Raw genomic sequence first — 112,687 nt, 5'->3', positions numbered from 1 at the left:
GCTCGAATGGATACAGAAGCTGCGCGGGGGCTCGAAGCCTGGCCGCGCGTGGCGATGATTCGCCCCGTGGTCAAACTCAGCACAGCAGAAGCCGAGGTTCACGAAGAATCGCCGGCAAAGCGTTCGTCCATTGCCTAGGTAGAACCCGAGTGTTTGAGGCTGGACGTCACGCGCAATGACTGCAACACTCGAGACATGTTCCTTCGATAAGCGCGCAAATCCATGTCGACAAATCGACCTAGCCACTTGTCTGAATTGAGGAACACTGTCATGACCTTGCATATCCGCGATGCTTCAACTGAGGACATCGATTTTCTCGCTGCGATGCTGTTAGAAGCAGTTAACTGGCGCCAGGACCGGCAGACTGCGACTCTGCAATCGATCATGAATACCCCCGACCTGTGGCACTACCTCTCCGATTGGAAACGGAGCTCAGACTTCGGTTTCCTTGCACACGAGGCGGACGAGCCGGTCGGTGCCGCGTGGGCGAGGTTTATGACCTCCGAAGATCCCGGATATGGATTCGTTGACCAGGACATCCCCGAGCTGGGCATGGGCGTAGTGAGCACTCATCGGGGCCAGGGCGTGGGCCGCGTTCTTCTTGAGCGGACCATACGTGCCTCAGCGGATCGTGGCCTCCGGGGACTGAGTTTGAGTGTCGAGGATGAAAACGAGCGGGCCCGCGCTCTGTATGTGAGCAACGGATTCGTGGTCGCGGGACGGGCCGGCAATTCGGACACGATGGTCTTAAGGTTTTGACCCGCTGAAGGTTGGTCAACAGGAGCAGTCGTCGTGTTCGACGGCTGCTCGCCGGAGAGGGCTGACCAGAACGAGCCCGACCGGGCGGTGTTCCACCTGAAGTCAGGACGAGGGCAACCCGGCCAGACGCAGAACAGCAGCCAGACCAGCCGGGGTCCCCGGCCAGTGCTTCGTGATGGAATCGCTGCACGCGCGCCTGGTCGCGAATCGAAGAGCGATCGCTACGACCAACGCGTCGTCGGCATATCCCAACACCGGGATGAAATCCGGGATGAGGTCGATAGGCGAGATCAGATACACCAACAGCACGCCCAACCAGATCCGGACCCCGACCGGCACGGACCTGTCTGAAGCGAGACGCTTCAGCAGGCGCACGACGTCCGGGGCGAGACGAAGAAGATCCAACAGCGACGCACGACCCGAGTGTTTGCGTTGCTCGAACCACAGCACAAGGACAAGCACCAGCCAGAACAGGACCAGCCCGACGACGACGCCTACAACAACCTGCCACCACTCCGACACGACTACGAATCCTCAGGGACTGCGCCGGCGTTCGGATTGGTGGAAATCCTCATGACACTATTCTCCCAGAGGATGACCGCAACAGCTGGAGGTGGGTCCCGGTTAGGTTACCCGCGACACCCCGCTTCGCCCGAAGTGGGTCCGGCTTAGATTGCCCTGGTGGGTTCGACTTGGGTTGACATAGCCAGCATCAATTCGTCAGGATTCGCGGCGCTCAATTCGAATAACTTCTCCGACACGCCATTCGTCAACACCACCAACCCCGCCATGGGTGGTCCAAATCAGCGGTTGGCCTACCTTGCACAAGAGGCTCCTCAGTGCGCTTGGCCCGATCTGTGGCAGTCCATGCCTTGAGCGGGTGAGGGGTGTCCACTCACCGTGGATCATGCATCTCTCCGGTGTCAGAACGATCGTTGCGATGTCACCCATTGACGTGGTCACACGCCAAGTACCGAACTGGCCTGGGCCAACGATCTCGTCGACAGTCATTTGGTGTGCTCCCCGGCTTGGCGGTCACACGGACGGGTTTCGTTCATTGAAAACTCCTTGCGGTCAGACACCGAGTCGTTGTTCTCGTCGGAACCGTAGATGAGCCGGTCTAGGTGAAGTCTGACCATGAACTCGCTATGGTGCCCTACCGTGCACGAAAGAATGTTCAGTAGCTGAAGCGGTGTGTCTTCACTGCGGAGCCTGACCTGTTCGTCGATTAGTTTCGCAGGGATCTGGGTGAGTGCCCCAGAGCCGAAGTCGATCGTGTGCTGGGTGCAGGATGCGGACGTGTCTACGAAGCTATCGGTGGCGGTGTCCATGAGCGTGAGTGACTCTTTTTTGCTCCATGCCACCGCTGTTCGCTGTGTGCATCGAGGTCCTCCAGCCAGGTCACATCCCCACGCTTGGCGGTGGAAGTCAAACGTCTGAGCGCGAGGCCCGCGTCGCTTGGATGCTAAGCAATACGTTCACTATTTCTGCAACCGAGTCCTGGCGGTGAAGCCACTTCGGGTCTGGCGTATTGATTGCGTCGAGAATTCGGAAGATTTCCTGAGCGAGGTCCAGCGCAGCGTCGCGGTCGTCAGTCTCCATAGCTAGGCTCCCTCCGGAGTTTCTTTCATCGATGGTTCTGGTCGCGATCGCTGTTCCCGAAGCGCGCTGAGCTCCAGCCCAGCTACTACGGCGGCTGGGATGTATCGCCTGAGATCTTTTGGATGCGTTGAATTGTGGAGGTGAGGTTAAAGCGGAAGTCGATTAGATAGTCGCCTGGCATTGTCCAATAGCCTCTTTCGCCCACCCGGCACGTGAAGATTTCTTTCAGCCGTCGTGGGCCGTCGTTGATATTTGCCGGTGCGTTGGCGCCGGGAACACGTGTGACGGTTCCGCGGTCTAGGTCGAATATGTGGCTGCTGTCCCTCGTGTAAACGCGCCACAGGCCCTCTTCTGTCCCAGTCAGCTCAAGCTTTTCAGGGACTTCAGTATCCTTCGCCTGTTCGTTCATCACCTCTCTGTCGGCATCTTCCGAAGAAGGGACACTGTCAGTTTGTCTTGGCATCGTCAGGCAGTCCTTCCAGCCATTCACTCATCTGCTCAACGTGTTCGGGTGTCAGACCGGCTATGGGGCTGGTGGGGATCAGGAGTGACGGTGTCCCTGTTGTCTTTGTCAGGATCTTTTGACCGTGCAAGGACACTTCCTGGTCGTCTATCCAGATGAAGGGAGTTGGTGAGGCTGCTTGGTCTTTGATTAGGCCTCGGCCTTTCCACCAGCCCGAGGCTTCGATGACCGGGCTGAATGGCGGGTCGTAGGGGAGCACTCGGCCGCCCGCCAGGCCTTGGAGTGTCGGCACCAGATGTGACAGCACGAAGTTGTTTTCGTTCCAGGTGGTCAGCCAGACCAGCTCAACATCAAATTTGGTGCGGAGGACATCTAAGGCGAGGATCAGGTCTGGTGCCCAGTGGATGGTGAAGTCGTCGGTGTACCCCCCGGGGTGATGGATCGTCATGGAGGTACTTGTCGCCTCTCCCCAGATGAACTTCGCGTTGCGTGCGTTGAGTACGCCGTCAACGTCTAGATACAGCCGGGCACGCATCAATGCTTCTCCGCTTCAGTCTGGAGGGCCGGAGTTTGATATTTCACGTAACGCTCGATGCGCAGGACTGTTGTCGTTGTGCGAACCGTGTCGATGACCCGGTCAGGGCTGAGCCTGACCCGGAACGTGGCGGGGCGCCCGACTGTGCACGAGAGAACAGCTTGAAGCACAACAGGAGTCCCGTCACAGCGGAGCCTGTTCGGTTCATCGCCGAGCTCTCCTGCTGTCCGGGTCAGCGTTCCGGAGTCGAAGTCGATCGTGTGTTGGGCGGAGGACGCGGATGTGACGACGTAGCAACCGGTGGCGGTGTCCATGAGGGTGAGCAAATCTCTCTGGTCGGTGCCACGGCTGTACGTTCCGTTGCCTTTAGGCACCGAGATCCTCCAGCCACTTCGTGCTCAGATCCCTAAGGTTGAGAACCATCACGTTGCCGACGGCCTGCTCGGCCGCGAGGGAGAAAATGCGTTGCCCGGTGGGCAAAGTCGTCGTGTCCCGAACATGGAAATGGCCGTGGACGAGCGTGTGCGGCTGAACGGCGTTCCAGGCGTCCGTGATCATTCGCGCGCTGCCGGCGGCGTAGGCCAAAGCCGCCTCACTCCACCCTTGGGGGTTACTCGAACGGATTTGCTCGACCATTGGCGTTCCCGGTATCGGGGAGTCATGAGTGATCATGATGTCGGCCCGCCCTCCGGCCTTGATGTGCTCGAGATCGGCGCCGGTGGGTAGTTCCTCAGGCCACCAGTTGCGTCGAGGAGTTCGATATTCGTAATCGATAGACGCGCTTCCGCCGAAGCTTACAAACGAGCGCCCGGCATGTGACCAGCGATGCGCGCGGGGAAGCACAGCGATGCGGGGGCGGACAAAAAAGGGTTCGGGATCCACGATCGTCAGGGCTGAATCCAGGTAGGCCCAGTCTTCGTGGTTGCCTGGCGTGACCGCGATGCCAAGCCCCAGGTCCTCTGCGTAGCCGTTGACGGTATTGAGGAACTTGGTGCCGCTCTTGTCCGGCCAAATCGCGAAGTCGCCGACGTGATAGACCCTGGTGATCCCTGCATCGGAGAGTCGTTTCAGGGCCTGAAATACGCCGTCTGACACGCCGTGCCAGTCGCCGGCGAATGCGACCGTCGTTGAGCCATCGCCTAGTTCCCAGGTGTTCACTGCTCGGCCGTCCACAGTTCGCGGGTCTTCTTGATGGTGATGTGCGCTGGCTCGCTGTCAACCCGATGTCGGCGCCAAATGAGGGAAACGTCCCGGCCCAACACTCGGGAGAAATACCGCCGCAGGATTTCGGCAGACCGGATCGACGCTGCATCCTTGGTTTCTAAGATGAACTCAACGGCTGCGGTGCTTGCGATGTCGGTTCGGTCAGCGACGGCTCCGGTCGCCCACAGTTTGTCTACGCCGCCCCATCGGCAGGCTTCACCGAGGACCTCCAGGTATTTGTCTATTAGGCAGCTGGCCTGGTTCCTCTGACCCGCCGCCGCCTCAAAGACGTTCTCGCTAGATTGCAGGGTCAGGTGGGCTTCGGCGATTTGGCAGTAGGACGTGACCAAGTTCATGTGGACTCGTCGGCACCAGGCGAGGAAGTGTTCGGGCACGGCTGGGTGAGCCTTCTGCCGGACCTGGGTGCTCGGCCCGTCCCAGAACGTCAACGCGCTGACCCCATCGAGGACCGCGTGCAGCTCGATGTACCCCCACTGATCGCAAGAGCACCAGAGGTTCGCGCGATCAGCCTCGACCGGACGGGGCAGCGTGTCTTGGCGTACATCCACGTGGAAGCCACGGCTACCACGTCCATTCGCTTCGATGCGAACCCGCGGGTCGGGGTGCTCTGTCGGGGCCAACACGTTGCTCATGCAGGGACGCTACAGCTTTCAGGTCCCTGAATTTTCCTCTTTGCGCGCGCCGGTAAATTCTTCTCACCCTCCGCGCATGACTCCTCCGACGGCACACACCGTGTGCCACGGAGGAGTTGTAACAGGTGGATATCAACGCGTATCAGACGCTGCTCGACCGCTGCGAAAGACTGGACCAGTCCCCGGACTCGGATCTCTCCGAGGACGATCGGCGCTCGCTCGACTTCTATCGGGCAGAGACTCAGTACACGGAGACCGGACACGTCGACGATGTGTCTGCACCCCTGAAGGTCCGCAAGTGGATCGTCAACGTCGCCAAGCTCGACGAATTCGATGTCCGATACAAGCGCGCGCCGCACAAACGGGCGTACCCGCCTCGAGACAAGGCCGCGCGGGAAGAAACCAGGCTGGCGGAGTGGGTTGACTACCACCGAGGCGCATGGGACACGCTATGCACTTACCAGCGAGAACGCCTGTTATGTATTCCCAGTTTCGAGTTGGACCCGCATGGAAACCAATGGGATGCCCAGATCGAGCGGTACAACGAAGTTGTCGAGCATGTCGGTCGCGCTCCGATCGTGACGAGCGACGAGGAGGAAGAGCGACTCGCCGCTGGGTGGGCTACTCGCGTGCGGAGCAGGATGCGGCATGGAACCCTCCCAAAACACCGAGCCGACGAGGCTGGCACCCTGAAGTACTGGTGGTGGGAGAAGTGAACAAGAGTGCAGTGCACATGGGAATGCACAGGTGACTTGCTGAAGAAGTAGCGAATCTGCGCCACATGAGTCTTAGTTCGTCCTTCGTAACTATTCGGGGCCACGACGAGAATTGGTCGGGTTTCGCCTGCGCCCATAGGGCCAGGTCTGCACCTCGACGTCCTGGAGAGGCGGCGAGCTCCATGACACCGCAGCGGGTGGGTGGGCTCCCTCCATCAGAGAGATAGATTTGGGCGGTACGCACCAAACTGGGGAGACTGCATGACCGCGCTGAGTTTTGATGACCTGCTCACGTCCTATCGAACCCTCTCGGACTCGGAAAGGGTGAAGGGCAGCTACTTCGAGCAGATGACGCGGCAGTATCTCGAGAACGACGGAGTGCAGGCGCCGCAGTACGACCAGGTCTGGCTGTGGAAGGACTGGCCGGACCGCAACGGCAAGCCGGACACTGGCATCGACCTTGTTGCGAATCGTGAAGACGGCGGTGTGACGGCTATTCAGTGCAAGTTCTATGACGAGTCGCACTCGATGCAGAAGAAGGACATCGACTCGTTCATGGCGGCGTCGGGTAAGTCCCCGTTCTCGCACCGCCTGATTGTGAGCACGACAGGCACCTGGTCGGCCAACGCCGAGGAGATGCTTGAGGGGCAACAGATTCCAGTGCAGCGTATTGGCCTGTCGGACTTCCGTTACTCCAATATCGACTGGGCCAGCTACGAGATCACCGACCCCACCACAGCGCCAAAACTGGCCGAACAGAAGCAGTTGCGGGAGCACCAGCACGAAGCACTCAAGCGCACCATGGCAGGCTTCGCCTCGTCCGATCGCGGCAAGCTGATCATGGCCTGCGGCACCGGAAAAACGTTCACGGCGCTGAAGATTGCCGAGCAGTTCGCCCAGAATGAGGGCCACGCCCGAATCCTCTTCATGGTGCCCTCGTTGGCCCTCATGTCGCAGAGCCTCAAGGAATGGTCCGACGAGACCAGCCTGCCCATGCACGCCTATGCGGTCTGCTCAGACAACAAGGTGGGACGGCAGAAGAATGCCGATCTCACCGATGTGTCGATCCATGACCTCCAGATTCCGGCAACGACCAACGGCCAAGCCCTGGTTGCAGCCATGGGCAAGAAGGTGCTCGAAGAAGGCATGACGGTGGTCTTCTCCACCTACCAATCAATCGAGGCCGTCTCGGCGGCACAAAAGGCCGGCCTGCAGGACTTCGATCTCATCATCTGCGACGAGGCACACCGCACCACGGGTGCGACGCTCAACAACACAGACGAGTCCAACTTCGTTAAAGTGCACAGCAACAGCGTAATTGCGGCCAGTAAGCGCCTTTACATGACGGCAACGCCGCGCATCTTCAACGATGCGATCAAGGATGCCGCTAAAGAGAAAGACGCCGTGCTCTGCTCGATGGACAACGTCGAGCTCTACGGCCCCGTGTTCTACCGCATCGGCTTCGGTGAGGCGGTCACGAGGAAGCTGCTCACCGACTACAAGGTGCTCGTGCTCGGTGTTGACGAGGCACAAGCAACGAGTGCGTTCCAGTCGCAGCTTGCTGATTCAAGCAACGAGTTGCTCATCGAAGACGTCGCCAAACTAATCGGATGCTGGAATGGCCTGGCCAAACGCAAGGCCGGCGCACTCGAGGCAGGCTTCGGCGACGACCCGGCGCCCATGCGCCGCGCGGTGGCCTTCAACGGCAGCATCAAACAGTCACAGACCATCGCGGGCGAGTTCGAAGATCTCGTGCGCATTCACCTGGCGAACCTCGACAACGACGACCCCACCGACGATCTAACGGTGCAGGTCAAGCACATCGATGGCGGCTTCAACGCCGTCCGGCGCGCTGAAAGGCTCGACTGGTTGAAGGCCGAGACGGATACGACCAACCCGGTGTGCCGCATCCTCACCAACGCGCGCTGCCTCACGGAGGGAGTCGACGTACCGAGCCTCGACGCCGTGCTGTTCCTGAACCCACGCAACTCTATGGTCGACGTGATCCAGGCCGTCGGCCGAGTCATGCGCCGCTACACCGACCCCGCGACGGGCATCGAAAAAAAGTTCGGATACATCGTGCTGCCGATCGCCATTCCCAGTGGCATGTCCACCTCGGAAGCCCTCAAAGACAATCAGCGCTACCGGGTGGTGTGGCAGGTCTTGCAAGCGCTTCGGGCGCACGACGAGCGCATGGATGCCACGATCAACCAGATCGAGCTCAACCACAACGCACCCGAGTCGATCATCATCGACACCATTGACCTGACCGGTGCGAAGAAGAACGCCGACCAAATCGGCAAGAAGACCAACGACGACGACGACCCCGGCGAAAACGAATCGAGCGTGCAGGGGCAGTTCGTGTTCCCGGTTGACGACTGGAAAGACTCCGTCTACGCCAAGATCGTCGACAAGTGCGGGACCCGCATGTACTGGGGCGATTGGGCCAAAGACATCGCCGACATCGCGGGCAAGCACATCACACTCATCCGCACCCTTCTCGCCGATGCAGGCGAGCACCGGGAGGCGTTTGACGATTTCGTAACGGGGCTGCAGGAGAACCTTAACCCCGAAATTGACGACGAGCAGGCCATCGAAATGCTCGCCCAGCACCTCGTGACCAAGCCGGTATTCGACGCTATGTTCGTTGACGCCAAGTTCACCGAACGCAACCCAGTGAGCGTGGCCATGCAAGGCATTCTGGCCAAGCTCGATACCAACGCCGCATTCGAGCGCGAGCGGCAGGGGCTGGAAAAGTTCTACGAGTCGGTGCGCAACAGGGTTGCCGCCATCGACAACGCGGAGGCAAAACAGAAGATCATTCTCGAGCTCTACGACAAGTTTTTCCGCGCGGCGTTTCCCCGCGTGGCCGACCGCCTCGGCATCGTGTTCACCCCAGTGCCGGTGGTTGACTATATTCTCCGCTCCGCGGATGCCGCGCTGCGCCTGGAGTTCGGCAAAACGCTCAGCGATGAAGGCGTCTCCATTCTGGAACCATTCGTCGGTACCGGCACCTTCCTGACCCGCCTGCTGCAATCGGGGCTCATCAAGGCAGAGGACCTGCACCGCAAGTACACGAGTGAACTCTTCGCTAACGAGATCGTGCTGCTGAGCTATTACATCGCCGCAATCAACATCGAAACGGTCTACGCCGAAGTAGCCGCCTCAGCGGGCGTCGCAACGCCCGGCACTTACAGCCCGTTCGACGGCCTCACCCTCACCGACACCTTCCAGCTCAACGAGGGCGACAACAGGTACGACTCGCAGTTCTTCCCCGAGAACACGGAGCGGGTCAAACGTCAGAAAGCGCAAGACATTCGCGTGATCGTGATGAATCCGCCTTACTCGGCTGGTCAGGCCAACGCCAACGAAAACAACCAGAACCAGAAATATCCGGCGCTGGATCTCTCGATCGAGAACACCTACGCCAAGCTGTCGACCGGCACCAATAAGAACAGCCTCTACGATTCGTACATTCGGGGCATCCGCTGGGCCTCGAACCGCATCAAAGATGACGGCGTGATCGCGTTCGTCTCGAACGGCAGCTTCATCGACGGCAACACCGCCGACGGCATTCGCAAGACCTTCGCCAGCGAGTTCAGCCGCATCTTCGTGTATAACCTTCGCGGCAATCAACGCACCTCCGGCGAGGTCTCTCGCAAGGAGGGCGGCAAAGTCTTCGGAAGTGGTTCGCGCACTCAGGTAGCAATCTGTGTGCTCATCAAGAACTCGGCCCACACCGGTCCGGCCGAGATCGCATACCGCGACATCGGCGACTACCTCACCCGCGAACAGAAGCTCGACATCCTCGCGGTCGAGGGCTCACTTGAGGGGACGGACTGGGAGGCGATCACGCCCAATGAGCACGGTGATTGGGTCAATCACCGTGACGAGATCTATGACACGTACCAGCCAATTGGCGACAAGGCCAGCAAGGGTAAGCCCATGACCCCCGGAATCTTCGGGACCTACTCGCGTGGGCTCGCCACGAGCCGAGATGCCTGGTGCTACAACTTCAGCCGCTCTGCCGTGGAGACCAACATGCGGCGCATGATCGAGTTCTATAACGAGCAACTCCTTGCATCTGAACCGAGCAATGACCCCACTCAAATCGCGTGGGGTGGCGGCCTGAAGGACGATCTGAAGCGCAAAACGAATCATAGATTCCTGAACCAGGCAGTGCAGTCCGGCACATACCGGCCATTCTGTAAACAATCTGTCTATTTTTCGGGAACGATGAACGAGCGGCAGTATCAGCTGCCGAAACTGTTCCCAACGCCCGCGCATCCCAATATTGCGCTTTACATGAGCAGCCCAGGAGCTTCGAAGCAATTCAGCCCATTCATCACAGATAGTGTGCCGAATCTCCATCTGATCCATACAGGGAGTGCGTATAGCCTCTACACCTACGAGCCCCTCCCCGAGGGCACATTTCCGATGCTCAACGACGGAGATGAGATCGTCGATGGCTACATCCGACGCGAGAACGTCACCGACGCCACACTCGATGCTTATCGCACGCGCTTTCCCGAGGTATCTCTCAACAAGGAAGACATTTTCTATTACGTTTACGGCCTGCTGCACAGCCCCACGTATAGAGACGCATATAAGGCCGACCTCATGAAGATGCTGCCGCGCATTCCTAAAGTGGCCGATTTCTGGGGCTTCAGCCGCGCCGGCCGTGACCTGGCTGGACTGCACCTCGGCTACGAGGGTGTGGCCCCGCATACCCTCACCGAAACGAGCAAGGCCGCAGCTCCTACCGAGAGGGAGGAACAGTTCGATTACTACAGCGTGGGAAAGATGAGCTTCCTGGGCCGTAAGGACCGCTCGGGAATCATCTACAACTCTCAGATCATTATCACGGGCATACCCGAGGCCGCCTACGACTACCAGGTGAACGGCAAGTCGGCGATTGAGTGGATTCTGGACCGCTACCAGGTGACCACCCACAAAGAGTCGCAAATCATCAACGACCCCAACGACTACAGCCGCGAAGTCGACGATCCCCGCTACATCATCGACCTGCTCGCACGCATCGTCACCGTGAGCCTTGAGACGGTCGGCATCGTCGCAGCTCTACCGCCGATTGACGTCCTCGATGAGAATGCATGATGAATCAGCGATGCGGAAGCAGTTTTTGATTGAAACGAGGAGGCCGCCCCTGCTTATTCGGGGCGGTGGGGAGTCACATGATTAGCAGCACCATTTACGAAGCGCTCTGGCGTCAGGCTGACGATCTAGCCGACCGAATCGTGAGCAAAATCAGAGCCGAGAACCCGTTCCGCGATGGCGCAGGAATCGGTGTGCAAGGCGCGTTGATCTTCGATGACGAGGAGGAGAATACGCTCCGTGTGCAAATTGGGTGGAATCAATCCGACGCCGCCCTTCTTGCCGGTTCCGACGAGGACGAGGATGCAACGGGGGAGCGCTATTTCTTCGAGTGGAGCAACTACTCCGCAGAGTGGGCGAAAGTTGCGGAGCTCGTGAAGGACGTTCTCCAGGAACGCGTTAGGGAACTAGCCGGTGGCGAGTTAAGCGAGGGATCAAGCCTCAGTAAGACGGAAGCTGCGGGGTTGCTGTCCTATGCGCGCAGCGGAGACGAATTCATGGAATCCGTTGACGAAGACTCCTTTTATGTTGTTTTCAAGGGCGTGGCTAACCTCTTCCAATCTTGATGAAAAAACGGTAGCCGCGTCGCCAGCCTTCGGACTTGGCTGGCCGTTACTGGCGTTCGGGACTGCCCGAGCTTGGTCGGAGTTCCTGACCTTCGGATGAGCCCTAGCCGGCACGATGTCAAGTCGTTTCCCGTTGCGGAATAATATGTCGGTCTGGGTACACCCCAGCTGGACGTCAGGTCGGAGTGTCGAACAGTCGTCAGATAACGTCGTTTTTGTCATTCCTAGACACTTGCTGGTTTGGCTCTTGGAGTTGCCCTCACGCTAATAGCGGTCGACGACGGCGGGACAGGTCCGATGGCTATTGGCCTGAACTTGATGCTGCCGCAGCGGTGACTATCCACAGGAAAGTCGTGATCACGGAGATACCGAGGGTGACGTATCCCAGGATGAGTCCTGTGAGTGAGGCACCACGTCCGATGCCGCCGAGGCGGGTTGCGTTTCGCAATCCAACATGGCCGAAGATCACAGCGAGCACTGCGGGCAGGAAGGCCAAGAACATCATGACCAACCCGAGGATCGGGATGGGGATCCAGATCCCCGTCACGATGGCGACTATGCCGAGAATAAGTGAGGTGATGGCCATGCCGTTGGTGGGCGGCCTGATGACCTGCTGATAGATGATCTGCTGCTGCGGGTAGGGGGACATCTGCCGGTCACTCATTTCGTTTGTGGGGAAGTGCGCTCGGACGCGTCGGTCGTCGTTGGTAAGGACGGCCTCGTGTGATTGGCGCCTTCTGACCAGGCGTCGATGTGCACCGGGCTGGAGCTCGTCGCGGAGTTGAAGGGATGGCGCTTCCCGCGGTTGCTTTGTTCATCGTGGGGTCAGTTGTTGGTCACGAGACCTGTTGCGGAATCGAAGGTTACGCCGGCACCGGAGGAGTCGTCGGTGATCGTGAGGCGGTAGTTCTCACCACTAGTGCTCCGTGCATATCCGCCTGTTGTGCCCACCGGGATTTGAAAGAGCGCTTGGCCCTCTGGTGTCGAGACCATGTTGTCCGCGTTGATGAGGAGCTCAGTCGGCCATGGTTGCCCAGGGGTTCTTAGGTTCTTGAGTACAAACGAGATCGTGCCGGCTGCCATCTGCATGGCTGCACGAGTCTCTTCCGGAGAACGTGGCGCGGTGGCCAGCGGCGTCGTCGCGAGCGGGTCGGGAACTACTTGCGGTGCCGCTGCTTCCGGGATGGCCTGTGGGAGGACATCAGGCGCGCTGGCCATGGGCTGGGTCAGAGCGGTTAGCGAAGCCAGGCTCGGCATGGGGGGTACGGCGTTTGGTGCGTAGAAGAACGCCAGGCTCCAAATGGACAGCAGTGTCCCGGCGACACCGAGAGTGCCGCCGATTGCGGGCAGTAGCCGGCTCGTCGCTCGGCCTTCCCGTCGGAGCTGCGTTGCTCGAATCGCGAGCGAGATCGCTGTGATGCCGGCAGTGGTGAATGCGAATCCACGAAACCCCGTGCTGACGTCCGGATGCGCGAGAGGCAAGAGAGTAGCGAAGAGGCCGAAGGCGACCGCCAGTAAGCCAGTCAAATTGCTCGACCGGGCGCGCGGCGGGGTCGCAACGTACCTACTGCGGGGGCGTGTGATTGTGTTGGCCGCCGGTGCGTCCCAATATCCCGGCGGGTTCCAGTCTCTAGGACCATGCCCCATGTCGCCCCACGTCAATTCCCCCAAGCGCCCATCCATACAGGCGCCCCTCTGTTTAGCAGCCGGGAGAGCAGTCCGACAGACCCCCGAACAAGTGTGACCAACGGGGGTGGCGATGGGATTCGTCGATATCTGACGCCAAGGAGTGCGGCGTACGGTAACGATCGTTTGCATGACACTCAAGGACATGCTCTGCAGGTCGCCGAAACATGGGGCGGTATCAGTAATGCTTGTCGTGTACGCGTCTATGTAACGCGCTACCGGGTTAGTGATACGTTGCTGGCATGCGAATTGGATATGGTCGGGTCTCTACCAGGGATCAGCACCCTGAGGCCCAGCACGATGCGCTGGCCGCGGCCAGCTGCGATCAGATATTCCTCGACACGGCTTCGGGAACACTCGCCCGCCGGCCCGAACTCGACAAGGCTCTACTCTCTGCGAACCGGCCTGGTGACCAGCTCGTCGTGACCAAACTCGACAGGCTCAGCCGGTCGCTGGAGAACCTCATCGATTTATCGAACAGTCTCCAGGAGCGCGGTGTTGACTTGGTGGTCTTGGATCAGGGCATCGACACATCCAGCATCACCGGGCGAATGTTCTTCCAGATCCTTGGCTCAATCGCCGAGTTTGAACATGCGCTGATGTCGGAACGCACCCGCGATGGGCTGGCCGCGGCCCGCGCCCGGGGACGGACAGGCGGGCAAAAACCCAAGCTCGGGCCTCGCCAGATCAGGCTGGCCCGCGAAATGTATGAGGAGACGGACGCCGACGGCAAGCGGGCTCACACCGTCCAGCACATCGCCGAGGAGTTCGGAGTCACTCGCCCCACGATCTACCGGCACTTGGCCAAACCATGAGCCTCGGGCGTCCGCTCGAGAATGCAGTTGCGAAAACTGACTGTACTTCGCCTGCCGGGAGGGTCAGTGGTGCCTTTCAGTAGAGTCGGGTGCAAATAGCGCAGGGTCGGCCGCGAGTATCGTCAAGGTCCGTTGACGCGCGCTTCGGTTACCGGTGACGGCGCGACGCACGCCTGTGAACTCGTCCTGCGCGAGCGCATCGAGTGTGTCGGGAGGCGTATTGGGATTCGCCGCAGTGGCCCACCGCACCTCGGGTTCCGGGTCGAGTGCCAGTGCCAGGAGCCTGACTGCAGCCGTCTGTACGTGCATTGCAGTTGCAAGCCGTCCGCGCAGGAGCGCGCCTGAAGGAGTTTTCGCATTCTCCTCCGCTGCAATACGCACTCGAAGGACCGTGTCGGATGCGAGGCGGGTCAGCGACTCGGCCGGCGTCCTGGGGCATTCGGCGACAGCTTCGCGCACGCCGAAGTCCTCATCGGAGGCCAGGCGATGCAGGACTGCGGTTGGCAGGTTCGGATTCCGAGCGGCGGACTTCCGCACGGGTGGGGCGGGGTCCTCGGAGAGAAGCAGAAGCACTGACAGCGGTGTGGCGGAATTGCCGGCCACGCCTTCGCGTACGCTTGGGTCGCTGCGCTCTGCAAGGAGGCGGAGACCATCGCTGGGGGTTCTCGGATTTCGAGCCAGGGGCGCCGCAAGGTGCGAGTTTCCTGGCCGCCCGAACCGCATGGGGTCGTGAATTGCGTTCACCATGGCGCTAAAGAAGGTCGCCGGCGCGACGAAGTCTTCTAGCTCAACCGTCCCTAGTTTTGCCACATCTAAGTCAGTGAGCTTTTGGGCCACCTCTCCTACCGTTTCAGTGGGCGATGACGGATTGGAGGCGATCCCCGCAAGCAAAGTTAACAGGCTCTGTGCCTCGTAATAGTTTGATGAAAGGGTCTCGGCGAGGGCCCAGTTCGTCAGTATTCGCAGGGTGTCAACCGGAGTTCGGGGGTTCTTAGCGAGGTCTTCGCGTGACCTCCCTTTCAAGCCGAGAGCGGCGAGTGTGTCGGGGGAAGTATTCGGGTTGCTCGCTAGGCCTCCGATGACCGTGCGTGCGAGTTCGTCGAGGATATCCTCGGGCATCGCTGTGTTGTATGCAGCGTTTCCCAGGATCGAAAGGATCAAACGCTCGCGATCCGTCGGCCCGAAGCTCCCCGGTGGACGCTGAGATCTGGCCCTTTCTAGCATGGCCGTATGCAAGTGAACTACATCGCGAAGTGTGTCGACAGGGGTGCTCGGGTTCCCTACGACCCGCGCTCTAACTTCGAGGGACTCGTCTGAAGCGAGGCGAGTGAGATTGTCGGGAGAGAGCTCTGGGTTCATGGCGGCGCTCATTCGCACATGCTCCTCAAAGTCGTGGGCCAAATGTCCAACGGCGGGCTCTCGCGCACGTTTTGCTATGTGGAGGCGAACCATTAAGTTGTTGTGTCGTGCAAGGATCCGCAGGCTCTGGGGGAGGGTGCTGGGGTTAGCAGCCAATGAACACGCGAGCTCTTTGACAGTCCAATCGGAGTAGAGCGCGTGATTGGGGTGGTTCCCGTCCGTAGACGCGAGGGCCTGCGGCTGAATCCACTCACGGAGGATTGAATCGAGGAGGACCCCGGAAGTGGTTGGATTTTCCGCTAGACACTGCACGACACCGAGCATGGTCCCGTGCGTCGCGGCCCTGAGAATTCCGGCGGCGGCGCTGGGGTCGTAATCGAGTTGACTAGCGCGACGTCGGAGTTCCTTTTCGACCGCAACGTCTGCGTAGTTGCGGGCACCTTGAGCCTGCAGGTCGCCATTAGGTCTGCTGTTCCGCGCGGACGCGATGAATCGTTCAAAATCCATATCGTCTGAACCCCTGGTCGCCAGCTTCGCAAGTGAGTCGATGTGAATCGAACCCAAGTAGCTGTCGACGGCGCTTTGCCGAACCTCGGGGTCTTCGTCACCGGTGAGCGCTAGGAGGACCTCACAGAATTCACTGCCAACCAGCCGAGTCGCACCAAGTCGCTCGTACTGGTTGGGGCGGAATGCCGCTCGAAACGCGTCAGCGATTCGCTGGGTATCGTTCGTAATCTGCCACCGCTGGAAGACGGCATCGCGGACGTCCTCTTCGGTGTCGGAGGCCAATAGCACAAGCGTTTGGCGAGGCGTATTCCGGTTCCATGCGACGCCGATCTGGGTGAACTTGTCCCCGTTGAGAGCGAGCGGCAAAAGGTCGCTGGCGCGCAGATTCTCATTGCTGGCCGCCCACACCCGGACACATCGGTCCATGTCACTTACGAGTTGCAGCAAGACCTCGCGCGGAGCACTCGGATTGATGGCAACATGCCACCGCACCACGACGTCGCGGGTTCTGGCGAGCCGACGCAGAACTCCGCTCGCAGTTTGTGGATGAGCAGCGATGCTGGACCGCACCTCTACGTCCCGGTCGCGGGCCAGAGCTCGCAACGTCTCGGGGTCACAATCCGCGTTTCGCGCGCGCGCGCGCCGCTCGTAGAGAGTGAGCTGTCGTCGTCCGAACTTCATGTCGTCCATCCTGCCGACTCAGCAGATACCATACGTTGGCCTCTGTAGCCGTGCGGCAGGCCTCTGGAGGAGAAAGCGGGCTGCGACTTGCGTCACTTGGTCACGCGGTGCACGCCCTCACTGACCGTGGCGCCGGCCTCAACGTTCTCACCGGAGAGAGCGCAGCGATCGACACCCCGACCGCACCTGGGAAGCTCGTCTTCGGAATCTTTGCTGCTTTCTCCGAGTTCGAGCGGGCGCTCATCTCTGCGCGCACTGTCGCAGGGCTCGCCGCAGCTCGAGCACGGGCGAGGACGGGCGGGCAGCCTTTCAAAATGACGCCGACCAAGGTCCGCCTGGCCATGGCCGCGATGGGTCAGAAAGAAACGAAGGTTGGCGACCTCTGCAAGGAGCTCGGGATCACACGGCAGGCGTTGTGCCGCCCTGTCCCACCGGCGGGGGAGCTGCGGTCGGACGGTGCGAAACTCCTCTCGAAGAATTAGATCGCCGGAGTAATGCCTGGATACGAGATGGCAGCCTCTTCTCGGGGCCTCTTTGCCCCTCACGCAGCCGGTTAGGACCCAAAAGGAACGCGTTCACGCATCAAGAGGAATATCGTGTTTCGAACACGTCGGCACCCCTCGGTCAAGGACAAGGTCATCCGCGCTCGCACCGGCGCTGTAGGAGCAGGCCATGGACGAGGAGACCTCCCACGGCCCAACTAGCTACCCCTTATCCCCTTCGAGCCCATCCATCTTCGCTTGCGCAATCGGGCGAAATGTATCGCGTGCAGCATGGCTCTCCTTCCAGCGCGTCAGCAATCCCGACCGAAGGCTGCGGCCAACGCCTCACACCTGGCTTCGCTCGTGGCCAATGCTCTTATCTCTACTCGAACCCGGCTCCAACTCGGCACTCTGAACGGAGCCTCCTACGATGAGTGTGTGACTAAGCCGATCAACGCCGATTTTTCCAAGTACGTGCTGGCCGCAGTTCATGGGGTCAAGCGGCTGATCCTTGACCCCGATCTGAAGCTCGGCTACGTGTCACGGCGGCACATTCCACCGTTTAAAGTGAATGCGTATGGCTGGCCCTCCGTGTCGACGAGCCAGCTTGGGTCTTCCCCCGAAGGCCCGATGAACTGGGACTCGCTCTTCGGTACCAATAAAGGCGTGGGGACCGCCAAGTTCGAGCCGGCGGACGTCCCCGAACTCGAGGCGGCAATTGAATACGTTATGCAAGATGCGGACTTACGAGCCAAGATCACCGGATTCGGGGTATCCCCGGACGACAAAGCGGGCGCCTGGACGTTGGTGGCGCTCGATGTCATTCGAGTCGTCACAGCTATCGCGGAGCGTTCCGAAGCAACGGGCGAGGAAGTCCTCGACGTTTACATCGAACATGAGCGTGCCCTGCTATCGCCTCGGCTAACTGCCGACGTGCTGGTCCCGATAACTCTGGTTCGACTCGAACTCAACGAACCGCTGCAACTCGGGGATGACGTCTGGATTGAACCGCTAGACGAATCGACTCAACAGGCAAGAGCTGTCGAGATCAATAGCGAGGTCAATGCGTTTCTCGTCTCGGCCGCAACGCATGCGGTCGTCCTCCGAAACCGTGAATTCGACAATTCACGGGGGCCGCTCTACCGACGTATTCTGCTCGAATTGCAGCCCCAGTTTGGGGACGAAATCGAGGAGGCTTTTCAAGCGCTTGAGATTGCGTCCGATCAACGCGTGGGATATGTGCAGGTCGTCCTTCGTCCACAGGACTGGGCTGATAGTTGGCTGGCCGACTTGCCACCTATTGAAAGCGTCAGCATGATGTCACGACTTCCCACAGAGTTGGCTGACCATGGATGGAACAAGGAGCAGAAACAAATCGATGCTGCCAAACTGGCCGAATTGCCCCGAATTTTTGCCAGCCTGCGCGCGACTCATTCGAGGGGGAAGCTAGCGGCACGGCGGCTATTCCAATCATCGCTCCGATCGATCAATGAAGATGCGCTACTCGATGCCTGTATAGGTATCGAGGCGCTGCTAGGCGAGGAGCACGACGAACTGGTGCACCGGATGGGGCTGCGAGCATCCGTGGCGCTGGTGCCGCAGGGTATGAAGGCTGGATTGGCATACGAACTTCTGAAGAAGGTCTATGGCCACAGGTCAAAGATCGTCCACGGCACTGAGCCCAAGAACCCGACCATCAACGTGGGAGGAAATGACTATTCGGCGAAGTGGGTGGCCGTATGGCTGCTGCGGCGTCTGCTTCAATCACATCTTTCGGAGACGCCCTCTTGGACCCCAGCAGACCTAGACAAGACCCTATTCGGCACCATCGACGGGCAGCTCAGCCGGCCAGAATAGCCTTCGGCGGATCAACGCTCGACGCGAAGCGGATCTGATTTCCACGTCCTATGGAGAGGTGGGGATCGTCGGGAAAGCAACCGAATGTCTCACAGTCCAGCTAGCAATGCCGACATGGCCGTGCTGCGCAGGCGGCCGGTGCGCCATCGTCCGAGGTGCCGGTCATCGAGTCGACGGCTGCGCTTGTCCTCAACAACCGCAACGAACTCAGCCATCAGCTTCGCCTCAGCGTCCGAAATGCGGGGAAACAGCAGCGGCAGAAGCGCGACGCTTAATTCCTCAGAGCCGGGGCTGATCGCGCATTGAAATCGAACCGGGCCGGACTGGGAATGGTCATCCCTGGGAGTGGACCCACCTGAGATGATTGCTCATGCTGTTCACTGCGCTGCACCGCCTCCTCGGCTTGGCCCCCGGCCCCCTCAATGACGAGATGATTGACGCCGCCGTGGCAGCCCAGCTCTCAGAAACCGATGATCTGGACTGGAAGGGCAAGCTGATCCCCGTCAAAGACCTCCCATTGAGTGACTTCCCCAAGGATGTTGCGGCAATGGCCAACCGGGGCGGTGGCCTGCTCGTTTACGGAGTCAAGGAGACCGAGAAGCGCGCCACACAACGGGTCCATGTTGGCGCTTTCGATGAGCGGTACGAGGCTGCGCTGCTGAGCGCTGCAGTCACCGCGATTAGTCCGCCGGTGTTCAATGTCCGCGCGCATTGGGTGGGCGAAACCGGTAACCAAGTGGTGGCGGTGGTGATCCCTGCGACCTCCGATGTGCCCCACCTGATCTACCGAGGTGAGTACTTCGGTGCACCCATCCGAAATGACGCCATGACGGTCTGGATGAAGGAGCGCCAAGTGGAGGCGCTCTACCGAGCGCGGTTCGATGACCGCCGCCACTCGACCATGGCCCTAGACAACCTGTACGACGAGGCAGCCACCAACTGGACTACGCCGCAGCGTGCGTGGCTCATCGCTGTGGCCCATCCTCAGCTGCCATTTACCGCTTTTCAGCGGCCCGACCGGCACCAGGCGCGCGAGATGTTTCAAGAGGCGATTGAGAACACCTTGGTGTACTCGGGCAGCGGCGGCGTTCATCCGCTGGAGTCGGTCGAGTGGGAGAACCCGCGCCCCGGCCTGCGGCGATGGGTGGCCCCAAACAACGCGTTGTCAGATTCGCGCAAGTGGCGCCAATCCTGGGCTGCCGTCCACCATGACGGCTCGGTGACCCTTGGTACTGGGATCGGCGGACAGCGCACGAGCAGCGGGCGCGTACTAGAGGAACACCAGATCGACTCGATGTCCATTGAGGTTGCACTCTCGGATTTTATGGGGTTGGTGAGGGCGGCGAGCAAAAGGCTGGGGCTCGCCGAGTATGACGTGCGTGTCGGTATCCGCTGGATCGGCTCTACGCCGCTCAGCATCCAGACTGTGGACGGCATGGGGTTCGTGTTCAATGACAACTCCACCCCGTTGGCGCAGTACACGCCCGTGGAGCGCACAGTGGTGGCTGACGCGGCCCCGGAGGAATTCTTCTGGCAGGTGCATGACCTTGCGGAGGATTGCATCAACCAGGGCGGGGTCACCGAGGTGCGGAAGATCCGCCCACCTGCGCCCAAGGACTCCGAGGGCTAGGTCATCCGTCACTCGATGGTCACCGAATTCGGGTTGAACTCCCTCTTGCGGGTCTTCCCCCGCGGGCGCGCGGCGCAACCACTGTCATGCGGCGCAACAGTATTTGAGCGGTTGGCTGAACAAGCCGCCCTTGCGAAAACGAAGAGCGCGCGCACCCGCCCTCAGCGCCGTGCGTTGGGAGAGTCGCGTTTCTCCGCGCGCACTCAGTTTTTGCTCAGCACCGAGACGTTCGTTCTCAAAGCACTCGATCAGGGAGCTCTTCGTCTGCGATGCGCCGGCACAGGTCGCATGGGTCTGGGTACTCCGCGTGCAAAGGGCACATGCCGGTGATCTCATGTTGTCGGGGTGGCATCGCGCCCCGCCGTTGATTCAGGCTCCCGTCCATCTCGGCCGCCATCATTGTGCGCTGGGCCTTCGATTGCCTGTCTCCAGAGTCGGAACGTGTGTAGGCGATCTGGTCTTCGTCTTCCCACCGACGATCGCGAAGCCAGCCGCCGGGGAGCTTCGTGAGCGCCTTGTCCTGCTCGATGTTGAGCAGCTTGTATGCCCGTGCACCAGCGAGCAGCGTGGCTAGGTCAGTATCCTTCCTTGCAACTCTGAACGCCTTGAACGCTTCGGCTTTGGACTGCTTTCGCCAGCAGATTTCCCACCAGTCAGCAAATTCCGATTCGAGAGCATTCAAGTGTTCGGCAGGAGGCAGCAGATGAACTGCTTCGTTAGAAGCACTGGTCGGGTTGGGCCGGGACGGGGGCAAGGTTACGGGGGCATGACTAACCGGGTTGGCAACCGGGGGTGTAACCGGGTTACTCGGTCGGTTACGTGATCGCCATGTCGAGGACTTTTCCGCGTCTTTCTGGCGACGTCTGAGAACAACCTCACGCAGCGGCTGCTCTGGAGCCCACTCGACAAACTGCCAACCGTCCTCCACCACCATCCAGTAATCAGCCTTGACCAGCCAGGCGGCATCATCTGGCGTTCCTGTCAGCTCATCGAGCATGTGTTCGGGAATGTGGCCATCCGTGAGCTCTTTGGCGCTCCACGAACCAGCCAACGCCCACAGGCCCAGCGCCGCCCGCCTGTGTGCACGTGGGATTCGCGTTGTCTGGACTTTCGACGAAAGACCGTCGTCGACCTTGAACCAGGGGGCCATTAGCGAACATCGCCCCCAGACGTCTGTTCAGGGCGCTCAGCGGCCGACCGCCCTACTGTCACGGGCATTCCATTCACCCTGCACGTTCCGCTTCCTTCGCCGCCGCGATGAGCCGCAGGGCGAGCGCGCGTGCCTCGTTGGGGAACAGAGGGAATTCGGAGCTGGGAGCTCGAAAACTAATCATCTTCGTTCCAGTCACGTCGAAGAGCTCGACCGTGATTACGATAAGCCCACCGGCGAATCGAGCTTCTACAGCGGGCATCAGCGCACAGCCTCGTGCGTTGTCGTCGGCCTGAAGCATCTTGCGGGGGATCGGCCCGATGAACTCGATCTCGAGAGCCTCGGCCATCCTTCGAGAGCATTCAAGGGAGTGCTCGAAGCGATATACCCCTCCTGAATCAGCGCCGCCGTTCTGACGCCCTTGCCGCAGATAAGCATGTCTGCCGGGAGCCGGCCGCACCTGTCGATCTGGATGGGGGCCGTAACCTTCCGGTCATCGAACGTGGCGTTGAGTAGGGGTTCGGGGTGCCCGGCGCTCGCTGCCTTCGCCGTGGCTACCGGCCCGGCTTCATCCTGGCAGTCCAGGCCCAGCGCTTCGAGGGCCTTCCCCGGATCGATGCACTCAACGTCGGAGTTGGTGGAAAATTCGAAGGTCCGCTGCGCGCTCTCGATCGCGGTGGTAGCGGCTACGCTGATGTTGGATTTCATTGGTTCCCGGTCCTTGGTCCTGAGCTAGCGGGTTGGCCCGAACTGGTAGGCCTCGGCGCTGTTTCAGCAGCGTCAGGGCCGTTTCCTTCGCAGCTCTGGGGTGCGTCGCGAATCGCGACCATATCCGTCATCGATGCTCCATGAATTTCGCACCGCGGTGAAGGCGCGATGAACTTCTTAACGATGGGCAGGGGTCGCGCCCTCGCTGCCTCGGAGTCAGAGACAGAGACGCGCTGCTCGGCGATCTTTTCGTGCAACAGCGGGCGTCCTGTTGCCATTCAGACAATCAGCTCCGGCCGATTCGTGCTTGTACGGGCTGATGCCTCGATCCAGGCGATCACCTCAGACCGCTTGTAGCGCACGGTTCGCGCCGTGGGCTTGTAGAAGCGGGGTCCGTCTCCTCGGTAGCGTAGCTGCGCAAGGGCAGCGACCGAGAGGCCGGCGATATCGCTCGCGGTGTCGGGATCGATGAAATCAGTGTCCACGGAGTCTCCTTGGTCCAAATTCAACGCAAAATAAAGGGTATTTGCGCTCTGCGCGCACCATAGCATGATGTTCTCTCAAGTTGTGTTCTATATTTTTCTTAGGATCGCGATAAGGTGTTGAAATGACACAAGGATTTGTTCAGGACTCGCTGGGGGGCCGGATAGCCGCCTTCCGCAAAGCGCGGGGCTTCAGCTCGACGAACCAGCTAGCGGCCGCGATTGGTGAGGGCAAGATGTCGGGAGCCGTTTTGAGGAACATCGAGTCAGGCAGGAAGGGCGATTTGAGTGTGAGCCAGCTGCTGAACATCGCTTGGGCGCTCGAGGTCTCGCCGCTTCTGCTGCTGGCCCCCCTCGGCCGTCCGGCGGATCGCTTGGACCTGCCCAACCTGGTTTCTTCGCTCGAGCAAACCAGAGTTGCCCAGTTCGATGAGTGGGTGTCGATGCACTCACAAAATCGGACCGGGTACGCCACGCCTCAGCAGTACATCAGCCATTTAATAGTTGAAGCCATTCGGCGACTTGCGACACAGGTTCAACAACGCGAGGCGACAGCGAGCGAACTTCGAACCCTCCATCGGATCGAAGTTCTCGTCCCAAAGAATGCAGAACCGGAACGCGTCGAGGAGCTCACTGACTTGTGGTCTCGGCAGGCGGCCGCCGTGGACAAGCTTAGAGCGCACCTACTCGAAGCATTCGGAGTCGAAACAGAGTGGGCGTCCGTCGAGATGGCGCAAGCCAGGTTCGACCCTGAGACATAGGAGTCAGCATGGGTTCGATCGCATCGTATGAAACGTCAGCAGGGAAGCGCTACAGGGTGCGTTACCGGAAGCCTGACCATGGCCAGACGGATAAGCGGGGCTTCAAAACCAAGAAGGAGGCGCAGCTCTTCCTTGCCTCGATCGAGGTTTCGAAGGCCCGAGGAGACTTCATTGAAGCGAGTCGAGCGCGGGTCACTGTGGGCGAATGGGGCGAGCAATGGCTCGCAGCACAAGTGCAACTCAAACCTTCGACCAAACTCGGCTATCAAAGCATCATGCGCGGAAAGATCATCCCGCGATGGGGACGTGTGCCGCTGGGCGAGGTCACGCATTCGGGGTTGCAAGCCTGGATCTCGGAACAGGTGAAGCTTGTCGCTCCCCGAACGGTTCAGTACTACCACCGGGTGTTCTCCATGATGCTGAAGTACGCGGTGAGGGATAGGCGCATCTCGAGAAACGTCGCGGAAGGTATCCGTCTCCCGCGGATTGTCCCGCGCAAGCACGGTTACCTGACGCATGCTCAGCTGCACGAGCTTGCTGCGTACAGCGGAACTGATCGTGATCTCGTGTTGTTCTTCGGCTACACCGGCCTCAGGTGGGGTGAAGTCGCCGCGGTGAGGGTCCGTGATCTCGATATGCTCCGACGGCGCGTGAGCGTCGAGCAGGCGGTCGTAGAGATCGGATCGGCACTGATCTACGGGACTCCCAAGAATCACACTCTACGGAGCGTCCCCTTTCCCGCGTTTCTAGCTGAAGATCTCGCAGTCAGATGCCAGGGGAAGGCTCCCGACGATCTAGTGTTCACTGCGCCAGCAGGCGGACCTCTGAGAAACAGGAATTGGAGTCGCCGAACATTCAGCCCCGCCATAAAAAAGCTTATGGCTGCACACGCGTCTCTTCCCCGACTGACGCCTCATGACCTGCGTCACACGGCCGCAAGCCTAGCGATTTCCGCAGGAGCGAACGTGAAAGCCGTCCAGCGGATGCTCGGGCATAAGTCGGCTGCAATGACGCTCGACGTCTATAGCGACTTGTTCGACGATGATCTGGACGCGGTTGGAGACGCTTTGAGTGCCGCCGGCGATCCCTCAGTTGTGGGCACGCCGTGGGCAGCGCAAGTTGAGACCACCGCTAAAGTGACCGCATTCCCCGCGTAAACACTGGGATACAAGGGTGGGCCCCGTCGGGCTCGAACCGACGACCCAAGGATTAAAAGTCCTTTGCTCTACCAACTGAGCTAGAGGCCCGCGGTTAATAATGTACAGGGGATTCCGGATCCGTTTTTCTCGGTACCGTGGGAGAGGGTTTTCTGCAGACGAGACGGATGTGCCCACAGCGAACACGAAACCGAGCCCAGGAGGATGCCATGGCCGAGAATTTCCACAAGCCGACCCAGTTCTCCGGCAGCAAATTCGAGTCCTTCCAGGGGGGCGAAGACCCGGCAATGATCAGCCGGGTGGCGCATGAAACCGCGCACGCGCTTCTGGCCCGCGTGCGCAGCGACCCTGACCCCGACATCGTCGAGCGGCTCGTGACCTACACCGACGAGAACGGCGTCGACGCGGTGGCCGAACTCTGGTCGCGGGCAACGCCGCGCAGCCTGCCCGGGGCACTCTGGCGGATCTACCTGGTGCGGTTGCTCATCCGCCAGGATCCCGAGGGCACGGCGTTCCTCTACCAGCGCGGAACCGAGGTCACCGTGGCGATCGACCCGGTCGTCGCCGGGGCGGCAGTGCCCACGGGCACGGCGGAGATCATCGTCCTGGCCGACCAGATCTTGCGGGGGATCTTCACCGGGGATTTCGCCGTGGCACTCGACCGCGCAGCGGCGTTCTGCCGCGTCGTCTCCGTCGGCTGCACCAGCGTCGCGGACGACCTGGAGACGACCGAACCGCTCCGGTCCACCGAACTGACCACCCGCGCCCTCCGGTTCTCCACCACCGCCCAGGAGTTCGGCTCCTGCGCCCGGCTCTGGCGCAGTGACTCGCTGGACTGACCCGTCCGACTGATCGGTCCACCTGACCCGTGTGGACTGATCGGCCGCGAGCCGTCCCGCCGGGTGCGCGAACCGCATCCGAGTCGTTTACACTGGTCTCTGGTCGGGCCGCAGTAACCCCGGGCTCCAATATTCGCCGCTGTGAGCGGCCTCGCGCCGAGAGGCGTTCTGCGGTCCGGCCTTCACTCTCCCTCCGCCTGTTGTGACACACCAATCCGATTCGGGCTCCGCGTCGAACCATGGACGTGGACAAGACCTGAGATGCTTGTTCTCATGAGTGCTGAATTCAACGTCAACCGGGAGGGGACTGTTCCTGTCTCCCATGAGGAATTGATGGGCCGGGTGGCGCAGGGAGACGAAGGAGCATTTGGAGAGCTGTATGACCGGATGGCCGCGCGTGTTCTTGGTCTCGTTCGACGTCTGCTGGTTGATCCCTCGCAGTCGGAGGAAGTGACGCAGGAGATCTTCCTGGAGATCTGGCAGACGGCGACGAGGTACGAGGCCCAGCGCGGCGGGGCGTCGACCTGGATCCTGACCATGGCGCACCGCCGGGCGATCGACCGGATTCGGTCGTCGCAGGCCAGCCGCGACCGGGATATCAAAATCGGCATCCGGGATCTTGCGGTTGCCTACGACGAGGTGTCCGAAACGGTCGGAGTACGAATCGAGCACGAAAGGGTGGAAAAAGCGATGTCCAGATTGACGGAACTGCAACGCCAGGCGATCAGCCTCGCCTACTACGGCGGCCTCAGCCAGAGTGAAGTCGCCGAGCGGTTGCAGATCCCACTCGGAACTGTGAAAACGAGGCTGCGCGACGGCATGATCCGCCTGCGCGACGAGTTGGGAGTGGCGTCATGAGTGACAACAACCGGAATGACGACCCCCGCAACGCCGCCGCGCAGAACCCGGGCGAGCTCGCCGGCGCCTACGCCCTCCACGCCCTGGGCGCGGAAGAGGCCGCCGTCTACGAGGAGCACCTCAAGGCATCCGAGCCGGCCCGCATCGAGGCGGCCGAGCTGAGTGACACCGCGGTGGCGCTGGGCCTTGCCGCCGCCCCCGTGCAACCCTCGGCCGGACTCAGGGCCTCCCTGATGGCTAAACTCGCCGCCACGCCGCAGCTCGCGCCCCGGCCGGCCGGTCAGACGGCACCGGCCACCCCCGCACCGCGCGTACCCGCGCCGATCCAGGGCGCCACTGCAGCGGGCAGCGCCACCGAGCGCGCCCGCCTGCGCTGGTTCCAGCGACCCGTCGGCGTTCTCGCGGCGGCCGCCGCGGCCGTCGCCCTCTTCGCGGGCGGCACCTTCGTCGGCCAATCCCTGGAGTCCGACCAATTCGAACAGGACCAGGCGGCCGGTCTCGTGCAAATCACGGCGGCCGCTGACATCCAGCGCGCGTCGGCGACCACCGCCGACGGTCAGGAAGCCACCCTGGTCTGGTCCGAAGAGAGCGGACTCTCAGCGCTCCTGGTCGACGACCTGCCTGACTTGCCGTCCGACCGGGACTACCAGCTCTGGTACATCGGCGGCTCAGGCGCGGTTCCCGCCGGAATCTTCGACTCGTCCGGCACCGGCACCGTCTGGCGCGTGCTCGACGGCAGCCTCACCGCCGGCGACACGATCGGCGTCACGGTCGAGCCGAAGGGCGGCTCCGAGCAGCCCACCAGCGACCCGATCCTCGCCATCCAGAGCTCCTGAGTTGCTCGAGCTGAGTCGATCCCGACCCCGATCCTGACCTGTTCCTGACCTGTTCCTGACCCGATCCTCTATGCTCGTCAAATGACTGTTCGGCGAATGACGCTGCCCTTCACCCTGCTCCTCGACCCGGTTCCCGCCGACGCGCCGCAGACGGAATTCGACGACACGTTCCACGAGGTGGACTCGGACTCCCCGGCGTTGCGGGTGGGGGAGTTGAGCGCCCAGCGGGGCGACGGCGTCTTCGAGACCCTTGGCGTGGTCGGCGGCCACCCGCAGGCGGTCGGCCCACACCTTGCCCGGCTGGGCACCTCGGCCGCGACCTGTGAGCTGCCCGAGCCGAACACGGCCCAGTGGCGGGCCGCGATCGCGCACGTGGTCGACCGCGTCCCGCACGAGGGTGAAGTCGTGCTCAAACTCGTCTACAGCCGCGGTGTCGACTCCGGCCCGGCACCCACGGCCTGGCTTCACGCGACACCTGCGCCCGACTTCGCCGTCATCCGCGAGGACGGCATCCGGGCGGTCACCCTGGACCGCGGCTACCCGCACGGCGTCGCAGAGCAGGCGCCCTGGCTCCTGATGGGCGCGAAGACGCTCAGCTATGCGGTCAATATGGCCGCCCTCAGGGAGGCCCGCCGCCGCGGCGCCGACGACGCGATCTTCCTCACCCACGACGGCTTCGTGCTCGAGGGGCCCACCTCGACCGTGATGCTCTGCAGGGGCGACGTCTACGTCTCTCCCCTGCCGAGCGGAGCAATCCTGCACGGCACCACCCAACAGAGCGCGTTCGAGCATCTTCGGGCCGCAGGGGAGCGCACGGAATACCGCGACGTGAGCGTCGACGAGCTACGGTCGGCGGATTCCGTGTGGCTGCTCTCCAGCCTGCGCCTGGCCGTGCACGTGACCGAACTCGATGGCAGACCGATGCCCGTTGACTCCGAGCGCACCCGCACCCTCAACGCCGCCCTGCTGGCCCGCACCGTCTGACGCACCAGCCGCAGCCCGTCGCCCGGCAGCCCGCGTGCTAACCAATCTCCGTCGAATTCGTTCGGGGCACGGAGCCAGGGCGCAGTGCTGTTCGCGCGCAAGGCACGGAACCGGGCCTAGCCGAAGCGGCCGGAGACGTAGTCCTCGGTGGCCTGCTCGCTCGGGTTGGAGAAGATCGTGGTCGTGTCGTCGTACTCGATCAGCTTGCCGGGCTTGCCGGTGCCGGCGATGTTGAAGAATCCGGTGCGGTCGGAGACCCGGGATGCCTGCTGCATATTGTGAGTGACGATCACAATCGTGTAGTCGGCCTTCATCTCCTCGATCAGGTCCTCGATCGCCAGCGTCGAGATCGGGTCGAGGGCCGAGCACGGCTCGTCCATCAGGATGACGTCGGGCTGCACCGCGATCGCGCGTGCGATGCAGAGGCGCTGTTGCTGCCCTCCGGAGAGGCTCGAGCCGGGCTTGTCGAGGCGGTCCTTGACCTCTTTCCAGAGGTTCGCGCCCTGCAGCGACTTCTCGATCAGATCGTCGGCGTCGGACTTGGCCATCCGGCGGTTGTTGAGTTTCACGCCGGCCAGCACGTTGTCGCCGATCGACATGGTCGGGAATGGGTTCGGGCGCTGGAACACCATGCCCACCTGGCGGCGCACGAGCACCGGGTCGACGCCCGGGCCATAGAGGTTGTTGCCGTCGATGAGTACATCGCCCGTGACGTAGGCCCCGGGGATGACCTCGTGCATGCGGTTCAGCGTGCGCAGGAACGTGGACTTGCCGCATCCGCTGGGGCCGATCAGGGCCGTCACGGTACGAGGCTCGATCACCAACGACACGTCTTCGACAGCGAGAAACTTGCTGTAGTAGACGTTGAGGTCGTTGACTTCAATGCGCTTGGACATGCATTCCTTTGGATCAGACGGCCGAGGCCGGGAGGTGGAGCCTAGCGGCCGAGCTTGGGGGAGAAGATTTTGGCGATGACGCGCGCGCCCAGGTTCAATAGCATCACGATCAAGATGAGCGTCAGAGCGCCGGCCCAGGCACGGTCGAGGTAGGACTGAGTGTCTGCGCCCTGGTTGGCGTACTGGGTGTAGACGAACACGGGCAGGGTCATCATGCGCTCGTTGAACAGGTCGTAGTTCATGCTGGCCGTGAACCCGGAGATGATCAGCAGCGGCGCCGTCTCACCGATCACGCGGGAGATCGAGATCATGATCCCGGTCACGATCCCGGCGAGGGATGTCGGCAGCACGACCTTGACGATGGTCAGCCATTTCGGCACACCGAGCGCGTATGCCGCCTCGCGCAGCTCGTTGGGAACAAGCTTCAGCATTTCCTCGCTCGAACGAACGACGACGGGGATCATCAACACTGTGAGGGCGATGGCGCCGCCGAATCCGAAACGGATGCCGGGGTCGTTGAACAGGAGAGAGAACAGGGCGAACGCGAAGAGTCCCGCGACGATCGACGGGATGCCGGTCATGACGTCGACGAAGAACGTGATCGCCCGCGCGAGCCGGCCTCGGCCGTACTCGGTGAGGTAGATCGCTGCGAGGAGGCCGATCGGCACCGAAATGAGCGTGGCCACACCGGTGATCAGCAGCGTGCCGATGACGGCGTGCAAGGCTCCGCCGCCCTCGCCCACGACGTTGCGCTGGGATTGCGTGAAAAAGCTCGGGGTGAGGAACGCCGGCAGTCCGTTGACCAGGGTGGTTATGACGAGCGAGAAGAGCGGCAGCAGGGCGACCACGAAGGCCACGGTCACGAGGGCGGTGACCAGGCGGTCCTTGGCCTTGCGCACGCCCTCGACAAAGTACGAGAGCAGGTAGATGGCGACGCAGTAGACGGCGGTGCCGAAGAAGAGCGTTCCGACGACGTTGAATCCCTCGGCGGCGCCGGAGAGCATCACCACGAAGAAAAACGCGCCTGTGACCAGCCAGCTGGCCAGGAGCACTGCCAGAGAGGTGTGCCGAGGAAGCTTGCCCGCGGTGAGGGAGTTCGTCAGGGGCGCGGCCGTGTTCGTGGTCGTCAGGCTCATCAGTTCGCTCCGGAGAATGCCTTGCGGCGGTTGATGATGACGCGGGCGATCATGTTCACCACGAGCGTGATGACGAAGAGAATGAGGCCCGTCGCGAGCAGAATGTTGACGCCGACCCCGTGGGCCTCCGGAAAGTTGAGGGCGATGTTCGCGGCGATTGTGGTGGGGTTCTGCGAGGTCAGAAGCTGGAAGATGACGTCCCGGCTCGGTGAGAGCACCATGGCGACGGCCATGGTTTCACCCAGGGCCCGGCCGAGGCCGAGCATCGAGGCGGAGATGATCCCGGCGCGGCCGAAGGGCAGCACGGCCATGGTGATCATTTCCCAGCGAGTTGCGCCGAGGGCCAGTGAGGCCTCCTCGTACAGCACGGGGGTCTGCAGGAAGATCTCCCGGGACAGCGCCGTGATGATCGGCAAGACCATGACGGCCAGCACGATGGCGACCGTGAGCGTCGTGCGCCCGGTGCCGGAAACCGGGCCGGCAAAGAGGGGGATCCAGCCGAACCACTCGACCAGGTTCGTGTAGAACGGCTGCACGAGCGGAGCGAGCACGCCGATGCCCCACAGCCCGAAGACGACGGAGGGCACGGCGGCGAGAAGGTCGATCAGGTAGCCCAGGCCCTGCGCGAGCTTGCGGGGGGCATAGTGCGAGATGAAGAGCGCGATGCCGATGGCGACGGGCACGGCCATGATCAGCGCGAGGAACGCCGACCAGAGTGTGCCGAACGCGAGCGGCCAGACATACGACCAGAAGTTGCTGGTGTCACCCTTGAACTCCTCCGGGTCGGCGAGAAAGGCCGGCAGGCTCTGCACGACCAGGAAGGCCGCGACGGCAGCGAGAATCGCCAGGATGAGGCTGCCGGCCACAATCGTGCTCGTGGAGAAGATGCGGTCGCCGGGGCGTTCCTTGGCCTTGAGCGAGGGTCGCTCTACTGCGGTCGTCATGCCGGGTATCTCCCTGGGAGGGTTGGGGCGAAAGCTGAGAAAGAGAGGTTCGGGTCACAGGCCACGAACCCCAGTCTGCCCGACCCGGAGCTCGCAAGCCATGCGAGTCCCGGATCGGGCAGCTGAGGAACGGTAAAGCAGGTGCTACTTGATGGTCTCGAGAACCGCTGCGACCTTGTCCTGAAGTTCGGTCGTCATCGGTGCCGCGCCGGCGGATGCTTCCGCTTCGGCCTGGCCCTCGGCGCTGGCCATGTAGCCGACGTAGGCCTTGACGAGCTCAGCCTGGGCGGGGTCGGCGTACTCGGTGCAAACGATCGCGTAGCTGACCAGGACCAGCGGGTACTCGGCCGGGTTGTCGGTCATGCGGTTGAGGTCGAACGCGAGGTCGTTGGCTTCGCGGCCCTCGACGAGAGGCGAACCGTCGACGACGGCGGCGGCGGCTTCGGCGCTGTACGCGACGAACTCGTCACCGACCTTAAGCTTGGCGACCCCGAGGTCTCCGGCGCGCGACGCGTCGGCGTAGCCGATCGTGCCCACGCCGTTGGTGACGGCGTCGACGACACCCGAGGTGCCCTGCGCACCCTCACCGGTCTGGAACGGGAAGGTATCGGAAGCCTTCTCGGTCCATACGTCCGGGGCATTCTGGCCGAGGTAGTCCGCGAAGTTCTTCGTGGTGCCCGAGTCGTCCGAGCGGTGCACGGCGGTGATCGCGGTCGACGGGAGCGAGACGCCCTCGTTCAGTGCGACCAGGGCCGGGTCGTTCCAAGTGGTGATGGCGCCGGAGAAGATCTTGGCCAGCGTGTCGGCGTCGACGTTGAGGTCGTCGACCCCATCGACGTTGAAGATCACGGCGATGGGCGAGATGTAGACGGGAAGGTCGACCGCGGTGGTGTCCGCTGCGCAGGAACCGAAGGTTCCGGCGAGCTCGTCGTCGCTCAGGTAGGAGTCGGAGCCTGCGAAGTCGGAACCACCGGCGATGAACGCCTCGCGACCTGCGCCGGAACCGGACGGGTCGTAGTTGATGGTGACGTCCGGGTTCGAGGTCTGGAACGCTGAGATCCAGGCTTCCTGGGCTGAGCCCTGGGAGGACGCGCCGCCGGCGTTGATCGTGCCGGTGAGGGCGCTGGCGGAGTCGGACTCCGGTGCGGCGCCTTCGTTCGCGGCGCAGGAAGACAGTGCCAGTGCGGCGACGACGGCGATGACCGCGGGTCGGCCAAAACGCATGAAATTCACAGATATCCCTTTCGAGGGTTGACTTCATAACAAGTGACTGCTGGTTCGAGGCCGGTGCTGGCCTCACCGTGACCATATTCCGCCTGGTTAACGACACCCCTGCGAAAAGGTTAACGGAAGGTGAACGCGGCGGGGCAGGCCGAAAGAAGCAGCGGGGCATGCACCGAATACCGTGGTCAGAGGGCCGGCGAGTGTGTTTCGATCGCGACGATTCCCGCGCTCGGATTGTCGGCGGAGAGGTGCACCACCGAGAACGACCCGGTGTCGAGGGCCGCCGCGTCGGAGATGTACGCACCGTGGGTGGTGCCGGTGGCCAGCGCGATCTCGTGCAGGATCTCGGGGAGAACCGGCCCGTGGCTGCAGATCACGGCAGTCTTCCGCGACCGCACCCGCTTGCCGATGCCGGAACGGACATCCGCCAGGCCCTGCTCGAACGCGTCCTGGCTGTAGCGTTCGGTGCGCTTGATCTGGATGCCGGTGGCCGCCGCGAGCGGGGCCACGGTGGTCACGCAGCGGGTCGCCGTGCTCGACACGATCCGCAGGGGCTGCCAGGCGGTGATCGTGGGCACGATGGCGGCGGCCTGCTTGACGCCGCGCTCGGTCAGCGGCCGGCTGCAGTCGGGGCCGTCCCAGCTGCCGGGCTGCACGGCCTTGCCGTGGCGGAGCGCGATCAGGGCGAAGGTGCGGGTGACACCGGTGTCGACGAGCTTGGCGAACGCGTCGATGATCTCCACGTCGGGCGTGTAACTGAGGTAGGTGCGGGCCTTCTTGATGGTGACCCACTCGATCGCCGCGACCTCGCCGTTGGGCACGAAGGTCGAGTGCTGGATGGCCTCGGGCGTGATTTCCGCGGCCCAGTAGTGCACGATCTTCAAGCGGCCGTTGAGCAGCGAGTAGGCGGATATGCCCAGTGGCACGCCGAGGGCCACGGCGAGGCCGGTCTCCTCTCCGATCTCGCGCACGGCCGTCTGCGGCAGGGTCTCGCCTGGGTCGACCTTCCCTTTGGGAATGGTCACGTCGCCGTACACGGTGCGATGGATCAGGAGAACGTGGATCTTGCTGTCGATCAGGCGCCAGCAGACGGCGCCCGCAGCGTAGATGGCAGGGTCGCTCATCGGCGCCCCGTCGGGCGCTTGCGGAGGGAGATTTGTTGCATGAGCCTGTTCTGCATGTCGTCGAGCGGATGGCCGGAGCCGTCCAGGTGGTGGCGCGTCCATTCGCCCGAGCTGTCCAGCCACCACGATGAGGTGCGGTCGTCCATGGCCCGGGTGAAGAGGGCGTCGATTTCGGTCAGGTGGTCAGGGTCGACGAGGCGCACCAGCGCCTCGACCCGGCGGTCGAGGTTGCGGTGCATCATGTCGGCGCTGCCGATGTAGACCTGCGGGTCACCGTTGGTGTGGAACGAGAAGATCCGGGAGTGCTCCAGGTATCGCCCGAGAATCGAGCGCACCTTGATGGTCTCGCTCATCCCGGGGACCCCGGGCTTCAGGCTGCAGATGCCGCGCACCCAGATCTCGATCGGCACGCGCGCCTGGCTGGCCCGGTACAGGGCGTCGATGATGGCCTCGTCGACCATGGAGTTCACCTTGATCCGGATGCCCGACGGCTTGCCGGCCTGGGCGGCCGCGGTTTCCGTCGCGATACTCTTGAGCAGGGCGCGGCGCAGGTGCAGCGGCGCCACCAGCAGGCGCTTGAACTTCTTCTCGATCGCGTAGCCGGAGAGTTCGTTGAACAGGCGGGTGAGGTCCTTGCCCACCTGCGGGTCCGCGGTCAGGAGCCCGAGGTCTTCGTAGAGGCGGCTGGTTTTGGGGTTGTAGTTGCCGGTGCCGATGTGGCTGTAGTGGCGCAAAACGCCGTCTTCGTTCCGCACCACGAGCGCGAGTTTGCAGTGCGTCTTCAGGCCCACGAGGCCGTAGACCACGTGCACGCCGGCCTTCTCGAGCTTGCGGGCCCAGGTGATGTTGGCCTGTTCGTCGAAGCGGGCCTTGATCTCCACCAGGGCGAGTACCTGCTTACCCGACTCGGCGGCTGCGATCAGCGCCTCGACGATGGGGCTGTCACCCGAGGTACGGTACAGGGTCTGCTTGATGGCGAGCACGTCCGGGTCGGCCGCGGCCTGCTCGAGGAACGCCTGCACGCTGGTCGCGAACGATTCGTACGGGTGATGCAGCAGGATGTCCCGGCGCGAGATGGCGCTGAAGATGTCCGGTTCCGCGTTCGGTTCCGGGGCGAGCAGCTGAACGGCCGTCGTCGGCACGTGCTTCACGTAGCGAAGGTCCGGGCGGTCGATCCGCAGGTCGAACAGGCCGCCCAGGTCGAGCGGGGCCGGCAGGCGATACACCTCCTGGTCGGTGACGTCCAGCTCGCGCACGAGCAGGCCGAGGGTGACCTCGTCCATGTCTTCGGTGATCTCGAGACGGATGGGCGGGCCGAACCGGCGGCGCAGCAGCTCCTTCTCGAGGGCCTTGATCAGATTCTCGGTCTCGTCCTCTTCGATCTCGACGTCTTCGTTGCGGGTGACCCGGAAGACGTGATGCTCGAGGATGTCCATGCCCGGGAACAGGTCCCCGAGATGGTTCGCGATCAGGTCCTCGAGCGTGATGAAGCGCACGCTGTCTGCCTTCTCGCGGCGGTCCACGCGCACGAAGCGGGGGAGCATGGTGGGCACCTTGAGCCGGGCGAACTCCTGCTTGCCGGTTTTGGAGTTGCGCACCCGGACCGCGAGGTTCAGCGAGAGACCGGAGATGTAGGGGAATGGATGCACCGGGTCGACCGCGAGGGGCATCAGCACCGGGAAGATCTGGTTCGAGAAGTAGTCGCGCAGGGAACGGCGGTCGGCGTCGTCCAGGGTGTCCCAGTTGACGATGTCGATCCCGGCTTCGGCGAGGGCCGGGCTGACGAGGTCCTGGAAGGCGTGCGCGTGCCGCGCCTGCAGAACGTGGGCCGTGGTGGAAATGTCGGAGAGGGCGTCCTGCGGGGCGCGCCCGATGTTGGTCGGCACGGCCAGCCCGGTGAGGATGCGGCGCTTCAGGCCGGCGACCCGCACCATGAAGAATTCGTCGAGGTTGCTGGCGAAAATGGCCAGGAAGTTCGCCCGTTCCAGAGCCGGGAGATCGGGGTCCTCCGCGAGCTCGAGCACCCGCTGGTTGAAGGCCAGCCAGCTCAGTTCCCGGTCGAGGTAGCGCTCGGTGGGGAGCGCCGGATCGTTCACGCCGATCAGGGGATCGAAATCATCGTCAAAGTCGCTGCCCAGGCCCGAGTCGGTCTGGATGTTGTCGCCGTCCATTCAACCATCTTGACACTGCAGACCGCGCGAATGCGACGATCTTGGATGAACACTGGTCAACGCGGGCTCCGACGGTACTGCACATCGATCGTTCGCTCGGTAAACCCGAGCGAACGATACAGGGCCACCGCGGCGGCGCTGTCGGCCTCCACATACAGGTCCGCGGTACGGCACCCGCGCTCGCGGAGGCGATCGAGCCCGGCCAGCATGAGACGGCGGCCGACGCCGCGGCCGGCGGCATCCGGGTGCACGCCGACGACGTAGATCTCACCCACCGGGGAGCCTGACTCGACCTTCAACCAGTTGTAGCCGATCATCCGACCGGTACCGGTGCCGGTGCCGGTGCCGGTGCCGAAGCCGGTGTCGCGGGCCACCAGGAAATCACCGGCCGAGAACCACGGTTCGGCACAGCGGGCGGCCAGATCGCTCGCGGTCAGAGACCCCTGCTCCGGGTGCGCGGCGAACACCAGCGCGTTCAGCGCCACCCACTCCGCGTCGTCCGGTCCGGGCCGGAACGCGTCGATCCGGATGGCGGCACGGATGCCGGTGCGGTCAGGGACCCCGGGCTCGGCCGGCGCGCTGCCGGCTGACTCCGCCGTCAGGTCCAGCCGCAGCTGCAGCAGGGTGCGCTCGGCCGTGAAAGCGAACCGGTCGGCGAGCGCCCGGGCAGCGGGGTGGTCTCCGTGCGACCAGATCGTCAGCTCCCCGGGCGCGGCGGCCAGGATTTCGGCCAGGGCGGCCGCGCCGTGCCCGTGCCGGCGTCGGGCCGGGTCGACGACGAGGTCGAGTTCGCCGGCGCCGAGGATGCCCGCACCCACGACGACGTTCCCGTCCTTCTCCACGACCAGGAACGGGGCGCGGTGCCCCGCGGCCACGTCGAAAAGGGACTGTTCGTTGAACGGCGCGTAGCCGTCGCCCTGGGTGGCGGCGGCGCTGACGCGGTGGAACTCGGCCGCAAAGGCGGCATCCGTCAGATCAGGCGAAAACCGGATGAATGCCACGGGTACCGTCCTGCTCCTGCACATTCAAGCGGTAGCCCACGTTGCGCACGGTGCCGATCAGGGATTCCTGGTCGCCGAGCTTGGCCCGCAGCCGTCGCACGTGCACGTCCACCGTGCGGGTGCCGCCGAAGTAGTCGTAGCCCCAGACCTCGCTGAGGAGCTGTTCCCGGGTGAAGACCCGCGACGGATGCGCGGTCAGAAAGCGCAGGAGCTCGAATTCCTTGTAGGTGAGGTCCAGCGGCCGGCCGTGCACCTTGGCGGAATAGCTGGCCTCGTCGATGATGACCCCGGCGGCGCGGATGGTGGCGGATTCCTCCGCGCGGGGCACGCGCCCGACGGCGAGACGGATGCGCGCATCCACCTCGGCCGGCCCGGCCGTCTCGAGGATGACGTCGTCGACGCCCCAGTCCGGGCTCACCGCGGCCAGGCCGCCCTCCGTGATCACGAGCAGCAGCGGAACGGAGTTTCCCGTGGTACGCAGAATCTGGCAGAGCGACTTGGCCGCCATCAGATTGGAACGGGCATCGACGAGCATGAGGTCGGCGTCGGGCGCCGTCACGAGCTGGTCCGGCTGGGCGGGGATGGTGCGCGCGCCGTGTGACAGCAGGGCGAGGGCGGGAAGAACGTCACTGTTGACCGCCGAGGTCAGGATCAACAACTGGGCCACACTCACCCTCCAAGGATTGTGCGCTCAATCCTAGCGTGCCGCGGAAAGGGTCCCGGGCAGGGCAGAATGAGAGGGTGAGCTGGCAGTGGAAGAGCGTCGTCGTGGTGTATTTGTTCGCGCTCGCGTGCGCTGTGCTGACCGGATGGCTGTCTCTGCCCGGCCAACATCTGATCTGGATCAGCCTCTCCTTCGCCGGCTGCACGATCGGAACCCTGAGCGTACAGCTCGCGACCGGACGCAAAGAAGGCTACGTGGACCGGGTGACGACCAGCCTCGTCGGGGCCGTGGCCGTGCTCGCCGCCGCCACCGGAATCTTCGCTCTCGCCGGGGTCCTCTGACTCTGATCTGCGTCAGCCCGTGCTCATGTGGTTCTGCTGAGGCGTGCCGAGGGGTTATCGCGCGCGAGCGGGCTAGAATAAGGGACATGTCTATCCTCGCTATCGAAATCTTCTTCCTGGGGCTGCTCGCGCTGGCGAGCCTGTCGATCGCCTGGGTGTCCGGCTTGGTTCTGTTCAAGCTGTACCGGGGGCAGCGGTAGCCCTCGATGTTTGAGCTGCCCCCTCAGCTCCCCTCCGAACTCGTGCCGCTGTCGTGGCTCCTCGGAGTGTGGGAAGGTTCGGGAGTCATCGACTACCAGATCGGCGAGGAGTCCGTCAGCCGGGAGTTCGGTCACCGGCTGAGCTTCAGCCACGACGGCCTGCCGCACCTGAATTACAGCTCCTACACCTGGCTCGAGCCCACGCCCGACTCCGACGGCGGTGAGTCGACGCCGCTGATGACGGAAACCGGGTACTGGCGGCTGAGCCGTGCCCAAGGGCTCGGCGATCCCGGTCCGGGTCTGCTGCCGGCCGTGGGTGAGCATCCGTTCGTCACCGCAGCGGCGGTCGAAACCCTCCGCAACGCCGACAACGGCTTCGATATCGACGTGACCATCGTGCACCCCGGCGGAGTCGCGGAAATCTACCTCGGCCAGGTCAAGGGTCCGCGCATCGATTTAGCGACGGATGCCGTGATGCGCACCCAGGGTGCCAAACCCTACTCGGCGGCGACGAGGCTCTATGGTCTGGTCGACGGTCATCTGCTCTGGGCCTGGGACATGGCCGCCTTAGGTCAGAGCCTGCGCACCCACGCGTCCGGCCGCCTCAAGCGCGTCGAGTAAACGGGCATCCCTGCGCCTCACATCCGGGCGCCCCGGCGCCGAACCGTCCGTTGGAAAGAGTTCCCATGACCGATGCACCTGTGTCCCCTCTCCCGTCCTCGCCGCTCAGATCCCCGCTGCTCGAACTCGACGGCGCGGTGCAGGCCGAGGGCATCGACGCCGGCGTGGCCGCGCACTACGGCGGACCCCTCACGGAGCAGCGCCGGCTCCTCGCCGGCGGAGCCGTCGTCGACCTGTCCCACCACGGCGTGCTGAGCGTCGCCGGCCCGGACCGGTTGACCTGGCTGAACTCCATCTCCAGCCAGGAGCTGCGCCGCCTGGCGCCGGGGGAGTCCACCGAGACGCTCCTGCTCGACCCGAACGGCCACGTCGAATACGCCATGGCCGTCATCGACGACGGGGTGGAGACCTGGCTGCTGGTCGAGGCAGCCCAACTGCCCGGGCTGCACGCCTGGCTCGACACGATGCGCTTCACACTGCGGGTGCAGGTCGTCGACCACACTCTCGCCTACGCCGTGATCGGGTCGATGGGTGACCCGTCGGTGTTGCCGCTCACACCGGCCGCGCCGAACGGAGTGCCTCTGGTGTGGCACGACCCCTGGACCCAGGTCTCCGCGGGCGGATACCAGTACGCGCCTGGACCGGTGCACCCGGCCGCCGCGTGGCACTGGGCCGAGACCCTCGTCCCCCGCGCGTCCCTGCCGGCTCTGCGCGACGCCGTGCGGGACGGAGGGGTCGCCGCGGCCGGCCTCCTCGCCGTCGAGGCCCTCCGGATCGCGGCGTGGCGCCCGCGGCGGGCCACGGAGGTCGACGAGAAGAGCCTGCCGCACGAACTCGACTGGTTGCGCAGCGCCGTGCATCTGAACAAGGGCTGCTACCGCGGCCAGGAGACCGTGGCCAAGGTGCACAACCTCGGGCATCCGCCCCGCCGCCTGGTGCTGCTGCACCTGGACGGCTCCGACGCGGTGCTCCCCGTGCACGGGGACGAGGTGCAGGCCGTGAAGCAGCTGGCCGATGGAACCACCGAGCACCGCGGGATCGGCCGGATCACCTCCAGCGCCATCCATTACGAGCTGGGCCCGATCGCGCTCGCCACGGTGAAGCGCACCGTTCCCGCCACGGTCACCCTGTACGTGGCCTCCCAGGACATCCTCGTCGCGGCCGCACAGGAGGTGATCGTGCCTCAGTCGGCGGGCTCGGTGGCCGATATCCCGCGCCTGCCCCGGCTCGGCATCCGCACGCCCGGCCACTGACGCCCGGCCACTGACGCCGGCCACTGACCCGGGCCGGCGACCCAGCCCCGGCGCGCTCGCCACGTCGGTAGAGTTGGACGCATGTCAGATGCATACAATCTCATCCTTCTCCGTCACGGCCAAAGCCTATGGAATCAGGAAAACCTTTTCACCGGCTGGGTGGATGTCAGGCTGAGCGAGCAGGGCGCGGGCGAAGCAAAGCGCGCCGGCGAGCTTCTCGCCGAGTCGGGCCTGCTGCCCGACATCCTGCACACCTCATTACTTACCCGCGCCATCCAGACCGCGAACATCGCTCTGGAAGAGGCAGACCGGCTGTGGATCGACGTCAAGCGCTCCTGGCGGCTCAACGAGCGCCACTACGGCGCCCTGCAGGGCCTCGACAAGGCGGAGACCCTCGCCAAGTTCGGGCCCGAGCAGTTCCAGCTGTGGCGCCGCTCCTTCGACGTTCCGCCGCCCGTGCTGGCCGACGATTCCCGCTGGTCTCAGGCGCACGACCCGCGTTACGCGGCGCTCGGCGACGACCTGCCCCGCACCGAGTGCCTCAGCGACGTCGTCGACCGGATGCTGCCCTACTGGGAATCCGACATCACCCCCGACCTGCGTGCGGGCAAGACGGTTCTCGTCACCGCCCACGGCAACTCGCTGCGTGCGCTGGTCAAGCACCTTGATGGCATCAGCGACGCGGACATCGCCGAGCTGAACATCCCCACCGGCATCCCGCTGGTCTACCGCCTCGGCGCGGACATGATGCCGCTGGGCCCCGGCCGTTACCTGGACCCCGAGGCTGCCGCCGCCGGTGCCGCCGCCGTTGCGGCCCAGGGAAACAAGAAGTAGCGTCCAACCCACCAGGAACGAGAAAGCCCCGGAAGCGACTGCTTCCGGGGCTTTCTCGTTCCTCATGAGGCCGGAACGCCTGGACTCTAGGCGCTCGTGTTCTGCTGCCAGGCGCCGGTGCCGAGGTACTGCACCTTCTTCGCGATCGAGACCGCGTGGTCGGCGAAGCGCTCATGGTAGCGGCTGGCGAGGGTGGAGTCGACCGTATCGGCCGCCTGGCCCTTCCAGGTCGCCCCGAGCACGGCGTCGAACACGCTGAGGTGCAGCGCGTCGACCTTGTCGTCTTCGTTGCGGATGGTTTCGGCCAGCTTCATGTCCTCATTGGTCAGAAGCGCGGTGAGCATGTGCGCGATCGCCGTGACGAGCGTGCCCATCTCGGCGAAGGTGGCGCGCAGGCTTTTCGGCACGACCTTGTCGGGGAACCGATAACGGGCCAGCTGGGCGATGTGCGTGGACAGATCGCCCATCCGTTCGAGCGACGCACTGATGCGCAGGGCGCTGACGACGATGCGCAGGTCGCGTGCGACCGGCTGCTGGCGGGCCAGGATCGTGATGGCCAGCTCGTCGAGTTCGATGGTCAGCTCGTCGATCTTCTCGTCTTCGGAAATCGCTTCCTCCGCCAGACCGACGTCGGACTCGTTGAAGGCGCGCGTCGCCTTGTCGATGGAGATCGCCACGAGTCGGGAGATCTCGACAAGGCGATCCTGCACTTCGGCGAGTTCCTGCTGGAATACTTCACGCATGGTGTGTGGTCCTTCCTGGGCGCGCGTAACACGCAGACACGTGAGACCCACCTGGCCCCACCGAATCATGGGGGAGGGAGGTTAACGGCAGGTGCCGTGGTCTTGAACTCTACCTAAAGTAGCTTGCGCGCCGGGACGGCCCTGTCACCCACCCGGAATAAACGTCAGTATTCTGGATGAATGGAATCGACAGGGCTTGTGCTTCTGGCGCTGGCCCTCGGCCTGACTGTCGGGGCCGGTTTCATGACGCTGCTGCACGTGGCCGAGCGCCACGGTCGGCGCGCCGCCGAGGTCGTGAACCCGGCCGTCCCCGACGGAATCGACCAGGTGCTCGACGCGCTGGAGACGGCCGGTGCCGTCGTCGACCCGTCCAACAACGTGATCAAGGCATCCCAGGCCGCGGTGTCGATGGGACTGGTCTGGAATCGGCAGATGGTGCACTCCGAGCTCCTGGACCTGATCAGCCAGGTGCGCCGTTCCGGCGAGCCGATCTCGGAAAACCTCGTCCTCTCCCGCGGGCCCTTCGGTGATGCCAGCATGCGGGTGCGGGTGCGGTTGGCCCGGCTGGGAACACGGTACGTCCTGGTGCTGGCGGAGGACCGCACCGAGGCTTTCCGGCTCGACGAGGTGCGCCGGGACTTCGTCGCCAACATCAGCCATGAGTTGAAGACCCCCATCGCCGCCGTGGGGCTGCTGGCCGAGGCGCTCACCCAGGCGGCGGACGAGCCGGCGCAGGTGCGCCGCTTCGCGAACCGCCTCACCACTGAGTCCGGTCGCCTCAGCCGCCTGACCCAGGAGATCATCGAATTGTCCCGCCTGCAGGCGCAGGATTCCCTAACCGAGCCCGAGATCGTCAACGTCGACGTCATCGTGGCCACGGCGGTGGACCAGAGCCGGGTCCCCGCGGAGGCGGACCGGATCACGATCGCCCTCGGCAAGAAATCGGGGGCCGAGGTGAGCGGCGACGAGCGGCTCCTCGTGATGGCCGTGCACAATCTCGTGGCCAACGCCGTGAACTACTCAGCAGAGGGTTCCCGCGTCGGGGTCGGGGTGCGCAAGAACGCCGGAGTCGTCGAGATCAGCGTCACCGACCAGGGCGTGGGTATTGAGGAAGCCGATCTTGATCGGATCTTCGAACGCTTCTTCCGGGTCGACCAGGCCCGGTCGCGGCACACCGGCGGTACGGGCCTCGGCCTCGCGATTGTCAAGCACATCGTTCAGATCCACGGCGGCGACATCCGCGTCTGGTCGCAGCCGGGCAGCGGTTCGACCTTCACCATCCGCCTCCCGGAGGCGCCGCACCCCGCTTCGGCGGCGATAGGAGACACCCCATGACCCACATCCTTCTGGTCGAAGACGAGAGCGCGCTCAGTGAGCCGCTGAGCTTCCTGCTCGAGCGGGAGGGGTACGAGGTCACCGTCGCCGAGGATGGTCCGAGCGCCATCAGCGAGTTCGACCGCACCGGCGCAGACCTGATTCTGCTCGACCTCATGCTCCCCGGCATCCCGGGCACGGAGGTGTGCCGGGAGATTCGCACGCGGTCGTCCGTGCCGATCATCATGCTGACCGCCAAGGACTCCGAGGTGGACATCGTGGTCGGGCTCGAGCTCGGCGCCGACGACTACGTCACCAAGCCGTATTCGACCCGGGAACTGCTCGCCCGCATCCGTGCCGTTTCCCGGCGCCGCACCGACGAGGTCGGGGAGGACCTGAGCCTGCTGTCGGCGGGCACCGTGCGGATGGACACCGAGCGGCACACCGTGACAGTGTCCGGCGAGATCGTGAACCTGCCGCTGAAGGAATTCGAGCTGCTGGAGTTCCTGCTCCGCAACGCCGGCCGGGTGCTCACCCGAGGTCAGCTGATCGACCGGGTCTGGGGCAGCGACTACTTCGGGGATACCAAGACCCTGGACGTGCACATCAAGCGGATCCGGTCGCGGATCGAAGCCGCCCCCTCGGATCCGACCATGCTGGTCACCGTGCGCGGCCTGGGCTACCGCTTCGACGCCTGAGGCCGGGCGCGACAAGCACGCCCGCGCGGAAATGCGTCCCGCGATCCGGAGCGGCCGGTCGGCCTCGCCCTACGGGGCGGAGGTCGGCAGCAGGGTCGAGTACTCCTCGAGCGAGCCGTCGAGTACCGGGACGAGAACCTCGACGCCGGTCTCGTTGCCGTACTGGAAAAAGACGGGGAACAGCGACCCGGGCGCGACGTCGGCCGTGACGGTGACGGTCGGGGAATCCGGTGTGCCGAACGTGACGCTGGAGTTCGCGTCCACGTTCACCTCCTGGGTGAACTTCTCGGTGCCATCGTCGTACTGCACGTTCAGGCTGTGTGCCGAATCGCCCGAGTTGACGACGGTGACCACGAGGTTGGCGATGTTGCCGTCGTCCGACAGGAGCATGGCGTTGCGGATGGCGAGGTCGCCGACATTGCCGCTGACTCCGTCGCTTGCGTCGTATTTCGCGGTCGTCGACTGCGGTGCCAGCAGATTGCAGCCGCTGGTCCCCAGAAGGATGCCGGCCGCCACAACGACGGACACGATGATACGAGCTTTCACAACGCCTCCAACAGATCACCGTTCCGCCTGACGGCCAAACGCTGCACATTAAGCTTTCCCCTTCAGCCTACCGGCTCCCGTCGGGCTGAGCCGCGCGCGCCCGGGCGCGGCGCACCCTACCACTGGCCGCTGTGGTATCCTCGACGTTGCTGAAGGGATATTCATATGCTGTTTGAGGTTGGCGAAACTGTCGTTTATCCCCACCATGGTGCTGCGACGATCACCGAGGTGAAGACGCGCATGGTCAAGGGTGAAGAGAAACTGTACCTGAAGCTGAATGTCACCCAGGGCGATCTGACCATCGAGGTGCCCGCCGAGAACGTCGACCTGGTCGGCGTTCGCGATGTGATCGGTCAAGAGGGTCTCGACAAGGTGTTCGAGGTGCTGCGCGCTCCCTTCACCGAAGAGCCCACCAACTGGTCGCGCCGGTACAAGGCCAACCTGGAAAAGCTCGCATCCGGCGACGTCATCAAGGTGTCGGAGGTCGTTCGTGATCTGTGGCGCCGCGATCAGGACCGGGGCCTCTCCGCCGGCGAGAAGCGGATGCTGGCCAAGGCCCGTCAGATTCTTATCTCAGAGCTGGCACTGGCGGAGAAGACCGACGAAGAGAAGGCCTCCACGGTCCTCGACGAGGTCCTGGCGTCCTAACCGGCATAGCCGGATCGGCAGAATCAGAACCGACGTAACCAGACTTGCTTTCGAGGGAAGGCGGCGCCGCGAGGTGCCGCCTTTCGTATTTCGTGCCTCTGACGCCCGCGCCGACGCGGTCTCATGCCGCAGTTCTTCCCGCACCACTTCCCGCACCGCTTCGTACTCACCGTCTCGCGTCTATTCGTCGCCGACCTCACCAGATAGCCTCCAGATATGACTGAAACCCCCGCGCCCCAGGTCGCAGTCATCGTCGTCGCCGCCGGGAGTGGCAGCCGGCTCGGGCACGCCGAGCCGAAGGCGTTCGTCTCGCTGGCCGGACGCACCCTGCTCGAACGCGCGCTTGCCTCTGTGTTCGCGATGCGGGACCCGGTGCAGGTCATCGTCGTCGCGCCCGACACCCACCTGGCCCACGCTCGCCGGGTCGCCTCGAGGGCGGGCGGGGCAGCATCCGTCGACGTGGTGGCCGGCGGCGCCACGCGACAGGAATCGGTGAACCGCGGCCTGGCCGCGGTGCACCCCGGCGTGCGCACCGTCCTGGTTCACGACGCCGCGCGCGCCCTCACGCCCGCCGCGCTCTGCGACGCCGTCGTCGACGCGGTGCAGTCCACCGGTCACGGCATCGTTCCCGGCCTGGCCGTGGTCGACACCATCAAAAACATCTCCGCTGCCGGCGAGATCCTGGGCACGGTGGACCGCGCCGCACTCTCGGCCGTGCAGACCCCGCAGGGCTTCCCGAGGGAGATGCTCGCCGCCGCGGCCGCCGCGGCATCCGCCGGCTCGTCGCTCGCGGCAACCGATGACGCGGGCGTGGTGGCCGCCGCCGGCTACCCGGTCAGCGTGATCGCCGGGGACCCCCTCGCCTTCAAGATCACAACCCCGTGGGACCTGGGCCGGGCCGAGGCCCTGCTCGGCGGACGCATGCCGGCCCACTCCGCGCCCCGCACCGACACCGCGCCCCGCGTGGGCACCGGGCTCGATGTGCACGCCTTCGACGACGACTCCGAACTGTGGCTCGCCGGCCTGCACTGGCCGGGGGAGCGCGGACTGTCCGGGCACAGCGATGGCGATGCCGCCGTGCACGCCATCTGCGACGCCCTGCTCTCCGCCGCCGGGCTGGGCGATCTCGGTGGTGTCTTCGGCACATCCGATCCGCGCCTCGTCGACGCCCACGGCGACGTATTCCTCGGCGAGACCCTGCGCCTGCTGGCGGCCGCCGGGTTCAGGGTCGGCAACGTCACGGTGCAGATCATCGGCAACCGGCCCAAACTCAGCACGCGCCGGGCGGAGGCGGAGGCGCTGCTCGGATCGCTGCTGAAGGCGCCGGTCGCCGTGTCGGCGACCACGACGGATGCCCTGGGCTTCACCGGTCGCGGCGAGGGCCTCGCCGCCATCGCGACGGCGCTCATTCTCCCCGACCCCCCGGCAGACCCTGACCTAAGCTGGGAAGCGTGACCATGCGACTCTACGATTCCAGGGCCCAGGCCCTCCGCGACTTCATACCCCTCACGCCCGGCGCGGTGGGTATCTACGTTTGTGGACCCACCGTGCAGTCCTCGCCCCACATCGGCCACCTGCGCAGCGCCCTCGTCTACGACCAGCTGCGCCGCTGGCTCACCTACCGCGGCTTCGACGTGACCTTCGTGCGCAACGTGACCGACATCGACGACAAAATTCTGGCCCACGCGGTCGGGGGCGCCGAGCAGTGGTGGGCGCTCGCCTACCGCTACGAGCTGGAGTTCACCGCCGGCTACCAGCGGCTGGGCATCCTCGCCCCCAGCTACGAACCCAGGGCGACCGCCAGCATCCAGCAGATGCAAGACCTGATCACCCGACTGATCCAACTCGGGCACGCCTACCCGGCCGATGACGCCTCCAGCGACGTCTACTTCGACACGGCGAGCTGGCCCGACTACGGTGACCTCACCCGCCAGCGGCATGGCGACATGGAACCGGCAGCGGATGCCGACCTGCGCGGCAAGAACGACCCACGCGACTTCGCCCTGTGGAAGGGTCGCAAAGCCGATGAACCGGAGTCTGCCTCCTGGCCGTCCCCGTGGGGAGCCGGCCGTCCCGGCTGGCACATCGAGTGCTCGGCCATGGCGTCCCGCTACCTCGGCTCCCACTTCGACATCCACGGCGGCGGGCTCGACCTGCGCTTCCCACACCATGAGAACGAGCTGGCCCAGTCCGCCGCCGCCGGCGACGGCTTCGCGAGCTACTGGGTGCACAACGGTCTCGTCAACGTGAACGGGCAGAAGATGTCCAAGTCGCTGGGCAACTCGGTCTTCGCGACGGAGCTGCTCGACCAGGCGCGCGCCATCGTCGTGCGCTACTACCTGGGGGCGGCCCACTACCGTTCCACCATCGACTACCACGAGGGTTCCCTCGTGGAGGCCGAAGCGGCCCTCGAAAGAATCGAGAGCTTCCTCGACCGCGCCGACCGCCGCCTGGCGGACACCCGCTTCGCCGGATCCGGCGTCGAGATCGTCCCGGACGAATTCGCGTCCGCCATGGACGACGACCTGGCCGTGCCTCAGGCTCTGGCGGTGTTGCACGACACCGTGCGTACCGGCAACGCGGCGCTGGACGCCGAAGATCTGCACGCGGCCGCCGCCGCGCGTGGTCACGTGCTCGCCATGAGTGAGGTTCTCGGCATCAACCCGCTCTCACCGGGCTGGTCCGTGGCCACGGACGAACCGGCCATGATCGCACTCACCGCCCTCGTCGAGCGCCTGCTCGACGATCGCGAAATCGCAAGGCAGGGCCGCGACTATGCGGCCGCAGACCGTATCCGGGACGAGCTCGTCGCCGCCGGAATTACCATCGAAGACACCCCCTCGGGTGCCCATTGGAGTTTTGACTGATGAAGAACACAGACCGTAAGTCCCGCACCGGGGCCGTGCGCAAGGGCAGCCGGGGACCACAGGTCGGTTCCGGCGGCCAGGGACGCCAGGCGCTCGAGGGCAAGAAGCCCACGCCCAAAGCGGAAGACCGCCCCTACCACCCCGCCGGCAAACGCAAGCTCGCCCAGGACCGCTTCGTCGCGGCCGGCGGCGGCCGCAGCCGCGGCTCCGCTGGTCCCAAGAGCGCGCCGCGCAGCGCCACCACCGGCAACACCGGCGGCGGCGGAGCGTCCACCCGCCGGGCCAAGCAGATCGACGAGCATGAGGTTGTGACCGGGCGCAACTCCGTACTGGAGGCGCTGCGGGCGAAGATCCCCGCCACGGCCCTGTACATCGCCACGCGCATTGAAATGGACGAACGGGTGAAGGAGGTCCTCACCCTCGCGACGACCCGCGGCATCCCCGTCCTCGAGGTCATGCGCCCGGAGCTCGACCGCTTGGCGGGCCGGGACTCGGTGCACCAGGGTCTCGCGCTCAAAGTGCCGGCCTACGAGTACGCCCAGCCCCTCGAGCTGCTGGAACTGACGATCAGCCGCGGCCACAAGCCGCTCTTCGTCGCCCTCGACGGCATCACCGACCCCCGCAACCTCGGCGCCATCATCCGCTCGACGGCCGCGTTCGGCGGACACGGCGTGATCGTGCCGCAGCGTCGGTCCGTCGGCGTGACCGCGTCGGCGTGGAAGACGTCGGCCGGAGCCGCTGCCCGACTTCCCGTCGCCATGGCCACCAACCTGACCCAGTCGCTCAAGGCGCTCAAGGAGCGCGGCGTGCTCGTCATCGGACTCGCCGGCGACGGCGACACCCAGCTGCCCGAGCTCGGCATCGGTTTCGCCGAGCGCCCCATCGTGATCGTGGTCGGCAGCGAGGGCAAGGGGCTGTCCCGCCTCGTCACCGAGACCTGCGACGCGATTGTGTCGATCCCGATCAGCGCCTCGACCGAATCCCTCAACGCGGGGATCGCGGCCGGCGTGACACTGTACGAGGTCTCCCGACTGCGCGCGGCCGCCAAGGCCGCCAAGGTCGCGAAGCAGGTAGCCGCCGCGACGGCGGCAGCCGCCTCCGCAGCCTCTTAACCCGATCCGCCGGGCGCCCGCCCGGTAGGCCGAACCGCGAGAAAAGCCTCCTAATCCCACAATCGGCGGGCTTTTCTCACGGTTCGGCGGGCTACACGGACCCGGCGGCACGCCGGTCGGATCAGACCTTGAGGCGCCAGTCGGCCTCGTCGTCGGCGGCCGACTCGGCCGCGTCCGCCAGGGCGGCGGTCTCATCGTCGGTCACGTCGATCGGGATCGTGATCTCGCCGGTGGCCGGCTCGATCACGGTGGCCTCGTCGCGGCGGTGCCGGAGCACGTCCTTGACGTAGGAGGTGACGGCCTCGGCCAGCGGGATATCCCTGGACTGGTTCTGGGCCATGAACCAGCGGTGGTCGAGCAGCTGGTGGAAGACCTCGGCCGGCTCCAGCTTGCCCTTGAGATCGCGGGGAATGGCCCGGATGACGGGTTCGAAGACGCGCACCAGCCACTCGTGCGCCAGCATCTCCTCGTCGGCCTCCGGGTCGCCGTAGGAGACCCGGTAGGAGTCGAGGTCGTTGAGCAGGCGCCGGGCCTGGTTCTCCTCGGCGTCGAGCCCGGTCAGCCTCAGCAGGCGCCGCTGGTGGTGGCCGGCGTCGACGACCTTCGGCTGGATGCGCACGGTCGTACCCGTGTTGTCCGTCTTGATGGCCAGTTCCTCGATGTCGAACCCGAGGTCGTTGAGGCGTTCGACGCGTTCCGTGATGCGCCAGCGCTCGGAGCTGGAGAAGGATTCCGACCCGGTGAGCTCTTTCCAGAGCAGCCGGTAGGCGGCCACGATCCCATTGCTGACCCGGATGGGGTCCAGCTCGTCGGCCGCCCGGCCGCCGGCCTCGAGGTCCATGAGCTCACCGGCGATGTTGACGCGCGCGATCTCCAGGTCGTTTTCGCGCTGGCCGTTGGAGAGCCCGCCGGGATAGAGCTGCCCGGTCTCCGCGTCGACCAGGTAGGCGGCGAACGCGCCGGCGTCACGGCGGAAGAGGGTGTTGGACAGCGACACATCGCCCCAGAAGAGGCCGGCCATGTGCACGCGTACCAGCAGCAGGGCCAGGGCGTCGACCAGCCGGGTGGCGGTGTCGGGCCGCAGGGTCTGCGAGTAGAGCGCGCGGTAGGGGAGCGAGAACTTGAGGTGCCGGGTGACGAGCACCGAGTTCAGCGGCTCGGCGTCGTCATCGGTGCGGTTCGTGATCACGGCGAGCGGCTCGACGCAGGGAATTTCCAGGCCCTGCAGGGTACGGAGCATCTCGTACTCGCGCTTGGCCATCTCGCTGGTGGTCTCCTTGATGGCGACGACACGGCCGCTCAAATGAGCGAAGCGCACGAGGTGGCGCGAGATGCCTTTGGGCAACGCTGCGATGTTCTCGTTCGGCCAGGCGTCCAGCGGGAGGTGCCAGGGAAGGTCAAGTAGGGCTGGATCGGCAGTGGCCGATGTGATGTTGAGTGAACCGCTCATCCGTCGAGTTTACCGGTGTGCTCCACAGTCGGGGAACGACAAAACGGCCGGATGGATCATGCTCCATCCGGCCGTTCGTTGACGAGCGGGTGCCTAGTCGGCGACTGCTCCACCGAGGCGCAGGCCGGTCTCGGCGTCGAACACGTGCATGTGGTGCGGCGTCGGGGTGAGGTAAACGGTGTCGCCGGCGGACGGGTGCGAACGACCATCGACGCGAGCGACGATATCGGTGCGCTTGCCCTCGACCGTGGAGTGGCCGTAGAGGTAACCGTCGGCACCAAGCTCCTCGACCAGGTCGACGGCAACTTCGAGGCCCTCGCCATGCGTGGTGGACAGGTGGATGTCCTCGGGGCGAACGCCGATCGTGACCTTCGTGCCGGTGGAGCCGGCCAGGGTCTCGCGGGGCACGGGAATCGTGGCGGTGCCGAACCTGACGCCGCCGTCGACGGTGTCGGCCAGGAACAGGTTCATGGCCGGGCTGCCGATGAAGCCGGCAACGAAGACGTTGTTCGGCTTCGAATACAGGTCGCGAGGCGTGCCGACCTGCTGGAGCACGCCATCCTTGAGGACTGCGATGCGGTCGCCCATGGTGAGGGCTTCGGTCTGGTCGTGGGTCACGTAGACCGTCGTGACGCCGAGGCGGCGCTGGAGCGAAGCGATCTGGGTGCGGGTCTGCACGCGCAGCTTGGCGTCGAGGTTCGACAGAGGCTCGTCCATCAGGAACACCTGGGGCTGACGCACGATGGCCCGGCCCATGGCGACGCGCTGACGCTGGCCACCGGAGAGAGCTTTCGGCTTGCGGCTCAGGTACGGCTCGAGGTCGAGCAGCTTGGCGGCCTCGAGAACGCGGGCGGCGCGCTCATCCTTGTTGACTCCGGCGATCTTGAGCGCGAAGCCCATGTTCTCGGCGACCGTCATGTGGGGGTACAGAGCGTAGTTCTGGAAGACCATGGCGATGTCGCGGTCTTTCGGCGGGACATCCGTCACGTTGCGCTCACCGATGAAGATGTTGCCTTCGTTGACTTCTTCGAGGCCGGCGAGCATGCGCAGGGACGTGGACTTGCCGCAGCCGGACGGGCCGACCAGCACGAGAAACTCGCCGTCGGCAACCGACAGGTCGAGCTTGTCAACGGCGGGAATAGAGGAACCCGGATAGAGGCGGGTCGCCTTGTCGAACGTGACTGAAGCCATGGTTGATTTCTCCTTCACCGGCAGGTACGTGCCGGACGATCCGTTGTGATGGGTTACTACGCCTGCCACGCGTCATGTGCGACAGGTCAACTTCCCCAGTATGTCATGTCGGGGGATCGCGGCGACGGCGGGAATTCTGCGGCGGAGCCCGCCCGCAGGCCCCGTCTGGCCGTTTCCCAGAAAGGGGACCTACTATTTGGGAGGCATTCGCAAATGGCTTGCCTCTGCACTAACTACTCGGAGCGAGCATTCATGACTATTGGCGGATCGGGCGACGGCCGTCCTTCTAAGAATCAGCGACGTGACGCGGTGCGCACCAAGGCCAAGCGGATCCGCGAGGAGCAGAAGAAAAAGGACCGCCGTTACCGGGTCGCCCTGCGCGGCGGAATCGCCGCCGCCGGCGTCGCCATTGCCGCGGTCATCGCCGTGGTCATCATCAACTCGATTCCCCCCATCGGCCCCGGTCCGGCGAACATGGCCAGTGACGGCGTGCTGATCTCCGAGGGGATGACCCCGGTCACGACCTCCGCGCTCCAGCCCGAGGCCAAGCCGATACCGTCCAAGCCGGATGCGACCGGCACGGTGGCTGACATCCGCGTCTACGCCGACTACCTCTGCCCGTTCTGCAGCGAGTTTGAGGCCGCCAACAGTGACCAGATCAGCCAGTGGGTCACGTCGGGTGCCGCGACCGTGGAGATCCACCCGGTTTCGATCCTGACCCACAAGTCCTCCGGCACGAAATACTCGCTTCGGGCTGCAAACGCCGCCGCATGTGTGGCCAATTACGCCCCCGCAAACTTCTACGACTTCAACGCCATCCTGTTCCAGGAACAGCCCAAGGAGGGCACCGCCGGTCACGACGACGCGGCCATCAAGGGCCTCGTGAAGGACGCCGGCGTGAGCGACCGGGTGTCGCAGATCAACGAGTGCATTGACGACACGACCTTCAAATCGTGGGTCATCGCATCCACGGACCGGGCTCTGTCCGGTCCGTTGCCGAACACCGAGGTCGAGGCCATCACCGGCACACCCACCGTGCTCGTCAACGGAAAGCAGTACGTCGGCGCACTCGACGACCCGAGGGAGTTCGCCGCCTTCGTGCTACAGGCGGCCGGCGCGACCTACTCCACTTCGACGCCAACCCCCGAGCCGGCACCGGCCGGGTAGGCGCCCCGCTTTGATGGCGGCGCAGCACGGGTTCGTCATTTAGGATGGTGAGTCGAGGCGTCGATCGCCTCATGCCGGCCTGGCGCAATTGGTAGCGCACCACTCTTGTAAAGTGGGGGTTACGGGTTCAAGTCCCGTGGCCGGCCCTCTACTTTCATCGCTTCAGATCGTGGTTTTCTCGGTGACGGTGTCCTCGAGGGCGCTGAGAAAATTTGTCGGATCGATCGGTGAGCGCACGCCCGGTTTTGCATCGGCCGGAATGCCCCCGACGTACAGCCAACCGAGCAATTCTTCCGCGGCCGCGAGGCCGTGGGCGTCGTTCACCGGCTGCGTGCGGGCCAGGGCGCCGGAACGCCACATGACGCCCCAACCCTGGGCGGCGAGGAGAAGGCTCAGCATGTGGGCGACACCCGCCGCGACGGCGTCCTGTTCCCAGACCGCCACCGTGTCGCTTTCGCGACGGCTCGCGACCACGGCGATCAGAAGTTCGGCGCGCAGCGGCTTAGCGGCGAGCCTGGCGGCTTCGGTGCCGTTCAGCCCGGCGGCCTCGACCATGGCCTCGCCCAGGCGACGCCGCGCGTCACCGCGCAACTCGATCAGCCGCCACGGGCGCAGAGCGCCATGGTCGGCGACACGGGCCGCGGCAGCCACCACAGGCAGCAGTTCCGCATGGCTCGGCACCTGCCCGGTGACCTTGGAGTGGGAGCGTCGATGACCGACCGTATCGAGGAGGTCGGACAACGCTTACTCGACCGGCTTGAAATTGAGCGAGATGGAGTTCATGCAGTACCGGTCGCCGGTGGGCGTTCCGAATCCGTCGTCGAAGACGTGGCCCAGGTGCGAGCCGCACTTCGCACAGCGCACCTCGGTGCGCACAACCCCGAGGGTTCGGTCTTCGAGGAGTTCAACGGCCTCGGGACGCACCGATTCGTAGAAGCTCGGCCAGCCGCAACCGGAGTCGAACTTCGTGCCGCTCTTGAACAGCTCGGCATTGCAAGCCCCGCAGGTGTAAATCCCGGAGCGGCCCTCATCGAGGAGCTCGCCGGCCCACGCCCGCTCGGTGGCGGCGCCGCGAAGTACGGCGTACTGCTCGGGGCTCAGCTCAGCGCGCCACTGCGCATCCGACTTCTCGACCTCGTAGTCCATGTTCCATTCCTTCCTGCTCGACCCCGGAGAGGCCGAAATCTGTCCGTACCAACACTAAACTCGCCAGACCGCGGCGGTATTCCTCGATCGGGAGGCAGGCAGGTTTTTCCACCGTGGACAGCACGGCACAACGGCCCAGCGAGTACGCAGGCATCGACAAATAGGATTGCAGAGATCGAGGGAGGTGGCACGTGGACGGAACTCCCGGTTCGTCGACTCCCGCGGAGCCTGCCTCGGACTCCTCCTCCCCGGCAGGCCTGTCCGCCCGCGACCGGTCGATCCTCGCCTTCGAGCGGCAGGGGTGGCAGCACGCCGGTGCCAAGGAACAGGCGATCCGGGCCGAGTTCGCCCTCTCGGCCGCCCGGTACTATCAACTACTGGGCGCTGTGATCGACTCGCCGCTGGCCCTGGCCCACGACCCGATGCTGGTGAAACGCCTGCAGCGGATGCGCGACGCCCGGTCGCAGGCGCGGGAGAGCCGGTCGCTACAGTCCACCGATTGACTCCCTGACCCGCACCCTGCCCGTGTCTCATCACCGCCCACTAAGGATCTGACCAGCCTCACGATGCCGAACTCCTACGCGAAAGACCGCTTCGACCACCTCCCGCATTCCCTGGAGCGGGTGGGGGCCCACCGCGCGCCCGGCAAGAAAGGGCGCGGCTGGGTTGCGGTGTGGTGGTCTCTCGGTGCAACCGTGCTGCTGGTCGGCAGCGGAGTCGTCGGCCTGGCCGTCCTGAACAACAACCTGAACTTCGAGTTGCCGGGCACCGCGACGAGTACTGACAGCGCGGCCGAGCCGAGCGCCACTCCGAGTGACACTCCGGCGTCGGCGTCGGCGTCGGAGTCGGTGCCGACGCCGGCCGCGACCGTGGACCCTGACTCGACCGTGACCGTTTTGAACGGGACCGCTGGTGAGGGGATCGCCCGGTCCGTTGGCGATGTCCTCGAGGCGGAGGGCTGGACGATCGAAGAGTTGGACAACGCGAGCACGGAGGATGTGCAGACCACGACGGTCTACTACGCCGACGCGGCCCTGGAGGGAGCGGCCCGCGGAGTCGCGGAGTCACTGCCCGGCTCGGAGGTGCTGCTCTCAAGCGATTTCGCCGATTCCGCGGCGGACCTGACCGTTGTCGTCGGCGCCGACTACGAGCCGGCCGAATAGCCGTCGCTTATACGTCGGGCGCTCGCGCGTCAACCCCCTTTCGTTCTTCCGGAGCTTCCGTAAATTGAGAAATGGTCCTTCATCGTGTTTGCCCGGGCGTTCTCGCAGGAGACGTATTCCATCGGGCGAATGCAATGGACGCAATCCCTGCGCCAGGCCCGGTACGGCCAACGGGCGCGTGTCGACGAATTCAGCAACAAGGAGTTACACATGGCGAACGGAACCGTCAAATGGTTCAACGCTGAAAAGGGTTTCGGCTTCATCACCGTCGATGGAGGTGGCCAGGACGTTTTCGTCCACTACTCGGCCATCGATATGCACGGCTACAAGGTTCTGGAAGAGGGACAACACGTCATCTTCGAACTGGGTACAGGGGCAAAGGGGCCCCAGGCAGAAGCGGTTCGTCCGATCTGATCCAGCGGGGGAGGCCCCAGCGGTCGACCGAAGGGTCGGGTCGCTCCGGGGTGAGTGTGCGCGGCAGTGCAGCCGCGTTAGGTTGGGGGCGTGACAGCGAAACTAGTGGTTCAAGCGCAGCGACGAAGTGCGGCACCGAGAATTCGGTCCATCCGGATGCTCGGGGTCGTCCTTCTGCCGGCACTTCTGCTGGTCTCGGCATGCGCCAGTGACGCGCCGAAGCCGTCGGCAAGCTCAACCGGCACTCCCTGGAACTCCACCTTCGAGTCGGCCGCAGACCCGGCGGTCGCCCCATTGCGCGGCACGAGTGTGCCGACCGGGAGCCTCCAGAACCCGGCCCTCTCGGTGAAGATCGACAACCACGAAGCGGCCAGGCCACAGATCTCTCTCGAGCGCGCCGACATCGTCTTTGAAGAACTGGTCGAGGGCGGGCTGACCCGTTATGTCGCGGTCTGGCATTCCGACGTGCCCGAACTCGTCGGGCCGGTGCGATCGATCCGACCCATGGACCCGGACATCATCGCGCCCTTCGGCGGGATCGCGGCTTATTCCGGCGGCCAACAGAAATTCATCGACCTGATGGACGCGACGGATGTCGTCAGCGCCGCCTTCGATACCGACGACACCGGTCTCTTCGCGCGTTCGGATGACCGGGAAGCCCCTCACAACGTCACCCTCCAGTCCTCAGCGCTCGTCGCGCGGAACGCCACCGTGCCGCCGCCGAACCAGCAATTTGCCTACTCCGCGACCGTGCAGGGATCGTCCGCGGCCGTCGACGGCGCCCCTGTCGCGGCGATCAACTCCACCTTCTCCACCGCCCGTTGGCCCGGCTGGACGTGGGATGCGGCCAGTGCTGCCTACCTGCGCTCGCAGGAGGGCGCCCCTGATCTCGACGCCACCGGTGAGCAGCTGCGGGCGACCAACGTCCTGGTCCTGCGGGTCGCGATCGACGGCACTTACGGGGATGTTCCCACGACGACAATGATCGGTTCGGGGGAAGCCTGGGTGTCGGCCGGCGGCAAGTCCGTGCATGCGGTCTGGTCCAAGGCCGACCAGACCGCCCCCATCCGTCTTGTCGATGACTTCGGCGTGACGATTCGGCTCGCCGCCGGTAACACCTGGATCGAGCTGGTGCCGTCGGACCGAGGCACGGTTGTGCTGGTCCCGTAGCCGTAGCCGTAGCCGTAGCCGTAGCCGTAGCAGCAGCACCCTGCCGTTCACTTGCACTCTCGACCCCAGAGTGCCAGAATCGACTTGGCACTCTCTCTGTTTGAGTGCCAACCCATCATCGTTTTGGTAACGTCCGGGAGGGACGAGAAACACATATGGCAAAGATCATTGCTTTCAACGAAGAGGCCCGTCGCGGCCTTGAGCGTGGCCTGAACATCCTCGCTGACACTGTCAAGGTCACCCTCGGCCCGCGCGGACGTAACGTGGTGCTGGAAAAGAAGTGGGGCGCCCCCACGATCACCAACGACGGCGTCTCCATCGCCAAGGAGATCGAACTCGACGACCCCTACGAGAAGATCGGTGCCGAGCTCGTCAAGGAGGTCGCCAAGAAGACCGATGACGTCGCGGGCGACGGAACCACCACCGCCACCGTCCTGGCTCAGGCGCTCGTTCGTGAGGGCCTGCGCAACGTCGCGGCCGGAGCAGACCCGATCAGCCTCAAGCGCGGCATCGAGAAGGCCACGGCTGCTGTCATCGCCGAGCTGATCGCCAACGCCAAAGAGGTCGAGACCAAGGAAGAGATCGCGGCCACCGCATCGATCTCCGCCGGCGACGCCGAAATCGGCGCGATCATCGCCGAGGCCATCGACAAGGTCGGCAAGGAGGGTGTTGTCACCGTCGAGGAGTCGAACACTCTCGGCACCGAGCTCGAGCTCACCGAGGGCATGCGCTTCGACAAGGGCTTCCTGTCCGCCTACTTCGTGACCGACCCCGACCGTCAGGAAGCGGTCTTCGAAGACCCCTACATCCTGATCGTTAACTCCAAGGTCTCCAACATCAAGGACCTGCTCCCCATCGTGGACAAGGTCATCCAGACCGGCAAGCAGCTCCTCATCATCGCCGAGGACGTCGACGGCGAGGCCCTGGCCACGCTCGTGGTGAACAAGATCCGCGGAATCTTCAAGTCGGTCGCCGTCAAGGCTCCCGGCTTCGGTGACCGTCGCAAGGCCCAGCTGCAGGACATCGCCATCCTCACCGGTGGACAGGTCATCAGCGAAGAGGTCGGTCTCAAGCTTGAGAACGTCACGCTTGACCTTCTCGGCAACGCGCGCAAGATCGTCATCACCAAGGACGAGACCACCATCGTCGAAGGCGCCGGAGACCCCGAAGCCATCGCCGGACGCGTCCAGCAGATCCGCAGCGAGATCGAAAACACCGACAGCGACTACGACCGCGAGAAGCTCCAGGAGCGTCTCGCCAAGCTCGCCGGCGGAGTCGCAGTCATCAAGGCCGGCGCCGCGACGGAGGTTGAGCTCAAGGAGCGCAAGCACCGCATCGAGGACGCCGTCCGCAACGCGAAGGCTGCCGTCGAAGAGGGCATCGTCGCCGGTGGTGGCGTTGCGCTGATCCAGGCCGGCAAGACCGCGTTCGAGAAGCTCGAGTTGGTCGGCGACGAGGCAACCGGAGCGAACATCGTCAAGGTTGCCATCGACGCTCCGCTCAAGCAGATCGCCCTCAACGCCGGCATGGAGCCGGGTGTTGTTGCCGACAAGGTGCGCAACCTGCCGATCGGTTGGGGCCTCAACGCCGCGACCGGTGAGTACGTCGACATGCTCGCCGCCGGAATCAATGACCCGGTGAAGGTCACCCGTTCCGCGCTGTTGAACGCAGCGTCGATCGCCGGACTGTTCCTCACCACCGAGGCCGTAGTCGCCGACAAGCCGGAGAAGAACGCTGCTCCGGCCGGCGACCAGGGCGGCGGAATGGACTTCTAGGTCCACACCGCTTCACCGCTTCACCGCTTCACAACACAGGGCGCCTCCTCCGGGAGGGGCCCTGTGTCGTTAATGCAGGCATCGTTAAAACGGCCGTCGTCAATACAGCGGACAATGCGCAGGCGGTCGCGGCTAACGCAGGAAGAGGCGCGCGTTGGCCTGCTCGATCTCGGCGTACTGCTGGCCCGCTTGGTTCAGGGCCAGATTCAATCCCTCCGCGCTCTGGGCCACCTGGTGTTGGGTGGCGCGCCAGTCCGAGACCGCCGCCTGGAACGCGGTGGCTGCCTGGCCCGTCCACGAGCCCTCCAGTGCGGTCAGCTGGGTGATGAGCCCGGCGACCTCGCCCTGGATGCGCCCGATCGTGGCGCGCGCCACGGAGGTGGTGTGGAGCACTGCTTCGCTGTCGACCTGATAGCGGGTCATGGGGGTCCTTTCGGCAGGGGAAGATGCCGATCAGACTACGGAGGCGCCTGCAGCCGCTTCCGTTGGCTGCCGTTGTGCCCTGACAAGTCATCCCCCCGGACGGCGGGGGAGGAACCGCAAGGGTTTGATGGCACCGCACGTGCTACGACGTGATGACGGGGGCGACGCGCTGGGGCGCGCTCGGAGAACAGGCCAGTGGGAACCAGACCCGGAACGTTGCTCCGCCGCCGGGGGTGTCCACGACCTGGACGGTGCCGTTGTGGCTGGCGACGATCGAGGCGACGATCGCCAGGCCGAGCCCGCTGCCGCCGGTCTCCCGTGCACGGGAGGTGTCCGCACGCCAGAACCGCTGGAAGATCTTCTCCCTGATCTGCGGCGGGATACCCTCACCATGGTCGATGACGGCGATGGAGGCGCGCTGGTTTCGGCGGTCGACTGCGACCTCGAGCTCGACCGGGCTGTCCGTCGGGCTGAAGCGTAGCGCGTTGCCCATCAGGTTCGTGATGATCTGGCGGATCTTGTTCTCCTCGGCCATCACCACGGCCTGCACGGTGGCGGGCTCGGTCACCGGAGTCTGTTCCGGAGCCGGCGGCGCAACATCCGCTTTGCGTGGTTTGCGGGTGCGCAGCCGCGCCAGGGTTGCCCCGGCGAAGGAGACGGATCCGCCCGCCGGGTGGTTCGGCTCGTCGGGCTTCGAACCTGGTGCGGCAGCGGAGGGGACTTCTCCCGTCGAGTGAGCGAGGTCGATGGCGGGGCGTTCGGTGCTGTCCTCGATCTCGGCGGGGATCGGAGTGACGACGGTGATGGTGCGACCGGGGGAGGAGGCCATGGCGTCGAGGGCTGCGTCACGGGCGAGCGGCATCAGGTCGACCGGCGCGAGGGCAAGGGGCTTTGTCTCGTCGAGCCGGGCCAGCTCGAGCAGGTCTTCGACGAGGCCGCCCATGCGGATCGCTTCCTTCTCGATGCGCTCCATGGCCTGTGCGATTTCTTCCGGGGTCTGCAGGGCACCCATTCGGTAGAGCTCGGCGTAGCCGCGCACCGAAACGAGGGGAGTGCGCAGCTCGTGGCTGGCGTCGCCGACGAATCGGCGCATCTGGTCGATGGTGCGGGCGCGGTCCTTGAAGAGGCGGTCGATGCGGCTCAGCATGGTGTTGAGCGATCGGTTGAGGCGTCCGACCTCGGTGTTGGGCGTGGCACCGCCGAGCCGCTGGCTGAAGTCGCCATCGGCGATGGCCGCGGCCGTGCGCTCCACCTCTCGCAGTGGTGCAAAGGTAGTGGTCACCAGCAGCCGGGTGAGCAGGGCGCCCACCAACACGACCCCGAGCCCGAACCCCAGGAAAATGGTGAGGTAGGTGGCCATGGTGTTCTCGGTCGGCCTCAACGAGACCGCCATGACCAGAGTGCCCAGGGTTCCCTGCGGCGAAATCACGAGCGGCACGGCGACCGCCAAGAACTCGGTGTCGTGTGCCGAGTCGACCAGAGTCATCGTCTTGCCGTCGAGTTCCATCACGGTCTGCAGATCGAGCGGTGCGGTCAGGATCGGCAGCTCACTGCGCGGGACATCCCGCCAGGTGTGGTCCTTGAGGCTGCCGTGCTCGTCATACAGGGCGACATAGTAGTCCGAAGAGACCACGGCTGTGGTGCCCTGACCGAGAGCCGCCGCCGAATAGCTGTTCGAGGCGGACTGGGCGTCGATCTGCAGCTGCGAATCGACCTGCTGGATCACGTATTGGCGAAGCATGGCCATCGTACCGATGCCGGACACGAGCAGGCCGAGCGTCAGCATCAGGACCGTGACGCCCGTGATTTTGGAACGCAGGGAAATGCGGCTCCACCGCTCCATGAGTGACTGATGCATAGGAGGCCAGTGTATGAGCGCAGCCTGTGACTACGCCTTGGCGGCCTTGAGCATGTAGCCGAAGCCGCGTTTGGTCTGGATGAGGGGTTCGGTCGAGTGGGCGTCCACCTTGCGGCGGAGGTAAGAAATGTAGGACTCGACGATGCCGGCGTCACCGTTGAAGTCGTACTCCCAGACATGGTCCAGGATCTGAGCCTTCGACAGGACCCGGTTCGGGTTCAGCATGAGGTAGCGCAGAAGCTTGAACTCGGTCGGACTGAGTTCGATGGGGGCGTCGCCGACCAGGACCTCGTGGGTGTCCTGGTCCATGGTGAGTTCGCCGGCGCGGATGACCGCGTCTTCGTCGGCGTGCATGGTCCGGCGCAGGATGGCTTTGATCCGGGCCACAATCTCGTCGAGGCTGAACGGCTTGGTGACGTAGTCGTCGCCGCCGACCGTCAGGCCGGTGATCTTGTCTTCGGTGTCGTCCTTCGCCGTGAGGAAGAGGATCGGGGCCGTGTAGCCGGCGGACCGCAGGCGCTTGGTCACTCCGAAACCGTTCATATCCGGCAGCATGACGTCAAGGATGATGAGGTCGGGTTCTTCCTCGAGGACGGCGGAGATCGCCTGGGCGCCGTTTCCGACGGCTCGCACGGCGAATCCGGCGAAGCGCAGGCTGGTGGTGAGGAGATCCCGGATATTGGGTTCGTCGTCGACAATAAGGATGCGGGGGCCGTCAGTCATAAATCTAGTATCTGCGCGTTAGCTGAAGGTTTACTGAAAATGCCCGGTATGCGCGCTGGCGAGTACATTGGGGAGCAAACCAGACTGCCGCGGCGTGGGGAGACCAGAATGAGCATTCCGACTTTTGCGATTGTGGGGGCCGGCTTGGCCGGGGCCAGAGCGGCCGAGGCCATCCGTTCCGAGGGGTTCGACGGGAGCATCGTGCTGCTGGCCGGGGAGACCGACTACCCCTACGTGCGGCCGCCCCTCTCCAAGGACTACCTCGCCGGGCGGGCCGCCCGGGACACGATCGACGTGCACCCGGCACCGTGGTACAACGAGCGGGGCATCGACGTGCGGCTGGGTGCCCGGGTGACCGGGCTGGCGCTCGACACCCACGAGCTGACCCTGCGGGAGGGCAAATCGGTGCGCTACGACAGGTTGCTCCTCGCGACGGGGGCGTCGTCACGGCGCTTTCCCGGCCCGGGCGCAGACCTGGCCGGGGTGCACCATCTGCGCACGGTCGGCGAGTCGCAGGCGCTGCGAGCCGAGCTGGAGCCGGGAAACCGCCGGGTCGTGATCGTCGGGGCCGGCTGGATCGGTCTCGAGGTCGCCGCGGCCGCCCGCGGGTACGGCAACACCGTCACGGTGCTCGGGCGGGACGGCGTGCCGCTGGCCCCGGTGATCGGCGACGAGGTCGGGTCGGTGTTCGCGGAGCTGCACCGCGTGAACGGGGTGGATCTGCGGATGGAAACCAACGTCGAACGACTGATCGGGACGCAGGGGAGGGTTACCGGAGTAGGACTCCCCGGCGGCGAGGTCGTTTCGGCCGATGTCGTCGTCATCGGCATCGGCGCGGTGCCGAACACGGACCTGGCCCGGGACGCGGGCCTGGCCGTCGACGACGGCATCGTCGTCGACGCGGCGTTCCGGTCCATCGACCCGGACGTCTACGCGGTGGGTGACGTCGCCACGGTCTTCCACCCGGTGCTGCGGCACCATCTGCGCGTCGAGCACTGGGACAACGCCGAGCGGGCCGGCGCCGCGGCCGGCCGCTCGATGCTTGACCAGGCGGTCAGCTACGACGCGATCCCGTACTTTTACACGGACCAGTTCGACCTCGGGATGGAGTACTCGGGGTACGGCGCACTTGCACGGGATGCGGAGGTCGTGTTTCGCGGTGACCCGGCGAGGCGGGAATTCATCGCGTTCTGGGTGTTGGACGGCAGGGTCGTCGCCGGCATGAACGTCAACGTGTGGGACGTCAACAAGACGGTGCAGCGCTTCATCCGGACGGAGGTGCGGGTCGACACGACCCGGCTCGCGGATGAGAGCATTGAACTGGACGAACTTCTCGCCGGAGCACCCGACTGAAGGACCTGACATGGACAACGTGACCACTCGACCTGGCCCGGCGCTGCCCGACCTGCTCCATCCACGGCGACTGATCGGCGAGAGACTGTTCGATTTTTCCCGTGAGGTGGCCGTGATGGCCATCGTCAACCGCACGCCGGATTCCTTCTACGACAAGGGAGCGACCTTCGCTCTTGACGAGGCCGTCACGGCCGCCCGGCGCGCCATCCTGGACGGCGCCGACTGGGTCGACATCGGCGGGGCGAAATTCGCGCCCGGCCCGGCCATTCCGATCGAGGAGGAGATCGACCGGGTCGTCCCGGTGGTCGAGGCCCTGCGCGGCTCGGGCGTCGTCATCTCCGTCGACACCTTTCATCCCGCCGTAGCGCGCGCCAGCCTGGCCGCCGGCGCCCACGTGATCAACGACACCACCGGGGTGCACGACCCGGCCATGGCTGATGTCGTCGCGGACAGCGACGCGACGCTGGTGATCACCCACAGCCTCGCGCCGCCGCGCACACCGTGGCCGGGGCCCACCTACGGCGACGTGGTGCACGAGGTCGCAGCCTTCCTGGATGAACGGGTCGAGCTGGCCCGCAGTCGCGGCGTCCCGGCATCCCGCATCATCGTCGACCCTGGGCACGACCTGAACAAGAACACCTACCACTCGCTCGAGCTGACCCGGAGGCTCGGCGAGATCACCGCGCTCGGCTACCCCACTCTGGTCGCCGTGTCGAACAAGGACTTCATCGGGGAGACGCTGAACCGTGAGCGGGGCGACCGGATCGCGGGATCGCTCGCCGCCGCCGTCTACAGCATCCTGCAGGGCGCCCGGATCGTGCGGATGCACAACGTCGTCGCCGCGGTCGACGCCGTGCGTATGACCGAGGCGATCCTGGGCTTCCGCGAACCGGCGTACGTGCGCCACAACCTGGCCAGATGATGCTGGATCGTGACGAGCTGAACATCCGTTACCGGGTGCCTGACCGCACTCTGCCCCACCTGCGAGTGAATTTCATCGCCAGCCTCGACGGCGCCGCCACCCGGGAAGGCGTGAGCGGCGGGCTCGGGAACGCCGACGACAGGCTCGTCTTCGATACCCTTCGGATGCTCGCCGACGTGATCGTGGTCGGTGCGGGCACGGTGCGCGCCGAGGGGTACGTCGGCATCCGTCAGGGCCCCGCGGATGCCGCGTGGCGGGTCCGGCACGGACTTCCGGCGCAGCTGCCCGTCGCCATCGTGTCCTCACGGCTGGACCTCGAACCGAGCCACGCGCTATTCGCGGACGCCGCCGTGCGGCCGCTGGTCGTGACGCACGCGGCGTCACCGCTGCGGCGACGCGCAGAGCTCGCAGAGGTGGCGGACGTGCTGGTCTGCGGGGAGGCCGCCGTGGACCCGCGGCTGATGCGGGCGGAGCTGGCTCGGCGCGGTCTGGCGCAGATGCTCTGCGAGGGTGGGCCGAACCTGTTCGGTGCGCTGATCGACGCCGACTGCGTCGACGAGCTGTGCCTCACCGTCAGCCCCGTGCTCGAGGGCGGCCCGGCCGGACGGATCTCCGCCGGTGCCGCCGCCATCACCCGGGGGATGTCCCTGCTGCACGTGCTGACCGCCGGGGACATGCTTTTCCTGCGCTATGCCCGCCGGAGGGCGTCCTCTCCGAGCGTCTGACCGGCCGTTTCACCGCCGGTCAGACGGCGACGACCTGCGCGTCCAGATTCTGCGAGTCAAGGATCGTGTAGCTGTAGCCCTGTTCGGCGAGGAAGCGCTGGCGGTTCTGGGCGAAGTCTTGGTCGACGGTGTCGCGGGCCACCAGCGTGTAGAAGTTCGCGGACAGGCCTGACTCCTTCGGCCGCAGAAGCCGGCCGAGGCGCTGCGCCTCCTCCTGGCGTGAGCCGAAGGAACCCGAGACCTGGATGGCGACGGTGGCCTCCGGCAGGTCGACCGAGAAATTCGCGACCTTTGACACCACGAGCAGGTTCTCCTCGCCGACCCGGAAGGCCTGGTAGAGGCGCTCGCGCTCGTCGACAGGGGTCGCACCGGTGAGCTTGGGGGCATTCAGGGCCTCGGCGAGCTCGTCGATCTGGTCGAGGTACTGGCCGATCACGAGGATGCGTTCTCCGGGGTGCTTGGCCACCAGGCGCTTGACGACTTCGAGCTTCGCGGGTGCGGTCGCGGCCATCCGGTAGCGCTCGTCGTCGGCGGCGGCGGCATAGCTGAGTCGCTCGGACTGGGGCAGGTCGATGCGCACCTCGAAGCAGGAGGCTGGGGAAATGAAGCCCTGGGCCTCGATCTCCTTCCAGGGTGCGTCGAACCGCTTCGGGCCGATGAGGCTGAATACGTCGCCCTCGCGGCCGTCCTCGCGCACCAGGGTGGCGGTGAGGCCCAGGCGGCGGCGGGCCTGCAACTCCGCGGTCAGCTTGAACACGGGGGCCGGCAGCAGGTGGACCTCGTCGTAGATGACGAGGCCCCAGTCCATGGCGTCGAGTAGCTCGAGGTGCGCGTATTCGCCCTTCCGTTTGGCGGTGAGGATCTGGTAGGTCGCGATCGTGACCGGCTTGACCTCCTTGACCTGCCCGGAGTACTCGCCGATCTCGTCGGCGGTGAGGGTCGTGCGCTTGAGAAGTTCGTCGCGCCACTGACGGGCAGAGACCGTGTTGGTGACGAGGATGAGCGTGTTGGTCTTGGCGGTGGCCATGGCCCCGGCGCCGACCAGCGTCTTTCCGGCCCCGCAGGGCAGCACGACCACGCCGGAGCCGCCGTCGAAGAAGCTGGAGACGGCCTTGTTCTGGTAGTCCCGGAGCGCCCAACCGTCTTCCAAAAGACCGATCGGATGCGGCGTTCCCGGCGTGTAGCCGGCGAGGTCCTCGGCCGGCCAGCCCAGTTTCACCAGTTCCTGTTTGAGCTGGCCGCGCGCCCACGGCTCGACCAGGAACGAGTCCGGCGACGGATGCCCGATCAGGAGGGGCGCGATGCGCCGGGCCCCGGCGATCTCGGTGAGCACGGCCTGGTCGGTGCTCTGCAGGATGAGCTGACCCTCGGCGTCACGTTCGATGATGAGCCGGCCATACCGGCCGACCGTCTCGGTGATGTCCACGCTGACGGTCTGCGGGATGGCGAACTTCGAGTACTTTTCGAGCGTGGCCAGCATGTTGGAGGCGTCGTGCCCCGCGGCGCGGGCATTCCACAGCCCCAGCCGGGTGATGCGGTAGGTGTGGATGTGCTCGGGGGCACGCTCCAACTCGGCGAACACGGCCAGGTCGTGGCGCGCATCCTCGGCGAGAGGGTGGGCGACTTCGAGCAAAACCGTACGGTCACTTTGGACGATCAGTGGGCCATCAGACATAGCCGTTAATCCTACGCCCGGTCAGCGTGAAGGCCCGCACCTACGGCGCCGGCGTGATGCTGATGATGCTGGACAGAGGCAGCGTGCGTTCGATGTCGGCGCGGCGGTCCCTGGCCCGGAAGCGCCCGCCGCCCACACTGGCCGGCTCGAGCAGATAGTCAACCACCACACCGCCGGGCATGGCGATGCTGACGACGACGGTCTGCTTCGCCTTGATCGCCAAGTCGAGCTGGCGGGCGAGCCAGGCATCCGCTGCCTGGCCCTCTCCGCCATCGGCGGCACGCAGCCTCTCGACCAGGGCGACGGCCGGATCCGGGGCATCCACCGGCACGACCCGAGCGAGCTGGTGGCGGCGCAGGTGCACGATCTCATGTGTGGCGTCCTCCGCGGCGACCGGGTAGCGCGCATCGCTGAGCGCCCAGAAGACCACGTCGGAGGGGAACCGGCTGGTCAGTCTGCTGCCCTCGGCAGGCACAAGGCCGAGGGAGGCGAGCGTCTGGTCCACGGCAATGGTGCTCAGCAGGGCTGCGTCGTCGGACTGGACATAGGCCTGGGCTGGCGACTCCATCGGTTCCGTCGGGCCGACGCGCACGCGCCCATAGCGGGCGGCGGATTCCCGAATCAGGTAGTCGACGGGCTGTGGGATGCCGGTCAGGGAGACCGTGCGCAGGAAATCGAGCAGTGACTCCGCGCTTTCGCCGGCCGCCAGGGCGCGGTTCACGGAGTTGGCGGTGATGCGGTAGCTCAGGGCGAGTTCCCGGCTCTCCACGTCGGCGAGCCCACGCAGGCGGCTGTCGATCGAGGGAGCGAGCGGTCCGGGGGACACGATCGACAGGTCGTTCTGCAGGTACACTGCACCGCCGGTCGCCGGCAGCGCGGCCGCCATGGTGGCGACGGCCGCCTCGAGGTCGCCGGCCAGCACCGAAGCACCGGCCGGGCTGGTGATCTGGTGGGCGGTGATGCCGATCAGTTCGGCGTCCTCGGCGAACTCGGTGACCCGGTCGTCCATCCACTGGCCACCGGCCGGGTAGAGCCAGGCCACGAAGCTGCGCAGCACGTCGCCCCAGGACACGCCGGGCCGGCGGGCGAGGATCCCGCGCACATCCGGCGGCAGGGCCGCATGCCAGGCGGCGGCCAGGGTCGCCCAGCGGCGGGCGGTGCTCTCGAGCAGCCAGGCCTCGCCGGCTTCGGTTTCATTCCAGTAGCCGTCGGAATGGGCGATGAGTTCGGCTCGGGCCGCGGTCGCGACGAAGGAGGGCACGAATTCGAGTTCGACCCCCATCACGGCGGCCAGGCGCTTGGTGTCGGGCAGGCCAAGCCCGCCCCGGCTGAGCTCCCTGGCCGGCTCGCGGGCGAGCTCGGAGACCAGTTCGGCGATGGAGGACACCGCGGCGAAGGCACGCTCCGCCGCGAGACGGTCTGTGAAGCGGGTATCGGTGGCGTCGACACTGGCCAGCGCCGCGGGTGCGGGCGTCGAAGCCAGCTCGAGCGCGGTCGGCAGGCTCCGGTCCGGCCAGGTCAGCAGTTGCGCGGCCACCGCCGGGTACGGACTGAACCGCCCGTCGGTCAGGCGCGCGAGCATGAGTGAGTCCAGTTCGGCGGCACGGCCGGCGACCTCGGCCACGTCGACGGGCGAACCAGCCAGTTCGGACAGGCGCTCGGCGAGGTCGAACAGCGACGGCGTGGCAGCCGTGCCGACCTCCGTTCCCTGGCTGAGCTCACCGGCGACGGCGAGAACGGCGAGGGTGGCCCGGTCGAGCCGTGCCAGCACCCGTTGGATCGCGTCCGGCTCGAGGAGAGCCTCGGCCAGGTCGAAGAAATCACGGATGCCCGTGGCCGAGACCATGCGGATGTCGATCGTGCGACGCAACGTTGCGTCATCTAGCGCCCGAAGGCGCGAAGCGAGTGTGAGCATTGCTACTCCTTATTCTGTCGTGCCTCACGAGCGCGACGCGTGCCGGACATCACCATGAGGACGATGATCAGCACGAATCCGAGAGGCAATCCAAACAGCGGCAAAGCAAGCACCGCCGGCCAGACCCCCTGGCCGAAACCGTTGTCCGCCCCGGCCCCGGCCGCTGTGCCGAGGATGACGGCAAGGAACGCGAGGATGGACAGACCCACCACACCCGCAACCATGTAAGCAAGGATGCGTTCGAGCCGGCTCACGGCGGGTGGAGTTCGATTGGTCACAGTCTCAAGGATACGGGGCGGGAACCGGTCCGACCGAATAGGCTGAGGGTGGTTGACGCGCATTCCGCGCGCCCGGAATCCAGCGAGGTCCAGATGCCCACCGGCAAGGTCAAGTTCTACGACGAGGAGAAAGGTTTCGGCTTCATCACCTCCGATGACGGCCACGAGGTCTTTCTCCACGCTTCTGCACTGCCCGCCGGAGTCACGGTCAAGACAGGAACGAAGCTCGAATTCGGCATCGCCGACGGCAAGCGGGGCGCTCAGGCGCTGTCCGTTCGCGTTCTCGAGGCACCGCCGAGCCTGGTCAAACTCAGCCGCAAGCCGGCTGACGACATGGCCGTCATCGTCGAGGACCTGGTGAAACTCCTCGACGGCATCGGAGCGAGCCTGCGTCGCGGCCGCTACCCCGACAAAACCCACAGCCACAAGATCGCGGCCATGCTGCGCAAGGTCGCGGAGGAACTCGATGCCTGAGGTCGCTGCCGACGAGCGCCTGCTGTCCGCGGTCGACCAGGCGCGCACCGCGCTGCTAGAGATCACGCCGGCCGACAGCATCGGCGAACCCCTCGGCCATTTTGTCGAAGGCGAGCATGTGCTCTCGCTGCTGTTCGACTGCAACCTGTCCGGCTACCCGGGCTGGCGTTGGACGGTCACCCTCGCCCGGGTGGACGAGAACTCCGAGCCGTCGGTTCTGGAAGCCGAGCTCACGCCGGGCGACGACGCCCTGATCGCGCCGGAGTGGGTGCCGTGGTCTGACCGCCTGGCCGACTACCGCACGGCCCAGGAACTGGCCGTGGCCGTGGCCGTCGCTGAGGCATTGGGTGATGATGACGAATCGGACGACGACGACGAGTCAGACGACGAGTCAGACGACGACGAAGACCGCGGCGAAGATGTGCTTGACGGGATCGACTTCGGTGAGGCGCTAACGGCGCCGGAACCGTACCCAGACAATCCCGAGCAGGCCGAGACCGAGGCCGATGAGGGCAGCCCAGAGCCACCAGCCCACTCCGGCGGCGGCGAGTTCGCCCCGAAAGACGAGCGCGAGCGCGAGCGCCACTAGCCAGCCGGCGGAGCCCGCAAGGAAAGCCTTGCGGGCATCCGTTCGAGCCGGCAGCGGGTCTGGCCGACGCTCACTGTCTCTCAGCCAGAGCCGCATGCCGAGGCCTACTTGCCCAGGTTCTGCACCACGAACTCGATCGAGCGGACGAGCTGGCGCACGTCTTCGGGTTCGATCGCGGTGAAGGTGGCAACCCGCAACTGGTTGCGGCCGAGCTTGCGGTAGGGCTCGGTGTCGGAGATCCCGTTGGCGCGCAGGGTCTTGGCGATGGCGGCGGCATCGATCGCGTCGTCGAAGTCGATCGTCGCGACCACCTGTGAGCGGTGCTCCGGGTTGGTGACATACGGCGTCGCGAACGGCACGCTCTCGGCCCAGTCGTAGAGAACGGATGACGATTCGAGGGTGCGCGCGGACGCCCACGCCAGGCCGCCGCTTCCATTGATCCAGTCGAGCTGGTTCTCGATCAAAAGAAGCGTGGCCACGGCCGGAGTGTTCAGAGTCTGGTTGAGGCGCGAGTTGTCGATCGCGTTCTTCAGGCTGAGGAACTCGGGAATGTAGCGCCCGCTCGCGGCGATTTGCTCGACGCGCTCGATTGCGGCGGGGGAGAAGAGCGCCATCCACAGGCCCCCGTCGGAGGCGAGGTTCTTCTGCGGCGCGAAGTAGTAGACATCCGCCTGGTCGGCCTCGTAGTCGATACCGGCCGCCGCGCTCGTGGCGTCGATCACCGTCAGGGCGTTGGGGTCGGCAACCACGCGGGTGACCGGAGCCATGACGCCGGTCGAGGTCTCGTTCTGGGGCCAGGCGTAGACGTCGATACCCTCGGTCACGACGAACTCGCTGCGCGATCCGGCCGGGGCCTTGACCACGTCGGGCGCTTCGAGGAACGGAGCGGCCGCGGCCGCGGCGAACTTGCCGCCGAACTCGCCGAAGACGAGGTTCTGGCTGCGGCGGAGAATAAGGGAGAACGCGGCGGCGTCCCAGAACGCTGTGGACCCGCCGTTGCCGATAATGACTTCATAACCGGCCGGGGCGCGAAGGAGGTCCGCGAGGCCGGTGCGCACGCGACCGACCAAGTTTTTGACGGGTGCCTGGCGATGGGAGGTGCCCATCACGCTCGCGCTGAACTTTAAGAGGTGTTTGAGTTGTTCTTTTCGGACTTTCGACGGGCCGCAGCCAAATCGTCCATCATCGGGCAGAAGTTCCGTGGGAATTTTCAGGTTCGACATAGGGCGATTCTAACGGCCGCTCTCGCGGCGATAAGGTTGGGCAGTACGTACCGAGCCGAGAGGAGCGCTGGGCATGACGGATCTCATCGACACCACCGAAATGTACCTCCGCACGATTCTCGATCTCGAAGAGGAGCACATCGTTCCCCTCCGGGCACGCATCTCGGAACGCCTCGGGCACTCCGGGCCGACCGTATCGCAGACCGTGGCCCGGATGGAGCGGGATGGTCTCGTAGTCGTCTCCGGCGACCGGCATCTTGAGCTCACCGTTGACGGGCGCAGTAAGGCCGTGCATGTGATGCGCAAACATCGGCTTGCGGAACGCCTGCTCAGCGACGTAATCGGGCTCGAGTGGGAATTCGTCCACGACGAAGCATGCCGCTGGGAGCATGTGATGAGTGAGCGGGTGGAGCGCAAGATCCTGGAGATGCTCGATCACCCGACCGAGTCTCCGTATGGCAACCCCATCCCCGGGCTCGATGAGCTGGGCGATTCGCCGGCCGTCGCGTTCATGGCCGGGGTGACGAGCCTTGTCGACCTGGTCGCCGGAACTGCCGGACCGGTCGCCGCCGTGGTGCGCCGTCTGGGCGAACCCGTTCAGGTCGACCCCGAGCTCCTGGCCCAGCTGAAGAACTCCGGTGTGCTCCCCGGGGCCACGGGGGTTTTCTCCGCCGTGGGCTCCTATGTGCTCGTGCAGGTGCATGGGTTCGAGGACGGACTGGAACTGCCCAACGAGGTCGCCGGCCACATCTTCGTCGCCACACCGGCAGCGGTCGCCTAGCCATTCGGCGGACCCCGCCGGCCCCGTTGTCGTTGTGCCCTCGCCCCCACGATTTTGTTATCAATATGTTAGAAAATGTGGCCTGCGGCGTGACAAACGGATGGGCGTCAGTTAGCTTGGTTCCGTCCACAGTCCAGATTCCGGTCGACGGACACGAATCAAGACGCCTTTCTTTCCCGTCTCTTGATTCGTTCCTCACACACGCGACGAGCGCAGTGGACGGGGCAACTACCTAGTGTTGTCGAGGCGCCGGAGGTAAACACTTTGGCCGCATTAGGTAAGAAGATTCTCCGTCGAGCCCCGAACTCGATAGCCACCACCGGGTTCATCACCCGCGGTTCCATCACCCGCGCTTCCCTCCCCAACGACGCCGAGCACGCCGAGCTCAGCCACTATCGGGCCGCCAGCCCCAGTTCCGGCGCGCGGTCACGCCGCCAGGGCGCCGTGGCGAACATCGTGTTCATGACTCTCGCCGGCGGCCTCGTCGCGACCATGGCCATCCCGGCGTATGCGTTCGCGCCGACCGAAGCGGAGTACGCGTCCACGGCCTCGGCCGAGTTGACCCAATCGGGTGCGCAGTCCGTGGCGGTCGGCGCCGCGGCCGATACTGTGAGCGTCACGCGCGACGGGTTCACGGCCACCACCCCCGAGGAGCTGGCGGCAGCGGCCGCAGCTGCGGCGGCGGTTGCCGCGTCCGAGGCAGCGGCCGCCGAGGGGCGCCGACAGGAAGCCGCGGCCGCGATGACCTCCTACGCCGCGTCGTATTCCGGCCCGTCGTCGGCCGACTACCTGGCTGCCCCGGCATACCCGAAGTTCGACCTGGCATCCGTCTACAGTGTCGCGGCCGGCTACCAGGGTGTTCCCTATGTCTACGGCGGGGCCACCCCGGCCGGCTTCGATTGTTCCGGGCTCATCATGTACGTCTACGCGCAGTTCGGCATCTCGCTGCCACATTCCTCGACCGGGCAGGGGGCGGCGGGCACCCGAATCCCCGAATCTGAGGCTCAGCCGGGTGACCTCGTCATCATGGACGGCCACGACGGGTTCTATGCAGGCAACGGCAACATCCTGCACGCGCCGTATGAGGGAGCGGCCGTGCGCGTGCAGCCGATCTGGACCAGCTCGTACTACATCGTGCGGCTCGGCATCTGAGCCTGCCGGAGGTCCGAGCCGCCCGCCCGCCAGATGAATGTTTCGTAACACCTAGCACATTCGGCGTCCCGCACTTCGCGGTGGCGCCGAATGTGGGTTAACCTGTTGCTCTGATGTTTTGCGAGTCTTCGGGAGAGCCCATGCGCGAGCGGCGCACGATCCACACCATGGATGTGCGCTGCCGCTCTGCGCTGCGGCAGAGCAGTCGAGCAAACTTGAGTTGCGCGTGTCAGGGACATCGTGTGGCCGGTAGGGCGTTGTCATGGTGACAGCGCCCTTTTTGTTTGCCTGTTCGCTCCTTCTCACTGACTGTCGTAGTTCGAATGGCTGGAAGCCGTCCAGCCCTTTTCGAAAGGGAACGCATGCGCACACTGGTCCTCAATGCGGGGTATGAGCCCCTTGCCGTGGTGTCCTTCAAACGAGCACTCGTGCTGGTCATGAATCAAAAGGCAACGATCGTGCAGGCCGACCAGGGGCATCCGATCTGTGCCGCCTCCGGTTCCTGGGAGCGGCCGAGCGTCATCTTGCTCACGCGTTACGTGCGCATCCCGCGGTCCAGGGCCGTGCCGGTCAGCCGTCGCGGGGTGCTGCGCCGGGACGAGCATCGCTGCGGGTACTGCGGCAAGACCGCCAGCACGATCGACCACGTAATGCCCCGGTCGCGCGGCGGCCGGGACACCTGGGACAATCTCGTGGCCTGTTGCCTGCGCTGCAACAACCTCAAAAGCGACCGGACGCCGGCCGAGATGGGCTGGAAACTCCTGTTCCACCCGGGATTGCCGGTCGGCACGACCTGGGTGGTGCGCGGCGCGGAGCGGCCGTTGCCGCAGTGGGATGAATTCCTTGCTCCTGCCGCCTGACCCGCGAATGTAACAGGGATGTAACGCCAGAAGGTGACTTCCTGGTCGCCATCGCCTAGGGTTGAGGAGCGCCGAACCTCGATCTCGGTGTGTTAGAGGATCATCTGTTGCCCCAATCCGGCGTACCCGGCACTTCTGGTTCGCCAGAGACCCCGATTTTTCCGCTCTCGCGCCGCGAACTGCGTGCGCAGCGTGAGGCGGCAGAGGCTCGAGCCGACGCCACCGTGAACATTCCGGTGCGCATGGACGCGCCGGTGGCTGTGCGCAGTCCCGATGCGGTTGGGGTGGCGGAAACCAAGATTCTGGATCTCAAAAAAGCGTCGATCGTGACGCGGAGCAACCGGCTCAATCAGGTCGTTTCGCCTCGGGTCGCTCCGGCCGTCAGCCGCCCGGTGCCGCGGTCGCGCCGCCGACGGCCCATGAAAATCGCGGTGACCCTGTTGGCCATTCCGGGACTGTTCCTCACCGCCGGCCTTCCGGCGTATGCGTTCGCGCCCGGTGCGAGCGACACCGCCTCGACGACGTCACGGGTTGCCGACACGCAGGGCGTCACGGTGGACAGTGGCGCCGCAGCCATCACCGTCGCTCGCGACGGTTTCACGGCGACCACGAGCGAGGAACTCGCCCAGCGGGATGCCGAGGCCAAGCGTGCACTGGCCGCCCAGCAGACCGCCGAGGCCGCCCGATCGGCTGCCACCGACTTCGCCGTATACAGCGTGCGCGCCAAGGGCGACGACTACCCGTGGTTCGACCGGGCCACCGACACCCAGGGCGGCGGACTGTCTCCGCTTGGCTACTATTACCGCGAATGCGTGGACTTCGTGGCATACCGGCTCAACCGCGACGCCGGGTCGACCGGCTCCCCGTGGACCTGGACCTGGAGCAAGCTCACCCCCAGCGGCGGCAACGCGAGCAACTGGGCCAGCGCCTGGGCCGATCAGGGCTGGGCCACCGGCGACACTCCCGTGGTCGGCGCGGTCGCCTGGTTCAACTACAACCACGTGGCCTACGTGCAGTCGGTCAACAGCGACGGCTCGGTCATTCTCGAGGAATACAACTGGAACGGCAGTCACGCGTACAACACGCGCACCGTGTCGGCCAGTGAGGTTCCGCTCTTCCTGTACCCGCCGACGTAAGCGCGTCGCAGCGGTGCGCTGCGGCGCCGGCAGACAACCGCTAAACTTCAGTGGCCAGCCTCTGTAGCTCAACGGAAGAGCAGTTCCGTCCTAAGGAAACGGTTGGGGGTTCGAATCCCTCCAGGGGCACCACGAGTCATCCGTCGATGCCGACCGGCCAGCACATAGCCCGTGTGACGACGTGTCCACGGAGCGGTCGACTTCTTCCTTTAGAGACGGGGAAATTCGCGTTTCGTCACGGAAATAGTGTGATTGACCTGATGTGCAGAATTGGCTTGAAGTCCTTCCCGGAGTCAATGAAACTAATCGAACTCACTCAGCGGCGGCGCAACGGATGCGCGCACGAATCGATCGCTGGCGAAGCCGAGGAGAGCACCCACGGTTGGAAATAGCGCGCGCGAAAAAATGCGAGCGAGCACCGGCGCCTGACGATTCCCGCAAACCCGACTCGCTGAGCGAGATCGCCAAGCCGTCCTGGCGGTATGTGCTGCGCAAGACCCTGCGGGAGTTCACGGCAGACCAGTGCCCGACCTCGCCGCCGCCCTCACCTACTACGCCGTACTGTCGATCTTCCCCGCACTGATTGCGCTGGTCTCGCTCCTGGGAGTGTTCGGTCAGGGTGCAAACTCGACGAACTCTATCCTGTCGCTCGTTGACGAGGTCGCGCCCGGCGACACGGTCGACACTCTGCGCGGCCCGCTCGAGCAGTTCAGCGCGTCGCCGGCGGCCGGCGTCGCCCTCGTCGTCGGGATCCTGTTGGCGCTGTGGTCGGCATCCGGGTACGTCGGCGCGTTCAGCCGGTCCATGAACCGCATCTACGAGATCGACGAGGGCCGACCGTTCTGGAAGCTGCGCCCGATGCAGCTGGGCGTGACCGTGGTGTGCATCCTGCTGATAGTGGTGGCGCTTGTCGTTCTGATCGTGTCGGGTCCGGTCACCGATGCGCTCGGCAGCGCTCTCGGGTTGGGGCCGGTCGTCCAGTTCGTCTGGTCCGTCATCAAGTGGCCCATCCTGGCGGTAGCCGCCGTATCGATCATCGCAATCCTGTACTACGCAACTCCCAACGCCCAGCAACCCAAGTTCCGGTGGATCAGCCTGGGTGCGTTACTCGCATTCCTCACCTTGGTGATCTCCTCATTCCTGTTCGGCCTCTACGTCACCAACTTCTCCAACTACGACCGCACGTATGGTTCCCTGGCCGGTATCGTGGTGTTCCTGCTCTGGCTATGGATAGCCAACCTCGCCCTGCTCTTCGGTGCCGAATTCGACGCCGAGCTGGAACGGGGCCGTGAGCTGCAGGCGGGCATCGCCGCAGAAGAAGAACTTCAGTTGCCGCCGCGGGACACCCGCAAGAGCGACAAGGCCGCCGACAAGGTACGCGAGGACATCACGATCGGCCGACGTCTGCGGCTGAAAAGCAAGACGAGTGACGACCCCGAAGCGACGAAGCAGCAGTGAAAGCACTCACCAGGCGAGCCCCGAAAAAGGTCTAGATCACGGCGGTGACCAACCCCGAAATCCACAAGCCCACGAAACCATATGTGTCGTGGGAATGGAGGGCGTCTGGCCGGTGTGCACCTGGCGTTGGAGAAGAACCGACCGACCCGCTCGCCGTGGAGGACGTCGTCACCCACCGCCCTGCGTCCTGCGTTGTGCATTGCCGCCGGCGGTGCCAGTCTTGACGGATGCTGTTTCGGGGCGTTCCGGGATGAGCCACCAGATGAGGAGAACCGATGACCCTTTCATCCGATGAAGAGCTCGCCCTGGCCCAGTGGAGTCGACGGCTGACGCAGGCCCTGCAGCTCCTGGACCTCGAAGTCGACACCCAGGCGATCCTGCAGCTGGCCGAGGAATCACGGTCGGTGAGTCCCTCCGCCGGGCCCGTCAGTACCTTCATTGTGGGCTTCGCTGCCGGACAGGCAACCAATAGCGGCAAGAAGAACGTTCAGTCCGCCGTTGAGACCGCCCTGAAGAAGGTCCACGGGCTCGTGGCCGATGGCACTCAGGGCGGCCCGGACAACACGGGCTGGGTGGACTCAGCCCAGTAAGGGCGCTAGGCCGGAGCGACTGTCCCGGCACTGGTCGTTGCCGCCGGACCAGCCGGTTCAGGCACGGTCCCGGACGGCTTGAGGCGAACGATGACCGCCTTCGAGACCGGCGTGTTGCTGCCATCCGCGACGTGATCGAGCGGCACCAGGACGTTTGCCTCCGGATAGTAAGCAGCGGCGCACCCGCGTGGCGTCGGGTAGGAGACCACGCGGAACTTTCGCAGTACGCGCTCCTTGCCGTCCTTGTACTCGCCCACGATGTCCACCAGCTGCCCGTCGGCTAAACCGAGTTCGGTGATGTCTTCGGCGTTGACCATGATGACGTCGCGGCCCTTCCGGATACCGCGGTATCGATCGTTGAACCCGTAGATGGTCGTATTCCACTGATCATGGGAACGAAGGGTCTGCAGAATCAGGGTCCCCATGGGCCGTTCCACCGGCTCCAGGTCGTTCGCGGTCAACACGGCTTTGCCCGTGGGTGTGTTGAAGGTGCGGGAATCGCGCGGGCCGTTCGGCATGATGAAGCCGCCGTCTTCCCGGACCCGCTCATTGTAGTTCTCACACCCCTCCACGACCCGGGAAATGTGATCGCGGATCAAGTCATAATTCTTCTCGAAGCCGTCCCAGTCGGCGTTGATCCTGTCACCGAGGGTCGCTTTGGCAAGCCGAGAGATGATCGTGACTTCGGACAGGAGTGTGTGGGCCACAGGTTCCACACTGCCCCAGGACGCGTGCACCGCGCACACGGTGTCCTCGACGGAGATGAACTGCGTGCCGGTCTCCTGCACGTCGATCTCAGTCCGGCCCATCGTGGGCAGGATGAGGGCTGCTTTGCCGGTGACGGTGTGAGACCGGTTGAGCTTGATGGAGATCTGGGCGGTGAAGTCACAATTCTCCATCGCCGCTTCCGCTGCGTGTGTGTCCGAAATCGCCGCCACCAAGTTTCCACCGAGGGCCAGAAAGAACTTGATTTTTTCTTCCTGCATGCGACGGATCGTTTCCACGGCGTCGGCACCGTGCTGCCGCGGAGGTTCGAAGTCGAACTCCTTGCCCAGGGCGTCCATGAACGCCGGGGGCATCTGCTCCCAGATGCCCATGGTCCGGTCGCCCTGGACGTTGCTGTGGCCGCGGATCGGGGACGCGCCGGCCCCAGGCTTGCCGATGTTGCCGCGCAGCAGCAGCAGGTTGATGATCTCCTTGATGGTGGCGACCCCCTTCTTCTGCTGCGTGATACCCATGGCCCAGGTGATGATGACCTTGTCCGCCTTCAGGTAACGCTCGGCGAGCTCGTCGATCTCCTCGATCCGCAAACCGGTCGCCTCGAGCACCTCCTGCTCGTCGAGCTGAGCAAGGTGCTCTTTCAGGTCTTCAAGGCCTTCGCAGTGCTCCGCCAAAAACGTGTGGTCTAAGACCGTGCCGGGGTTCCTGGCCTCAGCCTCGAGTACCCGTTTGGAAACGGCCTGAAGCAGGGCCATGTCGCCGCCAAGCCTGATCTGCAGGAACTGGTCGGCCAATTCGGTGCCCTTGCCGACGACGCCGCGAACTGTCTGCGGATTCTTGTACCGCTTCAGCCCTGCCTCGGGAAGGGGGTTCACAGCGACCAGGGAGCCTCCATTGCGCTTGCAGGCCTCCAGCTCGTTGAGCATTCGGGGATGGTTCGTGCCCGGGTTCTGACCCATCAAAATTATCAGGTCCGCCGCCGCAAAATCGTCAAAGGTGACCGTTGCCTTGCCGATGCCAATCGTCTGGCCCATGCCCCAGCCGGAGGACTCGTGGCACATGTTCGAACAGTCCGGCAGATTATTGGTGCCGTAACCGCGCACGAACAGCTGGTACAGGAACGCCGCCTCGTTGGACGTGCGGCCGCTGGTGTAGAAGGCCGCGTCCTCCGGGGAGGCCAGGGCGTTGAGCTTCGTGGCGACCAGGTCGATTGCCTCGTCCCAGGGGATGGGGCGGTAGTGGTCCTCGCCGGCGGGCTTGTAAACAGGCTCGGTCAGTCGGCCCTGCATGCCAAGCCAGTACTCGCTTCGTCCCCGCAGGTCGCTCACGGAATGCTCGGCCCAGAAGTCAGGACCGATGACGACGGGAGTCGCCTCCCAGGTGACCGCTTTGGCGCCCTCCTCGCAAAATTCGAACGCCTTGCGGTGGTGCGGATCAGGCCAGGCGCAACTGGGGCAGTCGAAGCCCTTCTTCTGGTTCATGGCAAGCAATGTCTTCCGGGTGCGGTCGACACCCATGTGCTCGAGCGCCGGCACGAGGGAATGCACTACGCCGGGGATTCCTGCGGCCCATTCCTTGGGCTTACTGACCTCGAGTTGGCTCTCGCCGGCTTCCTCTATTTTCGGAGTCTTGCTCACCATGGCCATCTCCTTCAGATCCAGTGGCTCCGAAGGAGGGCCCCCGAAGGCGGGGTGCACCCCCGGATCAACAGTAATCACCTGACGAGGGTCATCGGAAAGGAATGCCACTTTTCGTCAGGCGAGTGTGCGTGGTCGTCGGCAGAGCGGGTGCCGTCGTGAAGCATGGAACTCAATCTCAGATAGCGTCGTTATGCACGATCACACCGCTCCGGTCGTCTCCGATGATGCAACGTCCCGGAGACGACCTCGTCTGGAGCACCTCATGATTTCCCCCCGCATCGCATTCGTCGACGTCGACGGCACGCTCATGGAGACGGGCTCGGTGATCGCGGAGTCGGCGATCGCCGCGGTGCGCGCCGCCCGGCACAACGGGCACCTGGTGTACCTCAGCACCGGACGGGCGTCCGTGGAGATCTACCCCGCGATCCGCGACATCGGATTCGACGGTTTCATCAGCTCCGGCGGCGGGTTCGCGGAGATCGGCGATGAGCTCGTGATCGAACGCACGATGCCCGAAGCGGCCGTGGCCCGGATGATCAGCTTCTATGAGGAGTCAGGGTACGACTTCTACTTACAGTCCTTTGACGAGCTGTACCCGAGCCCCGGCGTGCATGACCGCTTCGCGGAGTACTACGCGTCCGACGAAAAGCGGAAGGCGGGAGCCGGCTATGCGACGGCATCCGTCACCGGTGCCGTCGCACACCCGGCGCTGAAGGCCTTCGTCGATGTGCGCCCCTTCAGTGTCACGGGCATCGCGAAGTCGGTGTTCCTCGCCGGCGACCTCCGGGCGTACGACCGGGTGTCGGACGCGCTCAGCGGAGACTTCCATGTCATCACCGGAACCATCCCGCACATGGGGCGCGGCAGTGGCGAGGTGACGTTGAATGGTGTGAACAAGGGCTCCACGATCCTGCGGCTCCTCGACCGGCTCGGCCTCGACGCGGCATCCGCCCTCGGCATCGGTGACAGCAGCAACGACATCGAGATGCTGCAGGTCTGCGGGGTCGGCATCGCCATGGGCAACGCCTCGGATGCCGTCAAGGCCTACGCCGACGAGGTCACCACCTCCGTGCAGGGCGACGGCGTCTGGAACGCCTTCCGCCGCCACGGTCTGATCTGACGCGTCGCGGCACCCATCGCCGGTGTCACCGTGCACGGACACCTCCCTGTTACCTGCGGGTTCTAAACTGGTGGCGCGCGGTGGCTGGCACCGCGACCTGGACGAGGAGCCTGCGTGACCCTGACCCCGATTGAGCCCGGCCAGGACGTGCTCGAGGCCGGACACCGCGCGGCACCGGCCCGAACCCTGGTCGACATCATGCTCGCGACCGCCGGCCGTCATCCGGGCGCGCTCGCCCTCGAAGACGTCGACGGGGCGATTAACTACCGGGACCTGGTGAGCCTGGTCACCGAGCAGGCGGAGCAGCTCAGTCGCCGTGGGGTGCGCCGCGGCGACACCGTCGGCATCCGGATCCCGTCGGGAACCCGGGAACTGTATCTCTCCATTCTGGCGACCCTCCTGGTCGGCGCCTCCTACGTGCCCGTCGATGCCGACGACCCCGAGGAACGCGCCCGGCTCGTCTTCGGCGAGGCCCGGGTCGTGGGCGTGATCGGGGCGCGCGGCGTGTTCGAAGTGCGCACCGGCATCGACGCGGAGATGTTCGCCGAACGGATGCTGGCGCCCGGGGACGACCTGGCCCTCGCCGGCACGATCGGCGCCATGCCGGCCCCCGACGACGATGCCTGGGTGATCTTCACCTCCGGCTCCACCGGGGTGCCCAAGGGGGTGGCGGTGACCCACCGCTCCGCCGCCGCGTTCGTCGACGCGGAGGCCGACCTGTTCCTCCGGTCCGACCCGATCGGTCCCGCGGACCGGGTGCTGGCCGGCCTCTCCGTGGCCTTCGACGCCTCCTGCGAGGAGATGTGGCTGGCCTGGCGGAACGGTGCCTGCCTCGTCTCGGCGCCCCGCTCCCTGGTGCGTTCGGGGGTCGACCTGGGCCCGTGGTTGATCAAGCACGGCATCACCGTGGTGTCGACCGTGCCGACCCTCGCGGCCCTGTGGCCGGAGGAATCGCTGGAGCGGGTGCGGCTGCTGATCTTCGGCGGCGAAGCCTGCCCACCCGAGCTCGCCTCGCGCCTCGCCGTGCGCGGCCGGGAGGTGTGGAACACGTATGGCCCGACCGAGGCCACCGTCGTCGCCTGCGCCGCCCTGCTCGACGGCCGCGGGCCGGTGCGGATCGGGCTTCCTCTGGCCGGCTGGAACCTTGCCGTGGTGGATGCCGCCGGTGCCCGGGTGGCCCACGGCGAGACCGGGGAACTCATTATCGGCGGGGTCGGGCTGGCCCGCTACCTCGACGCCGGCAAGGACACCGAGAAGTACGCCCCGCATACCGAGCTGGGCTGGCACCGCGCCTACCGCAGCGGCGACCTGGTGCGCTACGAGCGCGAGGGTCTCGTGTTCGTCGGCCGTGCCGATGACCAGGTCAAGCTCGGCGGCCGGCGTATCGAACTCGGCGAGATCGAGGCGGCCCTGCGCGCGCTCCCGGGGGTGGCCGGAGCGGCCGCGGTCGTGCAGAGAACCCCGGCCGGCAACCAGATCCTGGTCGGCTACCTGGCCCAGGTGGAGGGGGCCCTCTTCGACCGGGCGGCCGCCAACATCCGTTTGCGCGAAGAATTGCCGGCCGCGCTCGTGCCGCTGCTGCACGTCGTCGATGAGCTGCCCACGCGCACCTCCGGCAAGGTAGACCACGGTGCCCTGCCCTGGCCCCTTCCCGCCACCGGGGGTGAGCAGGCGGAGACCTTCTCGCCGACGGCGGCGTGGCTTGCCGCCGGCTGGGCCGCCATCCTCGGGGTGTCGGCCGACGGCCCCGACGCGGACTTCTTCGCCCACGGCGGCGGGTCGCTCTCCGCGGCCCAGTTCGTGTCGACCATCCGCGAGCGGTTCCCCGACACCCGAGTCTCCGACATCTACGACTACCCCCGGATCGGTTCCCTCGCCGACGAGCTCGACGGACGCGCACCCGCGGCGGCGCGTATCGTGCGGGAAGTTCAGCCGGTGCCCCGGCGCAGCCGCCTCGCCATCACCCTGCTGGGAGTGCCGCTGCACGTGCTGGTCGGCGCGCGTTGGCTGGTCTACCTCGCGGCGGCGAACAACCTGCTCGCGGGCTGGGCAGGCGCCTCCTTCGCGCCCACCATCTCCTGGTGGTGGGTGGCGCTCGGGTTCGTACTCTTCGTCACCCCGCCCGGCAAGATGGCCATCTCCGTCGTCGCCGCCCGGCTGCTGCTGCGCGGCGTGGAGCCGGGCAATTATCCGCGCGGCGGATCGGTGCACCTGCGCCTCTGGCTCGCCGAACAGGTGGCACTTCTCTCGGATGCCGTGAGCCTGGCCGGTGCCCCCTGGATCAGCTACTACGCCAGGGCCCTCGGCGCCCGCATCGGCACCGACGTCGACCTGCATTCCCTGCCGCCGGTAACCGGGATGCTGGACATCGGTGCCGGGGCAGCCATCGAACCCGAGACCGACCTGTCCGGCTACTGGATCGACGGCGACGTGCTGCGCATCGGGCCGGTGCGGATCGGCGCCGGCGCCACGGTCGGCTCCCGCAGCGCACTGCTCGGCGGCGCCGACATCGGGTGGGGCGCCGTNCCGACCTGTCCGGCTACTGGATCGACGGCGACGTGCTGCGCATCGGGCCGGTGCGGATCGGCGCCGGCGCCACGGTCGGCTCCCGCAGCGCACTGCTCGGCGGCGCCGACATCGGGTGGGGCGCCGTAATCGAACCGGGCTCGGCCGTCTCCGGACCGGTGCCGCCGGGTGAACGCTGGGCCGGGTCCCCGGCCGCCCGCATGGGCGCCGCCCGCGGCTCCTGGCCGGCCGAGCGCCCGCCGCGCGGGACCCGCTGGCTGACCGCCTTCGCGACCGGGGCCATCGCCATGACGGCCCTGCCCGCGTTCGCGGTGCTTGTCGGTGCGCTCATCGTCGGGGCGTCCATCGGCGACGCCGCTACCCTGGCCGACGCGGCCGCGCGGGCCGCCCTGGCCATCCCGCTCGCGGTCGTGGCAGCCGGGCTGGTCTACGCGCTGCTGGTGCTCGGCTCCGTTCGGCTGCTCGGTGTGGGCCTGCGGGAGGGGTACTACCCCGTGCGCAGCCGGATCGGCTGGCAGGTCTGGATGACCGAGCGCATCCTCGATGGCGCCCGAACGCTCCTGTTCCCGATCTACGCGAGCCTGCTCACCCCGATCTGGCTGCGCCTGCTCGGCGCGAAGGTGGGCGCCGGCGTGGAAGCCTCCACCGTGCTTCTCATCCCCGCCCTGACGACCATCGCCCCGGCCGCGTTCCTCGCCGACGACACCATGGTCGCCTGTTACGAACTCGGCGGCGGCTGGCTGCACATCGGGCCGGCCAAGATCGGCCGCCGGGCGTTCCTCGGCAACAGCGGCATGGCGGGCGCGGGCCGCACGGTGCCGCGCAACGGGCTCGTCGCGGTGCTCTCCAGCACGCCGCGGAAGGCGAAACGCGGGTCGTCCTGGCTGGGCAACCCGCCCGAACGGCTGCGCCGCACCGTGACGGATGTCGACGAGGCCCGCACCTTCCACCCACCGCTCCGGCTCGTCACCATGCGGGCGCTGTGGGAGATGCTCCGGATCGTGCCGGTCATCGTCACGGTCCTGATCGCCCTCGGCGTGCTCGTCGCCCTTGATGCGCTCTGGCTCACGGTCGGCCTGGGGTGGACGATCGCGCTTTCGGGTCTGGTGCTGCTGGCCGCGGGGGCCGTCGCCGCCCTGGTGACCACGGCCGCGAAGTGGTTGCTGGTGGGCCGGATCGACGCCACGGAACATCCGCTCTGGTCGTCGTTCATCTGGCGCAACGAGGTGTCGGACAGCTTCGTCGAGATGGTCGCCCGACCCTGGTTCGCGGCGAAGGCGGCCGGCACGCCGGCACTCGCCGTGTGGCTTCGCACTCTCGGCGCGCATATCGGGTACGGCGTGTGGTGCGAGTCCTACTGGCTGCCGGAGGCGGACCTGGTGAGCATCAAAAACGGTGCGACCGTGAACCGGGGCTGCGTGGTGCAGACGCACCTGTTCCACGACCGCATCATGCAACTGGACAGGGTCACCCTGGCGGCGGGCGCCACGCTCGGGCCGCACAGCGTGATCCTGCCGGCTGCCGACATCGAGGAGGGCGCCACTGTGGGGCCTGCCTCGCTGGTGATGCGCGGGGAACGCGTGCCGGCCGGGTCGGTGTGGTCGGGCAACCCCATTTCGCCGTGGCGCCGTCTGCCGTGGCAGACTTGATGCCCACCATGCCTCGCACCCCACCACCCTCAGGCCCCGCTCATTGCCTCACTCAGAGCCTCACCCCGCTGCCACCCACACCCGCGCTCGGCCCGGCCGGCGTTCGAGGGGCTCCGACCCACGGCGCCGCCACCGCGGGCGACCCGTACCTGCCGGGCAACGGGAATGGCGGTTACCTCGCCCTGCACTACGACCTGAACCTCGACTACCGGGTGGCCACCAATCAGCTGCGGGCCACGGCCACCGTGCAGGCCCGGGCATCGATGAGGCTGGACCGGTTCAGCCTCGACTTCGACGGTCTCACTGTGGACCGGGTCACCGTCGACGGGGTGCGGGCGCTGAAGGTGAGCCAGAGCGCGCGCAAGCTCACCATCACGGTGGTGGCGACGATCGAGGCCGGGGCGCTGTTCGAGGTGACCGTGCGGTATCGCGGCGCGCCGCATCCGTTGAAGAGCATCTGGGGCGAGGTCGGCTGGGAGGAACTCGACGACGGCGTGCTCGTGGCCGGCCAGCCCACGGGGTCGGCGTCGTGGTTCCCCTGCAACGACCACCCCAGCAACAAGGCCTCGTTCCGCATCCGGGTCAGCTGCGAGGACCCCTACACGGTCGTGGCGAACGGTACGTTGATCGCGCGCACGAGCCGGTCTGGCCGCACCAGCTGGACCTACGAGGTGAAGGAGCCGATGGCCACTTACCTGGCCACGGTGCTGATCGGCCGTTACCGGCGCGCCGACGCCGCCGCCGCCCCGGTGGCCCAACGCATCTTCTTCCCGGCAAACCTCGCTCGCGAGGTGGCGGTGGACTTCGCCCGACTTCCGGAGATGATCTCCCTCTTCGCCGACCTCTTCGGTCCCTACCCGTTCGACGCCTACTCGGTCGTGGTCACCGACGACGAGCTGGAGATCCCGCTCGAGGCCCACGGTCTTGCCATTTTCGGTCGCAACCACGTCGACGGTGCGCACGGCAGCGACCGGCTGATCGCCCACGAACTGGCCCACCAGTGGTTCGGCAACAGCCTGACCGTCGTGCGGTGGCAGGACATTTGGCTGCACGAGGGGTTCGCCTGCTACGCCGAGTGGCTGTGGGCGGAGGCCGGCGGTGGACCAACGGCCGATGCGAGTGCCGCCGTGCACCGGACCGAGATCGAGGCCTTGCCGCGGGACATCGTCATCGGCGAACCGGGGCCGCACGCCATGTTCGACGACCGGGTCTACAAGCGCGGCGCCCTGGCCCTGCACGCGGTGCGCCGGTCGCTCGGCGACGACGCCTTCTTCGGCGCCGTGCGCGCCTACACGCGGGCGCGCCGCCACGGGTGGATCTCCACCGATGACCTCGTCGAGTTCTTCTCCGTGCACACCGACAGCAGCGACATCCGACGCATCGTCGACCGCTGGATCTACCGGAGCGCCCTGCCCAAGCTCTAAGCCGGCGCGTTCGCGTCGTGACGGATGTCCGCGGCCGGCACCAGGCGAACGGTCGGCTCGCCCGAGGTGAGCACGCCCTCGGTGAGCACAGCCACTGTTCCGACCAGTCCCGGGCCGGGCTCGACGCCACGGAGCATGATCGCATCGATGGGGACGCGGGCCCCGTGCCAGCCAGCGAGGCGCGGTGCGTCCGGGCTTCGGCGGCCCGGCAGGGTGATGGTGAGGTCGCGGGGGTCCACCCGGAGCCCGTCGCCGGTGCACTTCAGTGCGGCCTCCTTCGCGGTCCACAGCCGGGCCCGCGCTTCGGCGGCGTCGACGCCCGACAGCTCGCCCAGGACGGCGAGCTCCGCCGGTCCGAACGCGACGGCGTCGAACCTGGCCCGGGAGACATCCGCGACGCTCTCGATGTCGATCCCGACCGGCCCGAGAAACGTCAGGGCGTACGCGACACACCTGCCGGCCCGGCTGAGGCTGACGTGCAGCGGGCGGGAGGCAGGGTGGGAGGCGGCGCGGGAGCCTGACGTGGTGCCCGGCGGAACCGCCACCTGGGGCCGGCCGTGGTCCCGGCCGTCGCAGTGCGAGCAGCGCCGGTCGATGCGCACGAAGAGTGGATCGACGCCGAGCACCACGGCGGCCGCGGCGGCCAGGAACCGGCGGTCTGCGGCATCCGTGGCCCCGCGGGGAGCGATGACGATGACGACGTCGTCACCGTCTGGTTCAGGGTTCACGCCCCCAACGTACCGCCCGCCGCCGCCGGTGCCGGTCAGCGTCGGGCGTTACCGGTGCGACACTGGTATCTGGTAGTTAGGGAGCGCGCGTGGCACTGATCGACAACGCTGTATATGTGAAGGGCCGCAGGGCCGCGAACCCGACGACGCTCGACGAGACCTATGAGGTGATGAAGGCCCACCAGGGCTTCGCCTGGATCGGGATGTACCGGCCCTCACCCGACGAGGTGCGCTCGGTCGCGGCCGAATTCAGCCTGCACCACCTCTCGGTCGAAGACGCGCTGAAGGGCCACCAGCGGGCGAAGCTGGAACGCTTCGACGACATCCTCTTCGTCGTGCTGCGTCCGGCCCGCTACCTCGACCAGGAAGAACGCGTCGAGTTCGGTGAGCTGCACGTTTTCGTGGGCCCCGACTTCGTGGCCACCATCCGCCATGCCGAGTCGCCAGACCTCGCACAGGTGCGCGAGCGCATGGAGAAGACGCCGGAGCTGCTGGCCCTCGGGCCGGAGGCCGTGCTCTACGCCATCCTCGACCAGATCGTCGACGAGTACGGGCCGGTCGTCGCCGGGCTGGAGAACGACATCGACGAGATCGAGGACCAGCTCTTCGACGGCGATCAGGCCGTCGCCCGGCGCATCTATGACCTCTCCCGGGAGGTGATCGAGTTCCAGCGTGCGACGCAGCCGCTCGTGGGCATGCTGGAGTCGTTGCAGAAGGGCTTCACCACCTACAACGTCCCCGCGGAGCTCAGCCACCACCTGCGCGACGTGCTCGACCACACCCTGCGGGTTGTCGAGCGCGGCGACGCGTTCCGCCAGCTCCTCGACAATGCCCTCACCGTGCACAGCACCCTTGTCACCCAGCGCCAGAACGAGGAGACCCGGCGGTTGTCCGAGACCAGCCTCGTCCAGAGCGAAGAGGTCAAGAAGATCTCGAGCTGGGCGGCCATCCTCTTCGCTCCCACGCTCGTGGGCACCATCTACGGCATGAACTTCACCCACATGCCCGAGCTCACCTGGGTGTTCGGCTACCCGTTCGCACTCGCCCTGATGCTCGCGATGGGCGTCGGCCTCTTCGGCGTCTTCAAGAAGAACGGATGGCTGTAGCCGGCGCCGGCTGGGCAGCACGCCAGGCATCGACCTCGGCAGCCAGGGCCGCCTTCTCCCCGTTCGTCAGGAACGACGCCTCGATCCCGTTCCGTGCGAGCAGGGCCAGCCGGTCCGGTCCCAGGCCGAACTCCGCATCGACCGCGGCCAGGTTGTCGTCGATGTAGCCGCCGAAGTAGGCCGGGTCGTCGGAGGCGATGCAGGCGAGCAGCCCGCGGTCGAGCATCCGCACGATGGGGTGATCGGCGAGGGTGTCGATCACGCGCAGCCGCACATTCGAGAACGGGCAGACCGTAAGCGGGATGCGGTCCCGCACAAGCCGGTCAAGCAGCACCTCGTCTTCCAGGCTGCGGATGCCGTGGTCGACGCGTTCCACCCCGAGCAGGTCGAGAGCCTGCCAGACGTAGTCGGGCGGTCCTTCCTCGCCCGCATGCGCCACGAGGCGCAAACCGTTCTCGCGGGCCAGAGCGAAGACCTCGGTGAAGAGCTCCGGGGGATAGCCGACCTCGGCCGAGTCCAGCCCGATGCCGTCGATCGGCACCCCACCGGCGAGAATCTCTCGAAGGATCTGCAGGGCCTCGGCGGGCGGACGGTCCCGGAGGAACGTCACGATCAGCTTCGTGCTGATGCCCCACTCGTCGACCGACCGGTCCAAGGCGTCGCGCACCCCCGCTAGGGCGGTGACCAGCGGGACGCCCCGGCTCGTGTGCGCCTGCGGGTCGAAGAAGAGCTCCGCGTGCCGCACCCCGGCCGTGCGGGCGCGGGCCAGGTAGGCGCGGGTCAGGTCGGTGAAGTCGATCCGTTCGCGCAGCACGTCCAGGGCCCGGTAGTAGAGGTTCAGGAACGACTGCAGGTCGGCGAAGTCGTACTGGGCGCGCAGCTCCGCCAACGACGCCCAGGGCAGAGTCACCGCGTTCCGCGCGGCCAGCTCGAAGAGCAGCTCCGGTTCGAGGGTTCCCTCGATGTGCAGGTGGAGTTCGACGAGGGGGAGTTTCATTGCACCATTCTCGCCGAGGCGAGCCGAATCGCTGACGGCCGCACGCGGATCCGGAAGCCCCGCTTTAAGACAATTCGGGGCTGAATCCGTGCAATTCCGGGCCGCCTGCCGGGGAATCGGAGGGATTTGGCTTATGGTGTCGACTGTGTGGCGCCTCGATAAGAAACTAGATGACGACGGCATCCTGACGGAGATTCAGGATGCTCCGCCCGCCGACCCGCACGATTCCGCGGCTCCGCACGCGGTCAGCTTGGGCGATCCGTCCCTCACCGTGGGCAATGTGGCCGACCCGGTCTGGCAGCGCTGGCGCGACGAACTCGCCGAAGTGGGCGGGCGTTCCCCGCTGCTGCACTTCAGCGACGGACCCCGCACGCGGATCGAACTGAGCGCCACCCATCCGGGCGGTCTGCCCCAGTTCATCACCGGCAAGACGGCTCTGCTCTCCAACCTGATCCGCGACGAGCTGGCCCTGCGCAACGCGCGTCTGGCGGCCGGCGAGATCACCCAGAAGGGCATCGAACTGCGCTCCATGCGCGGCATCGAATCGGTGCACCTGGCCATCGGCCTAGCCGAGTGGTGCCACAACGATGTCAATTACAGCGCACCCGTACTACTGCGCCCCCTCGCCATCCGCCGCTACGGCCGCGATTTCGAACTCAAGCTCAAGGGCCAGCCGTTCCTCAACCCGGAACTGGGCCGCGCGCTGAAGGACCAGTTCGAGATCGTTCTGGATGCCGATGCGTTCGTGGCGCTGGCCGTCACCAACGGCGCCTTCAAACCGCAGCCCGTGATCGACCGGTTGCGCGGCCTCACCTCGCACCTGCCCTGGTTCAACGTGGTACCGCGCCTCGTGGCCTCCGTGTTCGCCGACGTCGGCCGCGCTCTCGCCGCCGATGCGGCCAGCCTGGACCATCCGCTGCTCGACGCGATCGGTGGCAACACCAACGCCCGGCGTGCCATCGAGACCGCGTACAACCCGGTCGTCCCGATCGGTCAGGACTCCCGGCCACCGGCCACCGACATCCTTCTGCTTGACGCCGACTCCGAGCAGGAGAACGTCGTCGCGCAGATCGCGGCCGGCAACTCGCTCGTCGTGAAGACCCTTCCCGGCACCGGAGGCACGCAGACGATTGTGAACGCGATCGGCTCGCTCATCGCTCAGCACAAGCGCGTGCTCGTTGTCAGCGCCCGCCGCTCCAGCCTCGACGGTATCGCGCACCGCCTAGTGCAGGTCGGGCTGCCCGGGGTCGCCGTGACCCCCCGCACCCTGCGCCGGGACCTGATCCAGTCGATCACCCGCAACGAGAAGGCCACCCAGCCCATGGTCGGCGACGTCGACGACGCGCTCGTGCGCCTGCGCAAGGTGCTGCTCGACTACCGGTCGGCGCTCACCCGCCGCGACCCGACGCTCGGGGTGTCCGTTCTCGACGCCCTCGGTGAACTGGCACGCCTCGCGCAGCTGCCCTCACCTCCCTCGACCACGGCCAGGCTCGACCGACGCGCGCTCGAACGCCTGGCGCAGGGTCGGCCGACCGCCGCCGCCACCCTGATCAAGGCGGCTGCACTCGGTGAATTCCGCTACGGACCCGGCGACTCGCCCTGGTACGGAGCCTCCTTCACCTCCACCGCGGACGCCTCGGCGGCGCACCAGCTGGCCAAACGGGTCAACCAGATCGAACTCCCGCGCCTACTCGAGCGTGCCGCCGGACTCGTCGGCCAGACCCGACTGCGACCGTTCGAGACCATCGCCGAGCTCGGCGTCTACCTGCGGCTGCTGCTCGACATCCGGGAGACGCTCGACAAGTTCCAGCCGGCTGTCTTCGACCGGTCCCTGACCGAACTGATCTCCGCGACCGCGTCTCGCCGGGAGTCGCCCGAGATGACCGGCGCGAACCGTCGCCGTCTGCGCAAGCTCGCTGTGGAATACCTGCGCCCCGGCGTGCACGTGAGCGACATGAACGAGAGCCTGCGCCGCATCCAGCAGCAGCGCACCCTGTGGCAGCGCTTCGTAGTCGCCGGCGTCACCCCCGAGGTGCCCGTGGGTATCTCGGATGTGCACGTGGCCTACCAGCGCGTCTCGGAAGACCTCGCGAGCCTCGACATTCCGCTCGGAGCGGCCGGAACCACCCGTCAGCTGTCGAACCGCCCGGTGAAGGAGCTCATTTACGTGATCTCCGGCCTGGCCGCCGAGAGCGAGGTACTGGCGAACCTGCATGAGCGCACCGCGCTGCTCGCTACTCTGCGCGCGCACAATCTCGACCCGCTGATGACCGACCTGTCCCAGCGACACGTGTCCGAGAGAGACGTCGCCGACGAGCTCGAACTCGCCTGGTGGCAGTCCGTGCTCGAGAGCATGCTCAGCGGCGACAAGGCCCTCCTGAACGCCAACACGCAGGTTCTCGACCGGCTCGAGGCCGACTTCCGCCTGGTCGACGAGGCGCACGCCTCGACCACCGGGCAGCTCCTCGCCTGGCTGCTCGCCGAGACCTGGAAGATCGGCGTCGTCGACTGGCCCGAGGAGGCCGACAACCTCAGGCGCCTGCTGCGCGCCGACCGGGCCACCCCCACCCGCCTGCACAAGGCCGCCCCACACCTGGGCCGCGTGCTCGCCCCGGTCTGGCTGGCCTCGCCCTACGAGGTGGCGGCACTCGACGACCAGATGAGCTTCGACACCGTACTGCTCGTCGACGCCGGCGCCACCACCCTGGCCGAGAACGTCGGCGCCATCCGTCGCGGCCGGCAGATCGTCGCGTTCGGCGACCCGGTCACGCAGACACCGTCGTCGTTCGAGACCGGCATCACGGCCGCCGCCGACGACCGCGTCGAGCAGGAGACCAACGTCGACGCCCTGCACGCCGACTCGGCCCTGGCCCGCCTCGGCGAGCTGCTGCCGACCCTGACCCTGACCCGCAGCTACCGCGCCGGCGGCGAAGACCTCGCGGAACTCGTCAACCACCGCTTCTACGGCGGACGCATCGACTCACTGCCCTGGGCGGGCAGCTACCTCGGGCACGGCAGCCTCACCATCAACTACGTGGCCGGCGGGCACGGCATGCCCGACGCCGACTCCGGGGCCGTGGAAAGCGTCGACGCCGAGGTGGCCAAGGTCGTCGAACTCGTCATGGACCACGCCGTCAAGCGCCCGAAGGAATCACTCATGGTCATCACGGCCAGCGCGCGGCACTCCGTGCGTGTGCACCAGGCCGTGCTGTCCGCCTTCTCCAAGCGCACCGACCTCTCCGACTTCATCCTGAAAGACCGGGCCGAGCCATTCACTGTGCTCACCCTCGAGCAGGCCGTGGCGCAGAGCCGCGACCGGGTGATCTTCTCCATCGGCTACGGACGCACCCCGCACGGCCGTCTCCTGACGAACTTCGGTTCGCTCGGTGAACCGGGCGGCGAGCGGCTGCTGGCCATCGGCATGACCCGCGCCCGCCGGGCCATGGACATCGTCTCCTGCTTCCGCCCCTCCGACATCGACGAGGATCGCCAGCGCCACAGCATCCTCGCGCTCTCGCAGGTACTCAGTGAGACCGAGGCGCGCCGCAATGAGGCACAGGTTCCCGACGTGAGCGAGGCAATGCTGGTCGACCTGGCCCGCCGCCTGGAACGGCTTGGCCTCACCGTGTCGCTCGGCCACCGCGGCAAGCTGGCCCTCGCCGGCTCGCACGCGGGCCGTGCCGTCGTCGTCGAAACGGATGCCGTCGTCGGCCGGTCGAGCCTGCGCGAGTCCCTGAGGCTCCGCCCCGAAGTGCTGCGCCGCCTCGGCTGGCACTACCTGCGGGTGCACAGCTTCGAACTCTTCAGCAACCCGGACGCGGTGGCCGCCCGCGTGGCGGCACTCGTCGGCCTGTCGGTGCCGTCGGCGGCTGCCGGATCCTCCGCGCATGGCTCGGCCGCGCAGGGTTCGACGGGGCATGGTTCGACGGGGCCAGGTTCGACGGGGCGTGGTTCGTCCGGTCCGGTGCGCCGACCTGGTGCCTGAGCGCGGCGTACCCGAGCGGGATGGTCTCGACGAGTTCGACCACCGGGACAAGGTCGGCCACCTGGACGCATCCGTCGTTCCCCGGCAATTCGTCGTCAAATCGGCCGGCACGTCCCGGCGTGCTCGGCTGACGCCCGCGCCCGACACCGACCCTGATCCGCACCCACCGGTTCTGCGCGAGGAAGGCGGCATCGTGCCCGCCGATCCCACCGGACCGGGAACCCGCGGCGTCAACGACGAACGGCTCCGTCAGGACCGCCCGCCGCACTGGTAGCCGAAGGGACGGAGTTGGTGACTGCCGTGGATGAGTGAGGCCTCATCGTCGTGGGCGATGGACCCGCCGAGCCCGAGCCCGAGCGCGTGTGTGTGTGTGTGTGTGTGTGTGTGTGTGTGTGTGTGTGTGTGTGTGTGTGTGTGTGTGTGTGTGTGTGTGTGTGTGTGTGTGGCTAACTCAGGACATCCGCCGGCCGCATTCACGAGCCGCCGCGGAGCAGTGCGGAACCGGCGCGGATGCCCGACCCGGCCGGACGGATCTCCTGAGTTGGCCACGACCCCTGCCCGCTGTGCAGCAGCGCTTGTGCCGTTCGGTATCCGCCACACGCTCCGGACGCGGCCTTCCGCCTGTACTGAGCAGCGTCAACCGGGGCCGGTCAGATTTGGTTTGCCGAGAGCGGTAACCAGGCGATGAGGCCTCAGTCAGCTAGAGCGTGTGCTTCGAGCCCTGGTCGAGCGTCGCGCCGGCGGCCAGCAGGTCGCGGATCTCGGTCAGGAGGTCGAGTTCCGTTGTGGGGGCGGCGGCATCGGCGGTGGAGGGAATCCCGGCTGCACGGCGACGCTCCTGCGCGTGCTTGAGGTGGTTGAGCGGCATCACGAAGACGAAATAGACGACGGCCGCGACCAGCAGGAAGTTGATGGCCGCGGCGAGCACGAGTCCGAACGACAGACCGCCCCCGCCGGGAAGGCCGATGACCATCGCCTCCGCCAGGCTCTCCGAGTCGAAGATCGCCGCGATCAGCGGGTTGAAGATGCCCGTGACGATCGCGCTGACCACCCCGGTGAACGCCGCGCCGATGACCACGGCAACAGCAAGCTCGATGACGTTGCCGCGCATAATGAATTCTTTGAAGCCCTGAATCATGGTGATACTCCGGTGAGGTCTCGGCGCCGGGACAGGCGAGTGGTGTGCTGGTGTGCTGGTGTGCTGACGCTCTGACGTGCTGGGGCTAGGAGGCCTTCGCGGCGGGCGCGGGCGCGGGTGTGTTACTGGTGCTGGTGCTTGCGACTTTTCTCGGGCCGGAACTGTCTCTCGCGGGGGCCGCGGACTTCTCGCTGGAGGAGCCGGAACCGGTGCCGGAATCGCCCGACTTCGCGTCTGAGCTCTTGTCTGACTTTTTGTCTGGGGTCTTCGACGAGCGCTCGAGCGAGCGCTTCGCATCCGACCGGGCGTCGTTGCTGTAGAAGCCGGAACCGCTGAAGGTCACGCCGATGGACGAGAAGACCTTGCGCAGCTTGCCGGCACAGGTCGGGCAGGTGGTGAGCGAGTTGTCGGTGAATGCTTGCTGGATGTCGAACGCGGTGTCGCACTCGGTGCAGCGGTAGGAATAGGTAGGCACTGGAACTCCGATGGGGGACCGGCCCACGGGCCGGAATCTCCGATTATGAAATGGCTTTCGTTGAACAGGAAGTAGGGGGCGGGCCGATCAGAACGCGATGATGCGCGTCGGGGTGACCAAGCCGTCGACCGGCTGGTCGTGAACCTCGCGGGGTACCTCGTCGACGTATTCGTTCTCGAAGACGACGGCATACACCGGCGGGCACTTCTCCATCGAGCCTAGGGTCTTGTCGTAGTAGCCGCGACCCCAGCCCATGCGCAGGCCGGTTGCATCGACGGCGGCGGCCGGCACGATGATGAGGTCAACGTCATTGATCGCGATCGGGCCCAACAGGCTGCCGCCTGCCTCGGGGGCGCCCGAGAGACCCTCGAATTCGGTCTGGTCCTCGCCGACGGTCCAGTCGAGGAGTCCGTCATCGCGGGATACCGGAAACAGCACCCGGATGCCCTGGGCCTCCGCCCAGTTCACGAACGGGCGGGTGTCCGGTTCGTTGCGGGAGGACAGATAGCAGGAGATGGACCGGGCCGACAGATCCAGGGTGATGCTCTGCAGATTCTGGGTGAATCCGGCCGTGGCGGCATCCCGCTCGACCGAGGTCAGGTTCTGGCGGCGCTCCCGCAGCTCGGCGCGAAGCGCGCGCTTTCGGTGACCGATATCGGAATCCATATATCTCATCCTAGATGCCGATATCGTAGGGACCATGGGGACATCAATTACCAAAGCCGTCATTCCTGCTGCAGGACTGGGCACTCGTTTTCTTCCGGCCACCAAGGCCATGCCGAAGGAGATGCTGCCGGTCGTCGACAAACCAGCGATCCAGTACGTGGTGGAGGAGGCCGTGGCCGCGGGCCTGACCGACGTGCTGATGGTCACCGGGCGCAACAAGAACGCGCTGGAAAACCACTTCGACCGCATGACCGAACTCGAGGCGATCCTGAAGAAAAAGGGTGACCACAGCCGACTGGAGAAGGTCAACCACGCCACCGACCTGGCCGACATCCACTACGTACGCCAGGGTGACCCGCTGGGCCTCGGCCACGCGGTGCTGCGGGCCAAGATGCATGTTGGCAACGAACCGTTCGCGGTGCTGCTCGGTGACGACATCATCGACGAGCGCGACCCGCTGTTGGCGAAAATGCTCGCCGAGCAGGGCACGCGCAATACCAGCATCATCGCCCTGATGGAGGTGGAGCCCTCCCAGATCCACCTCTACGGAGCGGCCGCGGTCGAGGCCACCGACGATCCCGACGTGGTGCGGGTCACCGGGCTGGTCGAGAAGCCCAGCACCGAGGATGCCCCGTCGAACCTGGCCATCATCGGCCGCTATGTGCTACGCCCCGAGGTCTTCGAGGTGCTCGAGCGCACCCAGCCGGGCAAGGGTAACGAGATCCAGCTCACCGACGCGCTGCAGGAGATGGCGCTGAACCCGGCCACCAGCGGCGGCGTGTACGGGGTCATTTTCCGCGGCCGCCGCTACGACACCGGCGACCGCCTCGACTACATCAAGGCCATTGTGCAACTTGCCGTCGACCGCGAGGACCTCGGACCGGACCTGCGGCCCTGGCTGCACGAGTTCGTCGCCACTCTCGACTAGAACACGCGCGGTAGATTAAGGAAACACCATTTCGGCACTGAGTAGACGGGCACACTGTGGCGATCGCAATACCGACGCTTCATGAGGGTCCCGTCACACTGCGACCGATTCGATTGCGCGACGACCGCAACCTCGACCGTTCCCTGATGGAAAACCGGGGCTGGCTGCGCACCTGGGAGGCCACCAGTCCCTATGCGCCGATGTCCTTCGACACCCGCGCCAGCATCCGCAGCCTGCTTGCGCACTCACGTGTCGGCAGCGGGCTGCCGTTCCTGATCGAACACCAGGGCGAGCTGGCCGGCCAGCTCAACGTGTCGTCGATCACCTGGGGCTCCCTGTCGTCGGCCACCATCGGCTATTGGGTGGGCGAGGAATTCGCGGGGAAGGCGATCACGCCCACAGCCGTAGCCCTGGCCACCGACTACTGCTTCGGCCAGCTCGGGCTGCACCGCATGGAGATCTGCATCCGACCCGAGAATGTGCCCTCGCTGCGGGTCGTGGAGAAACTCGGCTTCCGCTACGAGGGTCTGCGCCGCCGGTACATTCACATCAACGGCGACTGGCGCGACCATTTTTGCTTCGGGCTGGTGGCCGAAGAGGTGCGCCAGGGCGTGCTGCATCGCTGGCAGTTCGGCCAGGTGCCGGCCGACGCCGCCCGGGTGACGGACGTCGATCGGGCCGCGGCCGCGCATCCGTTGACGGTGAGTGACCGATGAGTGCGGGAATTGCCCGTGACACACCCTCGATAATCATCACCGCATGGCTACGGCCCTCCTACCTTAGAGACTATGAGTAGCGAGGTCCTGGGCGGGGGAGTGATGATTGCGGTCGCGGCTGCCCTGTGGGTGACCTACCTCATGCCGACCTGGGCGCGCCGACGCCAGTACCTCACCACCGAGCGCAACGCCGTTCGCTTGCAGCAGACCTTGCGCATTCTGGCGGAAACGTCGGAGGTGCCCCAGCAGGTGCGGCTCGAAGCGAACGCCCGAACCGTCCTGAACCAACGCAAGCTGCTGGCCCAGGCCGAAGACGATGCCCGAGCCGAGGCGAAGGCGGTGACGGATGCCGCCGCGTCCGCCCGGCGCTCCGCCGCGGCCCTGGCCGCCACAAATCGTGCCGCTGCCGCCCGAGAGGTCGCTGCCCAGGCTTCCGCCGTGCGTGCCGGCGCCGCCGGTGCCGCGGTTGTGGCCGGCTCGCCGGGTCGCGCTCGCGCTCTGCGTCTGCGCCGGGTGCGAGCGTTGACCTCCCTGATCCTGCTCGGGGGCATCCTTTTCTTCGTCTCCGGGGTTGTCGCGGTCGCAGCGGGCGGAGCCTGGACCGCAGTCCTCGGCGGCCTGGCCACGGTCGCGCTCGCTGTCGGGGCGCTGTCGCGCCTCGCCCGCACATCTCGCCGCGCCCACCAGCACGCCGCCGCCGCGAATGGCTCAGAGGTCAGCTCCCCCTCCGCCCGCGTCGGGCAGGCCTTCGAGTCCGTGCACCTCGAGGAGACGCCGGTCGTCGCCCCGAGCTGGACGCCGCTGCCGCTGCCTCGGCCGATGCACCTGTCGCGCGGATCCGTCGCCCAGGCGGCGATGGCATCCGTGGATGCCGCCGCCGAGCTGCGGAAGGTAGCCGCAGAGGCTGAACTCGCCCGCCGGGCCGCGGCCCTCGAGGTGGCCGTCACCCCGCTCACGCGTGCGGTGCCCGGTCGCGAGAACGCTCCGGTCGTGCCCGCAGCGAGCCGGTTCGCGTCGATGGGCGTCGTCGGAGACACCGCCCCCGGCATGAGCGACCTCGACGACGTGCTGCGCCGTCGCCGCGCCGTCGGCTGACCGAACCCGGGCGGATTCGGGCTCTAGCGGGCGGTTCGGCGAAACTCGGTCGCCGCGCGTGATATTCTGCATAAGCGGTTGGGGGCTATGGCGCAGTTGGTAGCGCGTCTCGTTCGCAATGAGAAGGTCAGGAGTTCGAATCTCCTTAGCTCCACCGAGATAGTGATAATCGTCAGTCGCAGGCCCCTGGGAAACCGGGGGCCTTCTTCTTTGTCACGGTCTTTCTGTCTTCGTCTTTCTGTTCTCGTCTTCAGGCCGACGAGCCATTCCGTCGCCAAACGCGGACGTTTCGGTTCATGCGGCGTGTTGCGCCGGGGTGAACGGCGTGTCGCAAAAATCTCCGAAATGAAAGTTTCTGATCCAGGCCGAGTTCACGTGCCGACCTGCACCGGCCTCAGCCGCCGAGCGCCGATCGGCCGACGAACGTCTCCATGGTGAGCACGGTCGTGCCCTCCACGTCGGTTGTCGACAGCGCCACGCGCACAGCACCGAGCTCGGTCAGGGAGGAAACGTGGGTGCCGCCGCAGGGGATGCGCACGTCGTGTACCGGCAGCTCACAGACCCAGTACCGGCGGTCGGTCAGCAGTGGGCCGTCCCGGTCGATGCGCACGCTTGCGTCCGTAGCCACCCACCCGGCGAGAGCGGTGTTCAGCATCGATTCGATCTCGGCCAGTTGGTCGGCCAGTTCCTCGGTGACGAAGCCCTTGCGGCGCAGGGATTTGCCGAGCCGGTAGGCGTCCACGGATCCGTTCTCGCCGATGAGGGACACGTCGATCGCGGTGCCGTCGAAGTCGGGGCTGCCGAGGGCGTCGGTGCGCACGTCCTTCTTCCACCGGTTTGCGAGAGCCAGGTTGAGGGCGAGGGAGGCGAGGTGGCACGCGGTGTGGCCCGCGGACATTCGCCGCCGGTAGCCGGTGTCGACGACGGCGTCGACCGGCTGCCCCTCGACCAGCGCGGCATGGGGCTGCACGATGTGAGCCACGACGAACGCCCAGCCGGGTGTTCCCTTCGGCACCGGGATGTCCCGGCCGAGGTGCAGCGCCGACCCGTCCGTTGCTCCGACGACGCAGTCCAGCACCGGCAGCTCGATTCCCTGGGCGCGCAGCACGGCCCGGTCGGGACCCTGGTCGGGCCAGCCTGCGTCGACCGGGTGCACGGGGGTGGTGTCGAGGAGCACGGCAAGCAGTCCGGTCGGAAGCGGCTCGACGTGCAGCACCGTCGCGGTGCCCTCGGTCTGCCCGGCCGGGTAGCCCACTTGGGTGTCCATAACGGGAAGGGTCATCGGCAGGTCCTTTCGGACTATAAAAGGGTGTTGCCGCGGCTAGCGCGGCAACACCCTGAGTTTATTCGTGGAGCAGGCGCTAGGCCTTGCGGGCCTTCTCGGTCGTCTCGTTCGCCTTCGCGTGCTTGTCGGCACGCTTTTCTTTCAAGGACTTGCCGGCAACCTTTTTGGATGCGTCCTTCTTGGGTGATTTGTCAGCCATGTGTACTCCTTCGAACCGAGCCCCAGCGGCACCGTGACTTCGACCCTACGCGGGTTGCCGCGAAACGGCACCTTCCCGCTCGCACCGGCACCCGGCCCTGTGCAACTTGCGCGCCCGGCCGTAGGCTGAGACCGACGCGCCCCGCCAGGGAGGCAGACGTCTCCACCCGGAGAAAGGGATCCAAATATGAGCGACATGACCACCTACGAGGCCATTTTCTACGGACCCAACGTGATCGCCGCCGGCACGCCCCGGAAACTCGAGTACGTGAACGGCGAGTATCAGCAGGAGGTCGTGCTTGAGGAGACGGAAGACGGCTCAACCGTGCGCCGCCGTTTCCGGATCGGCCACGAAACAGAGGAACCGATCCCTTACCGCTTCGTTGAGGAGGAGATCGAAGACCTGCAGGGCGAAGCGGATATTCCCAACTAGCCGGAACCGCTTGATTCGTCCACCGGGTCAGATCCGGGTGCCGGGGCCGCGGCCAAGCCGAATGGGCAAAGCCATCAGCGGCCCCACGAAGCGGCGCTGTAGCCTGCGCGCCGGACCCCAGACGAACTGCACCACGTACTGGGCGAGGATGGCGCCCGCCGCCAGCGCGGCGGCCACGGCACCGGCGGTCAGCATGCTGAGTAGGCCGTCGATGTTGCCGTCGGACAGCTGCAGCAGGCCGCGGAACAGGATCAGCCCCGGAACGAGGGGGACGAGCGCGGAAACGACGATCACCAGCGGGGGAGTGCGCACGATCCGGGCCGCGATCGCGGCCAGCAGACCGACACCCATGGCGCTGAGAGCAGACGACCAGACCAGGCCGAAGCCGGCGCTCGCCCCACCCAGATAGAGCAGCTCTGCGACGGCGCCGAGCAGGCAGACCACCCAGAACGCCCGCCACGGCACCTGCACGGCGAGGCCGAAACCGGCGACGATGACCATGGCGGCGGCGAGCATCACGGGCACGTCGGCCAGGGTCGGCGTGAGGTTGGCATCGACGCGCAACTGGAACCCGAAGCGGGCCACCAGTAGTGACGCCCCGGCCACGCCGGTGACCAGGCCGCCCGTGATCAACAGGGCCTCCATCATCCGTGCCGTGCCGGTCAGGTAGAAGCCCGACAGTGTGTCGTGGACCGCGCCGAAGGTGGTGACGCCGGCCAGGAGCATGATGATGGTCGCGATGACGACCAGGGACGGATTCGCGGAGGTGTCGATGAGTGCGACGATCGCGGCGACAAGCGGCCCGATCGCCCCGCCCACCACGTTTTGGTAGAACACGGGAACCTGCCGGCGGTCGAGCGAGGTCGTGATCAGGTCGATGAAGAAGGTGGCGACGAAGGCGGCGACGCAGACGACCAGCCCGCCGCCGATGAGCACGGCGGCCCCGGCTCCGACGAGGCTCCAGCCCAGCCGGCGGTACAGGGCCGGTACCTGCGGCTTGGCGCTGACGATGGTGGCCAGGCGTTTGCGGGCATCGGCGACGTCCGGCGGCGAGTCGAGGATCTCGGCGATCAGCTCGGAGGTGGCTGCGAGCTTGCTGTAGTTGAGCGAGCGGTACTTGACGTTGCGGCTCCGGGTGATGGACTCGTGCGTGGCCGGGTCCTCGTGGGTGAGCGCGATGATCGTGTGCGTGACGTTGGCCTCGGTTCCCCTCAGCCCGTAGGCGCGGGTGATGGCCTCCATGGCGGCCGTGGCGTCTTCGGCTCCGGCACCGGCCGCGAAGATGACCTCCGCGAGCCGCATGGTGAGGTCGAGGACCGAGCGGGTGTAGGCGGCGCTGTCGAAGACGTTGATCGCGCGGGTGACATCAGACATCGAGCGGACCCAGCCAGGCGGCAGCCACGGTGGCGTGCGCCGATTCGGCGTCGGACGGGTGGAAGAGCCCGGCCAGAACGTCGCGGTACAGTCGCCCGAGCTCGTTCCCGGCGAAGTACGACGAGCCGCCGCTGACCCGCAGCGCCTGGTCGACGACCAGGCGCGCGGTCTCGGTGGCGCGATACTTCAGGCCCGACAGGAGCGGGAACCACTGCGGGCCGTGGTCGGCCTGAGTGGCGAGATCGAGGGCGAGGGCGTCGAGCTGGGGGTACAGGCCATCCATCATCATCGCGGCCTCCGCGACGCGCCAACGGATGTCCGGGTCCTGCGCCAGGGTTCGGCCGTCGTGCTTGAGCGACGTGCGCCGCTTCGCCGCCAGCACGGCCAGCTCGACCGCGCGCCGGCCGATGCCGGTGTACACGGCCGCCAGCAGGATCTCGAAATTGGCGAAGATCGCGAAGATCAGCGGGTCAGGGTTCGGCCCGGGATCCAGCCGCCGGAAGACCTGCTCCGGGCGGGCGGATGCGCCGGTGAGCACGGTGCTGCGGCTCTGGCTGGCCCGCATGCCCAGGGTGTCCCAGTCATCCTGCTGACTGACGCCCGGGTCGCCCCGGTCGATGAACGCCCAGACGATTTTCGGGCCGTCAACGGAGTCCCGGTCGATGCCCATGGTGCCGAGCCGGGTCCACGCCGGGGAGAGCGTGGTGAAAATCTTGGTGCCGGTGAACCGGTAGCCGCCGTCTGGCTGCGGGGCGGCCGTCGTGATCGAATCGGAGAGCACGAGGTCGTTGCCCGGCTCGCTCACGCCGAAGCCGAAGATCTCGCCTGCGGCGGCGCCGTGCAGCACGCAAGCGAGGCTGTCGTCGCCGCGCTGATGCAGGGTGAGAGCCACGCCCGTCCAGACGAGGTGCATGTTGACGGCGAGGGCCGTGGCCGGGGCGTGGGCGGCGAGCCGGATCTGGTCGTCGGCGACCTGCTGCACGCTGCGCCCGAGGCCACCATGGGAGACGGGCACGAGCGAGCGGAGGTAACCGGAGGCGATCAGGTCGGCGAGATCGTCGGCGGGGAACGTATTGTCCCGGTCATGCGTCGCGGCACGAGAACGGATACGTTCGAGAAGCTCGTCACCGAGCGGGGAGAGTTCGGCGGTCGTGTACACCAAATAAGTTTACGCAGGCGTGCGCCGCTTGCGTGCCAACCGGATCACCAGGTAGACGATTGCTGCGACCAGTCCGAGAGCGAGCAGCCAGGGCAGCGCGAAGCCGATGGCCACGATCGCGGTACCGAGAGCTGTCAGGAGGGCGTTCCAGCCGGCCGCGATGGCATCCCAGAAGTCGTCCGGGGTGCCGGGATCCACTGTGCCGGTCGAGTACAGGTCGAGCGTGATGGTCGAGAAATCGACCTGGTCGGACAGGTAGTCCCGCTGCGCCTGCAACCCCTCGAGCTCGCTCTGCCGCTCGGCCAGCGCGTTCTCGACGGCGATCAGGTCGGTCGTGTTCGTGGCGCTCGTCATCAGGGCAAGTAACCGGTCGACCGAGGTTTGCAGCGAGGTGATCCGGGCATCGAGGTCCTGGGTCTGCTGAGTGATGTCCGACGCGTTGAGCGACACGAAGTTGACGGTGCCGAGCTGCTTCAGCTCCGCCAGCGTGCGGTCGAGCTCATCCGAGGGGATGCGCAGGGTGAGGTTCGCGCTCGCCGGCTGGTTGCCGGTGGCGGGGTTCTCGGTGCGGCTGTCGATCCGACCACCGGCCTGCTCGGTGATGGTGACGGCATCCTGCACGGATGCGATCGGGTCCTTCACGGTGATCGACACCATCCCTGTGGTGATCACGTCGCGCTGGCTGGAGGCGATTTCGCCCGTGCTGCCGTCCGGGAAGGTGCGCGAGTCGAGAGACTCGCCTGGGGCGCCGGGTTCGGCGCCGGGTGTGACGGTCCCCGGATTGACGACGCCCGGTTCGGCGAGGCCCGGGGACGTGGCGGAGCCGCCGGAGTCGGTGGAAACGCCGGGCACGGAGCATCCGGCCAGCAGCAGTGTACTGAGGAGTACCGCGGCGATCGCGGGTAAACGCTTCATGGCCCCACTGTACGACCGCTGTCGCCGGCTCTGGATCACAATCGAGTCTCGGCATGCGGCGCGCGCGTCGCGTGCATGCGCCGCCTACACCGGTCGCCGAATGGATCGGGAACGCCGTTCACGGCGATACTGGAACCATGACCTGGTGGGCGACCCTCTGCGAACGGTTCGGCTGGTCACGCCCGCCGCTGCTGCATATCGCGATCGATGAGGGAACCGGTCCGGTCGTGATCCTCGTGCACGGCATCGCCTCCTCCTCGGAAACGTTCCGGGAACTGGTGCCACTGCTTGTGCCCAGGCACCGGGTCATCGCCGTCGACATCCTGGGTTTCGGCGAATCGCCGATCCCCGAGGGGTGCGAGTACCGGCTCGAGGACCACGTCGAGGCCTTGGCCACCACGATCCGGTCGCTGAAGCTCCGCGAGCCGTTCATCCTGGTGGGCCACTCCCTCGGCAGCCTGATCGCGGCGCGGATGACGGCGATGCCCCGCACCCGCGCGTCCCGTCGAACCCAGGTGTCCCGGGTGGTGCTCGTGGGGCCGCCGGTCTACCTGTCGCCGACCGACATCGGTGACCGTTGGGTGCGGGCCCGGGTGAACGCCTACCTGCGCGCCTACGACTTCCTGCGGCTGAACAAGGAGTTCACTCTCGCGAACGCGGCCATCATCGCACGACTGCTGCCGAAGGGCATCTTCGAGCTGACGGAGCGCAACTGGACCCCGTTCGTGAAATCGCTGGAGCACTGCATCGAATCGCAGACCGTGGTCAGCGACATCGCGGCCGTGCAGGTGCCGGTCGACGTGGTCTACGGTGTGCTGGACGCCTTCATCGCGACCGGCTCCATGACGGTGATCGAACGGATGCGCCACGTCACCATGCACCGCGTCGAAGCGAACGACCATCTCATCCGTCCGCGGCTCGCCCGGGCACTGGCCCGGGTCATCGACGCGGACGACAATGTCGGGGCTGGGGCCTTGTCCGGGGATGCTGCCCCGTCGGTCGCTGCTTCCGCTATAGCTTCCGTGGCTAGGCTGGAGAAATGGACACACGAACCCTCGGAAAAACCGGCCGAACCGTCTCCGTGATCGGGCTGGGCACTTGGCAGCTGGGAGCGGACTGGGGTGACGTGTCGGAGGCCGACGCGACCGCGGTGCTCGCGGCATCCGTCGACGCCGGCGTCACCTTCTTCGACACCGCCGACGTCTACGGCGACGGCCGCAGCGAGCAGATCATCGGTCGATTCCTGGCCGGCAGCGCCGCCGCCGGCATCACCGTGGCCACCAAGATGGGCCGACGGGTCGACCAGCTGGCCGAGAACTATACGCTCGCCAACTTCCGGGCCTGGACCGACCGGTCCCGCACGAACCTCGGCATGGACACCCTGCACCTCGTGCAGCTGCACTGCCCGCCGAGCGACGTGATCGAATCCGACGAGGTCTACGACGCGCTCGACACACTCGTCGCCGAGGGCGCCATCGCCGGCTACGGGGTGAGCGTCGAGACCTGCGACCAGGCTCTCGCAGCCATCCAACGGCCCGGCCTGGCCAGCGTGCAGATCATCTTGAATGCGTTCAGGCTGAAGCCGCTCGAGGCCGTCGTGCCGGCCGCGCGCGCCGCCGGTGTGGGCATCATCGCCCGCGTTCCGTTGGCGAGCGGCCTGCTGACCGGAAAATACACCCGGGAGACAACCTTCGCTGCGAACGACCACCGCAACTACAACCGCGACGGCAGCGCCTTCGACGTCGGCGAGACCTTCTCCGGTGTGGACTATGAGACCGGTCTGGCAGCCGCCGCGGAGTTCGCGGCGCTCGTGGGTTCCCTGACCGAGGAGCTCACGCCCGCGCAGGCCGCGCTGGCCTGGGTCGCCCAGATTGACGGCATCAGCTCGGTCATCCCCGGGGCCCGATCGGTGCAGCAGGCTCGCGGCAACGCCGCTGCCGGTTCGGTCGCCCCGCTCAGCGTCGGGTTCAACGAGGGCGTGCAGGATATCTACGACCGGATGCTGCGCGACCAGATCCACCGCCGCTGGTAGCACCTGTCCGGTCGGGAGTGCCCGTTCCGCGGGTCGCTCTCGACCGGAACGGGGACTCTCGCGCGGACCTGTGGAGGCGGCATTGTCGCAAGGCACTGCGGCTCCGGCGAACCAATTCGACGGAGATTTTTGGGTTGAAGCCGGTTTTCGTGTCGTTTGGGCGGGATTCAGCCAAAATCTCCGTCGAATTCGTCAGAGGCGCGGGAGAGGGGCGCGGGAGAGGGACGCAGGGCCCTGAGCGCGACCCGCGGGCACCGCTCCGGGTCGAGCTGAGATTCAGTCCAGGTCGTCGGGATCTTTGCCGGTGCGCTGGCCGGCGTCGATGGCGGCGATCGCGGCATGGTCGCCGGCGGTGAGTGTGAAGTCGAAGACGTCGAAGTTTTCCCGGATGCGCACCGGTGTCACCGACTTCGGAATCACCACATTGCCCAGCTCGAGGTGCCAGCGGATGACCACCTGTGCGGCCGTCTTGCCGTGCCGGGCGCCGATGGCGTCGAGGGTCTCGTTGCCGATCGCGCGGCCGCGGGCCAACGGCGACCAGGCCTCGGTGAGGATGCCGTGGGCCGCGTCGTACTCGCGCACGGTGGACTGCTGCAGCCACGGGTGCAGCTCCACCTGGTTGATGACCGGAACGACATCCGTTTCGGCCAGCAGGCGGTCCAGGTGGTGCGGCTGGAAATTGGACACCCCGATCGACCGGGCGCGGCCAGAGGCGCGCAGCGTCTCGAGGGCGCGCCAGGTGTCGACGAAGCGGTTCTGGCGGGGTGCGGGCCAGTGGATCAGATAGAGGTCGACGTAGTCGAAGCCGAGTTTGCCGAGGCTCACGTCGAAGGCGCGCAGGGTCGTGTCGTAGCCGTGCTGGTCGTTCCAGACCTTCGTGGTGACGAACACGTCCTCACGGGGCAGGCCGGAGCGGGCGACGCCCTGGCCGACGCCGGTCTCGTTGTCGTAGAGCGCCGCGGTGTCGATGTGGCGGTAACCGGCCTCCAGGGCGACCTGCACAGCGTCGGCCGCCGCGGCATCCGCGATCTTGTACACGCCGAGCCCGAGCTGGGGGATACCGTGTCCGTCATGCAGGGGAAGTACCGGTGAAAGCGTCATCCTCCCATCTAACCTCGTCCTCCTGCGCCGAGGCGTGAAACGACACGATTGAGGGGTGCGCGCGACGCTCAACCCCGCGATGGTGACGGTTCACCGCGCGATGAGCGATGGCGGCTAGGAGACCTGCACCTGGATCGGTGCGGTGTCGGGGAGCGGGCTCGCATCGCGGCCGCGGAGGTCGGGGTGCCAACGCCGGCCGAGCGCGGGGATGATCGTGCCGAGGCCCGCGAAGCCGGCCGCGACCGCGATGGCCGCCGTGGCGCCGCTCTGGTCGATCATGAAACCGGCGATGGCGGAACCCAGGGCGGCGCCCATCAGCTGGCCGGTGCCCACCCAGCCGTAGGCCTCCGCGGTGTCACTGAACTTGACGCTCGCGGACACGATGCCGAAGAGGACGGCGAAGGCCGGCGCGATTCCGATTCCCGCCAGCAGCAGGGTGGCTGCCAGCCACCAGAAGCTGAGCCCAAGGGTGGCGAGACCGAGGCCGACGGTGACGATGAGCATCCGTGCGGCCAACGCCCAAGGGCCGATCGGGGCGTGGCCGAGGGCGAGCCCGCCGATCAGCGAGCCGAGAGCGAAGATGCCGAGCACCCAGCCCGAGTCCGCGCTGCCGTGCCCGAACGCGGCCACCACACCCGCCTCGACGGAGGCGCAGGCGGCTACCAGCATGAAGCCGACGATGGTGCTGAGCATGACCGCCGGGCGTTTGAGAACGACGCCGAGTTTGCGGCGGCTACGGGGGATGCGCACCCGGCCGACCTCGGGCAGCACCAGAAACCAGACGCCGCCGCCGATGAGGAAGATGGCGGCGAGCAGGATGCCGGCGACCGGGCTGACCTGGATGGCCACGAACGTGGCAATTACCGGGCCCAGCACCCAGATGATCTCCTGGGCCGACGCGTCGAGCGAGAACAGCGGCGTGAGCTGGCGGGAGTTGACGATCTTCGGGTAAATGGTGCGCACGGCCGGCTGAATCGGCGGTGTGGACAACCCGGCGATGAGCCCCACGGCCATCAGAACGTAAATGGGCATGCTGACCAGAGCCATTGTCACGATGGAGGTCGCGCAGACGACGAGGGTGGCCGTGATCACCGGACGCATGCCCCAGCGGCCCATCAGGCGGCTGGTGAGTGGCCCGGCGACGGCCTGGCCGATGCTCATGGCGCCCAGCACGAGGCCGGCGGCGCCGTAGGAGTCGAAGACCTGCTCGATGTGGATCAGGAACGCGAGCGACAGCATCCCGAAGGGGAACCGAGCGGTCAGCTGTGCCGCGATGACGCGAGCAACGCCCGGAGTCTTCAGGAGGGTCCAATAGCTGCTCACTTACTCAAGTCTACGTCCGCCGAGGTAGCGTGAGCGCGTGCGAATACTGATCACGGCCGACGAATTGGCAGCCATGCTCGAGTGCCGAAGCGACGTTCGGGTGCTGGACGTGCGCTGGAAGCTGGGTGGCCCGCCCGGGCCGGACGAATACCGGGCCGGCCACATCCCCGGCGCCGTGTACGTCGACCTGGAGACCGAGTTGGCCCGGCCCGGCGAACCGGCCGACGGGCGGCATCCGTTGCCCACCCGTGCGACCCTGCAGGCAGCCGCGCGCCGCTGGGGGCTTCGTGACGGCGACACGGTCGTGGTCTACGACGACCTGGGCGGGATGACGGCAGCCCGTGCCTGGTGGCTGCTGCGTCACGCCGGGGTGCGCGACGTGCTGCTTCTCGACGGGTCGCTCGCCGCCTGGCGCACTGCCGGCCTGCCGCTCGCGGCCGGCGGACTGGCCGCAACAGAGCTGAGCGCGGAAACGGTCCGTCCGGGCACGATCACCCTCTCCGACGGGGTGCTGCCTGTGCTCGACACGGATGCCGCCGCCGCGCTCGCGCAGACCGGCGCGCTCCTCGACGCCCGCGCTGCGGAGCGCTACTGCGGTGACACGGAGCCGGTCGATCCTCGTGCCGGCCACATCCCCGGCGCGATCAGCGCGCTCACGGCCGACAACCTCACCCTCGACGGGCGTTTCCTCCCGGCCGCCGAACTGCGCGCCCGGTTCGAGGCGCTCGGAGTCACGGCGGGCGGCACGGTGGGCGTCTACTGCGGCTCCGGCGTCACCGCCGCGCACGAGGCGGCCGCTCTGGCCATCGCCGGGTTCTCACCGGCGCTCTACCCCGGCTCGTGGTCGCAATGGTCCAACCTGCCGGGCCGCCCGGTCGCGACGGGCGACCCGCGGGCGCGAAATCCGCGCGAAACACGCTTCCGGTCATACTGAGACACGGGGAAGCCTGTCCACGCTCAGTAGGGCTGGCCCAAAACGTTATCTGCGCACGGAATCCGCGTGAGCGTGCTGTTATATGCTCGCTTTTGTCGAATTCCGTTAACGGACCTCAAAGACGAACCAGACACATCCGACAACCACGAAAAAGGTTACGCAATGCGCGCTCAATACCTGCTCCCGGCTCTCGCCGCCGTCACGGCACTCCTGCTCACCGGCTGCGTGGACAACTCCACGGACACCACGGGCGGAGCGACGGCCGACTCCTCCGCCAGCGAGATCGCCGTGGACGACGCCGCCGCCGCGATGCTTCCCTCCGAGGTCGCCGACTCCGGCACGCTCGTCATCGGGACCGACCCGACCTACGCTCCCAACGAGTTCAAGAACGAAGCCGGTGAGCCGATCGGCTGGGGCATCGAGATCGCTGAGGCCGTCGCAGCCAAGCTCGGCTTGGAGCCGGAATTCCAGGTCGCAAAATTCGACAACATCATTCCGAGCGTGACCGGCGGCAAGGCCGATATCGGCGTGTCCTCCTTCACCGACAACGTCGAGCGGGAGAAGCAGGTCGACTTCGTCAACTATTTCGTCGCCGGTATCCAGTGGGCTTCGGCCGTCGGCAACGACGTCGACCCGGACAACGCCTGCGGGCTGAAGGTCGCCGTGCAGGCCACCACATATGAGGACACCGACGAAGTGCCGGCCAAGAGTGACGCCTGCGTCGCGGCCGGCAAGCCGGCGATCGACAAGCTGAAGTACGACACCCAGGACCAGGCCACCAACGCGGTCGTGCTGGGCCAGGCCGACGCGCTCAGCGCCGACTCGCCCGTCACTCTCTACGCGATCGCCCAGACCGAGGGCAAGCTGCAGCCGGCCGGAGAGACCTTCGACGTGGCGCCCTATGGCATCGTGGTCGCCAAGGACTCCGAGCTGACCAAGGCCGTGCAGGCTGCGCTGCAGTCCATGGTCGACGACGGCACCTACGGTGACATCCTCGACGAGTGGGGCGTCGCGGATGGTGCGATCGAGACGATCACGATCAACGCCGCGTCGAACGGATAACGTATGAGCACCACGACTCCACCGAAAGCGGGCGGGGCAACCCGCCCGCCCGCGGAACCGGCCCCATCGGTGCCGATCAAGGCCATCAAGCTGCGGCATCCGTGGAGGATGGTGTTCGCCATTCTGCTCGTGGTGGTCTTCGTCTCCATCGTCGTCGACGCCGCGCTCCGGCCGGCCTACGACTGGCCCGCCGTCGGCAAGTACCTCTTCGACCGCCGCATCTCGCAGGCGGCCGTCGTGACCCTGCAGCTGACCGTGTACTCCATGGTCATCGCGATCGTCCTCGGGGTGATCCTGGCCGTCATGCGGCTCTCGCCCAACCCCGTGGTGAAGAGCCTGGCCTGGTTCTACCTGTGGATCTTCCGTGGCACCCCGGTCTACGTGCAGCTGACGATCTGGGGTCTGATCTCGCTGATCTACTCGAGCATCGACATCGGCATCCCGTTCATGGACCCGTGGGTGTCCTTCTCGACCAACGCGGCACTGAGCACGTTCACCATCGCCATCATCGGGCTGGCCCTGAACGAAGCGGCCTACATGGCTGAAATCGTGCGCGCCGGCCTCCTGGCCGTGGACAGCGGCCAGGAGGAGGCTGCGACGGCGCTCGGAATGAGCTGGTCGCAGACCATGACGCGGGTGATCCTGCCGCAATCGATGCGCGTGATCATCCCGCCGACGGGCAACGAGGTCATTTCGATGCTGAAGACCACGTCGCTCGTCACCGCCGTGCCGTTCAGCTTCGAGCTGTTCACCCGGTCGCGGGATATTTCCGCGGAGACGTTCAACCCGATCCCGCTTTTGATCGTGGCCTCGATCTGGTATCTGTTCTTCACGTCCATCCTGATGGTCGGCCAGTACTTCCTCGAAAAGCGGTTCGCCCGCGGCGTGGGCGACCGGCAGCCGGATCGCAAGGATGCCGTCGGCACCGGAACGGGAACCCTCACCGGGGTCGTCCCCGTCATCGGTTCCGGGCAGCCGTCGGTGATCGCACCGCCGCGCGAGAACGATCCACCAGCCAACCCCGGAGGCGTGAAATGACCGACGTGAACACGCAGGCCGGGGCATCCGTCACGATTCCCCCCATGGTTCTGGCCGAGCAGGTATCGAAGAGCTTCGGCTCGAACGAGGTGCTCAAGAGCATCTCCCTCGAGGTGAAGCGTGGCGAGGTGATGTGCCTGGTCGGGCCCAGTGGGTCGGGCAAGTCCACGTTCCTGCGCTGCATCAACCACCTCGAGGTGCTCTCCGCCGGTCGGCTCAGCGTCGACGGCGAGCTGATCGGCTACCGGGAGACCAACGGCAAGCTCTACGAGATGGCGCCCAAGGAAGCGTCCCGTCAGCGACGGGACATTGGCATGGTGTTCCAGCGGTTCAACCTGTTTCCGCACATGACGGCGCTACAGAATGTGATGGAGGCGCCGATCCGGGTGAAGGGGCTGCCGAAGGCCCAGGTGGAGCGGAGCGCTCTCGATCTGCTGGCCAGGGTGGGTCTGGCCGAACGCGCCGACTACTACCCGGCGCACCTGTCGGGTGGGCAGCAGCAGCGGGTGGCGATCGCCCGCGCACTCGCGATGGAACCCAAGCTCATGCTCTTCGACGAGCCGACCAGCGCGCTCGACCCTGAGCTCGTGGGCGAGGTGCTCGACGTGATGAAGGGTCTGGCCAAATCGGGCATGACCATGATCGTGGTCACCCACGAGATGGGCTTCGCCAAGGAGGTCGCCGACTCGCTCGTCTTCATGGACGGCGGTGTGGTCGTCGAAGCGGGCGACCCGGACGAGATCCTGACGAACCCGCAGCACCGCCGCACGCAGGCGTTTCTGTCGAAGGTGCTCTAGAAACGGTGCTCTAGGAATGTTGCTCTAGGAACACCGCAGCGACCGTCGCCGTTTGTACCGAGAGTCCCCGCAGTGGCGGCGACTCTCGGTACGAACGGCGATTCTCGTTCGGGCCGAGCAGTGTGACGCCGAGCCTGCCCTACGCCGGGCGGCTCTGCGGTGCGGTAGCCGCGGTCATCGCGGAATCGTGCTCCACGACGTCGCCGAGTACCTCGTCGATCTGCCTCATGCTCTCGGCCGGGATCTTCACTCCCGCGGCCTGGACGTTCTCGCGCACCTGCTCGGGGCGGGAAGCTCCGACGAGGGCTGCCGAGACGTTGTCGTTCTGCAACACCCAGGCCACAGCCAGTTGCGCCATCGACAGGTTGAGGTCGGCGGCGATCGGCTCAAGCTTCTGCACCCGGGTGAGCACGTCGTCGTTCATGAAGCGGCTGATCATGTCGGCGCCGCCCTTGAGGTCGGTGGCGCGCGAGCCGGCCGGCGGGGCCTGGCCTGCCTTGTACTTGCCGGTGAGCACACCCTGGGCCACGGGGGACCAGACGATCTGGCCGACGCCGAGCTCGCGCGAAGTCGGCACGACCTCGTCTTCGATGACGCGCCACAGCATCGAGTACTGCGGCTGGCTCGAGATCAGGCTGAAGCCCAACTCCTGGGAGAGGGCGTGGCCGGCTCGCAGCTGCGCGGCGGTCCACTCGCTGACGCCGATATAGAGCGCCTTGCCCTGCCGAACGATGTCGGCGAAGGCCTGCATCGTCTCCTCCAGTGGGGTCTCGGTGTCGAAGCGGTGGGCCTGATAAAGGTCGACATAATCGGTCTGCAGCCGGGTCAGAGAACCGTTGATCGACTCCATGATGTGCTTGCGGGACAGCCCGACGTCGTTGTGGCCGCGCGGGCCGGTCGGCCAATAGACCTTGGTGAAGATCTCGAGGCTTTCGCGGCGGTGGCCCTTGAGAGCGTCGCCGAGAACGGACTCCGCCTTCGTGTTGGCGTAGACGTCGGCGGTGTCGAAGCTGGTGATCCCCACGTCGAGCGCGGCATGCACGCACTGCGTGGCGATGTCGTTCTCGACCTGCGAACCGTGGGTGAGCCAGTTGCCGTAGGTGATTTCGGAGATTTTCAGGCCTGATGAACCGAGATAGCGGAATTCCATGCCTACAGCCTAAGCGGATGTCTGTCGAGCCCCTGGCGACCCGCCCTGGCGTCCGGCGTTGCGCGGCGGTGAAGCACCGTTCGGGTGAGCCGAGGGCGATGATGCGGCCCTCGTCGGTGATGACGACTTTCTGTTGTCCGCCGGTGCTGATCAGGTCTGTGACGGCGCTGATCGAGATCGGGGTGTCGACGCCGTCGATCCAGCCGACGCCGCGGCCCTGACTGAAGTCCGCGTTCAGGTCCTGTTCCCGCACATTGACCAGGACCGTGGCCGGGGCGCCGCCGATGGTCGGGGCCTCCCCGGCCCGGGAGGCGACGTCGAGGATCACGGCGAGCACGTCGTGGCGCCGCTGGTCGGGCGTACGGTCGTCCCGCTCGTGCGGCGCCTGCTCCCGTTCTGCCTCTCGGTCGGCTGCGTCTGCCTGGTGGAAGGCGACCGTCCCGCTCGTGCGGCGACAGGTACGCGTCGAAGAGGCGGCGGAGCTTGCCGGCGATCTTGGGCATCAACGCCCCCGAGACCGGCACGATGCCGTCGCGTTCGCGGCCGAGCCGGATCCCGCGCACCATCAGGGCGTGGTCGTTGGGCCGGGACTCGTCGGGTGCGAGCACGGCCCTCCAGACCGCA

General features: G+C 65.9%; 104 protein-coding genes, 4 tRNA genes and 3 pseudogenes (1 of these 111 cut by a window edge). 62 read left to right on the top strand and 49 right to left on the bottom strand.

Annotated elements, in window-relative coordinates; all coding sequences use genetic code 11:
• A protein-coding gene (locus E3O18_RS05140) for a GNAT family N-acetyltransferase (RefSeq protein ID WP_134417663.1) crosses the window boundary here: on the top strand, positions 1 to 138 show its final stretch. The gene continues 429 nt to the left of window position 1, outside the view; only the last 138 of its 567 coding nucleotides appear in the window; the start codon falls outside the window, past its left edge; it ends in the stop codon at positions 136 to 138.
• Between the two features lie 132 nt (positions 139 to 270).
• On the top strand, positions 271 to 759 hold the full coding sequence (locus tag E3O18_RS05135) for a GNAT family N-acetyltransferase (protein ID WP_134417662.1): 489 nt from the start codon (positions 271 to 273) through the stop codon (positions 757 to 759).
• Between the two features lie 102 nt (positions 760 to 861).
• Here E3O18_RS05135 and E3O18_RS05130 read toward each other — a convergent pair whose 3' ends face one another.
• From E3O18_RS05130 to E3O18_RS05105, 6 genes are all read right to left on the bottom strand, one after another.
• Complete coding sequence (locus E3O18_RS05130) at positions 862 to 1,281, bottom strand: YkvA family protein (RefSeq protein ID WP_134417660.1); 420 nt, start codon at positions 1,279 to 1,281, stop codon at positions 862 to 864.
• Between the two features lie 485 nt (positions 1,282 to 1,766).
• Positions 1,767 to 2,090, bottom strand: a complete 324-nt coding sequence (locus E3O18_RS05125) for a hypothetical protein (RefSeq protein ID WP_134417659.1) — start codon at positions 2,088 to 2,090, stop codon at positions 1,767 to 1,769.
• 356 nt (positions 2,091 to 2,446) lie between these two features.
• Positions 2,447 to 2,824, bottom strand: a complete 378-nt coding sequence (locus tag E3O18_RS05120) for a hypothetical protein (RefSeq protein WP_134417658.1) — start codon at positions 2,822 to 2,824, stop codon at positions 2,447 to 2,449.
• Positions 2,808 to 3,359, bottom strand: coding sequence for an HAD domain-containing protein (locus E3O18_RS05115; RefSeq protein ID WP_134417657.1), 552 nt, complete (start codon positions 3,357 to 3,359; stop codon positions 2,808 to 2,810). The genes E3O18_RS05120 and E3O18_RS05115 overlap by 17 nt, the downstream gene beginning before the upstream one ends.
• Before the next feature lie 366 nt (positions 3,360 to 3,725).
• On the bottom strand, positions 3,726 to 4,517 hold the full coding sequence (locus E3O18_RS05110) for a metallophosphoesterase (RefSeq protein ID WP_166784880.1): 792 nt from the start codon (positions 4,515 to 4,517) through the stop codon (positions 3,726 to 3,728).
• Positions 4,514 to 5,215, bottom strand: coding sequence for a hypothetical protein (locus E3O18_RS05105; RefSeq protein ID WP_134417655.1), 702 nt, complete (start codon positions 5,213 to 5,215; stop codon positions 4,514 to 4,516). Before E3O18_RS05105 ends, E3O18_RS05110 begins: the two co-directional genes overlap by 4 nt.
• Before the next feature lie 125 nt (positions 5,216 to 5,340).
• On the opposite strand from E3O18_RS05105, the gene E3O18_RS05100 reads away from it, so the two are divergent.
• The 3 genes from E3O18_RS05100 (at position 5,341) to E3O18_RS05090 (ending at position 11,609) form a co-directional block, all read left to right on the top strand.
• A complete protein-coding gene (locus tag E3O18_RS05100; RefSeq protein WP_134417653.1) occupies positions 5,341 to 5,931 on the top strand; it encodes a hypothetical protein in 591 nt (196 codons plus the stop codon).
• 261 nt (positions 5,932 to 6,192) lie between these two features.
• A complete protein-coding gene (locus E3O18_RS05095) occupies positions 6,193 to 11,046 on the top strand; it encodes a type ISP restriction/modification enzyme (protein WP_134417652.1) in 4,854 nt (1,617 codons plus the stop codon).
• A 77-nt stretch (positions 11,047 to 11,123) separates the two neighbouring features.
• Positions 11,124 to 11,609 (top strand): hypothetical protein, encoded by a 486-nt coding sequence (locus E3O18_RS05090; protein WP_134417651.1) that lies wholly within the window; start codon positions 11,124 to 11,126, stop codon positions 11,607 to 11,609.
• Positions 11,610 to 11,910: 301 nt separating this feature from the next.
• Here the strand turns inward: E3O18_RS05090 and E3O18_RS05085 are convergent, their stop codons facing one another.
• Together E3O18_RS05085 and E3O18_RS05080 are read right to left on the bottom strand one after the other, a co-directional pair.
• A complete protein-coding gene (locus E3O18_RS05085) occupies positions 11,911 to 12,258 on the bottom strand; it encodes a DUF4190 domain-containing protein (RefSeq protein ID WP_166784879.1) in 348 nt (115 codons plus the stop codon).
• Positions 12,259 to 12,434: 176 nt separating this feature from the next.
• Positions 12,435 to 12,827, bottom strand: a complete 393-nt coding sequence (locus tag E3O18_RS05080) for a hypothetical protein (protein ID WP_134417649.1) — start codon at positions 12,825 to 12,827, stop codon at positions 12,435 to 12,437.
• A 710-nt stretch (positions 12,828 to 13,537) separates the two neighbouring features.
• Here E3O18_RS05080 and E3O18_RS05075 point away from each other — a divergent pair.
• Positions 13,538 to 14,110, top strand: coding sequence for a recombinase family protein (locus tag E3O18_RS05075; protein ID WP_134417648.1), 573 nt, complete (start codon positions 13,538 to 13,540; stop codon positions 14,108 to 14,110).
• A gap of 63 nt (positions 14,111 to 14,173) precedes the next feature.
• Here E3O18_RS05075 and E3O18_RS05070 read toward each other — a convergent pair whose 3' ends face one another.
• Positions 14,174 to 16,666, bottom strand: a complete 2,493-nt coding sequence (locus tag E3O18_RS05070; RefSeq protein ID WP_134417646.1) for a hypothetical protein — start codon at positions 16,664 to 16,666, stop codon at positions 14,174 to 14,176.
• 60 nt (positions 16,667 to 16,726) lie between these two features.
• Here E3O18_RS05070 and E3O18_RS05065 point away from each other — a divergent pair.
• Positions 16,727 to 17,139, top strand: a pseudogene (locus E3O18_RS05065) (recombinase family protein); the annotation flags it as partial.
• A 438-nt stretch (positions 17,140 to 17,577) separates the two neighbouring features.
• A complete protein-coding gene (locus E3O18_RS05060) occupies positions 17,578 to 18,996 on the top strand; it encodes a HEPN domain-containing protein (RefSeq protein ID WP_134417644.1) in 1,419 nt (472 codons plus the stop codon).
• 89 nt (positions 18,997 to 19,085) lie between these two features.
• On the opposite strand, the gene E3O18_RS16745 is transcribed toward E3O18_RS05060, so the two are convergent.
• Positions 19,086 to 19,211, bottom strand: a complete 126-nt coding sequence (locus tag E3O18_RS16745) for a hypothetical protein (RefSeq protein WP_277870883.1) — start codon at positions 19,209 to 19,211, stop codon at positions 19,086 to 19,088.
• A 155-nt stretch (positions 19,212 to 19,366) separates the two neighbouring features.
• Between E3O18_RS16745 and E3O18_RS05055 the strand changes: the two genes are divergently transcribed.
• Positions 19,367 to 20,626, top strand: a complete 1,260-nt coding sequence (locus tag E3O18_RS05055) for an ATP-binding protein (RefSeq protein WP_134417643.1) — start codon at positions 19,367 to 19,369, stop codon at positions 20,624 to 20,626.
• A gap of 235 nt (positions 20,627 to 20,861) precedes the next feature.
• On the opposite strand, the gene E3O18_RS05050 is transcribed toward E3O18_RS05055, so the two are convergent.
• From E3O18_RS05050 to E3O18_RS05040, 3 genes are all read right to left on the bottom strand, one after another.
• A complete protein-coding gene (locus E3O18_RS05050; RefSeq protein WP_134417642.1) occupies positions 20,862 to 21,776 on the bottom strand; it encodes a hypothetical protein in 915 nt (304 codons plus the stop codon).
• Between the two features lie 73 nt (positions 21,777 to 21,849).
• On the bottom strand, positions 21,850 to 22,125 hold the full coding sequence (locus tag E3O18_RS05045; RefSeq protein ID WP_134417641.1) for a hypothetical protein: 276 nt from the start codon (positions 22,123 to 22,125) through the stop codon (positions 21,850 to 21,852).
• 637 nt (positions 22,126 to 22,762) lie between these two features.
• Entirely contained in the window at positions 22,763 to 22,969 is a 207-nt protein-coding gene (locus E3O18_RS05040; protein ID WP_241978121.1) for a hypothetical protein, read from the bottom strand.
• 122 nt (positions 22,970 to 23,091) lie between these two features.
• Between E3O18_RS05040 and E3O18_RS05035 the strand changes: the two genes are divergently transcribed.
• Together E3O18_RS05035 and E3O18_RS05030 are read left to right on the top strand one after the other, a co-directional pair.
• Entirely contained in the window at positions 23,092 to 23,727 is a 636-nt protein-coding gene (locus E3O18_RS05035; protein WP_134417639.1) for a helix-turn-helix transcriptional regulator, read from the top strand.
• A gap of 8 nt (positions 23,728 to 23,735) precedes the next feature.
• Complete coding sequence (locus tag E3O18_RS05030; RefSeq protein WP_134417638.1) at positions 23,736 to 24,884, top strand: tyrosine-type recombinase/integrase; 1,149 nt, start codon at positions 23,736 to 23,738, stop codon at positions 24,882 to 24,884.
• A gap of 17 nt (positions 24,885 to 24,901) precedes the next feature.
• On the opposite strand, the gene E3O18_RS05025 is transcribed toward E3O18_RS05030, so the two are convergent.
• Positions 24,902 to 24,974: transfer RNA gene (locus E3O18_RS05025), tRNA-Lys, on the bottom strand.
• Between the two features lie 119 nt (positions 24,975 to 25,093).
• Between E3O18_RS05025 and E3O18_RS05020 the strand changes: the two genes are divergently transcribed.
• The 4 genes from E3O18_RS05020 to E3O18_RS05005 all read left to right on the top strand — a co-directional run bounded on the left by E3O18_RS05020 (position 25,094) and on the right by E3O18_RS05005 (position 28,401).
• The gene (locus E3O18_RS05020) at positions 25,094 to 25,723 is read left to right on the top strand and encodes a DNA-directed RNA polymerase subunit beta (RefSeq protein WP_134395052.1); all 630 of its coding nucleotides are present in this window, start codon (positions 25,094 to 25,096) and stop codon (positions 25,721 to 25,723) included.
• Positions 25,724 to 25,996: 273 nt separating this feature from the next.
• Positions 25,997 to 26,581 carry an ECF RNA polymerase sigma factor SigK gene (sigK, locus tag E3O18_RS05015; protein ID WP_134395051.1) on the top strand — a complete coding sequence of 195 codons (585 nt, stop codon included), beginning with the start codon at positions 25,997 to 25,999 and terminating at the stop codon, positions 26,579 to 26,581.
• Positions 26,578 to 27,417, top strand: coding sequence for an anti-sigma factor (locus tag E3O18_RS05010; protein ID WP_134417637.1), 840 nt, complete (start codon positions 26,578 to 26,580; stop codon positions 27,415 to 27,417). The genes sigK and E3O18_RS05010 overlap by 4 nt, the downstream gene beginning before the upstream one ends.
• Positions 27,418 to 27,498: 81 nt before the next feature.
• The gene (locus E3O18_RS05005; RefSeq protein ID WP_241973366.1) at positions 27,499 to 28,401 is read left to right on the top strand and encodes an aminodeoxychorismate lyase; all 903 of its coding nucleotides are present in this window, start codon (positions 27,499 to 27,501) and stop codon (positions 28,399 to 28,401) included.
• Positions 28,402 to 28,517: 116 nt separating this feature from the next.
• Here the strand turns inward: E3O18_RS05005 and pstB are convergent, their stop codons facing one another.
• The 8 genes from pstB to E3O18_RS04965 form a co-directional block, all read right to left on the bottom strand.
• Positions 28,518 to 29,297, bottom strand: a complete 780-nt coding sequence (gene pstB, locus E3O18_RS05000; RefSeq protein WP_134395049.1) for a phosphate ABC transporter ATP-binding protein PstB — start codon at positions 29,295 to 29,297, stop codon at positions 28,518 to 28,520.
• 41 nt (positions 29,298 to 29,338) lie between these two features.
• A complete protein-coding gene (gene pstA, locus E3O18_RS04995) occupies positions 29,339 to 30,433 on the bottom strand; it encodes a phosphate ABC transporter permease PstA (RefSeq protein ID WP_134395048.1) in 1,095 nt (364 codons plus the stop codon).
• A complete protein-coding gene (gene pstC, locus E3O18_RS04990) occupies positions 30,433 to 31,377 on the bottom strand; it encodes a phosphate ABC transporter permease subunit PstC (RefSeq protein WP_134395047.1) in 945 nt (314 codons plus the stop codon). The genes pstA and pstC overlap by 1 nt, the downstream gene beginning before the upstream one ends.
• Before the next feature lie 144 nt (positions 31,378 to 31,521).
• A complete protein-coding gene (pstS, locus tag E3O18_RS04985; RefSeq protein WP_134395046.1) occupies positions 31,522 to 32,601 on the bottom strand; it encodes a phosphate ABC transporter substrate-binding protein PstS in 1,080 nt (359 codons plus the stop codon).
• 185 nt (positions 32,602 to 32,786) lie between these two features.
• Positions 32,787 to 33,725 carry an NUDIX domain-containing protein gene (locus tag E3O18_RS04980; RefSeq protein ID WP_134417636.1) on the bottom strand — a complete coding sequence of 313 codons (939 nt, stop codon included), beginning with the start codon at positions 33,723 to 33,725 and terminating at the stop codon, positions 32,787 to 32,789.
• The gene (locus tag E3O18_RS04975; RefSeq protein ID WP_134398034.1) at positions 33,722 to 35,896 is read right to left on the bottom strand and encodes an RNA degradosome polyphosphate kinase; all 2,175 of its coding nucleotides are present in this window, start codon (positions 35,894 to 35,896) and stop codon (positions 33,722 to 33,724) included. Before E3O18_RS04975 ends, E3O18_RS04980 begins: the two co-directional genes overlap by 4 nt.
• 56 nt (positions 35,897 to 35,952) lie before the next feature.
• Positions 35,953 to 36,897 (bottom strand): mycothiol synthase, encoded by a 945-nt coding sequence (gene mshD / locus E3O18_RS04970; RefSeq protein ID WP_241976631.1) that lies wholly within the window; start codon positions 36,895 to 36,897, stop codon positions 35,953 to 35,955.
• On the bottom strand, positions 36,872 to 37,564 hold the full coding sequence (locus tag E3O18_RS04965) for a response regulator transcription factor (protein WP_134395042.1): 693 nt from the start codon (positions 37,562 to 37,564) through the stop codon (positions 36,872 to 36,874). The genes mshD and E3O18_RS04965 overlap by 26 nt, the downstream gene beginning before the upstream one ends.
• Positions 37,565 to 37,638: 74 nt before the next feature.
• Here E3O18_RS04965 and E3O18_RS04960 point away from each other — a divergent pair, with 74 nt between their 5' ends.
• The 4 genes from E3O18_RS04960 to E3O18_RS04945 all read left to right on the top strand — a co-directional run bounded on the left by E3O18_RS04960 (position 37,639) and on the right by E3O18_RS04945 (position 40,810).
• Entirely contained in the window at positions 37,639 to 37,902 is a 264-nt protein-coding gene (locus E3O18_RS04960) for a hypothetical protein (protein ID WP_134395041.1), read from the top strand.
• 206 nt (positions 37,903 to 38,108) lie between these two features.
• Complete coding sequence (locus tag E3O18_RS04955) at positions 38,109 to 38,723, top strand: FABP family protein (RefSeq protein ID WP_134395040.1); 615 nt, start codon at positions 38,109 to 38,111, stop codon at positions 38,721 to 38,723.
• Between the two features lie 65 nt (positions 38,724 to 38,788).
• Positions 38,789 to 39,976 carry a folate-binding protein YgfZ gene (locus E3O18_RS04950; protein WP_134395039.1) on the top strand — a complete coding sequence of 396 codons (1,188 nt, stop codon included), beginning with the start codon at positions 38,789 to 38,791 and terminating at the stop codon, positions 39,974 to 39,976.
• An 81-nt stretch (positions 39,977 to 40,057) separates the two neighbouring features.
• Positions 40,058 to 40,810, top strand: a complete 753-nt coding sequence (locus E3O18_RS04945; RefSeq protein ID WP_104100149.1) for a phosphoglyceromutase — start codon at positions 40,058 to 40,060, stop codon at positions 40,808 to 40,810.
• 86 nt (positions 40,811 to 40,896) lie between these two features.
• On the opposite strand, the gene phoU is transcribed toward E3O18_RS04945, so the two are convergent.
• A complete protein-coding gene (phoU, locus tag E3O18_RS04940) occupies positions 40,897 to 41,553 on the bottom strand; it encodes a phosphate signaling complex protein PhoU (protein ID WP_134395038.1) in 657 nt (218 codons plus the stop codon).
• A gap of 180 nt (positions 41,554 to 41,733) precedes the next feature.
• Here phoU and E3O18_RS04935 point away from each other — a divergent pair, with 180 nt between their 5' ends.
• Together E3O18_RS04935 and E3O18_RS04930 are read left to right on the top strand one after the other, a co-directional pair.
• On the top strand, positions 41,734 to 42,888 hold the full coding sequence (locus tag E3O18_RS04935; protein ID WP_134395037.1) for an ATP-binding protein: 1,155 nt from the start codon (positions 41,734 to 41,736) through the stop codon (positions 42,886 to 42,888).
• Entirely contained in the window at positions 42,885 to 43,565 is a 681-nt protein-coding gene (locus E3O18_RS04930; RefSeq protein WP_104100146.1) for a response regulator transcription factor, read from the top strand. The genes E3O18_RS04935 and E3O18_RS04930 overlap by 4 nt, the downstream gene beginning before the upstream one ends.
• A gap of 69 nt (positions 43,566 to 43,634) precedes the next feature.
• On the opposite strand, the gene E3O18_RS04925 is transcribed toward E3O18_RS04930, so the two are convergent.
• Positions 43,635 to 44,111, bottom strand: coding sequence for a hypothetical protein (locus E3O18_RS04925; RefSeq protein ID WP_134395036.1), 477 nt, complete (start codon positions 44,109 to 44,111; stop codon positions 43,635 to 43,637).
• Between the two features lie 165 nt (positions 44,112 to 44,276).
• On the opposite strand from E3O18_RS04925, the gene E3O18_RS04920 reads away from it, so the two are divergent.
• From E3O18_RS04920 to rlmB, 4 genes are all read left to right on the top strand, one after another.
• A complete protein-coding gene (locus E3O18_RS04920; protein ID WP_104100144.1) occupies positions 44,277 to 44,759 on the top strand; it encodes a CarD family transcriptional regulator in 483 nt (160 codons plus the stop codon).
• A gap of 216 nt (positions 44,760 to 44,975) precedes the next feature.
• Positions 44,976 to 46,214, top strand: a complete 1,239-nt coding sequence (gene ispD, locus E3O18_RS04915; protein WP_134395035.1) for a 2-C-methyl-D-erythritol 4-phosphate cytidylyltransferase — start codon at positions 44,976 to 44,978, stop codon at positions 46,212 to 46,214.
• Positions 46,211 to 47,626 carry a cysteine--tRNA ligase gene (cysS, locus tag E3O18_RS04910; protein WP_134395034.1) on the top strand — a complete coding sequence of 472 codons (1,416 nt, stop codon included), beginning with the start codon at positions 46,211 to 46,213 and terminating at the stop codon, positions 47,624 to 47,626. The genes ispD and cysS overlap by 4 nt, the downstream gene beginning before the upstream one ends.
• Positions 47,626 to 48,738 (top strand): 23S rRNA (guanosine(2251)-2'-O)-methyltransferase RlmB, encoded by a 1,113-nt coding sequence (gene rlmB / locus E3O18_RS04905; RefSeq protein WP_134395033.1) that lies wholly within the window; start codon positions 47,626 to 47,628, stop codon positions 48,736 to 48,738. Before cysS ends, rlmB begins: the two co-directional genes overlap by 1 nt.
• Before the next feature lie 121 nt (positions 48,739 to 48,859).
• On the opposite strand, the gene E3O18_RS04900 is transcribed toward rlmB, so the two are convergent.
• Together E3O18_RS04900 and ugpC are read right to left on the bottom strand one after the other, a co-directional pair.
• Complete coding sequence (locus E3O18_RS04900) at positions 48,860 to 50,188, bottom strand: DUF4032 domain-containing protein (protein ID WP_134395032.1); 1,329 nt, start codon at positions 50,186 to 50,188, stop codon at positions 48,860 to 48,862.
• 93 nt (positions 50,189 to 50,281) lie between these two features.
• A complete protein-coding gene (gene ugpC, locus E3O18_RS04895) occupies positions 50,282 to 51,379 on the bottom strand; it encodes a sn-glycerol-3-phosphate ABC transporter ATP-binding protein UgpC (RefSeq protein WP_134395031.1) in 1,098 nt (365 codons plus the stop codon).
• A 252-nt stretch (positions 51,380 to 51,631) separates the two neighbouring features.
• Between ugpC and E3O18_RS04890 the strand changes: the two genes are divergently transcribed.
• Both E3O18_RS04890 and E3O18_RS04885 read left to right on the top strand, forming a co-directional pair.
• A complete protein-coding gene (locus E3O18_RS04890) occupies positions 51,632 to 52,546 on the top strand; it encodes a thioredoxin domain-containing protein (protein ID WP_134395030.1) in 915 nt (304 codons plus the stop codon).
• A 73-nt stretch (positions 52,547 to 52,619) separates the two neighbouring features.
• Positions 52,620 to 52,692 (top strand) — tRNA-Thr (locus E3O18_RS04885).
• Positions 52,693 to 52,708: 16 nt separating this feature from the next.
• Here the strand turns inward: E3O18_RS04885 and E3O18_RS04880 are convergent.
• Together E3O18_RS04880 and msrB are read right to left on the bottom strand one after the other, a co-directional pair.
• The gene (locus E3O18_RS04880) at positions 52,709 to 53,287 is read right to left on the bottom strand and encodes a nitroreductase family protein (protein ID WP_134395029.1); all 579 of its coding nucleotides are present in this window, start codon (positions 53,285 to 53,287) and stop codon (positions 52,709 to 52,711) included.
• Positions 53,288 to 53,290: 3 nt separating this feature from the next.
• On the bottom strand, positions 53,291 to 53,692 hold the full coding sequence (msrB, locus tag E3O18_RS04875; protein WP_104100136.1) for a peptide-methionine (R)-S-oxide reductase MsrB: 402 nt from the start codon (positions 53,690 to 53,692) through the stop codon (positions 53,291 to 53,293).
• Positions 53,693 to 53,883: 191 nt separating this feature from the next.
• On the opposite strand from msrB, the gene E3O18_RS04870 reads away from it, so the two are divergent.
• From E3O18_RS04870 to groL, 5 genes are all read left to right on the top strand, one after another.
• Complete coding sequence (locus E3O18_RS04870; protein WP_134417635.1) at positions 53,884 to 54,195, top strand: DUF3263 domain-containing protein; 312 nt, start codon at positions 53,884 to 53,886, stop codon at positions 54,193 to 54,195.
• 63 nt (positions 54,196 to 54,258) lie between these two features.
• On the top strand, positions 54,259 to 54,855 hold the full coding sequence (locus E3O18_RS04865; RefSeq protein ID WP_134417634.1) for a LytR C-terminal domain-containing protein: 597 nt from the start codon (positions 54,259 to 54,261) through the stop codon (positions 54,853 to 54,855).
• Positions 54,856 to 55,065: 210 nt separating this feature from the next.
• On the top strand, positions 55,066 to 55,269 hold the full coding sequence (locus tag E3O18_RS04860) for a cold-shock protein (RefSeq protein WP_104100133.1): 204 nt from the start codon (positions 55,066 to 55,068) through the stop codon (positions 55,267 to 55,269).
• Between the two features lie 90 nt (positions 55,270 to 55,359).
• The gene (locus tag E3O18_RS04855) at positions 55,360 to 56,439 is read left to right on the top strand and encodes a DUF3048 domain-containing protein (protein WP_134417632.1); all 1,080 of its coding nucleotides are present in this window, start codon (positions 55,360 to 55,362) and stop codon (positions 56,437 to 56,439) included.
• Between the two features lie 155 nt (positions 56,440 to 56,594).
• Positions 56,595 to 58,214 (top strand): chaperonin GroEL, encoded by a 1,620-nt coding sequence (groL, locus tag E3O18_RS04850; RefSeq protein ID WP_104100131.1) that lies wholly within the window; start codon positions 56,595 to 56,597, stop codon positions 58,212 to 58,214.
• A gap of 132 nt (positions 58,215 to 58,346) precedes the next feature.
• On the opposite strand, the gene E3O18_RS04845 is transcribed toward groL, so the two are convergent.
• From E3O18_RS04845 to E3O18_RS04835, 3 genes are all read right to left on the bottom strand, one after another.
• Positions 58,347 to 58,637, bottom strand: a complete 291-nt coding sequence (locus E3O18_RS04845; RefSeq protein WP_134395025.1) for a WXG100 family type VII secretion target — start codon at positions 58,635 to 58,637, stop codon at positions 58,347 to 58,349.
• A 142-nt stretch (positions 58,638 to 58,779) separates the two neighbouring features.
• Entirely contained in the window at positions 58,780 to 60,495 is a 1,716-nt protein-coding gene (locus E3O18_RS16740) for a HAMP domain-containing sensor histidine kinase (protein WP_134395024.1), read from the bottom strand.
• Positions 60,496 to 60,525: 30 nt separating this feature from the next.
• Entirely contained in the window at positions 60,526 to 61,218 is a 693-nt protein-coding gene (locus tag E3O18_RS04835; RefSeq protein ID WP_134395023.1) for a response regulator transcription factor, read from the bottom strand.
• 108 nt (positions 61,219 to 61,326) lie between these two features.
• Here E3O18_RS04835 and E3O18_RS04830 point away from each other — a divergent pair, with 108 nt between their 5' ends.
• The 3 genes from E3O18_RS04830 to E3O18_RS04820 are packed head-to-tail and all read left to right on the top strand — an operon-like array spanning position 61,327 to position 64,218.
• The gene (locus E3O18_RS04830) at positions 61,327 to 62,571 is read left to right on the top strand and encodes an FAD-dependent oxidoreductase (protein ID WP_134417631.1); all 1,245 of its coding nucleotides are present in this window, start codon (positions 61,327 to 61,329) and stop codon (positions 62,569 to 62,571) included.
• Positions 62,572 to 62,581: 10 nt separating this feature from the next.
• Positions 62,582 to 63,493 carry a dihydropteroate synthase gene (folP, locus tag E3O18_RS04825; RefSeq protein ID WP_134398043.1) on the top strand — a complete coding sequence of 304 codons (912 nt, stop codon included), beginning with the start codon at positions 62,582 to 62,584 and terminating at the stop codon, positions 63,491 to 63,493.
• On the top strand, positions 63,490 to 64,218 hold the full coding sequence (locus E3O18_RS04820) for a pyrimidine reductase family protein (RefSeq protein ID WP_134417630.1): 729 nt from the start codon (positions 63,490 to 63,492) through the stop codon (positions 64,216 to 64,218). The genes folP and E3O18_RS04820 overlap by 4 nt, the downstream gene beginning before the upstream one ends.
• A gap of 19 nt (positions 64,219 to 64,237) precedes the next feature.
• Here the strand turns inward: E3O18_RS04820 and E3O18_RS04815 are convergent, their stop codons facing one another.
• The 3 genes from E3O18_RS04815 to E3O18_RS04805 are packed head-to-tail and all read right to left on the bottom strand — an operon-like array spanning position 64,238 to position 68,086.
• A complete protein-coding gene (locus E3O18_RS04815) occupies positions 64,238 to 65,893 on the bottom strand; it encodes a DNA repair helicase XPB (RefSeq protein WP_134395019.1) in 1,656 nt (551 codons plus the stop codon).
• A 40-nt stretch (positions 65,894 to 65,933) separates the two neighbouring features.
• Positions 65,934 to 67,808 (bottom strand): helicase-associated domain-containing protein, encoded by a 1,875-nt coding sequence (locus E3O18_RS04810; RefSeq protein WP_134417629.1) that lies wholly within the window; start codon positions 67,806 to 67,808, stop codon positions 65,934 to 65,936.
• Positions 67,809 to 67,810: 2 nt separating this feature from the next.
• Complete coding sequence (locus tag E3O18_RS04805) at positions 67,811 to 68,086, bottom strand: hypothetical protein (RefSeq protein WP_134395017.1); 276 nt, start codon at positions 68,084 to 68,086, stop codon at positions 67,811 to 67,813.
• 93 nt (positions 68,087 to 68,179) lie between these two features.
• Between E3O18_RS04805 and E3O18_RS04800 the strand changes: the two genes are divergently transcribed.
• Both E3O18_RS04800 and E3O18_RS04795 read left to right on the top strand, forming a co-directional pair.
• The gene (locus tag E3O18_RS04800; RefSeq protein ID WP_134395180.1) at positions 68,180 to 68,560 is read left to right on the top strand and encodes a cold shock domain-containing protein; all 381 of its coding nucleotides are present in this window, start codon (positions 68,180 to 68,182) and stop codon (positions 68,558 to 68,560) included.
• Positions 68,553 to 69,149 carry a DUF3027 domain-containing protein gene (locus E3O18_RS04795; protein WP_134395016.1) on the top strand — a complete coding sequence of 199 codons (597 nt, stop codon included), beginning with the start codon at positions 68,553 to 68,555 and terminating at the stop codon, positions 69,147 to 69,149. Before E3O18_RS04800 ends, E3O18_RS04795 begins: the two co-directional genes overlap by 8 nt.
• A gap of 104 nt (positions 69,150 to 69,253) precedes the next feature.
• On the opposite strand, the gene serC is transcribed toward E3O18_RS04795, so the two are convergent.
• A complete protein-coding gene (gene serC, locus E3O18_RS04790; RefSeq protein ID WP_134417628.1) occupies positions 69,254 to 70,372 on the bottom strand; it encodes a phosphoserine transaminase in 1,119 nt (372 codons plus the stop codon).
• Positions 70,373 to 70,445: 73 nt separating this feature from the next.
• Between serC and E3O18_RS04785 the strand changes: the two genes are divergently transcribed.
• The 7 genes and pseudogenes from E3O18_RS04785 (at position 70,446) to E3O18_RS04755 (ending at position 76,349) form a co-directional block, all read left to right on the top strand.
• Entirely contained in the window at positions 70,446 to 71,153 is a 708-nt protein-coding gene (locus tag E3O18_RS04785) for a metal-dependent transcriptional regulator (protein ID WP_134395014.1), read from the top strand.
• A 264-nt stretch (positions 71,154 to 71,417) separates the two neighbouring features.
• Positions 71,418 to 72,305 (top strand): C40 family peptidase, encoded by an 888-nt coding sequence (locus E3O18_RS04780; protein WP_134417627.1) that lies wholly within the window; start codon positions 71,418 to 71,420, stop codon positions 72,303 to 72,305.
• Positions 72,306 to 72,667: 362 nt separating this feature from the next.
• Positions 72,668 to 73,165 carry an HNH endonuclease gene (locus tag E3O18_RS04775; protein WP_134417625.1) on the top strand — a complete coding sequence of 166 codons (498 nt, stop codon included), beginning with the start codon at positions 72,668 to 72,670 and terminating at the stop codon, positions 73,163 to 73,165.
• 107 nt (positions 73,166 to 73,272) lie between these two features.
• A complete protein-coding gene (locus tag E3O18_RS04770; protein WP_134417624.1) occupies positions 73,273 to 74,301 on the top strand; it encodes a CHAP domain-containing protein in 1,029 nt (342 codons plus the stop codon).
• Between the two features lie 57 nt (positions 74,302 to 74,358).
• Positions 74,359 to 74,433 (top strand) — tRNA-Arg (locus E3O18_RS04765).
• A 250-nt stretch (positions 74,434 to 74,683) separates the two neighbouring features.
• Positions 74,684 to 75,759: pseudogene (locus E3O18_RS04760) on the top strand (YihY/virulence factor BrkB family protein).
• A gap of 275 nt (positions 75,760 to 76,034) precedes the next feature.
• On the top strand, positions 76,035 to 76,349 hold the full coding sequence (locus E3O18_RS04755; protein ID WP_134394975.1) for a DUF6457 domain-containing protein: 315 nt from the start codon (positions 76,035 to 76,037) through the stop codon (positions 76,347 to 76,349).
• Positions 76,350 to 76,354: 5 nt separating this feature from the next.
• On the opposite strand, the gene E3O18_RS04750 is transcribed toward E3O18_RS04755, so the two are convergent.
• Positions 76,355 to 78,709, bottom strand: coding sequence for an FdhF/YdeP family oxidoreductase (locus E3O18_RS04750; protein ID WP_134417623.1), 2,355 nt, complete (start codon positions 78,707 to 78,709; stop codon positions 76,355 to 76,357).
• 262 nt (positions 78,710 to 78,971) lie between these two features.
• Between E3O18_RS04750 and E3O18_RS04745 the strand changes: the two genes are divergently transcribed.
• The 3 genes and pseudogenes from E3O18_RS04745 (at position 78,972) to E3O18_RS04735 (ending at position 85,428) form a co-directional block, all read left to right on the top strand.
• Complete coding sequence (locus tag E3O18_RS04745) at positions 78,972 to 79,829, top strand: Cof-type HAD-IIB family hydrolase (RefSeq protein ID WP_166784878.1); 858 nt, start codon at positions 78,972 to 78,974, stop codon at positions 79,827 to 79,829.
• A 198-nt stretch (positions 79,830 to 80,027) separates the two neighbouring features.
• Positions 80,028 to 84,004: pseudogene (locus tag E3O18_RS16440) on the top strand (Pls/PosA family non-ribosomal peptide synthetase).
• Complete coding sequence (locus E3O18_RS04735) at positions 84,004 to 85,428, top strand: M1 family metallopeptidase (protein ID WP_241978120.1); 1,425 nt, start codon at positions 84,004 to 84,006, stop codon at positions 85,426 to 85,428. Before E3O18_RS16440 ends, E3O18_RS04735 begins: the two are co-directional and overlap by 1 nt.
• Here E3O18_RS04735 and E3O18_RS04730 read toward each other — a convergent pair.
• Complete coding sequence (locus E3O18_RS04730; protein WP_166784642.1) at positions 85,425 to 86,156, bottom strand: 4'-phosphopantetheinyl transferase superfamily protein; 732 nt, start codon at positions 86,154 to 86,156, stop codon at positions 85,425 to 85,427. The genes E3O18_RS04735 and E3O18_RS04730 overlap by 4 nt on opposite strands.
• Before the next feature lie 89 nt (positions 86,157 to 86,245).
• Between E3O18_RS04730 and E3O18_RS04725 the strand changes: the two genes are divergently transcribed.
• The gene (locus E3O18_RS04725; RefSeq protein ID WP_134394971.1) at positions 86,246 to 87,262 is read left to right on the top strand and encodes a magnesium and cobalt transport protein CorA; all 1,017 of its coding nucleotides are present in this window, start codon (positions 86,246 to 86,248) and stop codon (positions 87,260 to 87,262) included.
• Here the strand turns inward: E3O18_RS04725 and E3O18_RS04720 are convergent.
• Entirely contained in the window at positions 87,240 to 88,259 is a 1,020-nt protein-coding gene (locus E3O18_RS04720; protein WP_134394970.1) for an adenosine deaminase, read from the bottom strand. The two genes, E3O18_RS04725 and E3O18_RS04720, sit on opposite strands and share 23 nt — an antisense overlap.
• Positions 88,260 to 88,392: 133 nt before the next feature.
• On the opposite strand from E3O18_RS04720, the gene E3O18_RS04715 reads away from it, so the two are divergent.
• Both E3O18_RS04715 and E3O18_RS04710 read left to right on the top strand, forming a co-directional pair.
• Complete coding sequence (locus E3O18_RS04715) at positions 88,393 to 92,244, top strand: AAA family ATPase (protein WP_241978119.1); 3,852 nt, start codon at positions 88,393 to 88,395, stop codon at positions 92,242 to 92,244.
• The gene (locus E3O18_RS04710; protein ID WP_241976954.1) at positions 92,237 to 92,518 is read left to right on the top strand and encodes a hypothetical protein; all 282 of its coding nucleotides are present in this window, start codon (positions 92,237 to 92,239) and stop codon (positions 92,516 to 92,518) included. Before E3O18_RS04715 ends, E3O18_RS04710 begins: the two co-directional genes overlap by 8 nt.
• Before the next feature lie 426 nt (positions 92,519 to 92,944).
• On the opposite strand, the gene mscL is transcribed toward E3O18_RS04710, so the two are convergent.
• The 3 genes from mscL to E3O18_RS04690 all read right to left on the bottom strand — a co-directional run bounded on the left by mscL (position 92,945) and on the right by E3O18_RS04690 (position 94,523).
• The gene (mscL, locus tag E3O18_RS04700; protein WP_134394969.1) at positions 92,945 to 93,382 is read right to left on the bottom strand and encodes a large conductance mechanosensitive channel protein MscL; all 438 of its coding nucleotides are present in this window, start codon (positions 93,380 to 93,382) and stop codon (positions 92,945 to 92,947) included.
• Between the two features lie 85 nt (positions 93,383 to 93,467).
• Positions 93,468 to 93,857: an FmdB family zinc ribbon protein gene (locus tag E3O18_RS04695; protein WP_134394968.1), complete on the bottom strand. Its 390-nt coding sequence runs from the start codon at positions 93,855 to 93,857 to the stop codon at positions 93,468 to 93,470.
• 87 nt (positions 93,858 to 93,944) lie between these two features.
• Positions 93,945 to 94,523, bottom strand: a complete 579-nt coding sequence (locus E3O18_RS04690; protein WP_134394967.1) for a 5-formyltetrahydrofolate cyclo-ligase — start codon at positions 94,521 to 94,523, stop codon at positions 93,945 to 93,947.
• Between the two features lie 34 nt (positions 94,524 to 94,557).
• On the opposite strand from E3O18_RS04690, the gene galU reads away from it, so the two are divergent.
• From galU to E3O18_RS04670, 4 genes are all read left to right on the top strand, one after another.
• Positions 94,558 to 95,451: a UTP--glucose-1-phosphate uridylyltransferase GalU gene (galU, locus tag E3O18_RS04685; protein ID WP_134394966.1), complete on the top strand. Its 894-nt coding sequence runs from the start codon at positions 94,558 to 94,560 to the stop codon at positions 95,449 to 95,451.
• Between the two features lie 56 nt (positions 95,452 to 95,507).
• Positions 95,508 to 96,167 carry a GNAT family protein gene (locus E3O18_RS04680; protein WP_134394965.1) on the top strand — a complete coding sequence of 220 codons (660 nt, stop codon included), beginning with the start codon at positions 95,508 to 95,510 and terminating at the stop codon, positions 96,165 to 96,167.
• 72 nt (positions 96,168 to 96,239) lie between these two features.
• On the top strand, positions 96,240 to 97,262 hold the full coding sequence (locus E3O18_RS04675) for a hypothetical protein (RefSeq protein ID WP_134417620.1): 1,023 nt from the start codon (positions 96,240 to 96,242) through the stop codon (positions 97,260 to 97,262).
• 81 nt (positions 97,263 to 97,343) lie between these two features.
• Positions 97,344 to 97,416, top strand: a tRNA-Ala gene (locus tag E3O18_RS04670).
• Positions 97,417 to 97,656: 240 nt separating this feature from the next.
• On the opposite strand, the gene E3O18_RS04665 is transcribed toward E3O18_RS04670, so the two are convergent.
• Together E3O18_RS04665 and E3O18_RS16735 are read right to left on the bottom strand one after the other, a co-directional pair.
• On the bottom strand, positions 97,657 to 98,544 hold the full coding sequence (locus tag E3O18_RS04665) for a metal-dependent hydrolase (RefSeq protein ID WP_134394963.1): 888 nt from the start codon (positions 98,542 to 98,544) through the stop codon (positions 97,657 to 97,659).
• Between the two features lie 79 nt (positions 98,545 to 98,623).
• Positions 98,624 to 98,746: a hypothetical protein gene (locus E3O18_RS16735; RefSeq protein WP_255408599.1), complete on the bottom strand. Its 123-nt coding sequence runs from the start codon at positions 98,744 to 98,746 to the stop codon at positions 98,624 to 98,626.
• Between the two features lie 186 nt (positions 98,747 to 98,932).
• On the opposite strand from E3O18_RS16735, the gene E3O18_RS04660 reads away from it, so the two are divergent.
• Complete coding sequence (locus tag E3O18_RS04660) at positions 98,933 to 99,178, top strand: hypothetical protein (RefSeq protein ID WP_134394962.1); 246 nt, start codon at positions 98,933 to 98,935, stop codon at positions 99,176 to 99,178.
• A gap of 27 nt (positions 99,179 to 99,205) precedes the next feature.
• On the opposite strand, the gene E3O18_RS04655 is transcribed toward E3O18_RS04660, so the two are convergent.
• Genes E3O18_RS04655 through E3O18_RS04645 form a run of 3 tightly spaced genes read right to left on the bottom strand, consistent with a single transcriptional unit; the run spans position 99,206 to position 102,626 of the window.
• Positions 99,206 to 100,552 (bottom strand): threonine/serine exporter family protein, encoded by a 1,347-nt coding sequence (locus E3O18_RS04655; RefSeq protein ID WP_134394961.1) that lies wholly within the window; start codon positions 100,550 to 100,552, stop codon positions 99,206 to 99,208.
• Entirely contained in the window at positions 100,545 to 101,711 is a 1,167-nt protein-coding gene (locus E3O18_RS04650; protein WP_241978118.1) for an acyl-CoA dehydrogenase family protein, read from the bottom strand. Before E3O18_RS04650 ends, E3O18_RS04655 begins: the two co-directional genes overlap by 8 nt.
• A gap of 9 nt (positions 101,712 to 101,720) precedes the next feature.
• Positions 101,721 to 102,626 carry a DUF4349 domain-containing protein gene (locus E3O18_RS04645; RefSeq protein WP_134394959.1) on the bottom strand — a complete coding sequence of 302 codons (906 nt, stop codon included), beginning with the start codon at positions 102,624 to 102,626 and terminating at the stop codon, positions 101,721 to 101,723.
• 137 nt (positions 102,627 to 102,763) lie between these two features.
• On the opposite strand from E3O18_RS04645, the gene E3O18_RS04640 reads away from it, so the two are divergent.
• Both E3O18_RS04640 and E3O18_RS04635 read left to right on the top strand, forming a co-directional pair.
• On the top strand, positions 102,764 to 103,711 hold the full coding sequence (locus E3O18_RS04640) for an alpha/beta hydrolase (protein WP_134394958.1): 948 nt from the start codon (positions 102,764 to 102,766) through the stop codon (positions 103,709 to 103,711).
• On the top strand, positions 103,666 to 104,658 hold the full coding sequence (locus E3O18_RS04635) for an aldo/keto reductase (RefSeq protein WP_134394957.1): 993 nt from the start codon (positions 103,666 to 103,668) through the stop codon (positions 104,656 to 104,658). Before E3O18_RS04640 ends, E3O18_RS04635 begins: the two co-directional genes overlap by 46 nt.
• A gap of 276 nt (positions 104,659 to 104,934) precedes the next feature.
• Here the strand turns inward: E3O18_RS04635 and E3O18_RS04630 are convergent, their stop codons facing one another.
• Positions 104,935 to 105,759, bottom strand: a complete 825-nt coding sequence (locus E3O18_RS04630) for an aldo/keto reductase (RefSeq protein ID WP_134398059.1) — start codon at positions 105,757 to 105,759, stop codon at positions 104,935 to 104,937.
• 114 nt (positions 105,760 to 105,873) lie between these two features.
• Complete coding sequence (locus E3O18_RS04625) at positions 105,874 to 107,082, bottom strand: MFS transporter (protein ID WP_134394955.1); 1,209 nt, start codon at positions 107,080 to 107,082, stop codon at positions 105,874 to 105,876.
• 37 nt (positions 107,083 to 107,119) lie between these two features.
• On the opposite strand from E3O18_RS04625, the gene E3O18_RS04620 reads away from it, so the two are divergent.
• The 4 genes from E3O18_RS04620 (at position 107,120) to E3O18_RS04610 (ending at position 110,913) form a co-directional block, all read left to right on the top strand.
• Complete coding sequence (locus E3O18_RS04620) at positions 107,120 to 108,016, top strand: sulfurtransferase (protein ID WP_134417617.1); 897 nt, start codon at positions 107,120 to 107,122, stop codon at positions 108,014 to 108,016.
• Positions 108,017 to 108,178: 162 nt separating this feature from the next.
• Complete coding sequence (locus E3O18_RS16245; RefSeq protein ID WP_134397106.1) at positions 108,179 to 109,078, top strand: ABC transporter substrate-binding protein; 900 nt, start codon at positions 108,179 to 108,181, stop codon at positions 109,076 to 109,078.
• Positions 109,079 to 109,081: 3 nt separating this feature from the next.
• Entirely contained in the window at positions 109,082 to 110,116 is a 1,035-nt protein-coding gene (locus E3O18_RS16240; protein ID WP_134397107.1) for an amino acid ABC transporter permease, read from the top strand.
• Positions 110,117 to 110,160: 44 nt separating this feature from the next.
• The gene (locus tag E3O18_RS04610; protein WP_134395173.1) at positions 110,161 to 110,913 is read left to right on the top strand and encodes an amino acid ABC transporter ATP-binding protein; all 753 of its coding nucleotides are present in this window, start codon (positions 110,161 to 110,163) and stop codon (positions 110,911 to 110,913) included.
• 139 nt (positions 110,914 to 111,052) lie between these two features.
• On the opposite strand, the gene E3O18_RS04605 is transcribed toward E3O18_RS04610, so the two are convergent.
• Positions 111,053 to 112,063: an aldo/keto reductase family protein gene (locus E3O18_RS04605; protein ID WP_134417616.1), complete on the bottom strand. Its 1,011-nt coding sequence runs from the start codon at positions 112,061 to 112,063 to the stop codon at positions 111,053 to 111,055.
• A 17-nt stretch (positions 112,064 to 112,080) separates the two neighbouring features.
• Here E3O18_RS04605 and E3O18_RS16435 point away from each other — a divergent pair, with 17 nt between their 5' ends.
• A complete protein-coding gene (locus tag E3O18_RS16435; protein ID WP_241978117.1) occupies positions 112,081 to 112,284 on the top strand; it encodes a hypothetical protein in 204 nt (67 codons plus the stop codon).
• Positions 112,285 to 112,687 lie beyond the last annotated feature (403 nt).

It is taken from the genome of Cryobacterium sp. TMT2-42-4 (assembly GCF_004402645.1).
GTDB lineage: Bacteria > Actinomycetota > Actinomycetes > Actinomycetales > Microbacteriaceae > Cryobacterium > Cryobacterium sandaracinum.
The sequence above is the reverse complement of the archived record's forward strand: the minus strand, read 5'-3'. Positions and strand labels throughout refer to the sequence as shown.

Excerpts from the sequence above, each read along its gene's own strand:
- E3O18_RS04865 (WP_134417634.1), top strand. The coding sequence starts at position 54,259 with ATGCCGAACTCCTACGCGAAAGACCGCTTCGACCACCTCCCGCATTCC.
- phoU (WP_134395038.1), bottom strand. The coding sequence starts at position 41,553 with ATGCGTGAAGTATTCCAGCAGGAACTCGCCGAAGTGCAGGATCGCCTT.
- E3O18_RS04640 (WP_134394958.1), top strand. The coding sequence starts at position 102,764 with ATGACCTGGTGGGCGACCCTCTGCGAACGGTTCGGCTGGTCACGCCCG.
- E3O18_RS05030 (WP_134417638.1), top strand. The coding sequence starts at position 23,736 with ATGGGTTCGATCGCATCGTATGAAACGTCAGCAGGGAAGCGCTACAGG.
- serC (WP_134417628.1), bottom strand. The coding sequence starts at position 70,372 with ATGTCGAACCTGAAAATTCCCACGGAACTTCTGCCCGATGATGGACGA.
- E3O18_RS04785 (WP_134395014.1), top strand. The coding sequence starts at position 70,446 with ATGACGGATCTCATCGACACCACCGAAATGTACCTCCGCACGATTCTC.
- E3O18_RS04690 (WP_134394967.1), bottom strand. The coding sequence starts at position 94,523 with ATGGATTCCGATATCGGTCACCGAAAGCGCGCGCTTCGCGCCGAGCTG.
- E3O18_RS05020 (WP_134395052.1), top strand. The coding sequence starts at position 25,094 with ATGGCCGAGAATTTCCACAAGCCGACCCAGTTCTCCGGCAGCAAATTC.
- E3O18_RS04800 (WP_134395180.1), top strand. The coding sequence starts at position 68,180 with ATGCCCACCGGCAAGGTCAAGTTCTACGACGAGGAGAAAGGTTTCGGC.
- E3O18_RS04635 (WP_134394957.1), top strand. The coding sequence starts at position 103,666 with ATGGACACACGAACCCTCGGAAAAACCGGCCGAACCGTCTCCGTGATC.
- galU (WP_134394966.1), top strand. The coding sequence starts at position 94,558 with ATGGGGACATCAATTACCAAAGCCGTCATTCCTGCTGCAGGACTGGGC.
- E3O18_RS04775 (WP_134417625.1), top strand. The coding sequence starts at position 72,668 with ATGCGCACACTGGTCCTCAATGCGGGGTATGAGCCCCTTGCCGTGGTG.
- E3O18_RS04945 (WP_104100149.1), top strand. The coding sequence starts at position 40,058 with ATGTCAGATGCATACAATCTCATCCTTCTCCGTCACGGCCAAAGCCTA.
- E3O18_RS04720 (WP_134394970.1), bottom strand. The coding sequence starts at position 88,259 with ATGAAACTCCCCCTCGTCGAACTCCACCTGCACATCGAGGGAACCCTC.
- E3O18_RS04890 (WP_134395030.1), top strand. The coding sequence starts at position 51,632 with ATGACTATTGGCGGATCGGGCGACGGCCGTCCTTCTAAGAATCAGCGA.
- E3O18_RS05050 (WP_134417642.1), bottom strand. The coding sequence starts at position 21,776 with ATGGCCCCCTGGTTCAAGGTCGACGACGGTCTTTCGTCGAAAGTCCAG.
- pstC (WP_134395047.1), bottom strand. The coding sequence starts at position 31,377 with ATGACGACCGCAGTAGAGCGACCCTCGCTCAAGGCCAAGGAACGCCCC.
- pstA (WP_134395048.1), bottom strand. The coding sequence starts at position 30,433 with ATGAGCCTGACGACCACGAACACGGCCGCGCCCCTGACGAACTCCCTC.
- E3O18_RS04665 (WP_134394963.1), bottom strand. The coding sequence starts at position 98,544 with ATGACCCTTCCCGTTATGGACACCCAAGTGGGCTACCCGGCCGGGCAG.
- ugpC (WP_134395031.1), bottom strand. The coding sequence starts at position 51,379 with ATGGCTTCAGTCACGTTCGACAAGGCGACCCGCCTCTATCCGGGTTCC.
- E3O18_RS05120 (WP_134417658.1), bottom strand. The coding sequence starts at position 2,824 with ATGCCAAGACAAACTGACAGTGTCCCTTCTTCGGAAGATGCCGACAGA.
- E3O18_RS04715 (WP_241978119.1), top strand. The coding sequence starts at position 88,393 with ATGGTGTCGACTGTGTGGCGCCTCGATAAGAAACTAGATGACGACGGC.
- E3O18_RS04660 (WP_134394962.1), top strand. The coding sequence starts at position 98,933 with ATGAGCGACATGACCACCTACGAGGCCATTTTCTACGGACCCAACGTG.
- E3O18_RS16245 (WP_134397106.1), top strand. The coding sequence starts at position 108,179 with ATGCGCGCTCAATACCTGCTCCCGGCTCTCGCCGCCGTCACGGCACTC.
- rlmB (WP_134395033.1), top strand. The coding sequence starts at position 47,626 with ATGAAGAACACAGACCGTAAGTCCCGCACCGGGGCCGTGCGCAAGGGC.
- E3O18_RS04645 (WP_134394959.1), bottom strand. The coding sequence starts at position 102,626 with ATGAAGCGTTTACCCGCGATCGCCGCGGTACTCCTCAGTACACTGCTG.
- sigK (WP_134395051.1), top strand. The coding sequence starts at position 25,997 with ATGAGTGCTGAATTCAACGTCAACCGGGAGGGGACTGTTCCTGTCTCC.
- E3O18_RS04935 (WP_134395037.1), top strand. The coding sequence starts at position 41,734 with ATGGAATCGACAGGGCTTGTGCTTCTGGCGCTGGCCCTCGGCCTGACT.
- E3O18_RS04750 (WP_134417623.1), bottom strand. The coding sequence starts at position 78,709 with ATGGTGAGCAAGACTCCGAAAATAGAGGAAGCCGGCGAGAGCCAACTC.
- E3O18_RS16745 (WP_277870883.1), bottom strand. The coding sequence starts at position 19,211 with ATGGCTGAGTTCGTTGCGGTTGTTGAGGACAAGCGCAGCCGTCGACTC.
- E3O18_RS04930 (WP_104100146.1), top strand. The coding sequence starts at position 42,885 with ATGACCCACATCCTTCTGGTCGAAGACGAGAGCGCGCTCAGTGAGCCG.
- E3O18_RS16740 (WP_134395024.1), bottom strand. The coding sequence starts at position 60,495 with ATGCATCAGTCACTCATGGAGCGGTGGAGCCGCATTTCCCTGCGTTCC.
- E3O18_RS16435 (WP_241978117.1), top strand. The coding sequence starts at position 112,081 with ATGTCTGTCGAGCCCCTGGCGACCCGCCCTGGCGTCCGGCGTTGCGCG.
- E3O18_RS04820 (WP_134417630.1), top strand. The coding sequence starts at position 63,490 with ATGATGCTGGATCGTGACGAGCTGAACATCCGTTACCGGGTGCCTGAC.
- msrB (WP_104100136.1), bottom strand. The coding sequence starts at position 53,692 with ATGGACTACGAGGTCGAGAAGTCGGATGCGCAGTGGCGCGCTGAGCTG.
- E3O18_RS04900 (WP_134395032.1), bottom strand. The coding sequence starts at position 50,188 with ATGAGCGGTTCACTCAACATCACATCGGCCACTGCCGATCCAGCCCTA.
- E3O18_RS05045 (WP_134417641.1), bottom strand. The coding sequence starts at position 22,125 with ATGGCCGAGGCTCTCGAGATCGAGTTCATCGGGCCGATCCCCCGCAAG.
- E3O18_RS05055 (WP_134417643.1), top strand. The coding sequence starts at position 19,367 with ATGCTGTTCACTGCGCTGCACCGCCTCCTCGGCTTGGCCCCCGGCCCC.
- E3O18_RS04815 (WP_134395019.1), bottom strand. The coding sequence starts at position 65,893 with ATGTCTGATGGCCCACTGATCGTCCAAAGTGACCGTACGGTTTTGCTC.
- E3O18_RS05085 (WP_166784879.1), bottom strand. The coding sequence starts at position 12,258 with ATGTCCCCCTACCCGCAGCAGCAGATCATCTATCAGCAGGTCATCAGG.
- E3O18_RS05115 (WP_134417657.1), bottom strand. The coding sequence starts at position 3,359 with ATGCGTGCCCGGCTGTATCTAGACGTTGACGGCGTACTCAACGCACGC.
- E3O18_RS04950 (WP_134395039.1), top strand. The coding sequence starts at position 38,789 with ATGACCGATGCACCTGTGTCCCCTCTCCCGTCCTCGCCGCTCAGATCC.
- E3O18_RS05005 (WP_241973366.1), top strand. The coding sequence starts at position 27,499 with ATGACTGTTCGGCGAATGACGCTGCCCTTCACCCTGCTCCTCGACCCG.
- E3O18_RS16735 (WP_255408599.1), bottom strand. The coding sequence starts at position 98,746 with ATGGCTGACAAATCACCCAAGAAGGACGCATCCAAAAAGGTTGCCGGC.
- pstB (WP_134395049.1), bottom strand. The coding sequence starts at position 29,297 with ATGTCCAAGCGCATTGAAGTCAACGACCTCAACGTCTACTACAGCAAG.
- E3O18_RS04655 (WP_134394961.1), bottom strand. The coding sequence starts at position 100,552 with ATGTCTGATGTCACCCGCGCGATCAACGTCTTCGACAGCGCCGCCTAC.
- E3O18_RS05035 (WP_134417639.1), top strand. The coding sequence starts at position 23,092 with ATGACACAAGGATTTGTTCAGGACTCGCTGGGGGGCCGGATAGCCGCC.
- E3O18_RS04745 (WP_166784878.1), top strand. The coding sequence starts at position 78,972 with ATGATTTCCCCCCGCATCGCATTCGTCGACGTCGACGGCACGCTCATG.
- folP (WP_134398043.1), top strand. The coding sequence starts at position 62,582 with ATGGACAACGTGACCACTCGACCTGGCCCGGCGCTGCCCGACCTGCTC.
- E3O18_RS05125 (WP_134417659.1), bottom strand. The coding sequence starts at position 2,090 with ATGGACACCGCCACCGATAGCTTCGTAGACACGTCCGCATCCTGCACC.
- E3O18_RS05095 (WP_134417652.1), top strand. The coding sequence starts at position 6,193 with ATGACCGCGCTGAGTTTTGATGACCTGCTCACGTCCTATCGAACCCTC.
- E3O18_RS04735 (WP_241978120.1), top strand. The coding sequence starts at position 84,004 with ATGCCCACCATGCCTCGCACCCCACCACCCTCAGGCCCCGCTCATTGC.
- pstS (WP_134395046.1), bottom strand. The coding sequence starts at position 32,601 with ATGCGTTTTGGCCGACCCGCGGTCATCGCCGTCGTCGCCGCACTGGCA.
- E3O18_RS05090 (WP_134417651.1), top strand. The coding sequence starts at position 11,124 with ATGATTAGCAGCACCATTTACGAAGCGCTCTGGCGTCAGGCTGACGAT.
- groL (WP_104100131.1), top strand. The coding sequence starts at position 56,595 with ATGGCAAAGATCATTGCTTTCAACGAAGAGGCCCGTCGCGGCCTTGAG.
- E3O18_RS04810 (WP_134417629.1), bottom strand. The coding sequence starts at position 67,808 with ATGCTCACACTCGCTTCGCGCCTTCGGGCGCTAGATGACGCAACGTTG.
- E3O18_RS04980 (WP_134417636.1), bottom strand. The coding sequence starts at position 33,725 with ATGAGCGACCCTGCCATCTACGCTGCGGGCGCCGTCTGCTGGCGCCTG.
- E3O18_RS04835 (WP_134395023.1), bottom strand. The coding sequence starts at position 61,218 with ATGACTGACGGCCCCCGCATCCTTATTGTCGACGACGAACCCAATATC.
- E3O18_RS05105 (WP_134417655.1), bottom strand. The coding sequence starts at position 5,215 with ATGAGCAACGTGTTGGCCCCGACAGAGCACCCCGACCCGCGGGTTCGC.
- E3O18_RS05135 (WP_134417662.1), top strand. The coding sequence starts at position 271 with ATGACCTTGCATATCCGCGATGCTTCAACTGAGGACATCGATTTTCTC.
- E3O18_RS04975 (WP_134398034.1), bottom strand. The coding sequence starts at position 35,896 with ATGGACGGCGACAACATCCAGACCGACTCGGGCCTGGGCAGCGACTTT.
- E3O18_RS05010 (WP_134417637.1), top strand. The coding sequence starts at position 26,578 with ATGAGTGACAACAACCGGAATGACGACCCCCGCAACGCCGCCGCGCAG.
- E3O18_RS04605 (WP_134417616.1), bottom strand. The coding sequence starts at position 112,063 with ATGGAATTCCGCTATCTCGGTTCATCAGGCCTGAAAATCTCCGAAATC.
- E3O18_RS04675 (WP_134417620.1), top strand. The coding sequence starts at position 96,240 with ATGAGTAGCGAGGTCCTGGGCGGGGGAGTGATGATTGCGGTCGCGGCT.
- E3O18_RS16240 (WP_134397107.1), top strand. The coding sequence starts at position 109,082 with ATGAGCACCACGACTCCACCGAAAGCGGGCGGGGCAACCCGCCCGCCC.
- E3O18_RS04860 (WP_104100133.1), top strand. The coding sequence starts at position 55,066 with ATGGCGAACGGAACCGTCAAATGGTTCAACGCTGAAAAGGGTTTCGGC.
- E3O18_RS05075 (WP_134417648.1), top strand. The coding sequence starts at position 13,538 with ATGCGAATTGGATATGGTCGGGTCTCTACCAGGGATCAGCACCCTGAG.
- E3O18_RS04830 (WP_134417631.1), top strand. The coding sequence starts at position 61,327 with ATGAGCATTCCGACTTTTGCGATTGTGGGGGCCGGCTTGGCCGGGGCC.
- E3O18_RS04955 (WP_134395040.1), top strand. The coding sequence starts at position 38,109 with ATGTTTGAGCTGCCCCCTCAGCTCCCCTCCGAACTCGTGCCGCTGTCG.
- ispD (WP_134395035.1), top strand. The coding sequence starts at position 44,976 with ATGACTGAAACCCCCGCGCCCCAGGTCGCAGTCATCGTCGTCGCCGCC.
- E3O18_RS05080 (WP_134417649.1), bottom strand. The coding sequence starts at position 12,827 with ATGGCCAGCGCGCCTGATGTCCTCCCACAGGCCATCCCGGAAGCAGCG.
- E3O18_RS05070 (WP_134417646.1), bottom strand. The coding sequence starts at position 16,666 with ATGGACGACATGAAGTTCGGACGACGACAGCTCACTCTCTACGAGCGG.
- E3O18_RS04845 (WP_134395025.1), bottom strand. The coding sequence starts at position 58,637 with ATGACCCGCTATCAGGTCGACAGCGAAGCAGTGCTCCACACCACCTCC.
- E3O18_RS04755 (WP_134394975.1), top strand. The coding sequence starts at position 76,035 with ATGACCCTTTCATCCGATGAAGAGCTCGCCCTGGCCCAGTGGAGTCGA.
- E3O18_RS04610 (WP_134395173.1), top strand. The coding sequence starts at position 110,161 with ATGGTTCTGGCCGAGCAGGTATCGAAGAGCTTCGGCTCGAACGAGGTG.
- E3O18_RS04630 (WP_134398059.1), bottom strand. The coding sequence starts at position 105,759 with ATGACGCTTTCACCGGTACTTCCCCTGCATGACGGACACGGTATCCCC.
- E3O18_RS04795 (WP_134395016.1), top strand. The coding sequence starts at position 68,553 with ATGCCTGAGGTCGCTGCCGACGAGCGCCTGCTGTCCGCGGTCGACCAG.
- E3O18_RS04920 (WP_104100144.1), top strand. The coding sequence starts at position 44,277 with ATGCTGTTTGAGGTTGGCGAAACTGTCGTTTATCCCCACCATGGTGCT.
- mscL (WP_134394969.1), bottom strand. The coding sequence starts at position 93,382 with ATGATTCAGGGCTTCAAAGAATTCATTATGCGCGGCAACGTCATCGAG.